At 44.4% G+C, this 115343-nt stretch carries 113 protein-coding genes, 11 pseudogenes and 1 riboswitch (2 of these 125 running past the window's edge); of the genes and pseudogenes, 23 read left to right on the forward strand and 101 right to left on the reverse strand.

Annotation, left to right across the window (positions count from 1 at the left end):
• Window positions 1-531, forward strand: the final stretch of a protein-coding gene (locus tag GCU48_RS24730) for a glycine-rich domain-containing protein (RefSeq protein ID WP_152381794.1). It extends 534 nt beyond the left edge of the window; only the last 531 of its 1065 coding nucleotides appear in the window; its start codon lies off the left edge, out of view; its stop codon occupies window positions 529-531.
• 65 nt (window positions 532-596) lie between these two features.
• On the opposite strand, the gene glgA is transcribed toward GCU48_RS24730, so the two are convergent.
• Complete coding sequence (glgA, locus tag GCU48_RS24735) at window positions 597-2039, reverse strand: glycogen synthase GlgA (protein WP_152381795.1); 1443 nt, start codon at window positions 2037-2039, stop codon at window positions 597-599.
• 21 nt (window positions 2040-2060) lie between these two features.
• Window positions 2061-3983, reverse strand: coding sequence for a 1,4-alpha-glucan branching protein GlgB (gene glgB, locus GCU48_RS24740; RefSeq protein ID WP_152381796.1), 1923 nt, complete (start codon window positions 3981-3983; stop codon window positions 2061-2063).
• A gap of 240 nt (window positions 3984-4223) precedes the next feature.
• On the opposite strand from glgB, the gene GCU48_RS24745 reads away from it, so the two are divergent.
• Window positions 4224-5450, forward strand: a complete 1227-nt coding sequence (locus tag GCU48_RS24745) for a glucose-1-phosphate adenylyltransferase (protein ID WP_152381797.1) — start codon at window positions 4224-4226, stop codon at window positions 5448-5450.
• Between the two features lie 90 nt (window positions 5451-5540).
• On the opposite strand, the gene GCU48_RS24750 is transcribed toward GCU48_RS24745, so the two are convergent.
• The 5 genes from GCU48_RS24750 to GCU48_RS24770 all read right to left on the reverse strand — a co-directional run bounded on the left by GCU48_RS24750 (window position 5541) and on the right by GCU48_RS24770 (window position 10955).
• Window positions 5541-6962 carry a sensor histidine kinase gene (locus tag GCU48_RS24750; protein WP_025716035.1) on the reverse strand — a complete coding sequence of 474 codons (1422 nt, stop codon included), beginning with the start codon at window positions 6960-6962 and terminating at the stop codon, window positions 5541-5543.
• Entirely contained in the window at window positions 6959-7657 is a 699-nt protein-coding gene (locus GCU48_RS24755; RefSeq protein ID WP_025716036.1) for a response regulator transcription factor, read from the reverse strand. The genes GCU48_RS24750 and GCU48_RS24755 overlap by 4 nt, the downstream gene beginning before the upstream one ends.
• Window position 7658: 1 nt before the next feature.
• The gene (locus GCU48_RS24760; RefSeq protein WP_152381798.1) at window positions 7659-8993 is read right to left on the reverse strand and encodes a hypothetical protein; all 1335 of its coding nucleotides are present in this window, start codon (window positions 8991-8993) and stop codon (window positions 7659-7661) included.
• On the reverse strand, window positions 8990-9715 hold the full coding sequence (locus GCU48_RS24765) for a phosphonate ABC transporter ATP-binding protein (protein WP_025716038.1): 726 nt from the start codon (window positions 9713-9715) through the stop codon (window positions 8990-8992). The genes GCU48_RS24760 and GCU48_RS24765 overlap by 4 nt, the downstream gene beginning before the upstream one ends.
• Window positions 9716-9797: 82 nt before the next feature.
• Window positions 9798-10955, reverse strand: coding sequence for an MFS transporter (locus GCU48_RS24770; RefSeq protein ID WP_152381799.1), 1158 nt, complete (start codon window positions 10953-10955; stop codon window positions 9798-9800).
• A 443-nt stretch (window positions 10956-11398) separates the two neighbouring features.
• Here GCU48_RS24770 and GCU48_RS24775 point away from each other — a divergent pair, with 443 nt between their 5' ends.
• A complete protein-coding gene (locus GCU48_RS24775) occupies window positions 11399-12316 on the forward strand; it encodes a hypothetical protein (RefSeq protein WP_025716040.1) in 918 nt (305 codons plus the stop codon).
• Between the two features lie 62 nt (window positions 12317-12378).
• Window positions 12379-13143, forward strand: coding sequence for an HAD family hydrolase (locus GCU48_RS24780; protein WP_025716041.1), 765 nt, complete (start codon window positions 12379-12381; stop codon window positions 13141-13143).
• An 85-nt stretch (window positions 13144-13228) separates the two neighbouring features.
• Here GCU48_RS24780 and GCU48_RS24785 read toward each other — a convergent pair.
• The 9 genes and pseudogenes from GCU48_RS24785 to pdhA form a co-directional block, all read right to left on the reverse strand.
• Window positions 13229-14706, reverse strand: a pseudogene (locus GCU48_RS24785) (IS1182 family transposase).
• A gap of 180 nt (window positions 14707-14886) precedes the next feature.
• On the reverse strand, window positions 14887-17229 hold the full coding sequence (locus tag GCU48_RS24790) for a type IA DNA topoisomerase (RefSeq protein ID WP_152381800.1): 2343 nt from the start codon (window positions 17227-17229) through the stop codon (window positions 14887-14889).
• Window positions 17230-17757: 528 nt separating this feature from the next.
• Window positions 17758-19245, reverse strand: a complete 1488-nt coding sequence (locus tag GCU48_RS24795) for a glutamate synthase subunit beta (RefSeq protein ID WP_152381801.1) — start codon at window positions 19243-19245, stop codon at window positions 17758-17760.
• A gap of 237 nt (window positions 19246-19482) precedes the next feature.
• Complete coding sequence (locus tag GCU48_RS24800; RefSeq protein ID WP_152381802.1) at window positions 19483-19971, reverse strand: dihydrofolate reductase; 489 nt, start codon at window positions 19969-19971, stop codon at window positions 19483-19485.
• A 16-nt stretch (window positions 19972-19987) separates the two neighbouring features.
• Window positions 19988-20782 carry a thymidylate synthase gene (locus GCU48_RS24805; RefSeq protein WP_152381803.1) on the reverse strand — a complete coding sequence of 265 codons (795 nt, stop codon included), beginning with the start codon at window positions 20780-20782 and terminating at the stop codon, window positions 19988-19990.
• Between the two features lie 249 nt (window positions 20783-21031).
• Window positions 21032-22453 (reverse strand): dihydrolipoyl dehydrogenase, encoded by a 1422-nt coding sequence (gene lpdA / locus GCU48_RS24810; protein WP_025716114.1) that lies wholly within the window; start codon window positions 22451-22453, stop codon window positions 21032-21034.
• A 3-nt stretch (window positions 22454-22456) separates the two neighbouring features.
• Window positions 22457-24079 carry a 2-oxo acid dehydrogenase subunit E2 gene (locus tag GCU48_RS24815; RefSeq protein ID WP_025716113.1) on the reverse strand — a complete coding sequence of 541 codons (1623 nt, stop codon included), beginning with the start codon at window positions 24077-24079 and terminating at the stop codon, window positions 22457-22459.
• Window positions 24080-24113: 34 nt separating this feature from the next.
• Window positions 24114-25094, reverse strand: a complete 981-nt coding sequence (locus GCU48_RS24820; protein WP_025716112.1) for an alpha-ketoacid dehydrogenase subunit beta — start codon at window positions 25092-25094, stop codon at window positions 24114-24116.
• A 101-nt stretch (window positions 25095-25195) separates the two neighbouring features.
• Window positions 25196-26263, reverse strand: a complete 1068-nt coding sequence (gene pdhA, locus GCU48_RS24825) for a pyruvate dehydrogenase (acetyl-transferring) E1 component subunit alpha (protein WP_152381804.1) — start codon at window positions 26261-26263, stop codon at window positions 25196-25198.
• A gap of 256 nt (window positions 26264-26519) precedes the next feature.
• Between pdhA and GCU48_RS24830 the strand changes: the two genes are divergently transcribed.
• Window positions 26520-27254, forward strand: coding sequence for an alpha/beta hydrolase (locus tag GCU48_RS24830; RefSeq protein ID WP_152381805.1), 735 nt, complete (start codon window positions 26520-26522; stop codon window positions 27252-27254).
• Between the two features lie 158 nt (window positions 27255-27412).
• On the opposite strand, the gene GCU48_RS24835 is transcribed toward GCU48_RS24830, so the two are convergent.
• Window positions 27413-27877: a low molecular weight protein-tyrosine-phosphatase gene (locus GCU48_RS24835; RefSeq protein WP_152381806.1), complete on the reverse strand. Its 465-nt coding sequence runs from the start codon at window positions 27875-27877 to the stop codon at window positions 27413-27415.
• Between the two features lie 150 nt (window positions 27878-28027).
• On the opposite strand from GCU48_RS24835, the gene GCU48_RS24840 reads away from it, so the two are divergent.
• Both GCU48_RS24840 and GCU48_RS24845 read left to right on the forward strand, forming a co-directional pair.
• Complete coding sequence (locus tag GCU48_RS24840) at window positions 28028-28669, forward strand: thiamine diphosphokinase (protein WP_152381807.1); 642 nt, start codon at window positions 28028-28030, stop codon at window positions 28667-28669.
• A gap of 275 nt (window positions 28670-28944) precedes the next feature.
• On the forward strand, window positions 28945-29445 hold the full coding sequence (locus GCU48_RS24845; RefSeq protein ID WP_152381808.1) for a C40 family peptidase: 501 nt from the start codon (window positions 28945-28947) through the stop codon (window positions 29443-29445).
• A gap of 66 nt (window positions 29446-29511) precedes the next feature.
• Here the strand turns inward: GCU48_RS24845 and GCU48_RS24850 are convergent, their stop codons facing one another.
• From GCU48_RS24850 to metH, 27 genes are all read right to left on the reverse strand, one after another.
• Window positions 29512-30204, reverse strand: a complete 693-nt coding sequence (locus GCU48_RS24850; protein ID WP_152381809.1) for a response regulator transcription factor — start codon at window positions 30202-30204, stop codon at window positions 29512-29514.
• A gap of 142 nt (window positions 30205-30346) precedes the next feature.
• The gene (locus GCU48_RS24855; protein ID WP_152381810.1) at window positions 30347-31405 is read right to left on the reverse strand and encodes a ThiF family adenylyltransferase; all 1059 of its coding nucleotides are present in this window, start codon (window positions 31403-31405) and stop codon (window positions 30347-30349) included.
• Window positions 31402-32169 (reverse strand): thiazole synthase, encoded by a 768-nt coding sequence (locus GCU48_RS24860; protein ID WP_152382262.1) that lies wholly within the window; start codon window positions 32167-32169, stop codon window positions 31402-31404. The genes GCU48_RS24855 and GCU48_RS24860 overlap by 4 nt, the downstream gene beginning before the upstream one ends.
• Before the next feature lie 2 nt (window positions 32170-32171).
• Window positions 32172-32375 carry a sulfur carrier protein ThiS gene (gene thiS / locus GCU48_RS24865; protein WP_025716103.1) on the reverse strand — a complete coding sequence of 68 codons (204 nt, stop codon included), beginning with the start codon at window positions 32373-32375 and terminating at the stop codon, window positions 32172-32174.
• Window positions 32372-33520, reverse strand: coding sequence for a glycine oxidase ThiO (thiO, locus tag GCU48_RS24870; RefSeq protein ID WP_152381811.1), 1149 nt, complete (start codon window positions 33518-33520; stop codon window positions 32372-32374). Before thiO ends, thiS begins: the two co-directional genes overlap by 4 nt.
• A gap of 3 nt (window positions 33521-33523) precedes the next feature.
• A complete protein-coding gene (locus tag GCU48_RS24875) occupies window positions 33524-34180 on the reverse strand; it encodes a thiamine phosphate synthase (RefSeq protein WP_244315944.1) in 657 nt (218 codons plus the stop codon).
• Window positions 34181-34497: 317 nt separating this feature from the next.
• Window positions 34498-34606, reverse strand: a riboswitch (TPP riboswitch).
• A 103-nt stretch (window positions 34607-34709) separates the two neighbouring features.
• Complete coding sequence (locus GCU48_RS24880; protein ID WP_152381812.1) at window positions 34710-36263, reverse strand: ABC-F family ATP-binding cassette domain-containing protein; 1554 nt, start codon at window positions 36261-36263, stop codon at window positions 34710-34712.
• Between the two features lie 184 nt (window positions 36264-36447).
• Window positions 36448-37437: a hypothetical protein gene (locus tag GCU48_RS24890; protein ID WP_152381813.1), complete on the reverse strand. Its 990-nt coding sequence runs from the start codon at window positions 37435-37437 to the stop codon at window positions 36448-36450.
• Window positions 37424-37978 (reverse strand): hypothetical protein, encoded by a 555-nt coding sequence (locus GCU48_RS24895; protein ID WP_152381814.1) that lies wholly within the window; start codon window positions 37976-37978, stop codon window positions 37424-37426. The genes GCU48_RS24890 and GCU48_RS24895 overlap by 14 nt, the downstream gene beginning before the upstream one ends.
• 1 nt (window position 37979) lies before the next feature.
• Entirely contained in the window at window positions 37980-38375 is a 396-nt protein-coding gene (locus tag GCU48_RS24900; protein WP_152381815.1) for a hypothetical protein, read from the reverse strand.
• Window positions 38376-38414: 39 nt separating this feature from the next.
• Window positions 38415-38894 (reverse strand): hypothetical protein, encoded by a 480-nt coding sequence (locus tag GCU48_RS24905; protein ID WP_025716096.1) that lies wholly within the window; start codon window positions 38892-38894, stop codon window positions 38415-38417.
• A 51-nt stretch (window positions 38895-38945) separates the two neighbouring features.
• Entirely contained in the window at window positions 38946-41030 is a 2085-nt protein-coding gene (locus GCU48_RS24910; protein WP_152381816.1) for a hypothetical protein, read from the reverse strand.
• Window positions 41020-42855 (reverse strand): ATPase, T2SS/T4P/T4SS family, encoded by a 1836-nt coding sequence (locus GCU48_RS24915; RefSeq protein WP_152381817.1) that lies wholly within the window; start codon window positions 42853-42855, stop codon window positions 41020-41022. The genes GCU48_RS24910 and GCU48_RS24915 overlap by 11 nt, the downstream gene beginning before the upstream one ends.
• Complete coding sequence (locus GCU48_RS24920; RefSeq protein ID WP_152381818.1) at window positions 42855-43712, reverse strand: hypothetical protein; 858 nt, start codon at window positions 43710-43712, stop codon at window positions 42855-42857. The genes GCU48_RS24915 and GCU48_RS24920 overlap by 1 nt, the downstream gene beginning before the upstream one ends.
• Window positions 43709-44422 (reverse strand): hypothetical protein, encoded by a 714-nt coding sequence (locus GCU48_RS24925; RefSeq protein ID WP_025716092.1) that lies wholly within the window; start codon window positions 44420-44422, stop codon window positions 43709-43711. Before GCU48_RS24925 ends, GCU48_RS24920 begins: the two co-directional genes overlap by 4 nt.
• A gap of 22 nt (window positions 44423-44444) precedes the next feature.
• Entirely contained in the window at window positions 44445-45431 is a 987-nt protein-coding gene (locus GCU48_RS24930; protein WP_152381819.1) for an SAF domain-containing protein, read from the reverse strand.
• Between the two features lie 39 nt (window positions 45432-45470).
• Window positions 45471-46973: a serine/threonine-protein kinase gene (locus GCU48_RS24935; protein WP_152381820.1), complete on the reverse strand. Its 1503-nt coding sequence runs from the start codon at window positions 46971-46973 to the stop codon at window positions 45471-45473.
• Window positions 46974-47153: 180 nt separating this feature from the next.
• Window positions 47154-48212, reverse strand: a complete 1059-nt coding sequence (locus tag GCU48_RS24940; RefSeq protein WP_152381821.1) for a 23S rRNA (cytidine(2498)-2'-O)-methyltransferase RlmM — start codon at window positions 48210-48212, stop codon at window positions 47154-47156.
• A 22-nt stretch (window positions 48213-48234) separates the two neighbouring features.
• Complete coding sequence (locus tag GCU48_RS24945) at window positions 48235-49008, reverse strand: ABC transporter ATP-binding protein (RefSeq protein ID WP_025716088.1); 774 nt, start codon at window positions 49006-49008, stop codon at window positions 48235-48237.
• Window positions 49005-49319: a thioredoxin family protein gene (locus tag GCU48_RS24950; protein WP_025716087.1), complete on the reverse strand. Its 315-nt coding sequence runs from the start codon at window positions 49317-49319 to the stop codon at window positions 49005-49007. The genes GCU48_RS24945 and GCU48_RS24950 overlap by 4 nt, the downstream gene beginning before the upstream one ends.
• The gene (locus GCU48_RS24955; protein WP_152381822.1) at window positions 49316-49654 is read right to left on the reverse strand and encodes a cyclic-phosphate processing receiver domain-containing protein; all 339 of its coding nucleotides are present in this window, start codon (window positions 49652-49654) and stop codon (window positions 49316-49318) included. The genes GCU48_RS24950 and GCU48_RS24955 overlap by 4 nt, the downstream gene beginning before the upstream one ends.
• Window positions 49608-49748 (reverse strand): hypothetical protein, encoded by a 141-nt coding sequence (locus GCU48_RS27200; protein ID WP_155983758.1) that lies wholly within the window; start codon window positions 49746-49748, stop codon window positions 49608-49610. Before GCU48_RS27200 ends, GCU48_RS24955 begins: the two co-directional genes overlap by 47 nt.
• Window positions 49727-50575 carry a deoxyribonuclease IV gene (locus tag GCU48_RS24960; protein ID WP_208812045.1) on the reverse strand — a complete coding sequence of 283 codons (849 nt, stop codon included), beginning with the start codon at window positions 50573-50575 and terminating at the stop codon, window positions 49727-49729. The genes GCU48_RS27200 and GCU48_RS24960 overlap by 22 nt, the downstream gene beginning before the upstream one ends.
• Complete coding sequence (locus tag GCU48_RS24965) at window positions 50565-51383, reverse strand: Fpg/Nei family DNA glycosylase (protein WP_152381823.1); 819 nt, start codon at window positions 51381-51383, stop codon at window positions 50565-50567. The genes GCU48_RS24960 and GCU48_RS24965 overlap by 11 nt, the downstream gene beginning before the upstream one ends.
• A gap of 68 nt (window positions 51384-51451) precedes the next feature.
• Window positions 51452-52258, reverse strand: coding sequence for a TIGR01457 family HAD-type hydrolase (locus GCU48_RS24970; protein WP_152381824.1), 807 nt, complete (start codon window positions 52256-52258; stop codon window positions 51452-51454).
• A 506-nt stretch (window positions 52259-52764) separates the two neighbouring features.
• On the reverse strand, window positions 52765-53697 hold the full coding sequence (gene rnz / locus GCU48_RS24975; RefSeq protein WP_152381825.1) for a ribonuclease Z: 933 nt from the start codon (window positions 53695-53697) through the stop codon (window positions 52765-52767).
• Between the two features lie 78 nt (window positions 53698-53775).
• A complete protein-coding gene (gene metH / locus GCU48_RS24980) occupies window positions 53776-57216 on the reverse strand; it encodes a methionine synthase (RefSeq protein WP_152381826.1) in 3441 nt (1146 codons plus the stop codon).
• A 280-nt stretch (window positions 57217-57496) separates the two neighbouring features.
• Between metH and GCU48_RS24985 the strand changes: the two genes are divergently transcribed.
• Complete coding sequence (locus GCU48_RS24985) at window positions 57497-58039, forward strand: 1,2-dihydroxy-3-keto-5-methylthiopentene dioxygenase (protein ID WP_152381827.1); 543 nt, start codon at window positions 57497-57499, stop codon at window positions 58037-58039.
• A gap of 105 nt (window positions 58040-58144) precedes the next feature.
• Here the strand turns inward: GCU48_RS24985 and GCU48_RS24990 are convergent, their stop codons facing one another.
• From GCU48_RS24990 to GCU48_RS25005, 4 genes are all read right to left on the reverse strand, one after another.
• The gene (locus GCU48_RS24990) at window positions 58145-58939 is read right to left on the reverse strand and encodes an HAD family hydrolase (RefSeq protein ID WP_208812046.1); all 795 of its coding nucleotides are present in this window, start codon (window positions 58937-58939) and stop codon (window positions 58145-58147) included.
• Between the two features lie 162 nt (window positions 58940-59101).
• On the reverse strand, window positions 59102-59611 hold the full coding sequence (locus GCU48_RS24995; protein WP_152381829.1) for a hypothetical protein: 510 nt from the start codon (window positions 59609-59611) through the stop codon (window positions 59102-59104).
• Window positions 59612-59741: 130 nt separating this feature from the next.
• Window positions 59742-59948, reverse strand: a complete 207-nt coding sequence (locus GCU48_RS25000; RefSeq protein ID WP_152381830.1) for a DUF896 domain-containing protein — start codon at window positions 59946-59948, stop codon at window positions 59742-59744.
• Between the two features lie 107 nt (window positions 59949-60055).
• Window positions 60056-60439: a LysM peptidoglycan-binding domain-containing protein gene (locus GCU48_RS25005; protein WP_152381831.1), complete on the reverse strand. Its 384-nt coding sequence runs from the start codon at window positions 60437-60439 to the stop codon at window positions 60056-60058.
• Window positions 60440-60626: 187 nt separating this feature from the next.
• Between GCU48_RS25005 and lexA the strand changes: the two genes are divergently transcribed.
• The 3 genes from lexA (at window position 60627) to GCU48_RS27210 (ending at window position 61895) form a co-directional block, all read left to right on the forward strand.
• Window positions 60627-61253 (forward strand): transcriptional repressor LexA, encoded by a 627-nt coding sequence (lexA, locus tag GCU48_RS25010; protein WP_025716075.1) that lies wholly within the window; start codon window positions 60627-60629, stop codon window positions 61251-61253.
• Between the two features lie 289 nt (window positions 61254-61542).
• Window positions 61543-61704, forward strand: coding sequence for a hypothetical protein (locus tag GCU48_RS27205; protein WP_167518771.1), 162 nt, complete (start codon window positions 61543-61545; stop codon window positions 61702-61704).
• 50 nt (window positions 61705-61754) lie between these two features.
• On the forward strand, window positions 61755-61895 hold the full coding sequence (locus tag GCU48_RS27210) for a hypothetical protein (RefSeq protein WP_208811918.1): 141 nt from the start codon (window positions 61755-61757) through the stop codon (window positions 61893-61895).
• A gap of 346 nt (window positions 61896-62241) precedes the next feature.
• On the opposite strand, the gene GCU48_RS28730 is transcribed toward GCU48_RS27210, so the two are convergent.
• The 5 genes and pseudogenes from GCU48_RS28730 to GCU48_RS25030 form a co-directional block, all read right to left on the reverse strand.
• A complete protein-coding gene (locus GCU48_RS28730; protein ID WP_280116414.1) occupies window positions 62242-62373 on the reverse strand; it encodes a hypothetical protein in 132 nt (43 codons plus the stop codon).
• Complete coding sequence (locus GCU48_RS29445) at window positions 62364-62900, reverse strand: accessory gene regulator ArgB-like protein (protein ID WP_152381832.1); 537 nt, start codon at window positions 62898-62900, stop codon at window positions 62364-62366. The genes GCU48_RS28730 and GCU48_RS29445 overlap by 10 nt, the downstream gene beginning before the upstream one ends.
• Window positions 62845-63558: a hypothetical protein gene (locus GCU48_RS25020; protein WP_152381833.1), complete on the reverse strand. Its 714-nt coding sequence runs from the start codon at window positions 63556-63558 to the stop codon at window positions 62845-62847. The genes GCU48_RS29445 and GCU48_RS25020 overlap by 56 nt, the downstream gene beginning before the upstream one ends.
• Before the next feature lie 183 nt (window positions 63559-63741).
• Window positions 63742-64216 (reverse strand): annotated as a pseudogene (locus GCU48_RS29450) (transposase); the annotation flags it as partial.
• Window positions 64217-64339: 123 nt separating this feature from the next.
• A pseudogene (locus tag GCU48_RS25030) lies at window positions 64340-64597 on the reverse strand (EamA family transporter); the annotation flags it as partial.
• 951 nt (window positions 64598-65548) lie between these two features.
• Here GCU48_RS25030 and GCU48_RS25035 point away from each other — a divergent pair.
• Window positions 65549-65746 (forward strand): hypothetical protein, encoded by a 198-nt coding sequence (locus tag GCU48_RS25035; RefSeq protein ID WP_152381834.1) that lies wholly within the window; start codon window positions 65549-65551, stop codon window positions 65744-65746.
• Window positions 65747-65930: 184 nt separating this feature from the next.
• On the opposite strand, the gene GCU48_RS25040 is transcribed toward GCU48_RS25035, so the two are convergent.
• From GCU48_RS25040 to GCU48_RS25050, 3 genes and pseudogenes are all read right to left on the reverse strand, one after another.
• Window positions 65931-66902 carry an SDR family NAD(P)-dependent oxidoreductase gene (locus GCU48_RS25040; RefSeq protein ID WP_152381835.1) on the reverse strand — a complete coding sequence of 324 codons (972 nt, stop codon included), beginning with the start codon at window positions 66900-66902 and terminating at the stop codon, window positions 65931-65933.
• A 264-nt stretch (window positions 66903-67166) separates the two neighbouring features.
• A pseudogene (locus tag GCU48_RS25045) lies at window positions 67167-68292 on the reverse strand (IS110 family RNA-guided transposase); the annotation flags it as partial.
• A 561-nt stretch (window positions 68293-68853) separates the two neighbouring features.
• Window positions 68854-69933 (reverse strand): annotated as a pseudogene (locus GCU48_RS25050) (serine hydrolase domain-containing protein); the annotation flags it as partial.
• A 542-nt stretch (window positions 69934-70475) separates the two neighbouring features.
• On the opposite strand from GCU48_RS25050, the gene GCU48_RS25055 reads away from it, so the two are divergent.
• Window positions 70476-70718: a Rossmann-fold NAD(P)-binding domain-containing protein gene (locus GCU48_RS25055; RefSeq protein ID WP_244315948.1), complete on the forward strand. Its 243-nt coding sequence runs from the start codon at window positions 70476-70478 to the stop codon at window positions 70716-70718.
• A gap of 89 nt (window positions 70719-70807) precedes the next feature.
• Here the strand turns inward: GCU48_RS25055 and GCU48_RS27215 are convergent, their stop codons facing one another.
• The 10 genes and pseudogenes from GCU48_RS27215 to GCU48_RS28510 form a co-directional block, all read right to left on the reverse strand.
• A complete protein-coding gene (locus tag GCU48_RS27215) occupies window positions 70808-70948 on the reverse strand; it encodes a hypothetical protein (RefSeq protein WP_167518773.1) in 141 nt (46 codons plus the stop codon).
• 301 nt (window positions 70949-71249) lie between these two features.
• The gene (locus GCU48_RS28505; protein WP_244315949.1) at window positions 71250-71444 is read right to left on the reverse strand and encodes a hypothetical protein; all 195 of its coding nucleotides are present in this window, start codon (window positions 71442-71444) and stop codon (window positions 71250-71252) included.
• A complete protein-coding gene (locus GCU48_RS25065) occupies window positions 71422-72648 on the reverse strand; it encodes an MFS transporter (RefSeq protein ID WP_152381837.1) in 1227 nt (408 codons plus the stop codon). The genes GCU48_RS28505 and GCU48_RS25065 overlap by 23 nt, the downstream gene beginning before the upstream one ends.
• Window positions 72645-73778 (reverse strand): MGDG synthase family glycosyltransferase, encoded by a 1134-nt coding sequence (locus GCU48_RS25070; RefSeq protein WP_152381838.1) that lies wholly within the window; start codon window positions 73776-73778, stop codon window positions 72645-72647. The genes GCU48_RS25065 and GCU48_RS25070 overlap by 4 nt, the downstream gene beginning before the upstream one ends.
• A 22-nt stretch (window positions 73779-73800) precedes the next feature.
• On the reverse strand, window positions 73801-74502 hold the full coding sequence (locus GCU48_RS25075; protein WP_152381839.1) for a polysaccharide deacetylase family protein: 702 nt from the start codon (window positions 74500-74502) through the stop codon (window positions 73801-73803).
• Between the two features lie 30 nt (window positions 74503-74532).
• Window positions 74533-75699, reverse strand: coding sequence for an MGDG synthase family glycosyltransferase (locus tag GCU48_RS25080; protein WP_152381840.1), 1167 nt, complete (start codon window positions 75697-75699; stop codon window positions 74533-74535).
• Window positions 75700-75723: 24 nt separating this feature from the next.
• Entirely contained in the window at window positions 75724-76245 is a 522-nt protein-coding gene (locus GCU48_RS25085; RefSeq protein ID WP_152381841.1) for a phosphatase PAP2 family protein, read from the reverse strand.
• Window positions 76223-76861 (reverse strand): YqaA family protein, encoded by a 639-nt coding sequence (locus GCU48_RS25090; RefSeq protein WP_244315951.1) that lies wholly within the window; start codon window positions 76859-76861, stop codon window positions 76223-76225. The genes GCU48_RS25085 and GCU48_RS25090 overlap by 23 nt, the downstream gene beginning before the upstream one ends.
• Window positions 76862-77001: 140 nt before the next feature.
• Complete coding sequence (locus GCU48_RS25095) at window positions 77002-77631, reverse strand: YkoP family protein (protein WP_152381842.1); 630 nt, start codon at window positions 77629-77631, stop codon at window positions 77002-77004.
• 1097 nt (window positions 77632-78728) lie between these two features.
• Window positions 78729-78944 (reverse strand): annotated as a pseudogene (locus GCU48_RS28510) (serine hydrolase domain-containing protein); the annotation flags it as partial.
• A gap of 436 nt (window positions 78945-79380) precedes the next feature.
• Between GCU48_RS28510 and GCU48_RS25105 the strand changes: the two are divergent.
• Window positions 79381-81173: pseudogene (locus GCU48_RS25105) on the forward strand (response regulator).
• 193 nt (window positions 81174-81366) lie between these two features.
• Here GCU48_RS25105 and GCU48_RS25110 read toward each other — a convergent pair.
• A pseudogene (locus GCU48_RS25110) lies at window positions 81367-81731 on the reverse strand (cupin domain-containing protein).
• 318 nt (window positions 81732-82049) lie between these two features.
• On the opposite strand from GCU48_RS25110, the pseudogene GCU48_RS25115 reads away from it, so the two are divergent.
• Window positions 82050-83259, forward strand: a pseudogene (locus tag GCU48_RS25115) (IS110 family RNA-guided transposase).
• Window positions 83260-83456: 197 nt separating this feature from the next.
• On the opposite strand, the pseudogene GCU48_RS25120 reads toward GCU48_RS25115, so the two are convergent.
• Both GCU48_RS25120 and GCU48_RS25125 read right to left on the reverse strand, forming a co-directional pair.
• A pseudogene (locus GCU48_RS25120) lies at window positions 83457-84097 on the reverse strand (hypothetical protein).
• A 148-nt stretch (window positions 84098-84245) separates the two neighbouring features.
• The gene (locus GCU48_RS25125; protein WP_025716335.1) at window positions 84246-84719 is read right to left on the reverse strand and encodes a GNAT family N-acetyltransferase; all 474 of its coding nucleotides are present in this window, start codon (window positions 84717-84719) and stop codon (window positions 84246-84248) included.
• A gap of 395 nt (window positions 84720-85114) precedes the next feature.
• Here GCU48_RS25125 and GCU48_RS25130 point away from each other — a divergent pair, with 395 nt between their 5' ends.
• On the forward strand, window positions 85115-85375 hold the full coding sequence (locus GCU48_RS25130) for a hypothetical protein (RefSeq protein WP_244315956.1): 261 nt from the start codon (window positions 85115-85117) through the stop codon (window positions 85373-85375).
• Between the two features lie 197 nt (window positions 85376-85572).
• Here GCU48_RS25130 and GCU48_RS25140 read toward each other — a convergent pair whose 3' ends face one another.
• From GCU48_RS25140 to GCU48_RS28520, 4 genes are all read right to left on the reverse strand, one after another.
• Window positions 85573-85812, reverse strand: coding sequence for a hypothetical protein (locus GCU48_RS25140; RefSeq protein WP_152381843.1), 240 nt, complete (start codon window positions 85810-85812; stop codon window positions 85573-85575).
• A 226-nt stretch (window positions 85813-86038) separates the two neighbouring features.
• A complete protein-coding gene (locus tag GCU48_RS27225) occupies window positions 86039-86194 on the reverse strand; it encodes a hypothetical protein (protein ID WP_167518775.1) in 156 nt (51 codons plus the stop codon).
• A 43-nt stretch (window positions 86195-86237) separates the two neighbouring features.
• Window positions 86238-86759, reverse strand: coding sequence for a hypothetical protein (locus tag GCU48_RS25145; protein ID WP_244315958.1), 522 nt, complete (start codon window positions 86757-86759; stop codon window positions 86238-86240).
• Window positions 86760-86766: 7 nt separating this feature from the next.
• A complete protein-coding gene (locus tag GCU48_RS28520; protein ID WP_244315960.1) occupies window positions 86767-87081 on the reverse strand; it encodes a zinc-finger domain-containing protein in 315 nt (104 codons plus the stop codon).
• Window positions 87082-87193: 112 nt separating this feature from the next.
• Between GCU48_RS28520 and GCU48_RS25155 the strand changes: the two genes are divergently transcribed.
• Both GCU48_RS25155 and GCU48_RS29520 read left to right on the forward strand, forming a co-directional pair.
• The gene (locus GCU48_RS25155; RefSeq protein WP_025716331.1) at window positions 87194-87418 is read left to right on the forward strand and encodes a DUF6199 family natural product biosynthesis protein; all 225 of its coding nucleotides are present in this window, start codon (window positions 87194-87196) and stop codon (window positions 87416-87418) included.
• Window positions 87419-87596: 178 nt separating this feature from the next.
• A pseudogene (locus GCU48_RS29520) lies at window positions 87597-88569 on the forward strand (tyrosine-type recombinase/integrase).
• Between the two features lie 149 nt (window positions 88570-88718).
• Here the strand turns inward: GCU48_RS29520 and GCU48_RS25170 are convergent.
• The 6 genes from GCU48_RS25170 to GCU48_RS25195 form a co-directional block, all read right to left on the reverse strand.
• Window positions 88719-89045, reverse strand: a complete 327-nt coding sequence (locus GCU48_RS25170) for a hypothetical protein (RefSeq protein WP_152381844.1) — start codon at window positions 89043-89045, stop codon at window positions 88719-88721.
• A 317-nt stretch (window positions 89046-89362) separates the two neighbouring features.
• Complete coding sequence (locus GCU48_RS29465; RefSeq protein ID WP_152381845.1) at window positions 89363-89740, reverse strand: LytTR family transcriptional regulator DNA-binding domain-containing protein; 378 nt, start codon at window positions 89738-89740, stop codon at window positions 89363-89365.
• Between the two features lie 15 nt (window positions 89741-89755).
• Window positions 89756-89878: a cyclic lactone autoinducer peptide gene (locus tag GCU48_RS25180; protein WP_152381846.1), complete on the reverse strand. Its 123-nt coding sequence runs from the start codon at window positions 89876-89878 to the stop codon at window positions 89756-89758.
• Window positions 89879-89886: 8 nt separating this feature from the next.
• On the reverse strand, window positions 89887-90402 hold the full coding sequence (locus GCU48_RS25185) for an accessory gene regulator ArgB-like protein (RefSeq protein ID WP_152381847.1): 516 nt from the start codon (window positions 90400-90402) through the stop codon (window positions 89887-89889).
• A complete protein-coding gene (locus tag GCU48_RS25190; protein ID WP_244315961.1) occupies window positions 90399-91022 on the reverse strand; it encodes a hypothetical protein in 624 nt (207 codons plus the stop codon). The genes GCU48_RS25185 and GCU48_RS25190 overlap by 4 nt, the downstream gene beginning before the upstream one ends.
• Window positions 91023-91147: 125 nt before the next feature.
• Window positions 91148-91480, reverse strand: a complete 333-nt coding sequence (locus tag GCU48_RS25195) for a YolD-like family protein (RefSeq protein WP_152381848.1) — start codon at window positions 91478-91480, stop codon at window positions 91148-91150.
• A gap of 158 nt (window positions 91481-91638) precedes the next feature.
• Here GCU48_RS25195 and GCU48_RS25200 point away from each other — a divergent pair, with 158 nt between their 5' ends.
• A complete protein-coding gene (locus GCU48_RS25200) occupies window positions 91639-91986 on the forward strand; it encodes a hypothetical protein (protein ID WP_152381849.1) in 348 nt (115 codons plus the stop codon).
• Window positions 91987-92040: 54 nt separating this feature from the next.
• Here the strand turns inward: GCU48_RS25200 and GCU48_RS25205 are convergent, their stop codons facing one another.
• The gene (locus GCU48_RS25205; RefSeq protein WP_152381850.1) at window positions 92041-92538 is read right to left on the reverse strand and encodes a PLAT/LH2 domain-containing protein; all 498 of its coding nucleotides are present in this window, start codon (window positions 92536-92538) and stop codon (window positions 92041-92043) included.
• A 396-nt stretch (window positions 92539-92934) separates the two neighbouring features.
• Here GCU48_RS25205 and GCU48_RS25210 point away from each other — a divergent pair, with 396 nt between their 5' ends.
• The 3 genes from GCU48_RS25210 to GCU48_RS25220 all read left to right on the forward strand — a co-directional run bounded on the left by GCU48_RS25210 (window position 92935) and on the right by GCU48_RS25220 (window position 95021).
• A complete protein-coding gene (locus tag GCU48_RS25210; protein WP_341874669.1) occupies window positions 92935-93777 on the forward strand; it encodes an ATP-dependent DNA ligase in 843 nt (280 codons plus the stop codon).
• A 205-nt stretch (window positions 93778-93982) separates the two neighbouring features.
• Window positions 93983-94201, forward strand: coding sequence for a hypothetical protein (locus tag GCU48_RS25215; protein WP_152381852.1), 219 nt, complete (start codon window positions 93983-93985; stop codon window positions 94199-94201).
• Between the two features lie 208 nt (window positions 94202-94409).
• Window positions 94410-95021, forward strand: a complete 612-nt coding sequence (locus GCU48_RS25220) for a hypothetical protein (protein WP_152381853.1) — start codon at window positions 94410-94412, stop codon at window positions 95019-95021.
• Window positions 95022-95123: 102 nt separating this feature from the next.
• Here the strand turns inward: GCU48_RS25220 and GCU48_RS25225 are convergent, their stop codons facing one another.
• Window positions 95124-96539: a helix-turn-helix transcriptional regulator gene (locus GCU48_RS25225; protein ID WP_152381854.1), complete on the reverse strand. Its 1416-nt coding sequence runs from the start codon at window positions 96537-96539 to the stop codon at window positions 95124-95126.
• Between the two features lie 295 nt (window positions 96540-96834).
• Here GCU48_RS25225 and GCU48_RS25230 point away from each other — a divergent pair, with 295 nt between their 5' ends.
• Window positions 96835-97272 (forward strand): hypothetical protein, encoded by a 438-nt coding sequence (locus GCU48_RS25230; RefSeq protein WP_152381855.1) that lies wholly within the window; start codon window positions 96835-96837, stop codon window positions 97270-97272.
• A gap of 272 nt (window positions 97273-97544) precedes the next feature.
• Here GCU48_RS25230 and GCU48_RS25235 read toward each other — a convergent pair whose 3' ends face one another.
• The 20 genes from GCU48_RS25235 to GCU48_RS25330 form a co-directional block, all read right to left on the reverse strand.
• On the reverse strand, window positions 97545-97778 hold the full coding sequence (locus tag GCU48_RS25235) for a hypothetical protein (RefSeq protein ID WP_152381856.1): 234 nt from the start codon (window positions 97776-97778) through the stop codon (window positions 97545-97547).
• A gap of 19 nt (window positions 97779-97797) precedes the next feature.
• A complete protein-coding gene (locus tag GCU48_RS25240; protein ID WP_152381857.1) occupies window positions 97798-98421 on the reverse strand; it encodes a hypothetical protein in 624 nt (207 codons plus the stop codon).
• Between the two features lie 34 nt (window positions 98422-98455).
• Window positions 98456-99043, reverse strand: coding sequence for a hypothetical protein (locus GCU48_RS25245; protein ID WP_152381858.1), 588 nt, complete (start codon window positions 99041-99043; stop codon window positions 98456-98458).
• 706 nt (window positions 99044-99749) lie between these two features.
• A complete protein-coding gene (locus GCU48_RS25250) occupies window positions 99750-100196 on the reverse strand; it encodes a NucA/NucB deoxyribonuclease domain-containing protein (RefSeq protein WP_152381859.1) in 447 nt (148 codons plus the stop codon).
• Window positions 100197-100400: 204 nt separating this feature from the next.
• Window positions 100401-100964, reverse strand: a complete 564-nt coding sequence (locus GCU48_RS25255; protein ID WP_152381860.1) for a hypothetical protein — start codon at window positions 100962-100964, stop codon at window positions 100401-100403.
• Window positions 100965-100983: 19 nt separating this feature from the next.
• Window positions 100984-103635 carry a lipase/acyltransferase domain-containing protein gene (locus tag GCU48_RS25260; RefSeq protein ID WP_167518778.1) on the reverse strand — a complete coding sequence of 884 codons (2652 nt, stop codon included), beginning with the start codon at window positions 103633-103635 and terminating at the stop codon, window positions 100984-100986.
• A gap of 291 nt (window positions 103636-103926) precedes the next feature.
• The gene (locus tag GCU48_RS25265; protein ID WP_152381862.1) at window positions 103927-104487 is read right to left on the reverse strand and encodes a phage holin, LLH family; all 561 of its coding nucleotides are present in this window, start codon (window positions 104485-104487) and stop codon (window positions 103927-103929) included.
• 2 nt (window positions 104488-104489) lie between these two features.
• Window positions 104490-105266 carry a M15 family metallopeptidase gene (locus GCU48_RS25270; protein WP_152381863.1) on the reverse strand — a complete coding sequence of 259 codons (777 nt, stop codon included), beginning with the start codon at window positions 105264-105266 and terminating at the stop codon, window positions 104490-104492.
• Complete coding sequence (locus GCU48_RS25275) at window positions 105223-105711, reverse strand: phage holin family protein (RefSeq protein ID WP_152381864.1); 489 nt, start codon at window positions 105709-105711, stop codon at window positions 105223-105225. The genes GCU48_RS25270 and GCU48_RS25275 overlap by 44 nt, the downstream gene beginning before the upstream one ends.
• 21 nt (window positions 105712-105732) lie before the next feature.
• Window positions 105733-105954 carry a hypothetical protein gene (locus GCU48_RS25280; protein WP_152381865.1) on the reverse strand — a complete coding sequence of 74 codons (222 nt, stop codon included), beginning with the start codon at window positions 105952-105954 and terminating at the stop codon, window positions 105733-105735.
• Between the two features lie 39 nt (window positions 105955-105993).
• Window positions 105994-106764: a BRO family protein gene (locus GCU48_RS25285; RefSeq protein ID WP_208811920.1), complete on the reverse strand. Its 771-nt coding sequence runs from the start codon at window positions 106762-106764 to the stop codon at window positions 105994-105996.
• Between the two features lie 143 nt (window positions 106765-106907).
• Window positions 106908-107588, reverse strand: a complete 681-nt coding sequence (locus tag GCU48_RS25290) for a class I SAM-dependent methyltransferase (RefSeq protein ID WP_244316370.1) — start codon at window positions 107586-107588, stop codon at window positions 106908-106910.
• Between the two features lie 381 nt (window positions 107589-107969).
• Window positions 107970-108554 carry a 2,' 3'-cyclic nucleotide 2'-phosphodiesterase gene (locus GCU48_RS25295; protein WP_152381866.1) on the reverse strand — a complete coding sequence of 195 codons (585 nt, stop codon included), beginning with the start codon at window positions 108552-108554 and terminating at the stop codon, window positions 107970-107972.
• A gap of 64 nt (window positions 108555-108618) precedes the next feature.
• Entirely contained in the window at window positions 108619-110769 is a 2151-nt protein-coding gene (locus tag GCU48_RS25300) for a phage tail protein (protein WP_152381867.1), read from the reverse strand.
• Between the two features lie 12 nt (window positions 110770-110781).
• Window positions 110782-111411, reverse strand: coding sequence for a phage distal tail protein (locus tag GCU48_RS25305; protein WP_152381868.1), 630 nt, complete (start codon window positions 111409-111411; stop codon window positions 110782-110784).
• Between the two features lie 33 nt (window positions 111412-111444).
• Complete coding sequence (locus GCU48_RS25310) at window positions 111445-111585, reverse strand: XkdX family protein (RefSeq protein ID WP_152381869.1); 141 nt, start codon at window positions 111583-111585, stop codon at window positions 111445-111447.
• Window positions 111582-112046 carry a hypothetical protein gene (locus GCU48_RS25315; protein ID WP_152381870.1) on the reverse strand — a complete coding sequence of 155 codons (465 nt, stop codon included), beginning with the start codon at window positions 112044-112046 and terminating at the stop codon, window positions 111582-111584. Before GCU48_RS25315 ends, GCU48_RS25310 begins: the two co-directional genes overlap by 4 nt.
• Window positions 112047-112062: 16 nt before the next feature.
• Window positions 112063-114387 (reverse strand): hypothetical protein, encoded by a 2325-nt coding sequence (locus GCU48_RS28525; protein ID WP_370881035.1) that lies wholly within the window; start codon window positions 114385-114387, stop codon window positions 112063-112065.
• A 14-nt stretch (window positions 114388-114401) separates the two neighbouring features.
• On the reverse strand, window positions 114402-114812 hold the full coding sequence (locus GCU48_RS25325) for a phage tail fiber protein (protein WP_025717934.1): 411 nt from the start codon (window positions 114810-114812) through the stop codon (window positions 114402-114404).
• A gap of 12 nt (window positions 114813-114824) precedes the next feature.
• Window positions 114825-115343 carry the 3' portion of a phage tail domain-containing protein gene (locus tag GCU48_RS25330; RefSeq protein ID WP_152381871.1) on the reverse strand. It continues 36 nt past the right edge of the window, so only the last 519 of its 555 coding nucleotides appear in the window; the start codon falls outside the window, past its right edge; it ends in the stop codon at window positions 114825-114827.

Genomic DNA, 115343 nt, shown 5'->3' on the forward strand with positions numbered 1-115343 from the left:
TATAGTGCCAGCTTATGGGGAACTTTTTTTAATCATCCGTTACCAAGCGACGAGCTCTCACACTATTACAAAATGACAGCTTCAGCGCAGCCAGCAGGTGACCGCTGGAATACTCAGTCAAATACGAGCATTTCACAGCAGGCACAGCATGCGGTTCACCAGATTGTGGAGCAGCTGCGTGAGCGAGTGAATACAGCTGTAGATGATCCTGAAGGCAAGCAGCTGCCCAGGGTCAACTATTTGCAAATAGATACCCTGTTGCTGGCTGCCATATGGTATTCCTGGTATCAACCTGAGCAGTTTGCCCTCCACATGCACCCGGATGCTACAGGCAGTGCTGCATTAGCCAGCTCATCCGGATGCAGCTCGGCAAGCGGCTGTTCGAACTGGGATACGAACCTCTCGCACCACCATTCCTCTCATGAAAGCTCTCATGATGGAGGCTCTTCTCCCCATCATTCAGGAGATTCCGGCAGCCATTCTTCATGCAGCAGCGGTTCCTCATGCGGAAGCAGCTGCGGAGGCGACTGATCATAAAAAAGGACATTCCTCAGCCATCGTTGGCTAAAGGAATGCCCTTTTTTAGTCAAATCCAATCAATCGGACTTTGTTAACGAACGGTAAATATCCATATACGCTTCGGCTGACACATCCCAGCTATACTCTCCTGCAAAAGCCGTCTGTGTAAGTTTGGACCAATGCTCAGGTTGGCGATAAAAATCAACAGCACGACGAATCGTATGCAGCATGTCATGCGCGTTATAGTTCGTAAAACTAAAGCCGTTTCCTTCCCCTGTGGATTCATTGTAAGCCTGCACGGTATCGTTCAGCCCACCTGTTTCACGCACAATGGGTATACTTCCATAACGAAGTGCCAGCAATTGGCTGATTCCGCAAGGCTCAAATCTCGATGGCATCAAGTACATATCGCTTGCAGCATATATTTTTCGTGACAAAGGTTCACTGAAAGTGAGCTGCGCTGACATTTTCAGAGGATAGCGCCCCGCCGCTTCCCGGAACCAGTGTTCAAAAGCAGGATCTCCTGTACCCAGCACGACAAATTGAATATCATCATAAGATAAGAGCTCGTCAAGCACTCTGGTTACCAGGTCGAGTCCCTTCATGTCGACAAGCCGGGTTACCATGGCCATTAAAGGTACGTCCGCCCGGATCGGTAACCCCAGCTCCTTCTGCAGGCCTATTTTGTTTTCCCTCTTCTTTGCCAAACTGGTACGGTACTGCGTATAAATACGATTGTCCGTGGCAGGATTATAGCTTGTGGTATCAATTCCATTCACAATCCCTGACAAGCGTCCCTGCTCTCCCAGCTTACGAAGCAGACCCTCTAACCCGTATCCGTAAAATTCTGTCTGAATCTCCTTTGCATAGGTTGGGCTCACGGTTGTGACATGATCCGAGTAAGTAAGTCCCCCCTTCATAAAATTCAATCTGCCATAATACTCCACACCCTCGGGGGTAAAATAGCTCCCATCCAGGTTAAGCAGATCTGTTAAGACCTCATATGGAAAATCCCCTTGATACAGCAGATTATGTATCGTAAACACCGTGCGAATTTCACTGTAAAAGGGCAAATGGCCATAATCGGCATTTAAAAGTAATGGTACCATTGCTGTATGCCAGTCATGACAATGCAGAATATCCGGGCGAAAATCCAGATCAGGCAGTGTTTCCAATATGGCCCGGTTAAAAAAGGAGAAGCGTTCGCCATCATCCATATAGCCGTAAATGCCTTCACGACCGAAGTAATATTCGTTATCTATAAAATAGACCTTGATTTCATCCAATGTCAGTTCCTCTACTCCACAATATTGGTCACGCCACCCTACGGCTACGTGCTTTACCGTTACCGGGCGCAAAGAACGCTTATACGTATCAGGAATCCCCGCATATTTAGGTAAAATGATTCGGACGTCACCCCCCGCCTGACGAAGTGCCTTCGGCAATGCGCCAATGACGTCAGCCAACCCACCTGTTTTTATAAATGGATGTGCTTCTGCTGCCGCAAACAAAATATTCATATGAGCTTCCTCCCTATGTGGTTAATCTGCTTTTTTAGGCCTCCGGGGCGCCTTCTTGAGTATAACAATACTTAGCGGTGGAATAGTCACCTCCAAACTGTAAAGCTGTCCATGGCAAGGAATTTTTGCGGTCCGTATTACTCCGAAGTTCAACTGCCCACTCCCACCAAAGTCCTTATGATCGCTGTTCAGCATCTCAATATAGCTTCCTGCCTTTTGCAGTCCAATTCGATAATTTTCTCTCTGCACCGGCTGAAAATTGATAAGGACAACCAGTGTATCTCCCGGCTTTTTCCCTTTACGTAAATACGTAATTACGCTCTGTCCACGGTCTTCCGCCTCAATCCACTGATAGCCGTCCCACGAATGATCCAGCTCCCATAATGCCCTTTCCTGCATATACAAATGATTCAGCGCTTTCGTATAGGCATGCACAGACCGGTGACTGTCATAATCAAGCAAAAACCAATCGAGCTGTTCCTCATCCTTCCATTCAATAAATTGGCCAAATTCCCCGCCCATAAATAAGAGCTTCTTACCCGGTGAGGTCATTTGGTAGCCAAGAAGCGCGCGTAGCCCGGCAAATTTTTGTTCATAAGTACCTGGCATTTTATCAAGCAGTGACTTTTTACCATGGACGACCTCATCATGCGACAACGGCAGTGTAAAATTTTCGCTATATGCATAGGCTATGGGGAACGTCAGTAAATTATGGCGCTCCGGTCGATGGTCGAAATCCGTTTGAACATAATCGAGCGTATCATTCATCCAGCCCATGTTCCATTTATAATTAAAACCGAGCCCCCCATCGCTTACCGGGGAGGTCACCATTGGCCAGGCACTGGACTCTTCTGCCATCATGAGCGCATAGGGATAATAGCGGAATACGGTCTCATTCAGTTGTTGAAGGAAAGCGATGGCTTCCTCATTTTCGACGCCTCCTTTGGAGTTCATACGATATTGCCCATCCTGCTTTTCAAAATCCAGACGTAACATACTCGTCACCGCATCCACGCGCAGGCCGTCAATATGGTACACCTCCATCCAGAACAGCGCATTGGAGATCAAAAAAGAACGCACTTCCGGCTTGCTATAATCAAACGTCAATGTTCCCCAGCCAGGTTTCTCTGCTATTAGCGGGTCCGCATATTCAAACAGGGGTGACCCGTCAAATAATCTCAATCCATGGGCATCCTTGGCAAAATGAGCCGGAACCCAATCCATGAGCACTCCAATTCCCGCCTGATGACAACGATCCACCAAATACATAAAATCGTGCGGTTCACCGTAACGGCTTGTCAGTGCAAAGTAGCCGGTGAGCTGATACCCCCAAGAAAGGTCATATGGATGCTCGCTCAGCGGCATCAGCTCAATATGCGTATACCCCATATCGGTCACATAAGGCACAAGAAGCTCAGCCATTTCCCTGTATGTATAAAACGTACCGTCTTCTTTTTGCCTCCAAGTACCCAGATGAACCTCATATATATGAAGAGGTTTTCCATAAGGTGCTCTGCGTTTTCGGCGCCAAACCGCGTCATTCCATTCATATCCATCCAATGAAGCAACCACAGAAGCAGTTGCTGGTCTTACCTCAGCACGAATCGCATAAGGATCTGCTTTCAGAAAACGTTCACCGTTTGCACCCGTAATATCGTATTTGTAAAAAGTTCCTTGGGATATCCCCGGAAAAAAACGACTCCAAAAACCGGATTTGGGAACCCTATATAAGGAATCCTGTTCCCCATTCCAGTTGTTACGATCTGTAGCAAGCCCGACATGGAGAGCATGAGGAGCCCAGACCGTAAAACGGACGCCCTGTTCTCCGTTCTCCACAGTAAGGTGGGAACCCAAAGATCGGTAGCTGAAGTATAGCGTTCCTTCATGAAACAAATAAATATCTTCCGGTGATACAGCCTGCTGCGGAAGAATTTGCTCTGTCATCACGTCACCACCCTTATATGTTTGTATCATACGAAATGTATGATTCGAAAAATGCATTCGCTTTTCGGTCAAAGCTGACCTGAGTTATTACCCCATTCTAGCCACAATGAACAGAAAAATGACTACGAAAAAAATAAACCTTAGTTTTTTGGGGTATCTTATACACCTGATGGTTTCAAGAGCACCCCATACCGTTTATGTATGTACTACAACAGACAACTAAACCGGGAGGGAAACGAAATGTTTAATAAAGAATGCATTGCCATGCTGCTGGCAGGCGGAGAGGGACGCCGTCTTGCTCCCCTTACTTCAACGATTGCAAAACCCGCTGTACCTTTTGGCGGTCATTACCGGATTATCGATTTTCCTCTCAGCAATTGCGTAAATTCAAATATTGATACTGTGGGTGTACTAACGCAATATGAGGCGGAATCCTTACATGAGCATATTGGAGATGGGACACCTTGGGGTCTTACAAAAACGGATGACAAAGGAATTACTCTGCTTCCATCCTATAATACAGGTAACGCTGAATATTTGGGAACTGCAGATGCTATTCATAAAAATATCGAATATATAGACAGCCAAAATCCGGAGCATGTTCTTATTTTATCCGGTGACCATATTTATTACATGAATTATCGTGAAATGCTGGACTATCATAAGGACAAAGGAGCAGCGGCTACGATTTCTGTTATGGAGGTTCCCTGGGATGAGGCACACCGCTTTGGAGTGATGAGTGCCGATGCAGATTTGCGCGTTACTGAATTTGCTGAAAAACCGGAGAAACCGGAAAGTAATTTGGCCTCCATGGGGATTTATCTTTTCAAATGGGATTACCTGAAAAGTTATCTACTGGAAGACGCACAGGATGCTCAATCCAGCCACGATTTTGGTAAAGACATCATTCCCAAAATGCTCGCGGATCGAGAATCATTATACGTCTATGAATTTCAGGGTTACTGGAAGGACGTAGGTACCGTTAAAAGCCTATGGGACTCCCACATGGATCTGTTGCAAGAGAATTGCGCAATTGATCTTCAACGGACGGACTGGCCGATGTATACGCGTGAACGGCGCACAAGGCTGAGCGCACATAAAGTACCTAACCGTAAAACACACTCGATGTGCAGCTTGTTGCATGACTCTTGCCAGGTAGAAGGCCAAATTGAACGCTCTGTCGTATTTAGTGGTGTCGAGGTAGGTAAAGGTACGGCCATTAAGGATAGTATTGTAATGCCTGACTCGCGTATAGGGCGCAACGTGCACATTGAGCATGCGATTATCGGCGAGGGTGCTGTCATTCGTGACGGAGCCGTCATCAAAGGAAATCCGAGCGAAATTATGGTCATCGGGCCCAATGAAACGGTATTTGGCAAAATGCCGGTACGACCTCAAACAGCCCGTATGCTAAAAGAAGCATATGAGCGCAATACACGGCTGCGCGCTGAAGGCTTTACTTCATAAACAGTACGCATAATTTAATACAGCCAGCCCTCCGAAATAGCGAGGACTGGCTGTTTTCATGAAATCTGTAACTGACTTTAGGAATACATTCTAACCTTGCGTGAGCTGTGATGGCTCCGTGAGCTGCTCAGCTTGCAGAGCAGGCAGTGAGACTGTAATGGTCGTTCCTGCCCCAAGTTCACTTCTGATGAGCATCTGACCATGGTGAAGTTCTACAAACTGCTGTGAAATTGCCAATCCCAGTCCTGTACCGCCATTCTGATGATCCACCTGGAAAAAACGATCTCTTACTCTGGCCAGATTTTCCTCACTAATCCCAATCCCTGTATCTTGGACGGATATCTCAATATTGTCCGCAACTCGTTGCAGGGATAGAAAAATAATGGAGCTTTCATGCGAAAACTTGATTGCATTATCCACAATGTTCAAAAACACCTGTTTCAGACGGTTTCCATCTCCATGAACGAGATATGCAGTCTCCTCTGAGTCCAGATGGAGCTTAATTTGCTTCATTTCAGCCTTGGCCCATACGTTCAGCATAATTTCCTGCAGCAGCTCCCGCAGGTCTACCGTTCCCATCACGAGCTTCATGGCGTTTTGCTCCAGCTTGGAAAAATCAAGAATCTCCTCTACCAAGCCGATCAACCGATCCGTCTCCTTGGAAATAATCTGCATTCCAATCTTCGTCTCTTCCGGGTCATAGCCGCCAGAATTTAACGTTTCACTCCAGCCTTTAATAGAAGTAAGCGGGGTACGCAGCTCATGGGATATGGATGAAATAAAATCATCCTTGATTTGATTCGTTCTGACAATTTCCTGAGCCATATAGTTCAGCGTCGAAGCCAGCTCACCCAGCTCATAACGATAATCGCCTTTGATGCGTGCATCAAAACGTCCCTGCGCCATCTGAGCGGATACATCGCGGATATTGTTAATCGGTCTGACAATGGAATTCGCGAGCCCTGTACTTACTACAAACACGATAATCAATACAGCTGCCATGATTCCCACCGAAAACACCGTAATAGTGAATAACTTGTCATTTACCAATTCCAGCGAGGTTGTATACCGGATAATGTACACCTGATCTCCGACGATATTGTCCAGTTTTTTGGATACCGCCATTACCTGCTGCCCCGTGCCCGGTTGCTTCCCAATCCATTTGCCTGTATCTCCAGTCAGCGCTTGCGTCACATCACTCGTCTGCACACTTAGATCTGCTGCAAAATTCGTCGAGTTATCAATTACATTTCCCTGTTCATCGAGCAATTGCAGTTCGGTGTTTGGCAGAGAAAAATCTAACAAATACGATTGCAAGGACTGTTCCGGCTGTTTGAATTTGGATGCAAATTCACTTACCGATGAGATACGATTCTCGATTTTTTTATAAATGGAGTCATAATAATATGACCGGATGAGAATCATGAAAATGACCTCAACTAACAGAAGTGCCAGGAACACTACGAAAAAATAGTGAAGCACAATCTGTCTGCGAATCCCCTTTTTGATCATTGAGACTGACCTTTCCATTTATATCCGTGACCCCATACTGTTTGTAAAAAAGCGGGCTCGGAAGGATTGTTTTCGATTTTCTGCCGCAAGCGTCGGATGTTCACATCCACAATTTTCGGATCGCCCATATATTCCTTTCCCCATACGTGGTCAAGCAGAACGTCTCGGCTGAGCGGCGTGTTTTCTTTTTCCAGGAAAAATTGAATCAAGGAAAACTCTGTCGGTGTCAGCTCAATCAGCTGACCGTTTTTCTTAAATTGCTTGGCAATCAAATCCAGTGAGAACGGGCCGGACTGGAAGGACACCTTGGCTGCCGTTTCGCGATGCACATTCACCCTGCGCAGCAACGACTGAATGCGTGCAATCAGTTCCGTCGGGCTGAAAGGCTTGCTCACATGATCATCGGCTCCTACAGATAAGGCATACACCTTATCCTGCTCCTGTACCTTGGCCGTGAGAAAGATAATGCCAATGCGCTCATTCGTTTCCCGAATTCTCCGACAAACCTCGAAGCCATCCATTCCAGGCACCATCACATCAAGCAGCGCGATATCAATATCCCGCACCGTATTCAAAATATTTAGTGCCTCATTTCCTTCCGATGCCTCCAATACTTCAAAACCGTTGCGTTTTAAATTAATAACGATAAAACTGCGGATGGATTCTTCATCCTCCATAATTAATACTTTACTCACTCTACTCTACCTGCCTTTCCCCCAATTTGTTTTTAATTGATTTATTTGGTTCCAGCTCACTGGATCGCTTAATGCCAATCACCTGTGCATTCGTTCGCCATAGTTGGCTATAACCTTCGTTGTTTCGTTCCCATTGGGATAACGAGAAATATTTTATTTCCGCTATTGTTTTGTCTGTATCGTCCAAAATGAACCGCAAATAGCTGTCCTTTTTTGAAACCTTCGGATCAATGGTCACCTTCCCGTGCAGCTCCTTAGGTAGCCTGAAATAGACCTGCTCATTGGAATCACGATACTGCTGCTGCTTGAAAATCGTCCCTTTTGCCCCGTCCCACTGGTAGAACGATACAAAATACGGAACCTCATCCAGTGGCTTGTTGCTCCAGCCTTTAGGTTTCTCCAAATTACCAAATTCCAGAATACCGTCACCATCCACATCACTACTGGCGATGGTCGCATCCTTGAAGGTAACATCCATAAGGTTAAGCTTTCTAAGCTTGCCATGATCCATCACAATAACATTGGAAACGGTAGTGGTCTGGGCAATTTGGGTGTCAATAATGATCCCCTGCCTATCCTTCGCTACCTTGCCAGCAACGATATTATAGACACTTAAGACCTGACTGTCCAAATCCAACGATCCGATTTCCTTAAAGGTTCCCCCGCTAAATTGGAATGTTTTGACCGTAAAAAATTCATTGCGACGCAACAAAATAATCGTCAAATCATTCAGATTATCCCCGTTCAAATCCATCTTGTTATGCTTATGATCGTCTACGACAAAATCCGTATAGCCTGTAGCGTATAATTTCTCTATGGATCCTCCAGTGTAGGAATACACGATCAGTCCCTTCTGATCCCCGTTCTCGTCACTATCTCCATTCGAAAAACCGGCAACAATATCAAGCGTGCCGTCATTGGTTAAGTCCACAAGTTTAAATGATTCCAATAAGGTGCCTTCTCCATCAAATGTTAGCTGCTTTACCCACGTACCTCCCTGATCCACAAACAAGGCACCGTGTATTTTTACACTTTCATCCGGCGTTTCATAAAATAGGACGGCCTCATCCGTGCCATCATTGTTCAAATCCCCCGTCCGGATTGGTGTTGGATCATCCGGATCATTCGGTCTTAGCGGCTGCATTCCTCCTAGTTGCGTAGCCACCGCACCATTCAGCTGCTGTTTTTCGTCAGACATCGTCGGTGTCTGCATCAGCGAAACCGGATCGTTAATGACATTGCACCCGCTCAAAAATCCAGCAAGGAGCAGCAATGTGCAGCAGCAAGTCAACATTCTCAACAGCAATATTTTCACTTCTCTTGCCGTCCCCTTCATAATTTGTTCTTTTCTGCTTGTGTCAACCGTCTGCCCTGGATATCAAACACCAGCTTGCCATTGTTCAGTCCCCATATACGGGTCGCAAAGCGTTCAGCCATTTCCAGCGGCAGTACAGTAATAACTGTCACCCGTTCATCAGAAGACAGCTTGCGGAAGGTATCCATTACATGTGCCGCTGAAGTTGGATCGAGGCCATTAACAGGCTCATCAGCCAAAATTACCTTGGCTCCGTGAACGAGGGCACGCGCTGTCGCTACCCGCTGCCGTTCGCCGCCGCTGAGCTTGTCGCATTTATCATGCGCCTTATCCAGCAGTCCCAATTCCTCAAGTACGTCCATCGCTCCCATATAATCATCAGAACGCACCATACCCGTCACCATTCTCCACCATGGAGTTTGACCTGATCTGCCAATGAGCACATTTTTGAGAGCGGTCCGATTCATATTTAGATGCGGATTTTGCTCGAGGTATGCCCATTCCCGCTTTATTTTCATCTTGCCCGTCCAGCCGGATTTCAGCACATCATTACCGTCAACAATTAAACTGCCTTCTTGCCACGGCTCTTGCAAAGCAAGACAACGAAGCAGCGTTGTTTTGCCGCTTCCACTTGGCCCCACTACGGCAATGAGCTCGCCCTGATGAATATCGGCATCAATTCCTCGAAGTAACGGGGTCCGTTCCGGCCCCACTTGCTTGGTCAGCTTCTGAATTCTAATCATCTATGTGATTCCCCTTTGTCCGCCATCAATACTGTCTATAGTTTATAGCAAATATAAAACAAATACCATGCATACCACAGTTTTAAGCTGTCAATACTCTTTTTCTGGTCAACAGTCCCAGCAAGCCAAAAACAACGTAGCTACCTCCTAGAACCAGAAACATACTGCCTTGAGTCCCGAAGTCCAGCAGCCCTCCACTAATATTAGGTCCGATCACGCTTCCCAGATTAAAATGAAAGGATGCCAGTACATTGGCGGCTGCCAAAAATGATTTGGGCAGCAGATCGGCGGCATAAGCCAAGCCAAGGGAGAAAAAAGAGCCGACCAATCCACCCGCTATGGTCAACAGGACCAAAGTGAACATAAAATGATTGCCGCTCCAAGCTAACAGCATAAAGGTCAAGCCACCTGCTATACCTACGCTCATTAGCACCTTTTTACGTCCCCAACGGTCACTTAATATACCTAGCGGCAGCTGTAGCACCAACCCACCCAAGCTGACAAACGGCAGCAATGCAGCAATTTCAGCGGTATCGAAGCCAATACGCAGGCCATAGACTGGAAAGTTGCTGTTCAGACTGGCTTCCATATAGCCGTAGAGAAACGCAGGCAATAAAGCGTACCATGCCCAGCTGTAGCTGCGCCGGAATCTTAGTGCGGGACGTGCTTCGGTTGCCTGCTTCTCCGGCTTGGAATCCGGCAGCTTCATTAGCACCAGCAGTAAAACAAGCAGGCACAGCAAGGACAGTGCGGCAAACGGAACCATCATTCCATAATCAAGCAGCCATAATCCCAGTGGTCCCATTGCAAAGCCCAGACCGTAGGACATTCCATAAAAGGAGATGTTGCGGCCACGGTTTTCAGGTGGAGTTACTAGCAAAATCCACAGTTGGGCTGAGTAGTGGAGCGCACTGTCACCTATGCCAACCAGCAGCCGCAGTACGAACCACACTCGAATATCAGGGATTAGCGGAAATAGCAGCAACGTCACGAGTACAAGTACCAACCCTCCAGCCATCAGCTTTTTGAAACCCAACCATCCTAGTGTACGTTCAGCCACCAGCGTCATAGCGAACGAACCTATATATAATGCAGCTGCGTTCATTCCATTTAGCGAAGATGATACCCCCATTTGCTCCAACGAGATAGACAAAATAGGTAATAGCAAACCTTGACATAATCCGGCAACGACAATAACCGCAATTAAAATAAAATAATGAACACGTAACGACGATGACATCATGGTTCCTCCTGGTAAAAACAATAAAATATCAACAGTAAAAATGAGTCTTAGAGAATGATTTGCATTTCATACCATAATCAATAATAATTCTTATCTATATACATGTTGCGTCGTCATAAAAAAACAGCTAAAAACATGCAAAATCTGGTGATTTTAACGTATTGCAGAAAAGAAGAAAAAATCGTCATCTGAGATGACGATTTTACGGAAAAGAGCTTGTCTGATATGTAATCCGACTCCATTCGTTAAGGAGTCACGTATGTTCAATCCGAACCTCTTCATGTCACAGCGCATTAATTCATATTATAGTGGACAATGCCCGGCAGAACAAGCCATAATAAATAAGTGAGCAACTTCAAAATGCTCATGTTGTGCTTATGGACGGGCTTAATTCGTTCACCGCTCTGGGCTCGAAGACAGAATAGGAGGCATTTGATTCCATGAGTTATCAAATTAAAATAGACACTTCTCCAATTTACGAATTATTGGGCAGCTTCATGGCCTATGTAACTAAAAAGTGGGTACACGATATGGACCTGGGACATGAATGGATCGACAAGGTGGATGCTCGGCTGCAACACGAGGTTCGTACCGAGCTTGCTATAGCCCAGGATTGCCCATTTAGCGATTATGACGCACTCTATGCCTGGGCTTTGCTTCGACCGGAGTCGGATGAAATATCCGACTATATCTCTTATTTGGAGCACGGCCCGGATAAAGATATGTTTGAGTTGCTTGTTCCGCACATCCCTTTTTTAACCCTTGAAGAATCTTTACGCATACGTAAGGTATATGCACCACTCCTCAAATTATGGGACCGCGATTATTTTCGGGCCTTGGAAGGTGAGCTGCGCGCACTGGCAGAGGAAGACGCTGCGGAGAAGCGTATGCTTTTAAGCAAGATGGAGCCGGAAGCATTGGTTGAATACGCCACAGCTGGATTGATCGTTCCACATATGGAAGATTTGGATACGGTTGTCCTGTTTCCAGTCGTTCATAATCGCCCGATTAATTCTTACTGTTTTTATTCGCGCATGCTGCTGATCCAGTATCCGGTAGATATACCCGAGGAAAACGAGGAAGAACCACCTACGCTCCTGCTGCGGCTTACACGTGCGGTCAATGATCCGCAACGACTGCGAATTTTGCGTTATGTGGCTCAAGGCCCCAAATCTCTGGAAGAAATGCGCCATGATTTGAGCCGATTGGAAGATACACTTATGTCTGATATGATGATTTTGCGAGTGGCTGGTCTGCTTCGTATTCACATCGGACGCTATCACAAAGAAAAATTCAGCATCCGTCCCGACGGAGCGGCTGATTTACAGGTATTTTTGGAATCCTATATTGGATTATAGTTAAACTGAACCTTTAGTTATACGGAACACCGTTAAGCTTTGGCTTGGAAGGAGTATGTAGCATGTCGTATCCGAAGCAACACATTTTATTTGATCTTGATGACACTTTGGTCCACTGCAATAAGTATTTTGACCAGATTCTCAACCACTTTTTCGATTTGCTTCAGGAATGGTTTGCAGCCCATAACCTGAAGGAAAATACAATTCGTGAGAAACAAATCGAAATTGATGTGGCTGGTGTTCATCAGCTGGGCTTTGCCAGCGAGCATTTCCCACAATCGTTGATTGATACGTACCATTTTTTCTCGGAGCAATTCGGACGTCGTATAGATTCTCGGGACGAGCAGGAGCTTCGCTCCCTTGGACGAAGTGTGTACGAGCAGGAAATCGAACCGTATCCAGGAATGATCGAAACATTGAACTCACTCCAAAAAGCCGGACATTCCCTGCATCTCTACACCGGCGGTGAGCAAATTATTCAGGAAAGAAAGATTGAACAAATGAAGTTGGCTAATTATTTTGATGAGCGTATTTACATTCGCCAGCATAAAAATGTTGAAGCACTGGAAGAAATCATTCAGATGAATCGCCTGGACCGAAGTATCACCTGGATGATCGGAAACTCCCTGCGTACCGATGTATCTCCAGCTCTTGCGGCAGGTATTCATGCTGTATATCTCAAGCAGCCCAAGGAATGGATTTACAATATGGTTGAACTGCAAAAAAACGCGAATTCCGTGATGTACACGATTCAAAAGCTAACAGAAGTACCACGAGTGATACATGAAAGCATACAATTGCATCAACAAAAAAGGACCCTCGGATAGAGAGCCCTGCAAAAGCCTTGCTTTTGTTTAAATCAGGACTCCGAACTGGAAAACAGATGCCGAAAAATGCAAAAGGAGCCCATTCTCAAGCGAGGATGGGCTCCTTTTTCTCTATTAGCTTCACCATTCGTTTTACATTTACAACGAATGCCGTGAGGTAAGCTTGTATTCGCATGCCGAAAAGACCCCGGTATTTGGCTCTTCCCATACCGTAGAATCTCTTCATCTCTGCATTTTTATGTTCAATGATCGGTCTGCGCTTGATCCGCTCCTTAAACGTGTCGCTGAGTTCAAACTCGATCTGCTTCTTGAAATGTTCTGCCAAGATCCGAATCGAGTACGTCTTACTTCGAGCACCTGGTTTGTAGCATCCTTCACGTAAAGGGCAGGTTTTACACCTCTCTACATCAAAGTAGTACACGAGTGAACGGCTTCCTCCGCTGCTCTTACTGCCTTGAATGGCCTTGCGTCTGCTGCGCTCGCCAGCCGGGCAGACAACGAAATCGGCATCCTTGTTATACTCAAAACCTTTCTGTCGCTCGCCTCCTTCATGAACAATGGGATGCAACGGTACCATGGGGCTTATGTTTTCCGTCTTCATCTTCGCTAAGTTCCCTTTACTAGAATAAGCTTTATCGGCCATGATTTCGTTCACACTCACGCCGTTTGCTGTGGTCTGTTCTAGCAGCACAGGCAACTGTTTTCCGTCATCTGTACTGCCCGGTGTAACAACCAAAGCGGTGATGATCTCTTCTTCCGTCATGGCGATATGTTCTTTATAACCAAAAAACGATTTCGAGTTGCTCTTCCAACCAAAGCGTGCATCCGGGTCGATGGCCGACAAGATGCCTTTGTGGGACAACAGCCGCTCATCCTCAACGATTTGCTTGGCAATGCCAAGTTTCTCACTCACCGCGCCTTCATGATCCGGCAACAGTTCTTCTACCGTCTCGCCAAGTAGCGCCAGGTAAGCCAGCATGATGGGCTCGGCATCTGTCTGTTCACTTTTGACGCGGGGTAGCATGGGTAGCTTCTTCTCCAGCTTCGGATGGCGTTTGGTGACGACACGAAACAGACGCTTAGCCGCGTCTCGCAGCACGTCGAGTGGTCTTTGCTTGGGATTACCTGAGTCGCATCCATGATAATGGTTTGGCTTTTCACCAAGCCTCTTTCGATGCACTGGCTGATCACATGTTTCAGGACATCTCCTACCTGACTCGCCCCCAGCCGGTGATTACGGAACCGCGACAACTGAAATGCATCCGGCACTGAATCCTCCGGTTTGATTCCGATAAACCACTTGTAGGCAAGGTTCACTTGTGCTTCTTGTACCACCCGCTCGTCAGAGAGGGTATACAAAGTTTGCAAAAATAGCAGACGAAAGAGCAATTCCGGCTCGTTTGCGGGTCTGCCGTAATACGTGCAGTATGATTGTTCCACGAGCTTGTGAATAAATCCAAAGTCCACCGCCGCATGAATCTTACGCAGCATGTGGTTTTCGGGTACAAGTGTATATAACTCCGCATGAAACGACAGCATTAATTGTTTGGCTGGTTGCAGCAAAACGACTCAACTCGCTTTTCCTTTTCTTCCAGTATACAACAAAACCAGTACCAACGCGGTACTGGTTTTGTTTTTACAGAAACTGTATTCGTTTTGCAGGGCTCTCTCGGATAGGGTCCTTTTTTGTGATTAAAACATATTAGCCTGCTCAGTCTGTCTGAATCATCATCTGGACTTTTTTCAGCCTTCCTCACGAACGCTAAGTTGCCCTGTACCTGGTTCATTCAGCACAATTCGGGCTTTGACGGTTGATCCATCTTTACGCTTAAAAGACAACAGCTGTGTCTGTCCCTTCGTCAACAGAGACTTGAGCATCGTTTCCGTAATCTGCTTGCCAGCATATTCCTTCCAGACGACAAAGCCGCACCCCTGCTTGTAGTGGCTACACCCGTACCCCTTGCGGCCTTCAATAATGCTTCCGCCGCAACTGGAGCGTGGGCAGCTGCCCAGAGCTTCCCGTCGGCTCGGTGAAGCGCCTGACGGACCGTTGGAGGAGCTGCGCGTAGCTCCAGCGGTTGAGGCTGCCGCATCGGAGGCACGCTCCAACGTTGCGCTTCCAACGCTGCTACCGCGACCTGATGAGACGCGCGTTCCTTTGGAGGCTGTGCGTCCACTCGCACCTGCACTGCGGGGGCTCCCTTTTCCAGCCGCACGTTTGCCCCTCGCTTCCTCGCCAAAAGCATTTGCCGGAGCTGGTGGCTGCTGCCTCACCTTGTCAATGATGGACAACGTAAATCTCTTAACGTTATCCATAAACTTCTCCTGAGCTGCCTCACCCTTGGAAATTTGATGCAAGCGGCGTTCCCATTGTCCTGTCATCTCCGGCGAAGCCAACAGATCGACCCCTGCGTTACGGATCAGGTCAATGGCCATTTTCCCCTTATCCGTAATGAGAATCTTTTTGCCTTTCATTTCAATGTAGCCGACCTTCTTTAATCGTTCAATGGTGGCGGCACGTGTTGCAGGTGTTCCTAATCCGGCATCCTTCATAACCTCGCGTAATTCCTCATTCTCCATCTGCTTGCCCGCGCTTTCCATCGCTTTCAGCAATGTACCCTCCGTATAACTTTTAGGAGGCTGAGTCGCCTTTTCCTTCATCTCCGCACGAATACAGTCCACTTGACGACCTGCATCAATCTCAAATTTCTTGTCCGTCCATTCGTCCGTCTCTTCTTCTTCCTCTTTCTTGGATGATTTGCTCTTTTTTCCTTTTTCCTGGTCAGCCTTACTCAAAACGACTTTCCATCCCAAAGAAAGAAGCTCTTTGATACTTGTTTTAAACAGATGCTTGTCCACCTGCGTCATCACGGTATGCATTTTATATTCAGCAGGAGGAAAAAAATGTGACAAAAACCTGCGAATAATCAGGTCATATATATTTTGTTCCTCCTTGCTAAGCGTTCCTGGCCTTTTCAAGGTTGGCAAAATAGCATGGTGATCCTCAACACGAGACGGATTACAGACCGATTTATTCTGTTTATGGACCAAATTAGGGTTTGCTTGTTGTACCAGCTCAGCATAAGGCCCTGTGCCTAACATACGCAGCGCCTTGTGCATCCCGTCTATATTTTGTTCTGTCGCATAATTAGAGTTGGTACGCGGATAAGAAATGACCTTATGCCGCTCATAAAGAGCTTGTGCCACATCCAATGTTTTTTTGGCCGAATAACCATACTTGGCATTCGCCTCGCGTTGAAGCAGCGTCAAATCATACAGTTTAAAAGGATACTCCTTCGTTTGCTTCGTATCATACTTTGTAATGCTGCCAGTTTTGCCGCGAACCGCTGCAGCTATCTCCTCGGCTTCTTCGGGTTTAGTTAGTCGATCCCCCTGCCACGCACCTTTGTACTTGATCTGGTCTTGCTTGAACTCAGCCCATACATCATAAAAGGTTTGAGACTGAAATGCCTCAATTTCCTTTTCCCGATCATGGATTAATGCCAGCACAGGAGTCTGGACCCGCCCTACCGATAGCAGCGTGTTATGGCGTGTTGTAAAGGCTCTGGAGGCGTTCATACCGATCAGCCAGTCTGCTTCACTTCGTGCCCGCGCAGCCTGAGTCAAAAATTCAAACTCTGAAGCATCTCGCAGCCGTTCGAAGCCTGTCGCAATACTTTCTGCCGTCAAATCTGAGATCCATAGTCGCTTGACCGGCTGACGCAGCTTCAACTGCTGCTGAATCAACGCAAAAATATACTGCCCTTCCCGCCCGGCATCACAAGCATTGACAATGGCATTGCAGCGTTTGGCCAGCTCACCAATCATTTTTAGCTGATCCTTTGTTTTGGGATTCGGTACTATTTTGAACTGCTCAGGGATAATGGGTAGGTCCCGAATATTCCATCTTTTGTACTTGTCATCGTATGCATCCGGCTCAGCCAGACCCAGTAAATGACCGATTGCCCAGGTTACAATGTATTTTTCCCCTTCCAAATAGGTGCGGTTATTTTTAGCACGTGGCTCGATAACAGCGGCAATTGTCCGCCCCATATCTGGTTTCTCAGCAATAATCAACGTCTTCATTCATATTCCATTCCTTCCTGACGGCCTTCTGTTTTCCTTCTTCAAGTCATACATATACATGGATGTACAGGAAACACAGGTAGCATGGCCTCATGCAAAAGGAGCTTTCTCCCGACGAAAGCTCCTTTGTAAATTCATTTAGTCTAAACGCTTCAACAATATATGTGTATTATACCATAGATATCATTGTTCTCTCAGGCTATGATTTTGTGAAGCTATGTAAAAAACCAACAAACTTGCACAACAATTACTTTGAGTCATGTTTACGTTAAATTATATAACATTAAAATCGAATTATTATTTTTATCCGCAAAATAATTTCATAATTCAATAAAAAAGCTACACTTTTCTCCTGCTTTTATGTTATGATCTCTATAGATAATAAATATATATTCAGTTCATTTAATTTATGTGTTAATTTTAATTACATTATAGTAACAACACAATAATGGCTCTTTACCTTGCAAATACAACAAAGCCCCATCCGAAGATGGAGCTTTGACATGAGCTATATAATAGAGCTTGGATTTACACCAAAACGGTAGCACCCATGAGGTATTTATCAACCTCACGCGCAGCTTCCCGACCTTCATTGATAGCCCACACGACAAGACTTTGTCCACGACGCATATCACCCGCAGCAAAAACCTTATCCACATTCGTAACATATTTCCCATAACGTGCTTTAACGTTGGAGCGACGGTCCGTTTCCAAACCGATTTCCTCGACGATCGTTTGCTCAGGTCCATCAAATCCAATTGCAATCAGCGCAATCTGTGCCGGGAATATGCGCTCTGTACCCGGAATCGGTTGATAGATTTTACGTCCTGTTTCATCGACAATACGTTGAATTTGGATGGTATGCAACTCTTTCAAATTCCCGTTTTCGTCACCTACAAATTTAGTCGTCATGATGGAGAACTCACGCGGATCTTCCCCAAACAACGCCTTCGCTTCCTCCTGTGCATAATCGAGAGAATACACATTCGGAAATTGCGGCCAAGGGTTGCCAATCGGATCACGTTCCAAAGGAGCTTTAGCATGGGTACCAAATTGAGTGACACTCCGACAACCATGACGCAGAGATGTAGCTACACAGTCCGAACCCGTATCACCGCCGCCGATTACAATGACATCCTTATCTTTAGAGGACAAATAGTTGCCATCTTCGAGATTGGAATCCAGATAGCTCTTGATGGTGCCATTCAAATAATCCATTGCATAATGAACACCATTCAAATCGCTGCCTTCAATATTGAATTCTCTTGGCTTCGTAGATCCACCACACAGTACAACTGCATCATACTCAGCAATTAACTGCTCAGTGGGGATATCTTTGCCGATTTCCGTATTTGTGATGAATTGGATACCTTCCGCCTCCAGCAAATCCACACGACGCTGTACAACCTTCTTATCCAGCTTCATGGATGGGATTCCGTACATCAGCAATCCACCCACACGATCTGCACGCTCATATACAGTTACGCTGTGTCCTGCTTTGTTAAGCTGAGCAGCAGCAGCTAGTCCTGCCGGACCCGAGCCAACAATAGCCACTCGTTTGCCTGTACGCTTTTCTGGTGGATTAGGGACAACCCAGCCTTCCTCAAAACCTTTTTCGATAATGGCTTCCTCAATCGTCTTAATGGTAACAGACTCCCCGATCAGACCGACTGTACAGGAGCCTTCACATGGCGCTGGACAGACACGGCCTGTAAATTCCGGGAAGTTATTCGTTTTGTGCAGCCGTTCTAGCGCTTCCTTCCATAAACCACGATATACGAGATTGTTCCATTCCGGAATAAGATTATGGACCGGGCAGCCTAAAGTTGCTCCCATGATATCCATCCCCGTATGACAATAAGGAGTTCCGCAGTCCATACAACGTGCCCCTTGGGTACGCAGCTCTTCTTCAGACATATGCTTATGGAATTCTTCCCAATCCTTAATACGCTCTGCCGGGTCCCGGTCTGTAGGAAGCTGTCGTGTGTATTCCATAAATCCAGTTGGTGTAGACATGTTACGTTCCCCCATCTCTTCGCTTATGAACCCCGTTCATCCATTCAGAATTTATGCAAATTCGAATTTGTCTGTTTGTATCATGAAAGGGTCTATTCTCGTTGAATTTGATTTATTGTATCACAATACAGCACAAAAGTGATGAAAACTTATGCAACTTTCTGCATCAACAGCCAAAAGGATTTTTTATATGGTTCATTAAATTTTCAAATCGCTGAGGTCAAATGATTTCCATTCTTACTTCTTTCTTTCATAAACGATAAAGCGATAGTCATACGGGTTTCTTTCATCCTTGACTCCAGGAGTCTCACTGACTACCTGCCAGCCATTCCAATCCAGCTCAGGAAAGGTGGTGTCCCCTTCAAAATCCTCCTCAATTCGGGTCACGATCAGCCGATCAGCATGGGGCCAAAATAGTGAATAAATCTCTGCTCCCCCGATGACCATCAGTTCTTCTTCCGCTGCCAATCGGAGTCCCTCTTCGAGTAAATGGATCACTTCCGCACCTTCTGCCTGGTAGTTCTGATCCCGGGTTAAAACCACGTTACGTCGGTTTGGCAGGCTTTTTCCTCCAAAGGATTCCCACGTCTTACGTCCCATAAGTACAGTTTTGCCCGTCGTCTGCTCTTTGAAAAAGGCCATGTCTCTTGGGATACGCCAAGGAAGCTTATTGTCCCGGCCAATCACACCATTTTGTGCCATTGCCCATATCATCGAAATCCCCATGCTTTCCCTCCTCTAATCAGATAGCGACAGGCGCCTTGATCCCTGGGTGATACTTATAATTTTCAAAAACAAAATCCTCGTAAGTGTAATCAAAAATAGAATCCGGCTTGCGCAGAATTTTCAGCTGAGGCAACGGATAAGGCTCACGCTCCAGCTGTGTATGCACTTGCTGCATATGATTTGAATAAATATGCACATCCCCGCCTGACCAAATAAATTCCCCCGGCTCCAAACCGCATTGCTGTGCAACCATATGCGTTAATAATGCATAACTCGCAATGTTGAATGGCAGTCCAAGAAAGGTATCTACTGAACGCATGGTCAGCATGCAGGAAAGCTTTCCTCCAGCCACGTAGAACTGAAATACGAAATGACAAGGCGGCAGCTTCATCGATTCGATTTGGGCCACATTCCAGGCACTGACAATGTGTCGGCGTGAATCCGGATTGCTTTTAATCGACTCAATGACATTGGAAATCTGGTCAATATACTGCCCGTCTGGCGTTTCCCACGAGCGCCATTGCGAACCATATACGGGGCCCAGATTGCCATGCTCATCCGCCCATTCATCCCAAATGGTAACTCCGTTTTCCTTAAGATAAGAAATATTCGTATCCCCCCGCAAAAACCACAGCAGCTCGTGGATAACCGATTTTAAATGTACTCTTTTGGTGGTTACCAAGGGAAAGCCCTTGGCCAGGTCAAACCGAAGCTGTCTTCCGAAAACAGATAGTGTTCCCGTCCCTGTGCGATCCTCTTTTTTTACGCCATTCTCTAAAATATCCTCCAGCAATTCCAAATAGTTGCGCACTTCTTTTCTCTCCTTTAGGCATGATTTAAAGACCTAGCAGCGCTAGAATCTAATCTTGAAAAATTCGCTCTATACCATAGCTATATTTAGTTTATCATGTACGACACTTCGTTGACCATGTACTGTTTGAATTTTCATGGTAGTCCTGAAAATCCTAAATCATTAAAAAAGAGACAAAGAACGCAGATATTGCGCTCCTTGCCTCTCTTGAAGATGTATGAAAACCAAAAACGAGATAATGAAATGGGATTAGCGACGTGGTGCCAATGCGTGGATCGGATGACCCAGCACGACTTCCGCTGCTTCCATAACGATTTCGCCCAATGTAGGGTGAGCATGAATAGTCAGGGAGATGTCTTCGAGTGTAGCACCCATTTCAATCGCCAGACCCAGCTCAGCAATCAGGTTGGAAGCTTCCAAACCTACGATTTGCGTACCTAGTACCAGACCCGTATCTGCGTCAGCTACGATTTTCACAAAGCCTTCAGCAGCGTTCAGGGAAACGGCACGACCGTTTGCTCCATAAGAGAACTTGCCAACTTTGACATTGTAGCCTTTTTCTTTGGCTTGAGCCTCTGTGTAACCTACGCTGGAGCACTCTGGATCTGTGAACACAACAGCCGGCATACATTTGTAGTCTACAACAGATGGTTCTCCTGCAATTGCTTCAGCGGCCACTTTGCCTTCGTAAGAAGCTTTGTGAGCCAGCGCAAGACCAGCAACGATATCGCCGATTGCAAAGATATGAGGAATGCTAGTGCGTCCTTGGTGGTCAACTTTCACCATTCCGCGCTCATCCAGTTCTACGCCGATCAGATCCAGACCCAGCTCACCGTCTGTGTTTGGACGACGTCCAACGGTTACAAGCAGGTAATCCGCAGTTACTTCTTTGCTTTCGCCGTTAACGGAGAATTTCACCGTTACGTCTTTATCTGTTTGTTCCGCACTTTCCGCTTTAGCGCCAGTGAAGATTTCAATGCCTGTTTTCTTCATGCTTTTCGCAACGATCGAAGTCATATCTTTGTCAAAGCCAGGAAGAACAGTATCCATACCTTCAATGATGGTTACTTTGGAACCGAATTTGGAGTACATTTGGCCAAGCTCTGCACCAATGTATCCACCACCGATAACGATCAGGCTTTTCGGAATTTCAGGCAAGTTCAATGCTTCTGTAGAAGACAGAATGCGTCCGCCAAACGGGAATGGTTTCAGTTCGATTGGACGGGAACCTGTTGCGATAATGGCGTTTTTAAAACGGTAACGTGGTGATTCATGTTCATTGAATACACGAGCTTCGTTTTCGTTGATGAACATGCACTCACCATTGAAAACTTCAACTTTGTTGCCTTTGAGCAAGCCGCTTACGCCGCCTGTCATTTTTTTAACAACACCGTTTTTAAATTCTTGTGTTTTAGCGAAATCTACTTTTACATTCTCAGCCGTAATACCGAAGGACTCGCCGTGTTTAGCAGCTTCGTATTGGTGAGCTGCAGAGATCAAAGCTTTGGATGGAATACATCCACGGTTCAGACAGACACCGCCCAGCTCAGATTTGTCAACGATCAATACGCTTTGTCCCAATTGTGCGGCACGGATGGCAGCTACATAGCCGCCAGGACCCGCACCGATAACCAATGTGTCAATATCCAGAGAAGCGTCTCCTACTACCATTGATTACACCTCCATAACAAGCAGCTCAGGGTTAGCGAGCAGCTGTTTGATATAGTTCATGAAGTTTTGAGCAGTTGCACCGTCAATAATACGGTGGTCAAAGCTCAGAGAAAGAGCCATTACTGGAGCAGCAACAATTTCACCGTTTTTCACAACTGCTTTTTCACTGATACGACCAGTTCCCAAAATCGCAACTTCAGGGAAGTTGATGATTGGAGTAAAGAACATACCGCCTGCAGAACCGATGTTCGTGATGGAAATGGTGCTTCCTCTCATTTCGTTCGCAGCCAATTTTCCATCACGACCGCGTACAGCCAGATCACGAATGGAATCAGCGATCATCCAGATACTCTTACGATCAGCATCTTTGATAACAGGAACGATTAAGCCGTTGTCTGTATCTGTAGCAATACCGATGTTGTAGTATTTTTTGTAGACGATTTCGTTTGCTTCTTCGTCGATCGAGGCATTCAGAGCCGGGAATTGACGGGAAGCGGCAACCAAAGCTTTTACGATGAATGGCAAGTATGTTACTTTTGTGCCTTTCTTCTCAGCAATTGGTTTCATACGAGTACGGAAAGCAACCAGCTCAGTTACATCCACTTCGTCCATAATTGTAACGTGTGGAGCCGTGTAGGCCGATTTAACCATGGCATTGGAAATAGCTTTACGGATACCTTTAAACGGTACGCGCTCTTCCTCAGCACGTGGATCTGCTGCTGGTGCGGATGGCGCTGCAGCTTTCGCCTCTTTTTTAGCTGGCTCTTGTGCTTTTGCAGCTTCTTTCGCTACTGGTGCAGCCGCTTGGCCCCCACCATTTTTGAAAGCTTCTACATCTTCTCTAGTGATTTTACCGTTTTTGCCGGAGCCGCTCACTTGAGCGATGTTTACACCTTGCTCACGTGCAAATTTGCGTACGCTAGGAGTAGCCAGCACGTCTTTGTTTGTTGCAGCAGGAGTTGCAGCTGGTTTTGTGTTAGCTCCGCCTTGTGCAGCATCCTGTTCTTGTTTAGCAGCAGCTGGTGCTTCTTCTTGTTCAGGAAGCTCACCCTCTGCAGCAATTACAGCTACGACTTGACCTACGTTAAAGATGTCTCCGTCTTTAGCAAATACTTCTTGAACTGTGCCGTTGACTGGACATGGAACTTCAACTACAGCCTTGTCATTTTGTACTTCCATGATGATATCTTCATCTGTTACTTTGTCGCCAGGCTTGATGTGCATCTTGATGATTTCGCCTTCGTGAAGACCTTCGCCCAGTTCAGGGAATTTATATTCAAATCTAGCTGTACCTGCAGCTCCGCCTTGTGCAGCAGCACTTGGCTCAGGACTGGCAGTTGCTGCAGCTGGTGCTTCTGGTGCATCTTCTTGTTCAGGAAGTTCACCTTCTGCATCAATTACAGCTACGACTTGACCTACATTGAAGATATCTCCGTCTTTGGCAAATACTTCTTGAACTGTGCCGTTGACTGGACATGGAACTTCAACTACAGCCTTGTCATTTTGTACTTCCATGATGATATCTTCATCTGTTACTTTGTCGCCGGGCTTGATGTGCATCTTGATGATTTCGCCTTCGTGAAGACCTTCACCCAGCTCCGGGAATTTATATTCAAATTTTGCCACATTTAAAACCTCCCAAATTTACGGTGTGCTTTAATTAAAATTCCAATACTTTATTAACCGCATCAATGATACGTGTTGGCGTTGGCAACCAAGTATCTTCAATTTGAGCAAAAGGATAAACGGTATCTGGACCTGCTACACGCAGAACTGGTGCTTCCAGGTGCAGAATTGCTTTTTCGTTAATTTGTGCAATTACTTCAGCAGCTACGCCGGAGCTCTTTTGCGCTTCCTGAACAACGATAGCACGATTTGTTTTTTGAATGGACGCAACGATCGTATCAATGTCAATCGGGCTAATCGTACGCAAATCAATGATTTCCACTTTGATGCCTTTTGTTTTTTCCAGCTCATCAGCAGCTTTGATCGAAGTGTGTACCATCATACCGTAAGTAATGATCGTCACATCGGAGCCTTCACGAACCACGTTAGCTTTGCCCAGTTCAACGGTGTAATCATTCTCAGGAACCTCAGCACGGAATGCATGGTACAGGTTCAAATGCTCCATGAAAAATACTGGATCGTTATCGCGAATAGACGCAATCATAAGGCCTTTTGCATCATAAGGGTTGGAAGGAACAACAACCTTGATACCAGGTGTTTGAGCCAAAAGCCCTTCCAGGGAATCTGTATGCAGCTCGGCTGCCTTAACACCGCCACCGAAAGGCGTACGGAATACGATTGGAGAATTGTAGCGTCCACCGGAACGGTAACGCATACGAGATGCTTGAATCGCCATTTGGTCGAGTGCTTCAAAGATAAAGCCTACGAACTGGATTTCAGCTACAGGGCGGAAGCCTTGGATACCCAGACCCACAGCAAGACCCCCGATTGCGGATTCCGCCAGCGGAGTATCGAATACACGTTCTTCGCCAAACTCTTTTTGCAAACCTTCTGTTGCGCGGAATACGCCACCTACATGACCTACGTCTTCACCGAAAAGCAGGACGTTAGGGTCGCGTTTCAACTCTACGCGCAGTGCGTCACGAATCGCTTCTTTCATGTTCATTTGTGCCATTTGCTTCATTTCCTCCTTAAACATTGACAGATCAGTTTCAGTTCAGGTCCAATTGAAAAGCAGACCGGAACGGGATGCGGCCCGGTCTTTTTCAAGCTCAATTATTTAAAATCAGCCTTTTGTTCTTCCAGATGCTTAGGCGTTTTTTCGAACATGCTGTCGATCAGGCCTGGGATGGTCATTTTTTCTGTTTTCTCGGCTTTTTTGATCTCTTCGTTCACTTTCGCTTTAGCTTCTTCTTTTACACGAGCTGTATCTTCTTCAGTCCACAGACCTTTTTTCTCAAGGTATTTCGCAAAACGGGCAATTGGATCTTTTGCGTTCCATTCGCCTTCTTCTTCTTTGGTACGATATTTCGTTGCATCATCAGAAAGGGAATGCGGGCGGAAACGATATGTTACCGCTTCAATCAGTGTAGCACCTTCGCCGTTGCGTCCACGCTCTGCGGCTTCTTGAACAGCCTTGATAACTGCAAGCACGTCCATACCGTCAATTTTCACGCCTTTAATACCAGCAGCAACCGCTTTGTGAGCGATCGAAAGAGCAGCGGTTTGCTTCGCAAATGGAGTCGTGATGGCGTAGCCATTGTTTTGCACGAAGAAAATAACTGGCAGCTTGTATACACCAGCATAGTTCAGACCTTCGTAGAAGTCGCCTTCAGAAGAACCGCCGTCACCTGTATATGTAATGACGACTTGTTTTTGTTTTTTCAGCTTGTAGCCCATCGCAATACCCATAGCGTGCAGAATTTGCGCGCCAATAATGATTTGCGGCATCAATACGTTAACACCGTCCGGTACTTGACCGCCGTGTTGATGACCACGGGAATACAAGAAAGCTTGGTATAAAGGCAGGCCATGCCAAACGAGTTGCGGAATATCGCGGTAGCCTGGAGCAATAAAGTCTTCTTTTTGGAGTGCAAATTCACTACCAACCATTGTTGCTTCTTGTCCGGATACCGGAGCGTAGAAGCCGAGACGTCCTTGACGGCCCAAGTTAACGGCACGATCATCCCAAGTACGAGTAAATACCATGCGATACATAATTTCTTTCAATTGATCATCTGTAAGTTTAGGCAATTTATCTTTATTGATAATTTCACCATCCGGAGAAAGTACGGACAGAGCCTCAACTTCCTCTGTGTACACTTCATAAGGAACCTTGCTCATTTTCTTCACCTCAACAAAAAAATTTGAATATCAAGCTCCGCTGTTATAGGATTATTATACACCTGTTATATTGCTTGCGTCAAAGATTTAGTTATTTTTTTTGAGTTTGCCACATTTTTGTGCATGTAACAGGTGATTGTTTTTACTATAACAGCTTAGTACATGATTGAAATTTTAAACATCTATTGCAATCAGGGTAATCTTAACTTATTGTGATCCCGAATGCAAAATAATACACCGAGAAAGGTGACGAAAAATGACGGATTCCCGGTATTTAAAACGAACCATCCTTAAAGACGAAGTAGAAAGCCGCTTTCTTGGCGAAACCAGAACGCTCCGTATTTACTTGCCGCCAGGCTATAATGAATTATTGAGCTATCCGGTCGTATACTGTCAGGATGGAGAAGAATTCTTCAACTTTGGCCGCATTGCAACTCATGCAAACCGTCTCATCCTTGATGAAGGCATCGAGCCCTTCATTATTGTCGGCGTCGAAGTGAACACCAAAATCAGAACACAGGAATATGCTCCCTTTGGCCATCGTTTCGAGGCGTACACCGCCTGTTTTGCAGAAGAGATTATTCCCTATGTAGAACAAAAGTATCCTATAAGAAGTGATGCATCATCCCGCATTTTGGCAGGGGATTCACTGGGAGGCAGTGTGTCTCTGCATTTGGCCTTGTTGTATCCGCAGCTGTTCAACCGCATCATTAGCCTGTCTGGCGCTTACTATGAGGCTTCGCAGGAAATCATCGCCCGTGAGAAGGATCTGTCCCATCTGCGGATATGGATGATTGTCGGCCTTCAGGAGGATGCATTTGAGAGCGATACAGGCATTTATAACTTTGTAGAGCTTAACCGCCAATGCGCAGATTTACTGCGCCAACGGAACGCCGAGGTTTCCTACCGTGAAAAGGATGGCAAGCATTTGTGGGGCTTTTGGCAAAACGAGCTGCCTGACGCGCTCATGTATTTTTTGGATCGCGCATGAGTGTCCTTGTTCAAAACTAAACAACTATTAGGAAGTGGGAATTGGGCATGGATCGACCAGATCAGGTCATTATGCTCTTTTCTCTTTCTACAAAATGATTACGCTTTCAAAATTATATAATGAAAAACGGCAATAATTGCCGTCTTCTGTCGTTCACATTATAGCTTTTCTTCTATGATTTTGTCCAGCAAGGCCTCGCACCCCGCATCCATTAATTGATAGGTTTCTTCAAAATTCCCAGTGAAATAAGGGTCTGGCACTTCTCTCAGCTGTTCTTTGGGAAGTAGGTCCATGAATTTTAGAATATCAGCGTCCGCTCCACCTGCCAGCTTACGCATGTTTCGTTCATTGGAATCATCCATGCACACAATATAATCAAACGCCTCAAAATCACGGCCTCCTATTTGCCGCGCCTTTAAGCCCTTCTCGCTAATCCCGTGCAGCTTGAGCTGCTTTAGTGTTCCCTCATGTGGAGGATTCCCGATATGCCAGTCGCCTGTTCCAGCCGAGTCTACCTGAATTTGCGCGCTTAGTCCCCGTTCCTGCACCTTATGTCTTAATACCGCTTCTCCCATAGGAGAGCGGCATATATTGCCCAGACACACAAATAAAACGTTAATCATGTTGTTCTCCTTCCTATGCATTGTTACACTCCCTTTTTCTGTTTCATTGTAGTCGCGCTCTCCAAAATTGTGCAAGCCATATTTAACGCGTTATACTTAAAAGCTGATGGTACCATATAGTCCGTATGACAGAAAGAAAGGATGTTGGATATGACGAAGAAGCGCGCCATTGTATTTTCCGGTGGTCGTCTTAGTGAAGTAGATCTACAACAAATACAACCTGAAGATTTTATTATAGGTGCGGATAAAGGTGCTCTTTTTCTGATTGAGCATGGCATCACACCGCATATCTCTGTAGGTGATTTTGATTCGATAACACCACAGGAAAAAGAACGGGTTGAATCGGCTAGCAAACGCATGCTTGCGTGTGATCCTGTACTGAAGGATCTGACAGATACGGAGCTTGCCTTGGAGATTGCTATAGACGAACAGGCAGATCATGTACTCATGCTTGGTGTGACCGGCACCAGAATGGACCACACACTGGCTAATGTTCAAATATTGGTACGCGCGATGCAGCATCATATTAGTTGCGCAATTATGGACGCACATAACTATATCGAACTCACAGGGTCCACGCTGGAGGTCAAGCCCATGGGATATACATATACATCGCTGCTTCCTATGACTGCTGAGGTAACAGGGATAAACCTGGATGGATTTATGTACCCATTACAAAATGCCACCCTCAAGATGGGACAATCACGTGCTGTCAGCAACAAGCTAACCGCTTTAAAAGGGACGATTTCCATCGAAAGCGGACTACTGCTTGTTATTCAAAGTAAAGATTAGTTATGACACTATTGTAACTTTTATAAATATCCTTTTATTGCTCAAGCGCTTGATTTACAAGCGTTTCTTTCTTTCTTCCTGATTGTGAAGCGCTATTTTTTTTACAATTTGTAATTTTTAATCGTTTTTTAATAATTGCTATGTTAAGCCTTGTCCCTCAAGCATTTGCGAGTAGTTTTCCAACTATTAGGTGGCTTCAAAACTGTTATACTTCTGTGGGCAAGTTAGCAACTCAGCAAGATTTTGCACAAACAATTTTTGGAGGTACTTACAACATGAACATGCATAAAATCATAAAAAAGGTAATTATCGCAGGAGTCGCAACCACTATCGGTTTTGGAACTTTTGCAATTGAGGCAACAAATACAGTACAAGCTGCCACTGCTACTACTACGGTAGCCCAAAAAGTAATTAACTATGGCGAAAAATATATGGGAACTCCTTATAAGTTTGGAGCTTCTACAAGCACCACTCGTAATTTTGACTGTTCTTCTTTTATGAAACATATTTTCAAAAAATACGGAGTGGATTTGCCGCGCACATCTGTCGAACAGTCCAAAGTCGGACGTGCTGTATCCAAGTCCAATTTGAGAAAAGGTGACTTAGTGTTCTTCTCGAGCGGTAGCCGCGCTACAGGTCACAATATTACCCATGTAGCAGTCTATATGGGCGGCGGTAAGATTCTGCACACTTACGGGGAACCTGGCGTTACCATCTCCGATTTGAACTCTGGAAACTGGAAAAGAACATACATTAAAGCACGCCGCGTGCTTTAATATGAAACTCGTTTAATATATGTAAGCCGGGACAAACAGCTCCCGGCTTTTTTATATGCGTTTATGCTACTCTACTTCAGGTGGTGTTTTGAGAGAATAGCCAATGCCTCGTTCCGTGCGAATCATTTTGAATTTTTGCCCCTTATCTATTTTAACTCTCAAATGCCTGATATACACGTCTACTACGTTCGTATCTACGATATAATCATGTTTCCAAACATCCTTTAGGATTTGCTGTCTGCTGCAAACCTGATTGAGATGTATAGCCAGATGAAGCAAGAGATCGAATTCCTTTGGAGTTAATTCCAGCTTCTGTCCCCCTCTACTTACCATTCTGCTTGCATGGTCTATATGTAGATCACCCGCCTCGATTACCCTTGCTACATCATGAGCAGCACCAAAAATTCGCAATAAATTAGCTACTCTGGCCAGAAACACTTTGGGAGGAAAGGGGAATACCATCACATCGTGTGCTCCCTGCTCAAAACAGGCAACGATATGGTTCTCATCGTTAGATGAGGTCAAGACGAATAACGGTACACGAGGATGGTTTTGCTGGACGGTACGAATCATTCCTTGTGCATCCCCTTGCTCTTCATCAACGTTCAGAAGCAGCATATTCACAGCATGATCGGCTGCGTAGGAGCTTCCCTCTGACATATATCGGACATGCCCCACCTGATAGCCTGCTTGCTCCAATAGATGTACAATTACAGGCAACGCTTCATTTTCATCCACAAGTAAAATTAACGGACTCATCTTTTCACCCACCTGGTTTGGACATCGCATTGTGATATGGAAAATGATCAATTTGTTTGTAAGTCATTAAAACATATTTATATTTATTGTAACAAAAAAGCAGAAAACCATTCTTACAGGAATGATTTTCTGCTTTTTATAGTTAGCCCAAATAACGGTGATATAGACTTTTTGCTTCTGCCACGTCCTTTGTTCCGTGAATCAACGCTCGCCCATCAGCAAAAATGACCAAGCGATGCACGCCCGTACTATAGGAAACCAAAAACGGATTCTGCTCTACTTTTCCCTCTCCCACAGCAGCAAGCCGATCTGCGGTTTCCTTAAGATTCAGCTGTATCGGTTTGGCTGGTCTTATCTGAACGGTATCGCGACCGCACAACACTTCTGTTTTTTGCCGATGTGAGGCTGACAAATAGGGATACGTCGGGTGACTGCCGCAGGAAGGACAATCCGCTTTTTTCAAGCTGTCTACGGCTATTGCTGCATACTCGTTTCGCCACAAATCAAACGAAAACAGCTTCCCTCGCAGTTCTTTCTTATATCCGCCAAGAAGCTTGAAGGCTTCCGTTGTCTGATTGGCCGTGACCATTTGTACTGCTTGTGGTATAATCCCGGCGGTATCACAGGTCTCGCCTCCAAACGGAACGGTTCCCAGCAGACAATGAAGACAAGGCGTTTGCCCTGGTAAAATGGTATAAGTCACACCATAGCTTCCTACACATCCCCCATAAATCCACGGTATGCGATGCTTTAGTGCCATGTCGTTCATGAGCAATCGGGTATCGAAATTATCGGTTGCGTCCATCATCAGGTCAACTCCCTGGATCAGCTCTTCCAGTTCCGCTACCCCGACATCCAGTACATGTGCGTGTATGACCGTTTCCGAATTAATGTCTTTTAATCTTCGCTGGGCAGCCACTGCTTTGGGGCATCTCTCTGCGGCGTCACTCTCCTGAAAAAGCTGCTGACGCTGCAAGTTGCTCCACTCCACATAATCGCGGTCTACGATGCTAACCGTACCTACACCTGCACGGACAAGGGTTTCTGCAATACCTGTGCCGAGCGCTCCGACACCTATGATCAGTACATGAGAAGAAGCGAGCCTGCGTTGTCCTTCTGACCCAAAGGGAGCGAATCTTTCCTGTCTGGAATAGCGGTCACTTGCTTGTACGACTTCACAGGATTTTTCTGTTTCCATCATGCCTGAACCATACCTTCTGTGGGACTGCTTGCTGAAGCATAACGTTTTACGGGAATCAGCCCCGCCTCAAAACCATATCTACCCGCGCGAACAGCCAGTTTCATGGCCTCTGCCATTTTTACAGGATCCTTCGCTCCCGAGACGGGTGTGTTCAACAGAACAGCATCTGCTCCCAGTTGCATCGCCATTGCCGCATCACTCGGTGAGCGAATACCTGCATCGACAATGACCGGAATCTCTGCTTGTTCAATAATTAACTCCAATGCAAACGGATTAAGCAGGCCGCGTCCTGTACCAATCGGTGAAGCTCCAGGCATAACGGCATGCACTCCAAGCTCTTGCAGCCTCTTGGCCAGAATGACATCATCGGATATGTAGGGCAGCACAATAAAGCCTTCCTCCAGCAGCTTTTCGCTTGCTTTCAGCGTTTCAAAGGGATCAGGCAACAGCGTCTTATCGTCCCCAATGACCTCCACCTTAATCATATCGCACAGGCCTGAGGCCCTTGCCAATTTTGCAATACGAACAGCCTCCTCCGCTGTCGTCGCTCCTGCCGTATTGGGAAGAAGTGTATAGCGGCTCAAATCCAGCGTATCCAGAAAATGTTGCTTATCTCGTTCCTCCAAATTTAATCTCCGCACAGCAAAGGTCAATATTTCGGCCTCAGCAGCCTCTACAGCTTGGGATTGGATATCCAGATTCGAGAATTTTCCCGTTCCCAGTAACAGCCTTGATGTAAAAGATGCTTTTCCAATGGTTAACATCATCAACCGCCTCCTACAAAATGTACAATTTCCAAGCTGTCTCCGTCTTTCAGGATCGCTTCTTCATGTTCTTCACGAGTCAATATGTGGCGATTCAGCTCGACCACAACGGTTTTCACCTTTAAATCAAGCTCATGCAGCAATTGCTCCACATGAGTGATCCGGTTAGAAAAGTTCATGTTCTGGCCGTTAATCGTCAGCCTCATAAGCTTTCCTCCTTGATACGAACAGAAGAAAAGTTGCTTATTCCAAGCTCTTCGGCATCAGCCCCTTTAAGCAGTCCTGCCATCGCACGTCCGGTAGCTTCACTCAACAGGACACCGTTGCGATAATGCCCGACTGCTGCATATACCCCTTCCAAGCCGGGAACAGCCCCTATAAAAGGACGTCCCGCTGCTGCCTGCGGACGCAGGCCCGCCCAGGTACGTACAAAAGAAGCTTCACGGACGCGCGGTAGCCAGGCAGCAGCACGTGCCAGTAGCCCCTCCAAACCTTCAACAGTCACTTCTTTGTCATAGAGGTTTGGAAGACTCGTTGCCCCAATCCAAACCTCGTTCTTCTGTTTAGGCACAAGGTAAATATCATCGGCATAAATGGTATATTCCAAAGGGTGATCCTTTAAGGAAACTGCAACTGCTTCACCTTTGACCGGATAAAGCGGGTAATGAAAGCCTGCTTGGTCTAGCAAATTCATGCTATCCAGGCCTCCGGCAATAATGACCTGATCGCAAGAAAAAAATCCCCTGTCCGTTACCACCCCACAAACCCGGCCATTCTGTACGACCAGCTGCTCCGCATGGGTACAGGACCATATTGTAGCTCCCAACACAGATGCTGCTCCCGCATAAGCACGACATAGCTGTACTGGAACGAGCTGCGTCTCCTTTGACCGATATATAGCTCCGATCGCTTGACGATCTATGCCCGGAATCCGTCTGGCCAATTCCTTGGCATTCCACCACTCAGGCTGATTATCCTCGCGCATGTTAGCAGCTTTCCATCGTCTTTCACCCTCAGCTTCCGAACGGAAAGGAGCTACAAATCCCTCTGTACGAAATTCTACTGAAACACCGGACAACCGCTCCAGTTCACGAACAAGCTCAGGGAATTCGTCCCGACTTGTACGAGCCAATTGCTCCAGATCAGAGTCGATGAACTCTTCACTCTCTGCTGCAAGCATTCCGGCCGCTGCTCCCGAGGCTCCCTCACCCGGCATCGTTCGCTCCAGCATGATCGTACTGCGCCCTTCCCTAGCCACATGATAAGCAATGGAGCTGCCGATCACACCTCCACCTATAACCAAGCATTCAGCATGTCCTATAACTGTAGCCTCTGTGTGTATTTTAGGCATATGTTATATCTCCTCTCCACTGACCTGACCATACTTCTTTCGAAATTCTTCTACTCTCGTTTCCTTACAACGGCTGCAGACTATCTGATCTACCATTTGTCTATATTCCATCGCAGCCGCGATTGGCGACTCAGCTTCCCATATACCGGACATCACTGCAATTCCACTTGCTCCAGCATGATAAAGCTCCGGAATATGATGCGGTTGTATACCGCCAAGTGCAATCACTGGAATGTTGGACAACCTGCATATGCGTTCAAGCTGAGCTGTACCCCGCGGCACAACCCCGGGCTTACAGTGGGTCTCATATACATGACCGTAGAGTACATAGTCCGCCCCAGCCCGCTCGGCAATCTGCGCCTCTTCCAAGGAATGCACAGACACTCCACAGCGTGTCCCCTTTGGAAGTAGGCCCTTAACATCCTGAGCTGGTAGCCCATTTGCCGGTAGCTGGACAGCTCCAGCCAAGGTAAGTAAAGCTACATCAACACGGTCATTGACTACAATTTGCTGCAAAGGAATCCCCTGCTCCACCATGCTTCGGGTCAACCCGAGTAATTCTGAGGCCCCCTTCTGCTTTAGACGTGCATGCACAAAATGAACATACGGATAAATAGCAGCAGCCACTTGGGCTACATATGCATGGGAGTCATTTTCCATCGTAATTACGTGTAATTCGATCTCATGTTCACCTCACATTGAACTAAGGGCTTAAACTAATCCTATAAGCTGAACCAATATCATTGTGGCCCCACATCACAAAATATCAGACGGAGCCAGCCACTTGTGCCAGCAATAATGAAGGAGATCATATGTGATCCGGATACGGAAATTCAATAGGTAAAACCGAACGTAACGCAAAAAAACCACTTCCCAGAGGAAGTGGTTTTACGAACGTCCAATAATCGAACGGACAATCATATCCGTATACGTATATCGTCCCACGTACAAACAAAAGTAATGATGTGGTTACCTTGCTTGTGCGGCGCTCACTTCCCTACGCTGGCATAACCCAGATCAGGTACAAAGGGTCCGAAATCCATTTATTTCGTCTCAGCCGCATGGGCGGCTCCCCTAGTGTGACTATTTTATTGTATCAGCTAAAGATAGCTTAGCATATTTTTCTAATTCTGCAAACCCCACTTTTTTGAAGCATGACAGAACTGAATTTCTTTGACTTTAGTCGACTTTAGTCGACTTTAGTTGACCACTCTTCTACATTCCACGTTTTTGTTACCCAATCCTCGTAAAAATCCGGTTCGTGAGATACAAGCAATACAGTCCCTTTATATTCCTTCAAGGCACGTTTAAGCTCGTCCTTTGCTTTGACATCCAAGTGATTGGTAGGCTCGTCAAACAGAACCCAGTTGCTTTCCCGCATTAACAATTTGCACAGACGTACTTTTGCCTGCTCACCACCACTAAGCGCGGATAGAGGACGTGTGATATGCTCATTTTTTAAACCGCAACGTGCCAAATGTGCTCTTACTTCATGCTGATTTAAATGCGGGAACTCATTCCACACATCGTCAATCGGTGTAATTTTGCCTGCCTTGACTTCCTGCTCAAAATAAGCCGGCTGCAAGAAATCGCCTTGATAGGTTTTTCCGCTGATTGGCGGTATTTTCCCCAGAATGGTTTTGAGCAATGTCGATTTACCGACACCGTTGCAGCCTACAATCGCAATTTTTTCGCCACGTTCAATCGTCATGGTCATTTTGGGCAAAAGGGCATGAGTATAGCCAATTTCAAAATCAATTCCCTCAAATACCGTTTTCCCGCTCGCACGCGCTTCTTTAAATTGAAAGGTTGGCTTGGCAGCTTCTTCAGGCTTATCAATACGTTCGATCCGATCAAGCTGCTTTTCACGGCTCTTCGCCCGGCCTGATGTGGATGCACGCGCCTTGTTGCGCTGAATAAAGTCTTCCTGCTTCTTAATATATTCCTGCTGCTTCTCATAAGCATCAATATGCTGCGCTTTGTTCAGATCCGCCATTTCAAGGAATTTTTCATAGTTAGCTGAATAGCGGGTCATCTTTGCAAATTCAAGGTGATAAATAACATTAACGACCTGGTTCATGAACTCCGTATCATGTGAAATAAGAATAAATGCATAGGGATAATCCTTCAAATAACGCGTAAGCCACTCAATATGCTCTACGTCCAAATAGTTGGTAGGCTCGTCCAGCAGCAGGACGTTTGGCTTTTCCAACAACAGCTTCGCAAGAAGCACCTTAGTCCGTTGTCCACCGCTAAGCGCAGATACATCCCGATCCAAACCGATGGCCGAGAGACCCAGCCCGTTCGCCATTTCTTCAACCTTCACATCAATGAGGTAAAAATCCCCCATATCCAGCTGCTCCTGAATTTCACCCATCTGTTCCAGCAGTACTTCTAATTCTTCGGGAGAAGCATCTCCCATTTTTTCCGTAATCTGCATTAATTCCTTTTCCAATTCCAACAAAGGAAGGAAAGCATCCTTCAATACATCGCGTACCGTTTTGCCCGGTGTCATCTTGGTGTGCTGATCCAAATAGCCGTAACGTACACGTGGAGTCCATTCCACTTTACCTTCGTCCTTAAGCAATTTTCCAGTCAAAATGTTCATGAGTGTCGATTTACCGACTCCGTTAGCTCCTACCAAACCTACACGTTCCCCCGCAAGTAATCGAAAGGAAACATTTTTAAATAACGCGCGGTCCCCAAAATTGTGGGATACATTTTCTACAGTCAATAAACTCATACGCTGTTTTTGGCTCCTTATTGTCATCGGCGATGCCGACTGTTGTTATTTCATATATCATTGTTTTCTTTCAAAGCCTTATTGTAGCACATTCAGCAACCTTATCGGAATATTGAAAACAGCTAATTTTAATGTTTTTATGCAGGCTTGCCTATAAAAAAAGAAAAACCACTCGTCAGAGTGATTATTGTAAGCCGTTATTACATTTAAACTCGAAGTACCCCGCAGCAGCCGCAGATTTTTCATCTGAAAAACGTTCTCTCGCTTGAAAGGGTGCTGGACAGGAATCTCTGTAAAAATATTTCATTCCGGTATCCGGTTCTAGGCCACCAATTATAGCTTGCCTTCTCACGACTCTTCCACCACCAAACCCATAGTTATTGTAAAACCTGTCACCAACCGGAATGCCTTGGATAAACGCCATTAGCCCCACATCATCTACCGTGTTATACCACTCTTCTTGCGGAATAGTCGGCAGTGTAAACCTATAGGCTACGCCGTTGCGTGCTGCCTTTTGATTATGGAGATTAATCAGGCGAGCCAGGTCCTCCTGAACACTATGAACGATGGTGGAACGTCGTATTTGCTCAAAAGTTTCGGGATTATTTAGCAACGAAATACCAGTTTGACCCTGAAGCTCCTTTTGAAAACCCTCCACCCATCTGTGATTCTGGGCATCATATGCGTGCACATAATTATCCAAGGTGAATCCCACACTATTACCTACTGAATCGGCATATGCAAAAGGCTTTTTTTCACTCCATTTGGAACCTATAGCAGTTTGTCCATCCCCATCTATGTAAGTTTCTGAGGCAAACGTATAATAACCGTCATAATCCAGAATCACAATAACAGGTATGTAGTCCAGTAATGCGCGTTGTGCTACTGTATCCCCATCAATACCTACATTAAGAAAAAGGGTATGCAGGAACGTGCTTAGCGCTTCTTCTTTATCGACACGAAAAAACTTGTCCGATCCATACCCGGCCTCCCGTTCCTGACGCTCGTTCTGGGAAAGCACGGCACCTGCATCCTGAACTGCGGTATGGAGAGCCGATGTGTATTTCATTTCCAATCGCTGCACTTCACGCTGATTTTGTACCCGCAAGTCACCGATTACACCAAAGGGCAAAAACAGCAGAATAAATATAACTGCAAAATCAGTAATCTTCATTCAAAACCATGCCTCCGTATGATGCTGTAACTGCTGGCTTTCCGCTATCGGCCCCGCCAAGAAGCCATGATTTGTACAAATCCGCAGGAGTCCGATTCGTGTTATGTACCCGCACTGTAAAATAATCTCCGGCCATCAAAGTATATCGACGTGTCTGATCAGACTTTGACTGCTGGTTGTCAGGAAAAAGGACAGGCAAGATTTGCGCATTGTAGTACCCATCATATACCGTTTCATAATTGCCCAGAAAACTGTCCGGCTTCGAGGCATCTGCATATTCCGGTACATATTTTTTGTGCGTATGCTCCAAGTCAACCTCGTACTGATTGCCTGTAAGCTCCAGTTCACGCATAAAATCGTTATACATCGTCGGTGTAATGTAGCCCTTGGTCCTTACCATATCAACAAAACGTACGGTTGAGTGATACACATTTAACCCCGATATATCATCCTGCCGTTCAGCGGCTTGAACTGCGGGTACGATGTACAAAAGCAATACAGCGAGCAGGGCCCCCAACAGCTTGGATATTGATTGAACCACTTCAGTCCTCCTCCAATTTCTCAAAACGTACAGATATTATCTCTCCGCGTTGATTACGTTGTGGGTACATGGAATACAAAGAGAAAGCATTCAAGGCCGATACACCAGGCTCAAATGGTTCGGAATATTCATCGTACTCCGTTCCGTCGACTTGAACCGATATTCCATCCTGTAAGTTCATGCGAATTGCCTGAATGACCTGAGTCCCTTTAATCCGTTCCGGTATGTCCACCTCCGCATTCCGGGATATCCGTCCCTCGGAATGCTCCTCCTGTTGCGATCTTAATTCCAATGTGGTACTCATCTGACTGGACAAGTCTGCTGCTGTTATACATGCGGTTATAAACAAAATAGTTGACACACCGAGCCGCAGCATGCTTGAAGCGTGATCAGACATATGCCCATCTCCTAATCGTTATGATCTTTACTTTTGTGCTCAGGACTGGGTAAACAGCAACCCACGTACAACATTCGATTTGTCTTTGACAATTTCAGCCTTGAATTTACCGCTTGGATTCACGTATTCGTTTTCTTTCTCATTCAGCGTATTCGCTATTTTCCCTGTCTTTTCACTTCCACCGTTCACTGCACCATACTGTTCACTGTCCATGCTAATGTTCAAAGCATTACCGTACCACTGGCCTGCCATATTTTTGCCGGTTTTAATCTGAATACCGAATTGGTCTTTCCCCTGAAACTTGCGTAGCGCATTGGTTACCTGAGACCCGCTAATCGTTGTACCGTCATATACTGTAAATGAGGCTTGAGACAATTCGGTCTGAATATCAGCAAAATTATTTTGTGCCGTTTTGGTGGCCTCCTGTGCTGAAATAAACAGAATGACTACAATGGTAATGAGGGCGATGGTCAAAAATATACCGGCGGCTACCTTTAAAGCAGTTGATGCGTTATTCATTATTCTTCTCTCCTTAGCTTGTTAAATCGTATTAGCCATAATAGAACTTACTTACTGAATTTTTTGTATTTGCTCATAATAGCTATCCATTTGAACAAAGCTCATGCCGATCAATGGAATCACCAAATATAAAAAGATAAGACCGTATATTGGAGCAAAACCAATCATCCTACCCCAGATGGCCTTGCTGTCTATCATTTTTTCATACTCCTGCTTTCTTTGTTCAAAATAGTAGGACATATGGGAATCCAAATCGTCAAAGGCTTCACGAATCGTAATTTTGCCCAAAGACAAATGGAGCTTGTCCACTAGACGTTGAAATTCCGGCAAAGGCGCTTCTTCTTTCAACAATTCGAGAGCTGCCTCGGGTCCGTGTTCATAATGGAGCAAGCATTTTTGCAGTGGTCTCTTGAAAATAACCGAAAAGCGATTCAACCACTCCAATATTTCCTCGACAGACATTCGTTCCATGGCCCGCAAAATAGAAATGACCGTTTGAAACTGATACACCTCATGCCTCATATCCAAACGCCGCATTTTTCGCTGCACATATAACAGAAGCATCGGCATTTGGTAGGCTACATATCCAGCAACCAAACTGATCAGCACTTCCCACCATTTGATGTATTCCTCGTTCCACGCTTCCAGCTTTTGGAGGATACGACGAGTATTTTTAGATAGCTGATCCGCACTAGCTATGCCAACAGTATCACGCTCGAGGGCTGCATACGTCTGCGCATATGTGCTTCCCGCCCTCATATTCAGTGCATGCATGACTTTGCGGTCAACCTCACTCTGCTTTAAAGCTTCTTTTTCCTCTGTGGGCTTTAAACGTCCGAACATTTGACCTGATTGGGCAGGAGCGTAAAGAATATGTGTTTTCTCGGCTTCATGTAAAACAAATACCGTGCTGATGCTGAGCACCAATCCTGTAATAAAAAGAATAATCCTCCGTACGTACAGCCATTCCAGTTTTATCTCCGCACCACTCTCCTTTAGCAGGCGGATTATCTGGAAATAAGAGGATACCTGCTGCCGCGGAATTAAAGTATCTACCACATGATGAATGATAGGAAAACGATATAGCTTTTGCTCCCAGATATAACGGCCCCTACCCGCACGATAACCTGTTTCGTTGGTCTGTTGCAGCTTTTGTAACAGAAAGTAAGATACGATAATTACAATATAGACGGTCAATTTTGTAATATATCCCAATTTTCCTTGGTAAAAATTATCCATGGATGGAAAGCTGGATCTCGCCCATTTTTCGATCGGCATCGTAAAAAAAACGGGGGCCAGTGCGATCACGTTCAAACTTTTGAGCAAATAATCCAGTTTATTTCTCCGTAGCAGCTCCAGTTGGATTTCGCGCGCAAGACTGCCAAGTCCCTTCAAATAGATGGAGCCACCCTCCTCAATCCGGTCACCAAACTCCATCACCATATATGAGATACCAGCAAAGGCTTTTAAAAATCGGTTAGGAGCAGACTCATAGTATCTTTCCAGTGCTTCATGCGGATCAACATCTGTCAGCGCTTCATGAATGAGTCGTGCGTGTCTTCCAGCCTCAGCTCCCGTCAAATCGGTCGCTTCAGAAATGGCCTCCTCTACCATGCCATGCTGATGATAATGGTGGCGTACATTGGCGAACAATTCGATCATCTGTGCAAGCAGCCTTTTTTCCATCCGGCTAATTGTCACATCTAAAATGAGGCTATTGATTACCACTCCACATAGAAGCGCCAATACAGCAAACTCTAATCCGGGTTTCATCATCAGCAGCACAATGCCGCTGCAAATAAAAGTCCCCCAGATGAGCAGCGTCATCTTGATTGTCTGTAGGCGTAGCTTGTATTCATCGTAGGCATGCAAACTGGATAGCCTCTTACGTATACCTCTGAGGTATTCGGATATGATTGGCACTCCCATGCCCAGCGTGTATAGCTTGTGCAATAAGGCTTGTATCTCCCGTTGCAGTAACGCTTTTCCCTTCCGTCCTTCCCGCACAGAATAAACTCGTCCACTGCGGATTGCATGAGTATTGCGTTTGTGCAGCCACCACAAAGCTATATATAGAATTACAAAGCCCCCGCCAGAAATGATTAAAATCCACAATAACATCACTTTAAGACTCATAGTCTCCCTCCCAATAACGGGCCAAAAAACTGCGGAAACCACTGGCATCCTTGGCATTCATCTGCTCACACATCTCCTTTGCGCTTTTGGCGGTTATCGGTTCCACCGGTATATAACACCCATTCCGGTATTCCATAACATGCCGATAGCTATAATTCGCCAAAGTATTCGTGCCAGCATCTATATGATCCGGGTTATGCGGCACACATTCTGTAATCCGTTCAATATAGCGTCGCCCTTCCGCATCACGCTTGAGATGCACATCAAAATTAATGACATGAACTACCTGTTCCTCAGCGATGCCTTCATGCTGAAATACTCCAGTTTTGAGCAATGAATTACGGAGTGAGAATACAAGATCACGAAATGTTTTGGCATGATGAGTAAAAATGGTGAACAGACTTGCAACCTGCGACATCTGGATCATCCAAGCGGCGACTTCATCACTCGCTACTTCGCCAAGAATATTGACGGTTCCATCCGTCTTTTTCTGCAAATCAAGCCCTTGTTGCCCTGAAATATGATCCGTTTCCCGAAAGGTAAGAATGTTACGTCGACTGTAGATGCTACGCAAATGCAACTCAAAGGCCATTTCCTGTACACGAAGCGTATACGAAGCATAGATATGCTTAACCATCGCCATCAATAGCGTCGTCTTACCAGAACCCTGTGCACCTGTAATTGCAGTAATCCGGCTGCCTTTCATTAAATAAGAAAGGAGCTGGATCGGAAAATCAGCATTTTCACCTTTAATTAACTGCTCCAGCGAAGCACTTTGAATATCAAATTTCCGGACAAAGAAAGCCCACGATTCGGAAAAAGGAGGTCTGACTACCACTACTCGTGACCCGTCCTTCATTTCGTTTACCTTATAACCATTGGCTTCGGAAAGCTGTCCCGGGTAATTGTATTTGTAAATATTTTGGCACACTCTTTTAAGCTCACGTTCTGAACCAAAGGAAAGAAATGGAAGATGAATCGTTTTTCCTTTATAAAAAATCCACACGCTCTCATAACCATTTGCAGTAGGTTCAGACACTTGCTCTAATGTATACCGATCCGAAGGCCAGTCCGCCGATGGAGGATTCCCTCCTTGCGGCATACCACTAACGCCCCCACTTACACCGTCAATCCGCTGATCGCGTATATCATCAATGACGGAAAAGCCTTTGTAATGCTGATAAATCCGCTGCACAATAATATCCACCTTCTCCAGAAACGAAAGGGGGCGGTGCTCACATTCATAGACATAACGGATATCCTCTTCCGTGACGAGATAGCTCCCATCCTCTTCATGTGACTGTGAATATCTCATTTCGGCCAAGTCATAAGTATCCAGTAAACGCGATAGGGCATCAGCACCATACTTTTGCTGGTATTGGTAAAATACAATTTCGAATTGATCCTGTATATTTAACAATTCAGGCCTGGAAAATGGCATGACGGAATCTACGATTTTCTCGTTTATGCCATAGCCATTAATCAGCAGCTCAACCATCAGATTTTTAACAAAACGTTTATCACCACTACTGCCATTGGCACAGTCTTTTAGTGCCCTGCGCAGCTCCGCTCTTTGATGGATACGTCTTCTATATTCCTCCTCATGCAACCCGGCATCCGCCATTTGACTATGGCTTAGTTCATGAAGCGCATTTTTGATATACTCCATCAGAGTCTCCAATGTAGCCTCTTCATTCTCTTTACCGTCTCGTGAGATTGAATGACGGGAGTGAATATTTCCTCGATATTTAACGATAATCAGTACGATACCCAGTAGTACAATACAAGTAAGTATTATTCCATTGATCAATTGAGCGTACAGCATCAAGCGCCCCTTTCTAAAGCCTTGAGCCGAAGATCGGATTCTGCCGCCTCCAGAATAGCTTTACTGATTTGCCGTATGCTCTGCTCCCATTCGATAGGCGTAAAAAGCTTGCGATGCGGCTCCTTCCCGCTTCGTACACCACGCTGCACATGTCCTACTACATCCCTGCGGTTCCACGCGTCCATAAATTCGGTACTATAAGGGACCGCATGTAGTGCCCCCTTGTACCCATATCTCCTGCGGATATTCGCTACATTTGCTTGAGAATACACATCATATCTCCCAAGCACCAGCATTAACGGCAATGTCGGGTAAGTGGATAACGGAGACACAGATTCAAAAAAAGCATCCAGCTCTCGCATATTCTGAGTCAGCGAAAGAACAGCCAGCTTGGCTCGCGTACATGCTTCATGCTGTACAGATCCCCACCCTGCTCCACTTCCTGCATCAACCAGCGTCAAATCATAATATTGATCCGCCGTGTCCAAGACTGTCCGTACAAGTCCCTGAGATAACAGTGGTGGAGCAACTCCAAAGCTGGAGGTTCCCTCAAGCACATCCAGAGTCTGTTCCAGAACAGGTGTCGTATAGTTGCAAATATTTTCTCTAGACAATGTTCCTCGCAAAACTAACCGTTCGACAGCATCCCAACCCCCTTCCTGAAGCCGCAAACTTGGATCATCCATACGATGATCCTGTATAGGGAATCCTGTTTCAATTCCCGTATGTCTCCGCCCTAGATGGGTCAATAGTAATCTTCCTCTATATAGATTGCCTATAGTAACTGCTATAGCTGCCGCCAATGAGCTACTTCCACTCGCTCCTTTAATAGGACTCCAAAACAAAACGGTGCTCATGCTCTCCTCCTTTCCGCACGCTTTAGCGCACGTTGGCTCTCTTTCAATTCCCAGCCCATCCAGTCTCCAATGCAACGGCACAATTCTTTCTTATACATTCTGGATAGTGGTTTTAGTTGAAGCTGCTGCTTATGCTCATTTTCCAATTTTAGGGCAAGATTTCCCTCATCCCATGGCAATACATATGGTTCTTGCTGCCAAGAGGCAGGAAAGCCGTTCATGTATTCCCACAAATACGGCTCCTCTACACCACAATCCACGGCTTGTAAAAATAATTTGTCAAATGCAAGATCTTTGGGGAATTCAGGTTGACCGAACAAATGCTCGAGCCACATCCGTCCGTTATGCATCTGCATTCGGCTATAATCACTGACCCAAATCCGCCGTTCCGCCCTTTTCCAAACAGATATTGGGCAAAAATCCGCTGACTCTACATCCAAAATAACAATGTCATAAGCATGCTCTGTCTTTTGATCAGCCATCATACCGATGCTCAAATCTTCCCATGCTGTATAGCCAGTCGCCACATCCAAACCACTAAACTGTGTAATGGGTAGTGGTTTGTCAAGCAGCCCTATGCTATACCGATACTGTCCCCGCAGTGTAGCATCCACAAGAAGTACCTGTTGGCCGGAGGCTGCTAATATGCTGCTGATGTATAACAAGGTGTCGCTTTTGTCACAAAGTCCGGCAAATATCCAAGTTTTCATACTTCCGTTCCTTTTCTTTTATTTATTTGACATACGGATCAGAGCTTCCGCCCTGCGTCAAAATTTCTGTCTGTTCTTCGTGATCCTGCCTGCCCTCATATCCATTCCCTATACCCTCACTCCCACCAGATGCATCCTCTATAGTCGTATCCGTATGCTGAGCTGCAATTTCCTCACTCAGACTTCTTTCTACGGGTGTTGAAATTACATTGTTTGATGAATGAATTGCATGTTCAAGAGAATCCCGCAGCTGCTTGGACAGCTTTTGTTCTGCTACCTGTATCAAATTCGGATCACTATTCATTAATGCTAACACTTGAGCATTAGGCGGATAAGTCGGGATCGCCTTCGGCTGAAATTGGGGATCGACATATGTCAGCGCATAGATGGATGCTTTATGCAGATAGGCATCAACAATTGCGCTTGAAAACGATAGTATTTCCTGCTCATTCATAGTTACCCAGACGACGGGACCTTCCAGCCTGGAAATTTTCTTTTTGGATAATAGAATGTAATCCTGACCCGTTGGAAATTGAATACGGATATCCACTTCGTCCCCCTGCTTCAGGCTGTTGGGCAATACCACTACCTTTAACTCACGATTTCGTAAATCTTTAGGTGTAGGCTCATCAACAGTCATCATAGCTAACGTAAGTACAGACCCTTTTTTCAGTTCAATTTTGGCTGTGGTCCCAGAAGCTTTATTTTTATCTGCCACCAAATTTGCTGGAGCCTGAGATCCAGGGACCGTAACTGCCTTTAAATCATTAGATATAATCTGTTCACCTGGAGATATGTCACGAATAACAGCCCAGCCTTTTTTCGCGGTGCGTTGCTCTTGTTCGTACACTTTCCATTTTAGTTCTGCATCTACTTCGGCCTGTTTCCTGACCTCATTCAATTGATGGGTGTTAACCATAAGGTAGCCCGCAAAAATAATGCCAACGATACCCGCGCCAATACAACCGGCGTATAGCTTTTGCTTACTGCTTTTTCTTAGCTTGGACACACAGCTTCTCCCCTGCCTTTTTTGATATATATCTTTAATTTAGCGCTGCCGTCTAAGAAATCTGAAGCGTTTTTTCCGGGTATCCGGAATAGCTCCGCGAAACAGCTCGTCCAGCACCTGATCCATCTCACCATCTCGCTCGAATGGGTCGGAATGGAACGGTAACGCAAATACTTTATCATGATCCAGTTCCTTACGTAGCCTGCGAACCGCCTCCGAGGATGCCAACGGCAAACAGTAATTCCATTTATGCTGCGGATGGCGCTGAAGCGATCGGGCCAGCCCGATTATCTCCTGAACTCTCCATTCAGCTCCTGAACCAACAACAAGCGGGTAATCGGCTCTCAAAAATTCTTCCAGTCGCTCATTATCCTGCCCACTCCCCAAATCCAGAACGAGAAATCTATAGGAGCCGCCCAGCAAAGAAATGACATCTGCGCGAGATGTCTTCCGCCAATAATGTACTCCGTCAACCTCAAAACGCCGATTTGAATTCGTTCGTCCAGCAGGTACGCCCTCCACCACCGCTTGAAGTCGGGCAAACGCTTTGGCTGTACTATGCAGCTCAACCAAAGCTACGGAACGGGATCTTCGGGATAGATAGTGGCTCACCGCAATGGCCGTATGTGTAGCACCTGAACCGGAAGACACACCGAGCACAGCCACTACCCTTGTACCTGCGTATTCCAATGAAGTAATTGAAGTATCACCAACGGGTACTCTATGTTGAGAAGGCTGAAAATCTGCACTACGTCGCAGTTCTCCAATGACCTCTGCGGCAGATTGAAATCGTTCCTCAGGATGCTGACGTAGCAGCTTTCGAATCACTGGAATCAAATGGCGGGAGAGTTCCCCGCGAATATATCCTTCTACTCCCGCAGTCCACTCGCTATATTTTCCACCTGTACAGAGATACAGCAGTAACGCTCCTAAACTGTATAAGTCTGAGCGAGCATCCGTTTGACCTGCTCCATATTGCTCCGGGGCTGCAAAGCCCACAGTTCCCAGCTTTACCGTATCCTGATTCAGTTCAGCCTTATAGCTACGCGCGATCCCAAAATCAATCAGCTTAAATTCCATTTCCGGGGTCAGCATAATATTGGTCGGTTTCAAATCACGGTAAATGACAGGCGTCTGACGAGTGTGCAAGTAATCCAGCACATCCAGCACCTGCAAAGCGAATGGAACAATTTGCTCCTGTGGAATATGGCCTTGGTAACCTTTCATATACGCTTCCAGCGTCATTCCTTCAATGTAATCCATAACCAGAAATACTGCACCCGATGGCGGATGCTCGAAGAAATCAACAATTCTCGGTAGGCGTGGATGGCTTAATGAAATCAGCATTTCTGCTTCTGTCCGTATAAGCCTCATCATTTGCGGCTCGGTAATCGACTCCTTCACCGCCCATTGCTTGCCAGGCAGCTTCAAATCCTCTGCCATGAATACACGGCTCATTCCCCCTGTACCCAACGTGCGAACAATTCGGTAACGCTCACCTACAATAGACCCGTATTCCAATCGTGATGGTTTCTGCATCATCCTTCTACCTCCCTTCTATAAGCAAACAACGCAAAAAAGGGAAAGCCGCCGCAAAACAAAATCTTCATGTTACCATGAAAATGATTTTCGCGGGATGCTTTCCCTTTATTTAAACGTGATTATTATTTTTGAGGAACAATTTGGTTTTATTATATACAGACCTGTGCTCATTGTAAAGTATTATTTTCCATACTTGATCATGTACAGGGTAATCTCATCTCGGTTATGGAACAGCTGCTTAGCTCGCTGAATCTGCATGCCGGACTGCTCGAATGAAGCCATCACATCATGAATGAGCGCCAAAGGCTTTTTATGCATGAGCTTGACTGTTACGATAGCAGTACCACCACTCCGCAAACTATACAGCAAGTCAGTTACGAGCCTTGCCATCTGTTTCGGACTCCAGCTCATATCACAAACCAGCAGGTCGAACGTATTCTCTTTAAATTTGACTTCACTCGCATTTTTGCGTAAAAAAGTCAGATTGGCATACTTCATCAGCGAGGGTTCCATCTTAGCCGGATCAACCGCCGTTACCTTAAGTCCTCGCTCCAGTAAAAAGGAAGTCCAGCCACCCGGTGCTGCCCCAATATCCAGCCCCTGATGGAAAGCACTAAAATCAATGCCGAATGTCGCTTCTGCTTCCAAAAGCTTGAATTTGGCACGAGAGATTTGTCCCTCCTCCTTCTGAAAACGAACCGCACCTCCGCTCCAATCTGAAAGATTGTCCTGAGGGTGTGATACGCCTGCATACCAAGTATCCGTATCCGCAAATACGGACACAATGACGTCAGCCTCTTGTACTGTTTGTTCCATAGGTAAATCGCTTAATTGTTCACTTAAAGCCTGCTTGAGCGCGCCTGCGCTTTCAGTCCAACTACTATTAGCTCCTTTGCGCACTTGCAAAGAAACACGTTGATCTATCAGTTCCCGGCGGTTACGGATAAATGCAACCAGACGCTCCAGCACCTGAGCCAAGTCCGTCCCTTCCTCCTGAAAATGCACAGGGAACAAGTGCCGCAAAAACATCGGCGGCTGACCTGTAATTGCCCCTACAGCCTCACTGGCTTCCGCAGGCAATGTAACCAAAAAAATTTCACCAGGTACAATTACTGTGCTTTTCACCGAGCCAAATAATCTTCTTAGCTCCTCTTGAGCATAGGGTGCAAAGCCATGATTGGCCGTGCAAACAAATCTTGACGATGATAGAGTGGCCCCACCCTGTTCATCTGTACGCATGTTTAATTCCTCCAAAGTAACATTAACCTCCAGTGCACACTCGAATCCAGGGACGTTCTCCATCCCAATCCAGTTCAACTGGAACTTCATACGTGTGCATTATCAATTCTTTCGTCAAAACTTCTTTTTTGGGTCCCGCTGCTGCTACCTTGCCGTCACGGATCAACGCAACATGCGTAAAGAGGGGAACAATCTCCTCAATGTGATGAGTTACGTAGACCACTGACAAATCCTGTTTACGGAGCCGATCAATCTCAACCAGCATTTTTTCCCGTTCAAATAGATCCAGCCCGGCACAAGGCTCGTCCATTATCAGCAAACGAGGCTCCGCCATCAGTGAACGAGCCAGCATAACCTTTTTACGCTCTCCTTGAGATAATGTTCCTAGTGGCTGATGCATCAGAGGACCCAAATTCATCCCCTCCAACATAGATACGGCTTTTTCCTTTGTCTCTGTCGGAATCTCTTGATAAAAACGCAAAAAAGCATAAGCACCAGTAGCGACCACTTCCCATACCGGATCTTTTAACGCTAGCTTTTCCAACAATGTCTGGCTAATATAACCGATCTGCTTGCGAACTTCCCGCACATCACATTGACCATATGTTTGGCCGAGCACCTCGACCGTGCCACGACTTGGAAACATGTATCCTGTCATCATTTCCAATAATGTTGTTTTACCAGAACCGTTGCGCCCCAAAATTGCCCAATGTTCGCCTTCCCGTATTTCAAGACTTACATCGTCCAAAATTTTATTTTCTTCCCGCTGCAATGTGATGTTCTTTATGGAAATCACTCCATCACGCTCCTTATCCTGTTCAGCAAATGTTCCACAGATTCCATTTTGTAGATGATTTCTGGAATTTCATTTTCGCCGTTATATACAAGAAGCGCAGGTACACTGGAAATCCGGTATTCCTGCACTAGTTCAGGAATATAGTTTATGTTGCTTTGCACAACTGCTCCTTCGGGAAGCAAATGCTCAGCTACCTCCAGCATCCGGCGGGCAGCCGCGCAGGTTCCGCACATGGGAGTGTACACAAACAAAGCGAGCTTGCATCCCTCCCATATGGCACGACGTGCCTCTTTTTGCCCTATTTCCCTCATCGTTTCGACTCTTTTCTGATCTGGCGCATACGTTCCTCGGGTACCGGGCCGTTATGTACGGTGACTCCTTCTGGCTTGTTGGCATAAAGCAGTTCATACATGACACGCCGACCCTCCAGACTGGAGGAATGCAGGTAAATTTCGGACGGATATAACTGTTTACCCGCAATGGCCGCAGCCACATCTTTTCCAGTGAGCTGACCCGGACCCAGATCATAGTCCAGCGATAGCACTGAAATCGGATATTCCTGAAGCAGTAACAGACACTCCTCCGCGTCCCTTGCCAGCTTAAAGCCCGGAGGACAAGGCCGGTAATCGTCCATAAACAAATACATCAACATCTCCTCCTTTTCCCCTAAAGTAAGCTGCATAAGCTTCAAAGATAACCATGATTTCGTCAGCCTGATTTATCCCCAGCTTTGAATCCATTGAATATCCTCCCGATGAGTCCCATCAGCTCCCGCTTCACTTTCCAGGACGACAGGAATGCCTTTTACAGGCTCCTGCTCTGTCATCCAACGCATGCCCTCAAAACCGATGCAGCCTTGCCCAACACGCGCATGCCTGTCTTTTTTAGATCCATACGGATATTTGGAATCGTTTAAATGAACTCCACCCAGGGCTGACCAATAGCCGAGTCGCTCGCCTTTCTCAATCAATGCCTCGTCCGTTCCGCCGTTCCACAATCCTGCTGCATACGCATGACAGGTGTCCAGACAAAAGCCGATACTGTCAGGATATTGGCACAACTGGCGAATTTGCACCATTTCCTCCAGCGTAGTCCCCATGGGTCCGTGATCCCCCGCCTGATTTTCAATCAGTATTTTGGCATTTCCCTGCCAGTCCTTCAGCACATCGTCCAGACAGCCAATGATATTTCGGTAGCCCTCCAGTGGATCAGCCGAATGCATATGCCCGAAATGAACAACAATTCCTTTCGAGCCACAGGCTTCAGCAATATCCAGATCGTTCCGCAATGAGGCAACCATCAGCTCATAAAGTTCCTGACCACGCTCACGCCCAAGAGCCGGATTCACAGGATACGGTGAATGGGCGATGGATTCAAGCTGGTGCCTTGAACAATAAGCTTTACAAGCAGCAGCATCCGTAGCACTCCATTCTTTTAATCTGAGACTGCGAGGATTTTTCGGGAAATACTGAAAAGAACGTCCCCCCTGCTCTTGTGCACGTATAGCAGCTTTGGAAAAGCCACCACGCGTACTCACGTGGGCGCCAATGAGTAATTTAGGCATCATGCTGCTGTACCGGGCAATAAAATGCTTTTTTCCCAGCCAGCTCAACCCTAACAATTTTTCCGCCACTTGGAGATTGTTCACCTTCACGGTCATATACTCGGCACTGCTGATCGAAGCCACCCGTTAATGTATCTCCCTCCATCAGAGGCATTTCCATATAACCACCTTGCGCAGTAGCTTCACGAAGCACGGATTGAGTGGCATGATACAGCTTTTCCACTTTTTCCGGTGACTGTACGATGTTTTGTACTTTGGAGCCCGGTGTAAATCCAGCGATATAAGCAATTTCATCCGAATAACAATTGCCAATACCCGAAAATATCTGTTGATTCACTAGCGTTGTCTTCAAAATTCCCCGTCGTCCCTTTAGACGTGCTGTGAACTTTTCCAACGTCATGCGATGGTCCAACGGGTCGGGTCCGAGTTCTGACAATGCCTCATCTGTTTCTTTAGCTGTCAGCAAGTGCAAGTAACCTAAGCGCAGCCCCATAAAATAAAGCTTCACACCGCTAAAATCCAATTCGATCTGAACCGTACGGTTCGGACGCTGCTCCTCCGTTCCCAGGTACAGCAATCCTCCCAGCATCAGGTGCAGCACAAGCCGCCCACCCGTGTTTAAATGAAAAATCAAATGCTTGCCTCGGCGCTCTAAATATACAACAGTCGTTCCCAGCAAATGCTTTTCAAACGTGTCCACGTCAGTATTAATGGATTTTACACGGTTAACCGTCACTCCAGTAATCGGAATGTCCAAAATTTGTTTTGACAATAACATTCTGTAGTTTTCCATTTCAGGAAGTTCCGGCATATCAACATCTTTCCTTTCGTAGCTACATAGCTTTTAATTCTCACCATTTATCAAATGTATGTTGGTTATCATTTCAACTCTTCCTTGATCCAGTCCTGCAGTTCATCCAGATTTTCAAATATCAGGTCAGGCTTTACCCCAATAGCACGCATATGTTCTTCCATATTCGCGCGGGTCGTAACACCTGACAGAATCAGAGCTGTTTTACAACCTGCGGCTGCTCCTGCTGCAATATCAGTAAGCATATTATCGCCTACAACCAGAGCTTCATCCGCTCTAATATTCAAGCGTTTCAGCGCATAGTTCATCAACACGCTCGAAGGCTTGCCGATAACCACTGGCTTGACCTGTGAAGCCGCTTCAATCGCAGCGCCAATCGTTCCTGCTCCTGGCGTTAACCCATCATGTGAGGGCAATTGTAGATCCGGGTTAGTCAAAATAAAAGTCGCTCCCTCCCGAATCCAGCGCATGGCAGCGGCCAGTGTTTTATATGTAAATTGACGATCTATCCCCTGTACGACATAATCAGGCTGCTCCTGAACAAGCAGCAACCCGGCCTCTGTGAACGCCTGGCGCAAGCCGGTTTCGCCAATACAATATACACGTGCTCCCGGACTTTGCTGTGCAACATATTGTGCAGCTGCCAATGCCGAAGTATATACTTCATGACTGACTGCTTCAATTCCCATACCAACCAAATGCTCTGCTACCAATTCGGGTGTGCGTGAAGCATTGTTTGTGACATACGCATAGGGTATCTGGTCTGTGCGTAATTGGGATATAAATAGGTCCGCACCTTTGATCATCCGATCTCCATGATATAGTGTGCCATCCAGATCAATCAGTAACGATTTTATCGCAATCCCCTCCCCCACTTCAAATCAATCATCATAACGTTGAAAAGTGATATTTCATCCTATGAAGAATGTTCCCCCCACTTATTTAACCACCTTAATCATTTAGGTCATAAAATAAGTTGGCACCTCCATTTCATCTTATCTATCTTAAGTCAAAAATGCTAATGAAGTCTATAAATTGCTGGTTAACCGTCCAAAATAGTGTCATTCCTCGATAAAAGCCGTCTCTTTCACATAAAATAAGCTTACATTATCGTCGAAATCCATCGAAGTGATCACATCTTCAAAGAAATTTCCCTGTATTTCCTCACCCTCTCAAAGAAATAGAATCCTTCAAATTCGATATATAGAAAATCAAATATAACACGTCTCCATATGTAGTAGCACAAATTCACTCCATCACAACAAGTGGCTATTCTCGCCTCTTGTCGCATCCTGCGCTTTCCCGGAAAATAATTTCGGGTGAAAAACAAAGGCACCGGAGCAAGCCCCGGCACCCTACAAGCATATCTACAATCCAGGCGTTAATTAACTATATCAGGTACTGGTAACAGCACATGCTGCTCTGCAAGCAATGAATTGGGAAATATGCTCTTCGCTTCTTCCAGCAATGGCACAAGCTGTTCCTGATCTTTATATCGGGAACTAAAATGCGTCATAATTAACTGTCCCGCACCTGCGGCTTTTGCGGCTTCCGCTGCTTGAAGCGCTGTACTGTGATGATATTCGTACGCTGTATCCGCCAGCTCATGCAGAAATGTCGCTTCATGAACGACAACTGTTGCATCTTGAGCCAGCACTACTGTATTGGGACAAGGTCGCGTATCACCAAGAACTGTGATAATGCGTCCTTTTTTCGGTGTACCCAAAACATCTTGAGGACGAAGAATGACTCCCCCCTCCAGCTCTACGCTTTCACCACGCTTTAATTTACCATAGATTGGGCCGGGCTTGATTCCGAACTGTTCCAGCAACTCCTGCTTGAGCTTGCCGGGCTTATCCATTTCTACAATTCGATAACCATAGCTATCGATCCGATGATCCAGCAAAGCTGATTCCACCCTGAATTGCCCATCATCAAACAACACCCCGCCCGTGTGCTCCACAATATGCAGCTGGTAATTGATCCGGGATTGGCTTATTCCTAAAGATAGTTCAATGTATTGCTTGAGCCCTGGTGGTCCATATACTGTCAGCGGTGCCGTACCTCCCTGATACGCCCTACTCGACAGAAGACCCGGTAGACCAAAAAGATGATCTCCATGCAAATGGGTGATAAATATCTTTTCAAGCCTGCTAAGTTTGAGTGGCGAACGCAGCACCTCCTGCTGAGTGCCTTCACCGCAATCGAACAACCACATGCTTCTTCGTTCTTCCAGTAAACGAAGAGCGATGGACGTTACATTCCGCTGAATCGTCGGCACCCCTGCATTCGTACCAAGAAAATAAAATTCCATAACTTAACCTTCTTCCTACTGACCAGCAAAAAACCTCCGAAGCTCGGAGGGTCTTTGCTATCCTATCTGATAGAGGTGTTAAACCTTTTCGACGTTAAAATATTGCGCCTGAGGGTGGCTGAACACCATGGCTGATACAGAAGCCTCCGGTTCCATCATAAACCCTTCTGTCAGCTCAACGCCAATGTCCTCAGGTTTTAACAATTGGAACAACGGCCCCTGATCCTCCAGATCCGGACATGCCGGATAACCAAAGGATACCCGTATGCCCTGATATCTGGCTCCATGCCGCTGCTTCATCGTCATATCGGCAGGGTCCGGGAAGCCCCAGCTGTCCCTGATAATATGATGAAGCCGCTCCGCCAGACCTTCTGCCACTTCGAGCGCTACCGCTTGAACCGCATGAGAGCGTAAATAATCCCCTTGTTCCTTCCACTCGGTAGAGAGCTGCTGTATTCCGTGGCCGGCAGTCACAACCATAAAGCCTACATAATCCATAACTCCCGACTCTACAGATTTCAGGAAGTCAGCCAAGCACAGATATGGCTCCACCTGCTGACGTGGAAACGTAAAGGTATGCAATACCTTACTCACATCCGACGGATCGTAGATCAGGATTTGATCTCCTTGCGATTGCGCCGGGAAGAAGCGATACATGGCATGGGCCTGAATAATCCCGTCTGTAACTGCTTCAAACATGATGCTATCCACCGTATCCTTGAGCTGAGTCGCTTTGGGATCGCCCTCCGCCAGCAGCTTCTCAACGTTGCCTCTCAAGCCAAGGTGATGCCCCATCAGCATCTGCATATTTACATAAGGCAAAATGTAATTTAACGGGTAGTTACGCAGTACATGGCGATCCGTATCTGGCGGAATATAGACCGGCAAATCCTGTGCAATGTTAGAGCGCACCGCCCGAGTAAGCTTAGGGAGCTGCTTGGTTTCCACGACTGTTGCCGCTTCAGCCTCTCGTTCAGCCTCCATATCCTCCGCCATTTTTTTGCGGGACTCAGGGTCCATCAGCTTATTGGCAATATCCAAACCATCCATAGCATCCTTCGCATAGGCTACCAGACCATCGTACTCAGGACGGATACGGTTTTTAGTAAACTTACGTGTCAAAGCAGCTCCGCCAACCATGATTGGAATATCAATATTCGCATTTTTCAAATCCTGGGCGGTCAGTACCATTTGTTGGGCCGATTTAACAAGCAAGCCTGATAAGCCAATCAAATCCGCCTTTTCTTCGCGGTATGCTTCAATAATGCGTTCTGGTGGTACTTTTATGCCCAGATTCACGATTTGGTAACCATTGTTGGATAGAATAATCTCCACCAAATTTTTACCAATATCATGGACATCACCTTTAACCGTAGCCAACAAAATCTTTCCTTTTACCGAGGATTCATTTTTCTCCATGAACGGTTCCAAATAGGCTACCGATGCTTTCATCACTTCGGCGCTTTGCAACACCTCCGCAACAATCAACTCATTGTTGTTGAACAGGCGTCCTACCTCTTCCATCCCTTTCATGAGCGGGCCGTTAATGATTTCCAGCGAGGAATATTTGGCGAGTGCCTGCTCCAGATCCGGAATCAGTCCCTCCTTGCTTCCCTCCACTACATAAGAAGCCAAGCGTTCTTCGAGCGAAAGATTGGATACCTTTTCTTTTTTCTCTACTTTCTTGTTACGGAAAGCTGCCACAAAAGCAGATAAAGTATCGTCATTCGTTCTATAAATCAGATCTTCGGCAAGCTTCCGCTCATGCTCAGGAATCGATGCATAACGTTCAAGCTTCTCCGTGTTTACAATCGCATAGTCCAGACCTGCCTTGGTGCATTCATACAAATAGACAGAATTAAGCACTTCACGGCCCGCTTCCGGCAAACCAAAGGATACGTTACTGATGCCCAGGATGGTATGAACCCCGGGAAGGGCTTCTTTAATGATGCGAATGCCCTCAATCGTCTCCTTTGCTGAACCAATGTATTGCTCATCACCTGTGCCCACTGGAAATACGAGCGTATCAAAAATGATATCCTCGGCTGCCAGACCGTAACGGTTCACCAGCAGGTCATAAGAGCGTTTGGCTACCTCCAGCTTGTCCTCACGCGAAATAGCCTGCCCACGTTCATCAATCGTTCCTACTACAACAGCCGCGCCGTATTTATGAATAAGCGGGGCCATTTTCTCAAATTTCTCTTCGCCGTCCTCCAAATTAATGGAGTTAATAATTGCCTTACCTTGCGAATATTGCAGCGCTTTATCAATGACGCCGATATCCGTAGTATCAATTACCAAAGGTACTTTTACCTTGTTTACAACCAACTTCAAAAATGCTTCCATATCCGTCATCTCATCGCGGTCCGGGTCCTGTACACAAATATCAATGACATGTGCCCCACTTTTTACCTGAGCACGAGCAATTTCAGATGCCTCTTCATATTTGCCTTCCACGATCAAACGCTTGAATTTGCGGGAGCCCAGAACATTCGTTCGCTCACCAACCATATATGGACGATTATCCTGTTCAATATATACAGGCTCAATGCCGGACACAGCAGGGGGATGATGACCCACCAGCGGACGCGGCTCAAATTGCGCCATCCGTTCACTCATAACCCGAATATGCTCAGGCGTGGTACCGCAGCATCCCCCTGCAATATTGAGCCAACCCTTTTCAGCGAATGCAGCCATTTTACGTGCTAATGAATCAGGTGATTCATGGTATTGACCATTTTCGTCGGGCAAGCCGGCATTTGGATAACAGCTAATAGCTGCAGAGGACATTTCGGAAAGAGAACGAATATGATCCCGCATAAACTCTGGACCTGTTGCACAATTCAGACCGATCGACACCGGATGCAAGTGTTCTAGCGATATACAAAAGGATTCGATATTTTGCCCGGCCAACGTCGTGCCCATAGGCTCAATCGTGCCTGAAATCATTAGTGGAAGTTCAATACCCGTTTGCTCAAAAGCCTGGCGGATTCCGATGCTTCCCGCTTTGACATTAAGCGTATCCTGTGACGTCTCCAGCAGCAGTGCATCCACGCCGCCTTCAATAAGCGCCAAGGCCTGCTCCTGATAGCTCTCAATCAGTTCCGCAAACGTAACACCACCCGTTACAGACAAGGTCTTCGTCGTCGGTCCCATTGCTCCTACAACAAAACGGGGCTTGTCCGCAGAGTTGAACTTATCCACCGCGTTACGTGCCAGCTTGGCCGCAACCAGATTAATCTCACGGGCACGTTCTGGTATATCATAATCCGCCAAAACGACAGATGTAGCTCCAAATGTGTTCGTTTCAATCAGGTCTGCCCCAGCCTCCAAGTATGCTTCATGGATGCCCTGAATAACGTCCGGTCTTGTTAAGACCAGCATCTCGTTGCAGCCCTCCAGCTCTTCCCCACCAAAATCATCGGGGGAAAGGTCCTCCTGCTGAATCATCGTGCCCATAGCTCCGTCAAGAAGAAGTATTCGTTGTTGTAACGCTTCCTGCAAGCTAATTTTGTCCAAAATCTCTTCCCCCCCGCAAAACGTTAAATCCTAGTTTAGCAGAAACCGTATCATTTAGATAGATTGGAGTAAAGACATACGTTTTATACAGCCTGCTCTTTGCAATAGCTGCTCTTGTAAATCTATTTTATAATTTGAAGTATTAAAAAGAATACTTAATTGCGTATTTTTTTAGCTAGGTCATGTTTAGCATAAATGTTGTAATCCTGTATTGTGCAACGATTCAAGACATGATATCCTGAATACAACATTAAACCAAGTGGAAAAGAGGGATAAACTCATGGCTGAAATCTTAATTCGCAATACCAATGAACGAATTAGCGGTGAAGATCAGGTTCGTGAATTTTTGGAAAGCCACGAAGTATTATATGAACATTGGGATGTTTCCAAGCTGACCGGGGAACTGCAAGAAAATTTTTTACTGACAGATGAGCAAAAAGCCGCTGTTCTCAAAACCTTTGATCCTGAAATCAAGGATTTGGCTGCCCGCCGCGGATATAAAATATGGGACGTTATCACCTTATCCGAAGCAACACCGAATCTGGACGAGCTTCTAGCCAAATTTGAGCAAATTCACACCCATACCGAGGATGAAATCCGTGCGATCGTGGCTGGTAAAGGTATTTTTATCATTAAAGGTCCTGAAGAGATTGGCTATTTCAATGTAGAGCTTTCACCAGGGGACGTTATTTCCGTACCTGAAAATATCCCTCATTTCTTCACCTTAATGGAAAATCAGAAGATCGTCGCCATCCGCTTGTTCATCGAAGAAAATGGGTGGATTGCCGAACCTTTTGAAGATCCATCATTTATTAAAGCATAACGCGAAATTATCCTACCTGAGATAAAGCAACTCCCTCTGCTCAGAGTATACTGAGCAGAGGGAGTTTTTTTAATACTTGCTTCTATGGAAAAAGCTATGAATTTCTTACTTTAACGATTGAATAATACCGTCCAATTCAGTCAAATGCTTGATTTCGAACTTTGGCTTGATCTCTGTGGTATTCGTTTTGGAATTTCGGTTCAACCATACGGAGTGCACCCCAGCTGCCAAAGCTCCTTGAATATCAGTTGTCAGCTTGTCTCCTACCATTAAAGCATGTTCAGGCTTGATACCAAGAAGCCCTAAAGCATGCTGAAATATAGACGGATCAGGCTTTCCTTTTCCAAACGAACCTGAAATGACAACATGATCAAAAAAAGGAGCTAATTGAGGTACTCCATTCAATTTTTCCTGTTGTAAATCAGGGGAGCCGTTTGTCAACAATAATAGCTTGTAATCTCCTTTTAAATGCTCCAGAATTTCAAATGTTTCTTCATATACATGGGGACGTGCCCGTCTTTCCGCAGCAAATTGGGTGGCCAGCTTTTGTGCAAGCCCCTCATTATCTATCCCCAGTTGCTGAAGACCTCTGCGCCATGACTCCTTGCGATAAACAGGAGCCAGCTGTTCCAACTGACGGAACTCAGGCTGTTCACCTGCCGTAAAATTCGCCCATAACCCTTCAAACGGATTAATGCCGATCATCTGAGTAAAACTAAAGGTCTCATAAGATTCATACAAAGCACGTGCTTCCTTGCGGACTGCTTCCTCCAAAGCCTTCGGATCAACGCCTGCTTCCTGGGAGCCCGCTTGGCATGCTGCGTCAAATGCCTCTTCTACACTACGTTCATCCCACAAAAGCGTATCATCAAGATCAAACATTACCGCCTGAATTGCCATCTGAATTATCCACTCTCTTTCCACGTTATATGTACACCTGTTCTGCGTAGTTACGTCGCACAAGCATTCCGATATGATGTCCCCATATTAAGCAAGTAGCCGCAATGTGTTATATGAAATAACATCATGCGGCCTTACATACAGAGCTACAGGTGATATCTGTTATTTCTTCTCAACCTGCACCTGATTGGATAGCGCAAACTTCTCAAGTCGCTCTGCAATGGCATCCGTGTCATAGCGACCCAATGTTTTTGTTAAAATAAAGTTTCCGCCCTTACCTTTTCTTTCAATCGTTACGTAGCCCTTTTCAATCTTAATGGCTTTCATATCCTCTGCCGTCATGGGACGTTCTCTGCCGCCTTTTAGCATATACAGCGAATTCTTCCCGACCTTCAAATAAGGACGACGGATGAAAAAGATAACAGCCAGCATCAAGTACAAGCCGAATATAAGCCAGTCCATACCTCTCATACTGGTTTTGGTCAAAAAGTAACTCATGAGCATGTATAATACGGCAAGGCCAGCCAGCATGATAGGCGCAGTAATATTACGGCCACGGAAAATGTCCATTGCAGAACCTGTACCGTTAATGGTTTGCATGCCTTGTTTTTTGCGCGTTTTGTTTAAATGCGCTGTGTTTTTGCGTACTTTTCTTTCAAATGATCGGGCCATCTCTCAATTCCCTTCCCAATTATATTGCACAATACTATAAAACGATTGCCTAAAAGCTAATCTATATAGATATCGAGAAAGATATCTAAAACAAAAGGCAAATTATGCAGGTTAAGTCGCTTGAGCGACATTAATGCTTCGGCCCGCCATTTCCTTTCGAGGTATCATCGTCCACGAATTCAATCGTTTCAAGCTGTTGCCGGAAATTACGGCGAATGTTACCTAAATAAATTTCCCGAAGATTGGCACGCTCTGTAGTTTCTTCTTCCGTTAATCCCTCGGATTTTGCTTTGCGCGCTAATTCGTTAATTCGCTGTACCAAGCTGTCTATATCCAAATTGTGTCCCCTCCATAAATGCAAAGATATAATACACTTTGACATGTAGAAAAGAGCTTGTCAAGGTTCCCACATCACGCCTTTGACAAGCTCTAAAGGTGTATAGATCAGAAGTGCGGAAGCTTAAGCACCTGACCTGCCTGCACTCCCCGATCTTCCAGTCCATTAATCCGCACAATTCCTTCTATGTATACCCGTGTATCCATTCGTTCCGGTTTATGTTTGACTGCAATTTGCCATAAGGTATCTCCAGGTTGTACCGTCAGCTTAGTTACCTCTATCTTTGAAACTGAAGGTGCTGCGAAAACTGTCAGTACGCCCGCACCTGCAATCCAAACAACAATCACTAGAATAAGAAGCTTGAGTAAGAGAGTATTGGTAATCATCTGTGCAGTCATCATTGCAAATCCTTTGCTCCCTTTCTTTTGAGTCTCCTGCATCTTATCTAAATTCATCGAAAAAATACTTTGGTATGTGCTATATCTCGTCATTGGCCGGTCCTCCAAACGTTTGTTCTTATGTTTTTTCACAATATAACACGAACATTTGTTTTGTTCAATAGAAAAGAGAACAAAAGTTCGTGAATATTTTTTAGGGATTATTTAGAACTTACGTTTGTACGAACGGAGGTTCTATGCTATAATTTTCCCAAACGTTACTAAATGGGGTTGATACGGTATGTCTAAGATTTCGAGCCGCCAGCAGGCCATTCTTGAATTTATCCGCAATGAAGTGCGTCTAAAGGGCTATCCCCCTTCTGTACGCGAAATAGGCGAGGCGGTCGGACTAGCCTCCAGCTCTACGGTTCACGGTCATTTGGATCGTTTAGAGAAAAAAGGACTTATCCGCCGCGATCCAACGAAACCACGGGCCATTGAGTTACTTGGTCAAGACGAGGCGGATAACAGCAACTTGATTAATTATTCCATTAGTCGTGTTCCTGTTGTTGGCAAAGTAACTGCCGGTCTTCCTATTACGGCGACAGAAAATATTGAAGATTACTTTCCTCTTCCCCAACATTTCGTTGGTGAGGATAAAATATTCATGTTATCTGTTGTAGGCGAAAGTATGATTGAAGCTGGTATTGCTAACGGTGACTATGTAATTGTACGTCAGCAACAGACTGCCGATAACGGTGACATTGTTGTAGCCATGACAGATGAAGATGAGGCAACAGTTAAAACCTTCTACAAAGAAAAAGACCATATCCGGCTTCAACCGGAAAATCCAGCCTTTGAACCACTTCGCCTGACACACGTCAGCATTTTGGGCAAGGTTGTAGGACTCTTCCGGGACTTCCACTGACTTTTCGCTCTTTCTTCCCCGTTATTCTATCCACTACCTCAAAAACCGGCTGCCTAGGGCAAGCCGGTTTTGTATTGATTTTATGTTCATATATGTAACTAAGGCTATTCTTCCCTTTTCCGCATGCCATTGGGTTAAACTATTTTATCTGCTATACGTTTTGTCATAAATCTTAGATCTTAGAAGCATAGGTATTAGCTTCTTTTTGCTTTTAATAGATTTATGCTCATACATTACTAGCGCTATTGACATATGTATAAAGAAGACCTAAGCAAAGGAGATATGCCAGATGATCAAAAACAAAGTCAAAACGTATAGGCATCGCATCGGAAAAAACAAATATCTGGTCGTTAAAGTCTTCCAGGCCGCAGCTGCTAAAGCAAGAAGCGGGAATGCCTTGGCAACCAATGCATTGAATATCAAAATTTCCAAACGCAAACGTAAGCATTAAAACAGCTAAGATTCAACCGTACCTTCATTATATTGAAGGGAGGTGATATGATGAGCAGAAGAAATTGTAAGCGCGACTTAAGAAGAAGAAGATTAAACATCCGTTCCAATCAAAGAGCCAATGCACGGGCAAGAGGTAATGCGCTGGCTGTTAATCTGTTTAGCGTAAATGATAGACAACGCAGACGCTAATAGTCATTGTTCAGTAAAAAGCGGGAAGAATTCTTCCTGCTTTTTTTGTGTCACCCTCTCTACTCTGCCACAGGCTTCCTCATGCTACTGTTCAAATATATCGTGCTTGCTCGAAAAGAAATCCCTCAACGCTCAGAGCGCCAAAGGATTCCATATCTCGGTATAATTTCATATGACCGCGTTCCATTTTCTCCTTCCCTGCTAAAAAGGAGACCAGGACATGGGCTAATATTGTCCGGAGGATGACTACTTAAAGTTCCGTATTAAAATAGCCAGTACTACTCAATCCGAACATGTAGCTTAAAGTAACTTAGTGGCTAGGCTTCTCTTTCCATCATACATATAATTAGTTCTTTTCTTTTTTTCTCAACTCTGCAGGCACTGGCTTAGCGCCGAAAATAGTTTTTTCCTTTTTTGTTGATTCATTAGCATATTTACCCAATTTTACATTTAAGAATCTCGCCAATTTCATATCCATTTACGTTCACCTCCTCTCCATAAAGGTAGGATACTGAAAGATTGTATCGCTAAAGATAAGCATATTATGGGTGATTGTATAAAAAAATTCAACAAACACATAAAAATGCATATAAGTTTATAATAGCTGTGATTTTTAGTCTTATGAATATAAATAAAATGATTCGGTGCATAAGCAATTAACATCAGTAATGAGCAAACATTAGTAATTAAGATCGCAGATAAACTTAGCGTAATAAAAGGAATGATTATGCATACTATCGTTGTAAAAAAAACACAGAGCGTAAGGTTGGAAAAGTGAATTCCTCCTGAGAACCTTCTAATTAGCATTAGGCTTCCAAGAGCTAATAATGAACCGAAAAAATGTCCAGTAAGCCATCCTGTAATTGAGACAAAAAATATCGTTGAGATTTCTGTAAGTTTTATTGCAAGCGCATACTCCATCACCTCTACGCTCGTTGGTCCATCAGGATCAGCTTTCTTTATTTCTGCCGCGATACGTCTGGAGAGTGCTTCTAGCATCCTCATTTTCCCCTTTCTCTGAAAAAAAATAAGAAATACCGAATGTTAATAAAGAAAGTGAAAGAAGCCCGATTGCATTAGCGTTGTAGAGCATGTATAAAGTAATAGAGATAGTAGTCGCAGAAATTAACGCGCCAAAGATTAACAATTTATTTAATGATGAAAAGTAATTTTCTACCCTCAGAAAATCATGCGGAGGTTGTACGATAAACGAAAACCCGAAATTATATTTACTTATAACAAAAGAAATTAAATAAACAACAACGATGGAGATCAATTGTATAGAGTAAATTGGGAGTCCATCTGTATCTTGTATAACCTCAGGCTGTGCTATTCCGAAGAAATTTGCAAATAAGAATACAAATAGTTGTAAGTTTATATATGCAGTCAACCCAGCTCCAGTTGAGAAGGCTGCCAAATGTGTTTTCATACCCAATCCAAATCTAAAAAATAAAATCATAAAAATATATTGAAGTGGCAAATCTAACTTTGGCATCCCAATAATTACACGCATCAGATAGGAGAATATAGCAATAACTATTGCATAAATAAGTATTTTTTTTCGATATTCCCAAAGAGGCAGCATATAAAGCTTTAGAACCAAAGTAACAGATGCTATGGCATCAAATACACCGAGTAAGATATAAAACAAAGCAGATAACAATTGAAACACCGTCCTCGAATTTAGGCTACTATAATATTGTATATTTAATTCTCGGCGCGTGGCAATGCAATTAACCGTACAATTGGAAATTTTTGTGCTATATGTAAGGTGAATATTTTCTGTATATACAGATCATCCTCAGTTTAATCCAACTAAATCCATTTCTCCCATGAAACAGCGGACACGTACCTTTTCATCCAGCTTCGCCTTGTGTTTGACCACAGCTTTTCCCCAAACAAACGTGTAGCGGTTCGTATTAGCCTCAATCTTGGTGCCATCGAGGAAGTAATGCTCCAGTTGGATGTACTTTTCTTCGGCTAGAAATTGCAGAACCGTTGTAAAAATCGTTTCTAACACTTCTTTATTCGCTCGGTGCGGAAATCTGGACGTTGGCGACGGGAATCCACATGATCATGATATTTTCACGGACCACTTTAGCAATCTGGCGGGAGGAGTAGAAGCGCTGAGCATACGCGTAGATGATGACTTTAGTAAGCATTTTTGGGTGGTAGTTGTCGCGTCCCCCCGCCTTTGTAGACCGCTGCAAAAATCTTGTCGTCTATCCGAATTTGCGTTCACGAACCAGGTGATTTTCCGGAATATTTTCTTCTAAATCCATTGGCAGGTAGAGTTGGTCCATAGTATATTGAATGTACAAAAGGAGTCCTCCTTCAAATGGTTGTTCGTCACTTCCATTTTACTAAGGAACGGCTTCTTTTGGTTTGACAGAATTGAAAAAAGGGGCCGGCCCTAAGCCAACTTCAATGACTTCTGGGACAGCTTCCTGAGCAACAATTGAAACGGCATTACCAATGACCCCAATAGCTACGATTAATAAGAAATAACGTTTCTTAATTCGCCAATTTTGTCGTGTTATGAAGCCGATAACTAGAAATACAACAATTGCTACTAAATATCGCATCCACACAAGTTCTAGTGGAAGTATGACCGATACTACAATTTTAATAACAACGTACATACCACCCCAGATACTGGAGGCTAAAATTAAATATAAAGAACCTAATAAGGTGTTTTTCATTCTATATACCCCCCGCTTTTTAATTAGGTCAAAAATGCCCCTAACGGAGAGATGTAGTCACCTTCACTCCACTAAGAGCAGAAATGTGCTACTGGTACACCGTTTTCAAATAATGGAGTCCAATACATTATGTTCACCCGTTAGTACATTTCATTTTTCTAACACAATTATATGTATTTTATTATAGGAAAGATATTAGGCCTATGTAATCAAGCATCATAGGAAATCACTAAACCGAGAGTAGACCCAACTGTTTATCGCATAATAATGAGAAGAGCAGCACAATTCCCCACCTTTCCACTGTATTCAAAATATTTCGAAAAATGAGCAAATACCCCGTCCTACTTTGATGGTTGACGGGGCTGTTATTATTTAACGATAAATTCATCCTATTATAAGGTATCAAAAGAAAAAAAGAGGAGGAAATAAGGCAATACCACTTACCACTTATATAGCGGCCTAAATGTTAACCTTATGCTCATATCCATTCACTCACTTGAACTCCTCCTTTAGATAGGGTATACAGTATGTGTCATTAAAGATATTGGCAGGGCTAAACGACAATTTGCAAAAATGTCGGCAGTGCCTAAGAATCTTTATAAAAGAATTAATCTCAAGATGATCACCAGCAAAATGAACAGTGCTAAGACAGCTGCTACCGATGTCCAAACTTTCCCGGCAGTTCTTCCGTAACTTCTTTCTATTTCCCACACACTTAACGCCTCCTTTGTTTCTAGAGTCCCCCACAGGCTATGCGAGGTCTTGTTTAAGGAATGGACTTCTAGGTAAACAAAAAATCGGATTAACCCCCTCTGGCTTGAGTTAGATCAATACCTTATAATCTCATTAGCTGTCTCTCGGTTAATAAAGGCTACCTTTCAGTTCGCCGCCTTGGCAGTCATCTTGAGGTCGGCGAGCCAGACATTGAGCGGGGACGTGAGTGCCGCGCGCATGCCGTCGAGGTCGGTCGCTACTGGCGGACCGTCCCCAGGACTCCGTGGTATGTACGACGACTCCTTTGATGGTGGAAGTAATGGTCCATACGTGGACACCGTCGATGCCTTGTGCTGGTCCCCCCAAACGATGCGTCGTATGGGGTTAACCTCGCGGATGGTGGAGACGATGGGTAGCCCCTACGTCTCCTACTGAAAGGTGCTTCCCACTGCGATTGGACCGGATAACCGCACCTGGGAGACGTTTCTCTGCCAGGTTGGCCACTAGTCAATGCCAGTCTGTATTCGCCATACGGTCTACTGCGGTGCATCAATTTCAATGGAAAGATCGAATATGACCTAGGCATTTCGATCGACACATATGATTGATCAATCAATAACTATTGCACAATAGCTGACTGACTCTCCTGCAATGCCAACACAGTCGCGGTAATACCTTCCTCGAACGGCGTTGCGGTGATCGGTCCGATGAACCGTTTGTATTTTTCTCCGCTTAGAGTCAGCGGCTCTTCGGTTAAATAGAGCATCTCGACGACTTCTTTCATTACAGGCACGCTCATACCTATAAGCGACAAGCCTAATTTCTTCAGGGGTATGACCGGTTTAGCATGGCCGCTTGCTGTTTGTGCAATCCGTACGATCTCTCGCCCCGATATAAGCCCAGCACCCGGTATGTTCCAGTTCTGTCCATAAGCAAAGTCTTTGTCTGCCAGTTCGGCGACCATCTCAGCAGCATCCGGTAAATACACAAACTCGCGGGGAACATGCATATTACCGACGAAAAAAGCCATTTTACCAGCAGCGATCGCTTCCAGAGTTGAACCTAAATACGAGGCTTGATTAGCTGTAGGCCCATAATAATCGGGCAAGCGAACAATCATAACTTTTGCCTTAGTCCACCGCTCGCTAAACAACATCCGTTCATAGTCCAGGCGGACTTTTCCTTTTATCGTATGAGGCTCCTTTGGATGTTCTTCCGTGACAAGTTCCATTTGTCTTCTCCCATAAGGGTAGATTCCATCGATTGCTACTACTTTAATCGCAAGCCGTTCTGCCGCCTCCAGCACTGATTCCCCTAGCGGAATCAGTTTGTCAACCATCTCATGGTAGGGTACGTTCGCGCAATGGAACAATACGTCAGCACCACCTGCTTGAGCTACAATGTCGTCAGGGGACATTGCGTTCCCAATGGCGAGCGTCAAATGCTCAGGATTTCCAAGCTTTCCAGCAAACTGTTCCAACTTCTGACGTGAACGTCCAAAAGCAATGGTGCGTACCCCCCGTTTGACAAGTTCTTCCGTGATTGCTGCTCCCGTCCCGCCCGTTGCTCCAATTACCATCGCTTTTTCCATTTTCCTCAGCTCATTTCGTTTTATTTGTTATTGATCAATTACTAACTTAAATTCATTTTATCGCCCTATTATTGATTAGTCAATTACTAAATTGCAAATCTTTTAAGGAATTCGATCTTATCATGAAGGAAGTAAACTCCTTTAAGCATGGTACAAAGGTAAGCAATCTGGATCAGGAACAGCATCTTATGCCAGTTCTCTGGCCTAGCGATACCCAAAGTGAAAAGAATTATTTGGAGATACAAAAAAATTCAACTCAAAATCGACATTGTGGTGGTGCAGGGCTCGAATATCTGGATTGGTCATGATCATACACATCGTCATGAGATAGAGAAAACGCCGGAGACGGGGCGTCCGCGCTTGCTGAGCACCATTTTTCCACTCCACTTCCCCGAGCAAGCCTCAGCCAGGTTTAAACCCGCATGTCGTAGTAATGCGTTTCCGTGCGCATAACCGCTCAGATCACCGGCTTCGCCTAGAACCCCAGCTAAGCTCGTTGCATTTACGCCCCGAATGGCGAGCATTTTCTGAGCGTATGGAATACGCTCCAGGATGTGATGAAGCTCGTGTTCAATCTGCTCAAGCTGTCGCTGCGCCAAGTCGTGTTCTTCGAGCAGTTGACCCAAGTGCAGCTTGTAGGCGTGCAGCGCCTGCGTAACGCCCACGCTGCGTTTAGCCAGTGCAATGAGTTGCTCGGCTCGATGCACCCCTGCATGACGCTTCACGTATTGCTTCCAGCCGGCAATGACTTGCTCCGTCGTTAACCGACTAATTTCCTCCGGGAGAGGAAATAGCCTTAACGTGGCAATGGCACTGGTGCAGGTAAGGATTTTAAAGACATGACGAAGTTCTGGAAACACAATATCTACCCAGCGGTGAATTTGATTAACGGCGCTGTTAAGACGTTTGGCAACCGTGTCGCGATGAGCCATGAGAATCCGAAGTTCCTCGTAGACTTCCGGATTAAAGCGTACAGGGGAATAGTATCCGTTTTTGACCCTATCCGCGATGACAAGTGCATCTTTACGGTCACTTTTGGATGGGGTATTATCCCGGTTTTCCTTGTTCTTTTTGACGAGATGAGGATTTACGAGAACAGCCTCAATTCCTTTGGCTGAAAGCCAACGAGCCAGGCTTAGCCAGTAGTGGCAGGTTGGTTCCACACCGACGATGATTTTGTTCAGCTTGTACAACTTAAGCAGATCTTGAATCCAGCGGCTGAACAACTGAAAACCCTCGTCATGGCTGCCAAATTCGAGTGGAGATCCGAGAGCAATTCCCCGGTAGCTAACCGCACGAGCTACGTGAGCTCCCTGGGCAATATCTACGCCTATAGCTAGATGTAGTTTTCAATGAGTTGATTTTGCTTGTCCTGGGCTTTAAACTTCATAGTAGAGCGACCTCCTGGATGGGCTTTTTGAGGCTATGACCTCGTGCGCAACCCCATCGTACCGAGGCGCTCGTTTTTATGCAAAGAGCAAATTATTCGTTTTACAGGAATTCTAACGTATCCCGTTAGCGGAATAATATATACGAAATTCTGATATTTTTGTACAACAGTCTTAATGTTTGATTTTCCTTGAAGTCTTTTTTAAATAGAAATTGTAGGCTGGTGCAATGTGTAGGTTAGTAATATTACGTTGTCTATACCTACTATGTATTTCCTAAAATTCATATATATTCTTAATCTCTATATCGAATTTGCATCTAGCCTATTTTACCGATTTCGGCGGTAAACAATCTGTTGGCGGGAGTGGTAAAGAAGTCGATAGTAGAGCTCACCGGCCGAATATAAAATACGCCGTCGTTATGTCCCTCGTGCATCTTATCTATTTTGAAGTCGTTTTATTCTGAATGCGGACATATGTGCCTCGATTGCATGAAACGACGGTTAATTATAGCAGAAACCGACATCCGCCCTCAAATAAAGGGCGCGATGTCGGCTTTAAACTTAACGGCCAAACTCCTTATCGATTATTTTATTGTGAGCCGGCGTCACTTCCTGGGCTACCGAGTTGATGCACGTTACCAAAATATGCTGCCCGCCTAGAGATCCGAAGGCTCTCGATTCAAATCCGAAAGTACCGCCGGCATGCCCCCAGTATGATTGCCCGTCAGCTGTTTTTATTTCATAAATCCCTAGTCCGACTTTACCTATAGGTGAATCTACTGTCGTGAGCATCTGGTCCATCATCTCTTGATTTAGAAGTTTTCCGCCCAACAGCGAACTGAAAAAGGTGGTCAAATCTTTGGTTGTTGAGACCATATCTCCGGCTGCATTTGCCCATGATTGGCTTATTTCTGTTAAATCGTACAAATGACCCGATCTGTCCATATTATATCCTGTGGCATGCTTACCCGGAATATCGTGACTATTTTCCATTACAAATGTCCCTGTCATCCCGAGCGGTTCGATCAACCTTTTCCTGATCTGCTCCGCATACGTATCTCCTGTTACCTTCTGAATAATTTGACCGGCTAGTAAAGTATTCATGTTCGAATAGTTCCAGCCCTTCCCTGGCGCATATACAGGCGGCTTTGCTAGTCCCATGCTGATAAGCTCGTCGGACGAATAGTAACGGAATGGATTTTGAGGCAAGGTAATATCTCGAAAATCAAGATCAGTATAGCTCGCAAGCCCGCTTGTATGGTTCAATAACTGACGAATCGTAATTTTGTTGCCGTCATACCCATTACCCTTTATGACCCCCGGCAGCCATTTTTCGACCGAATCATCCAGGTTCAATTTTTTCTCCTGAGCCAACTGCAATACAACGGTAGCAGTGAATGTCTTCGTGATGCTTCCAATACGGAATGAAAAATCCGGCTCCACCGGGCGTGGTACTTCGAAACTGGCTGTACCCGTAGCGTAGGACCAGCGTTCCCCATCCTGTAGCCCGCCTGCCACGACACTTGGAACTCTTTTGTTGGTAACTACTTGATCCATGACGCGTTTGACTTCTTCCCGATGCTTTCTTTTCTTTTCTTTCTCGTTGGGTTCTTTTGCGGATTCCGACGATAAAATATTGTCGGTAGTGGCAGCTTTATCGATAGCTTGATAAGTTGCCGTCTGACCCTCTGCGTGGACAGTTCCATAAGCCAGTGTACCCGCCAATATAGCTATTAAAGTAAGTGTAACTCCTTTTCGAATGGTGAATGATTTCATAACGAATCGCTCCTATTATTTTAGTATGTTGTTCTGCTTTACCCCCTCACCTTACCTCCGATATTGTTAAATCGAACAGTGATAAAACCGCCAAGCTTTTGATGACACCGTACTTGGCACCTGTCACATATACCGCATGACAAACTGTCAACTGTCTTATATGACGTGCTTGTTAAGATAGAGGATCGCTAGTACAAAAGGTGTTAGGACAACAACCTTTACCGATAGGCAAAAAACATACCCAGAATGAGTTGTTGTTCTAACTATGTTATTGATAGAGCTCATACAACTTAGTTAGCAATGGATAAACTAAACTACCACGACAATTAAACAAGAAGACTTCACTGGAAATTCCAGCAATTCATTTAGCAGCAATCTCCAAATTCATTGCTCTTGGCGTCGGCGATGTGGGCATTCTGTTCCGCGAGATCGCCGAGGTCATCGGGCGGCAATTGAACGTGCCGACGGTCAGCACCACACCTGAAGAAGCTGCTACCCATTTCGGCTTTCTAGGCCCCATTGCAGCATTCGACAGCGCAGGCGTGTTCAACACTGCGCAGGCGAGTCTGGCAACACGGGAGCTTCTGGGCTGGAAACCGATGCAGCCCGGACTGATCGCCGATCTCGAAGAAGGGCATTATTTTGCATAAAAAAAGGGGGGTGTACCAACAGCCTTAAATGGCTGCTTGGGACACCCCCTTATAATTACTTCGACTTTAGCTAATTGCATCTGGCTGGACTATGTTATGACGATCGTTGCGCTGAATTGAACTACTGCGTCCCCATTCGGCAGGAGAAGATGGGCGGCCAAGTCCGACTTCTCCAACACGGTTTTGCCGTCCGGTAGCTTCTTCCGCATCATCATATCGCCGTGATTCACTTCCCTCCGCTCCTTACGTTCCCTTTACTGCGACTCCCCCTCGCGCTTCGAACTTGAACCAGCAACCACACCCCCGCGTGAAAAGCCACTCCGATAAAAAAGAACTTCAAATATTGCTCAATGATGCTGAACATATATTGCCACTGCTCCCCGAAGAAATAGCCGATTGAAAAAATGCAATGACCCATAGAGCGCCACCGGTATAGGCATATAGAAGTCCTGCTTGAGGAAGAGCCAGCGGCCGTAACGCTCGATCACAGGCATACTTGCCTTGTAGCCAATCACGTACGTGATGGTGACCCTATAATTCCGTCAGGGCCATCGCAAAAGCCAACAGCCCATGAAGCACATCTTTAGAGGCTAAGAAACCGGTATAGGTCAAGGTGCTGTTGCCCGGCGGAACGGGGAGCGCGATGAAGTCCAGCGGCAAGCCGATGAGCAAGACCAGGTATCCATATTCGTTAAACAATTGTTCAACTAACCCGATCAGGTCCATGAGCATTCTCCCTCTTGTGCTGCAAAGTCCCGCCAGCCGAGACAAGCTTGTTTTCCGGCAAAATCAAATAAAAAAGTGCAAGAACCGCCAGTAAAGCAACGCTGATGCTAATGGCAGCGGCATTCGTATACTGGCTGGCTATCCATCCCCCGATGACCGGGCCAATCATAATACCGAGCCCTTCAATCCCGGAGAGTACTCCCCACCCGGTCCCCTTCTGATCCTCCGGAACAAGGTACGACAGCACCGCATTCCAGGCCGGAAGCACGGCTGAGTAAGACAATCCCAGCATAAAGGCAAACAGCATCGTTAATGCAGGCGGCGGCATGGATACGATTAACAGAGCCAATACGACCGTAAGCGATACGAAACCGGCGAACAGCATTTGCTTGTGCCCCCATCGATCGGCCAGCTTCCCCATCGGGACAAGAAACAGCATCGCGCCGGCCCCGCCTAATATGAGCATTAGCGAATATTGCGGCTGGCTCAGACCGAGATTGTCAGCGGCAAAACCGGGCAGTATCGGCAGCAGCAGTCCTGCGGCGGTCATCTGCAGGACCATGCCTGGCAGCAGCCATTTCAGCTGAACGAGTCTTCTTCGCAGTCCTGTCGCTTGTTCGGCAAAGCTGACGTTCTGGAGATGCAAGGGGGTTGTTCTGTTAATCCCGAACGATGCGATGCAGCCGACGGCGAGCAGCGCAACCATCAGCCGGAAGGCAGGTTCGAAGCCATAATCGAAGGTGAGATTGATTGTGACCGGCCCCAGGCCGATGCAGGCCAGCCACACGGTGTATATCGCCCCAATCTGGGCCGCCCGCTCCGTCAGCCGGATTTTCTCCAGACAAATGAGCCATATAGGCGACGCCCCCATCCCAAGCATCACGGAACCAGCAACGAGCCCCCAGGCATACGGACTAAAGAACACAGCGGCTAGTCCGGACAGCATCAGGACGAAAGTGGCGGGCAGCAGCCAGCGCAGCGAAAACCTGTCCAGCAAATATCCAGCCACACATTTAATCAGCGTATCGGCTGTATAATGAAGCGAGACGGCAAGACCGACCAAAGCAACGGTTTGCCCGGACTCGTTGACGGCAAAGTTCGGTAGGAACGAGAACAAGAAAGCGCTTCGGACAAACTCTGTGCAAAAAAGCACCGTGAACAGCGTCAGAGTAGAAAGCTTGAACGCGCTCCTCCCGCTCATCATATTCCACCCCTTCTTAAGGGACTTGCCTCAGGAAACAAATGCCGAACAATATGGTCCGCAGACGTTTTCTGCCTTGCTGCGAGCAGCCCGTTCATCATCGACTGCTTGATCGGCTCAGAGGAGATCATCGCTTGTATCTGCAACACCAGATCATGAATCGTAAAGGCCACGACTGCCGCTCCTTTGCGCTGCAAATACAGGGCATTTTCCTTCTCCTGCCCCAGAAACGGATTTAGGATGAAAATCGGAACCCCGGCCTGAATCGTCTCGGATAGTGTAACGCCTCCCGCTTTCGTGATGACGCAGCAGGCACTGCTCATCAGAACATGCAATTGATCGGTGAAGCCGAATACATCCACTCTTGCATCATCCGCCCAGCTCTCCGCAAGCCTCCGTCTCCATCCTTCCTGCCGGCCGCAAATCACTTGAATGCGGACGCCTGACAAGAGCAGCAGCTTCCCGATGAGCCTCGATAGCGATTGCAATGTGCCGCAGACGTTGGCCATAAGCAGAATCACATGCTCATCTGCTTCTTTAACGGAGCCGGAACCGATCATTGCCGCATCATAAAATGACTCCCTGACCGGAATTCCGGTCACGGTAATACGACTCTCGGGGACGCCCTGCCTGACCATAGCCTCTTTCACGTCGCTGGCAGGGACAAAATAATGATCCGGCTTGGCGAACAGCCATCTTCGGTGAACGTCAAAGTCCGTTATGACAACAGCAGTCCGGGGACTGATCGCAGATAATGCCTCGCTGCTTGGCAAGCTGCCGAACGGGAATGTATAAATGATGACTTCCGGCTGGTACTGGAGGATGATTTTCTTGAGCCTCTCGCCACCAAGACTGTTCATCCAGGTTGCGATCTTTCCCTTCATGGGAAGCTGGTTGGTCAGATGGTAGGTCCATCCGTAATAGGGAATGCCCAGGCTGGCTGCATGCGGGCTTTGCCGGTACAGAAAGCGGATTATTTTGTTCAGCACAGGATAAGCTTCCCGGAACAAGTCGACAACCGCCACCTGGCTATAACCATTGCGAATCAATCTTTGCTGCAACACCTTGGACACCTGATGATGACCTTCTCCGTAATCGGCCGTTAAAATTAAAATTTGTGGTTCCTGTCCCACTATTGTCACCTCATTTCACTTGTCAAGCCATTTCATCCAGACGAACGAATTGCAGGTTGCGTCCCTGTAATTGATGCAGTACTTCCTCCAGAGCCCGAAGCATAAAATATGGCGCGTGACGGTCCGCTCCCGGCGAATCTCCGCTGTCATGCAGCAAAATAACAGATCCGTCCGTAATTCCGTTCAGCAGCGTTGCCTTCAGCTTCTTGCGGCAGCTTTTGCTGCGCCAGTCCCCCGCCTTCAAGGACCAGAGTACGATGCGGTACGATTTGGGATGAAAGAAATCGAAAGCGTTCATGAGCCCCCATGGCGGACGATAGTGATCCGGCCTTTTTCCGATTATGGATTCAATAATATCTGCGGTCCGTTTCATATGATCACGCCGCACCGTCCAAGGAAGCATCAGCCAATTGGAGGTGTGATAGTAATTGTGGATTCCAATCTGATGACCTTCACGATCCATTCTTCTGATCAGATCCGGGTGCAGTTCCGCCTGCGAGCCAAGCACGAAGAATGTGGCCTTCACTTGATAGTCCTGCAATAAATCCAATAATTCCGGTGTATACCTCGGATGCGGCCCATCATCGAACGTGAACGCTACCTGGTTCTTGGTCGTTCCCTTACGAAAGGCTCCAAATTTGATCATTCGTGGCAAAAAACTAGGAATTAGCATATACAGACTGATGAAGCCTATGAGCCCAATCAACAAATATTTAACAAGCAACGTCTTTATCCCCCTTAGTGAAAATTAAGCTTAAGCATACTGCTGCAAGGAGCAAACCCATTTTTCTTCCTGTGTATCGCTCTGCATGCTCAGAATTTGCATGACCGCATGTCTGGCGGAATCCTGCTGTCTGCACAGCCCTGCTTTCTCCCTCATTTCTTTCAATAGGGAAGGCTGTTGAACCAGCCGCTGAAGCTGATCCTGCAAATTGTCAATCTGACATAGATACGCTACTCCCGCTTGAATCAAATAATCGGCATTATCCTTTTCCTGCCCCAGCCGTGGCTCCAGCAGCAGCATGGGAAGCTGAAGCGCCAGCGCTTCGGAGGTCGTCAGTCCGCCCGGCTTGGTAATCAATACGTCTGCGGACGCCATCCATTCATGGATTCCCTCCAGGAAGCCTGTCAGCATGACGTTATCCCTGTCTCCCAACGCTTCATGCAGGCGGTTCAGCAGCTTCACATTGCGTCCGCATACGATGACAAATTGCACGTTAGGGGGAAAAGAGTCAGATTGCATTTGCTCGATGAAGGATTTATCGATAATCCCGCAGCCGCCGCCCATCACCAGCACGACAAAGGCGTCAAGAGCCAAAGCCAGCTTCTCGCGCAGCCGGTCTTTATTGTCGGTCTGACTGTAGGATGGGCGAACAGGGATGCCCGTTACAGCAATTTTGTGGTCAGCAACGCCTTTTCTCTGCAGAGCTGCACGCACGCCTTCGGAGCCAACCAGATACAGATCCGTAAACGGATGTATCCAATAGCTGTGATCGGAATGGTCGGTAATGACCGTTGCCGCAGGCAGATCCGTCATCCCTTTTTCCTTAAGCAAGGAAATGGCGGCTGATGCCAGCGGGAACGTGCTGACAATCAACGTCGGCTGTTCCTCATTCAGAAGTTTGAGCAGCCGCTGCAGGCTGGTCGTGAGAAAATGCTTCAGGAAGAAAGTAAGTGTACTGTCCGTCCGGGTCTTCTGATACATATATCCGTATGAGGAGGGAAAATGCTTCACCCATTGCAGGAAGCAATACCGTTCAACCACATGCATGCGGGGATGGATCCATTGCATAAAGTCGACCACCTCTACTCCCAGTTTGTACAGCACCGATGCCTCCAAAATCGCCTTGGCCGCCTGCATATGTCCATCCCCGAGCGCGCCGGACAGAATCAGCAGCTTTTCCCGTTTCATGCTATTCATCAACAATCGCCTCCTTCGTGAAATTTAACTATGCATGAACAAAACTACCAGCACCGCCGTTAGGAATCCGACCATCCCACCAGCCACACAATCGATTGGATAGTGATAGCCCCAATAAACCCGGGATATGGCCACCAACAAGGCCAGACCAATCAAGACAAGCATAATTGCCGGCGATGAGGCCAACACAAAAGGTGTAACCAGGGCGAAAATAGCGGTTGTATGGCCGGATGGGAAGGAATAATCCTTCAACGGGAATTTGCCTACCTTTACCTGCTCCAGCTTGCGGAAAGGCCGGTCTCTGCGCACCTTTCTCTTGATCAGGACAGCAACGATATGGCTAACGGCCAGTGCGATCAAGCTTTGCAGCCCGATTCTGCTGAACTCCCCCTCGGCGAACCATGCCAAGGACACTGCGCAAATGATGGTAAACAAAGCTCCGCCCAAATGGGTAATCCATCCGAACAATCGGTCCAGGGTCCGACTACTCAGCCGATGGTTGCACCAGAAGAACATCGTTTGATCAATTCGCCTTATCCACTGCATCCTGCTTTCCACCTCCGTTCCCTGTTTTTTCGATAAGTTGATGTTCATCCCTTATCTTCCTCCGCTCAGACAGCTTCCGTATCAAGAACCATATTGCCGCAATCGCTACACCAACGCCCACCAGCATAATCGTGAGAACTTGGTTCACCATATTCTCTGCCGCGCGGCCATATATATAGAAGAGAAAACCGACTACATAAAACTTCACCGCCCGACCAATGGCGGCATAGCTGAGCAGCTTCCATAACGTATAATTCATGCATCCGGATAAAATCGTAAATATTTTAAACGGGATCGGAGTGAACGATCCGATCAGGATTGCGGCCTCGCCGCGGCGGGCAAATAAGTCGCTTGCCGAATCCAGCCATTTTTTCTTCATTACACTGCCCAAAATATGCTTTCCCGACACCTTGCCGATCCAATAACCGATCGGTGTCCCAAGCAGGCTTCCGGCAAAGCCAACCGTAGCGAGCCATAAAGCCGACTCCGGTTGCACCGCGCTTAAAGAAAGCTGCAGGAAGAACGCCGGGATGGGGAAGATAATCGCATCGAGCATAGCGTGAATAAAAAGTCCCGTCGCTCCGAAGTTCTGTAAAAATTCCATAATTTTATCCATGAATGCCTACCCGCCTTTGTTACAGAGCATGATGAAAAATAGGTTGCCTCTGGGTGGTATGGGTTTCCAATCGCTGTGTTCCAACTCCATACCGCCCTCCAGGAACTTACTCACCACGCTCTTAGTTTCTTTTGTTTTAATTAATTGGAGCTTGATTTGGGTGGACATAACTCCTTTGAAACGGACTGTCTCTTCATCGTCATAAATCGGTTCCTCAGCGAGCTGCGGGAGTGAATCAGCATCATCGGTATCAATTGTTCGGTCTTGCGGCCAATCCGCTTCTTGCCTTCAGGGTGCATGACGGATAACAATAATCGTAGATAAGCCGTTGTAATGCGTTGGAACAGATCGGACTTCATCGGTTGTTGTTCGAAACCAAGACCATGTATCAAACCACGATGAAGCAGCGTAATGCCGACTAACGCCTTCACCTCTCTGAACTCCGGCTGACTTGCGAATGCCTCGCTGATCTGCTGCATGGATTTCCGTGTAAGCCGGGCCGTCATGAGCGCCGCGCGGTCTGAGTCTTCGGATTTGATCAGCATCAGAATCGTTTCATTATTGAGATGGAGTTCCCCGACCAGATCGCCTTTATTGATGATGGTGGAGTCCGCACAGACGATGCTCTCCCCTCGGTGTTTCTTAATCATGACTTTGCAAATTCCAAAGTGCGATGTATGCGAGCCGCGAAAGCGTGAAATCCAATCGAACCCTCTTTCCCACACCATCCAGACCGCCTGCATTGAAGATTTGCGTAAACGAAGCAACATTGATCCAACCATCCTTCATTCTTATTTTAATCGACAAATTCCATTGAAATTGTCAAAACTGAAATAATATTTCTATGTGAATTCCTTATTTCTGTTAATTTTATGATAGAGGATTTAACCAAAAGAGCATACGGGCTGAGCTACTGGTTGGTGGCCCGTCTTGAGACGGGGCCGGATACATCCGGTTGCCTACTGTATATGATTAAGTATGAAAAACAAAGCATAATTAAACGTAAAGAAATTCTTAAGAAAAGGTTAATTTTCGTTTGGGGTTGGGGGTCCGTCACTCAATTTGATGCAAATCGCTGATCGCTCAAGTTTAATTTGATATATAAGTGCGACCAAAAATAATTTCGTTACATGCTAGTTGAGATTCATTTGCACTCCTAACAATCAAATCAGGTAATACTGTTAGGATGGCTTCTCCTTCTGAAAAGTCCGGATGATCCGAACAACATCGGTACGATGCGCATCGGAAACCTTCAATTAAAGCAGTGTGCAGCACGTGCCGGGAAAATGACGGAAAGTCCCCTCATAGACATCTTCTTCAACAAACCCTACAACCTAAGGATTCGTCGCCCTCTTACGGCCGAAGCTAAACAATTCGTTCAGTTCTGCGTCAATTGCCAGAGAGGCATGGTATAAGGAGCGGCGGTAAACTTTTTGATCAGCGTTGTGAACAATGTGCCGGTATCGGTCAGCAACACATATCGATAAAGCCGGTAGCCTATACGCTTCCAGAAACACTTAAACTTTGGTAAGGTAAGTATCAGAGTAGCAAAGGTCGGAATGGTATTGAAAATCTGCCATATACTAATTTCTGATATTCGATGTTTCGTAAGGGGCGATTTCTTTTCTTAATTTTCTCTGATTATCCATGGTTCCTCCTAAGGTAACAGCTCCCGCATTTTTTGATTGAATTACAAGTCAAAGAACTTTCACTCGTCTCCTGCCTCAAGGTCGAATTTAGATCGTCTGTCTCCTGGTAAACAACCAACCGCCTGTCAGAAATATACAGCTGAATAAGAACGTGAGTCCAAATCCCTGAAGTAGCGAATCGTTAAAGAGCATCGTTAGGAATCCGTCTGCCACCTTAATGTCTTCGTGATGCTTCCAATACGGAATGAAAAATCCGGCTCTACCGGGCGTGGTACTCCGAAACTGGCTGTACCCGTAGCGTAGGACCAGCGTTCCCCATCCTGTAGCCCGCCTGCCATGACGCGTTTGACTTCTTCCCGATGCTTTCTTTTCTTTTCTTTCTCGTTGAGTTCCTTTTTTGGTTCTTTTGCGAGCTCCGACGATAAAATATTGTCGGTAGTGGCAGCTTTATCGATAGCTTGATAAGTTGCCGTCTGACCCTCTGCGTGGACAGTTCCATAAGCCAGTGTACCCGCCAATATAGCTATTAAAGTAAGTGCCACTCCTTTTCGAATGGTGAATGATTTCATAACGCAATCGCTCCTATTATTTTAGTATGTTGTTCTGCTTTACCCCCTCACCTTACCTCCGATATTGTTAAATCGAACAGTGATAAAACCGCCAAGCTTTTGATGACATCGTACTTGGACCTGTCACATATACCGCATGACAAACTGTCAACTGTCTTATATGACGTGCTTGCTAAGCTACGTTCTAACCGCTGTTACCCCACCCTCTTTCGCTTGACGGATCGGGAAGTTATATTGCATGATAGGTCTGAATCATTCGGAAATTGGTTTGCAAAAAAATATAAGAAGGTGTGTGTAATTCGTGTTCTCGATAATGAAAAAAAGGGTCTGGTATGATTGGATACTTGTGGCCATACGAACGCTTTGGCTGGTCATTATCGCAAGCGCTGGTTTTGTCGATCCGTCATTAACCGTTGTGTCGCTTTGGGTTGTACTTTCTCTTGCTTTCGTCGTTTATCTCGTTCCATTAATCATCCTCTATAGGAAAGAAGACTGGTATCTGACAATCGAAGTCACGGTAACGGGCTTTTTTATCTTTATTTAGCCTACGCAGCCCCGGGATTGCTTTGGTCTTTTGTTTTACTCGTGATAACTATCGGCTTGACGAGCAGTCGAAGAACCTATGTGTGGACAGGTATCCTTAGCGGAATCGTATTCCCAGTATTGAACAGTTGGATTGCTGATCGTCTCCCGTATGAGCTTATCGTTAGCTGCAGCCTTGGTTTTGCCATCGGCTTCGCGTTTAATATTTTAATTCAGTCCCATAAGCAAGGCCGAATTATTCAAGAGCAAAAGCTGTTGCTGGAGCAGCATATTAAGCGGATTGAGGAACTTACGCTGATAGAGGAGCGCAGCCGGCTGTCACATGAGCTGAATGACACGATTGGCCATACGCTTACCTCGCTCATCGTCGGCGTCGAATCACTGCGATCGTCCTTACCAGATGCGCAAATAGAGAGGATCGATTCGCTTGTCGGAATTGCCCAACACAGTCTGGTTGATATCCGAAAGCATCTGCATCAGCTCTCTCATACTCCGTTGAACCATTCGTTAAGTGAATCGCTGCGGCAACTAACTGAAGATTTTATGAAGTCAACAGGTATAACGGTCAAATTCCGTGTGATCGGCAGTGAGACTCTCGTTATGCAGAAAATAAACATTTGTTTATATCGTTGCCTTCAAGAGTCTCTAACCAACGTGGTTCGGCACGGCAAGGCGAGCGTGATATCCGTTCAGTTACATTTCAATAGTCAGCAGCTTCGATTACAGATCGAAGATAATGGCATCGGAATGGAAGAAATCCAATTTGGATTTGGGCTCAATGGAATGAAGGAACGACTTGAACTATTTCACGGCACGGTGTCCGTGCATTCCGAGTCAGGACAAGGAACTTTCGTCATATGTAATATTCCGTTGCAGACAGAGCCTGTACATGATGCGATCCGCCTGCTAATCGTTGATGACCAGGTGATCATTACCGACAGCTTGAAGCAAATTTTTGATCAGCATGCTGATTTTAACGTCGTTGGTACAGCCGGGGACGGGCGCGAAGCATTAGAACATTGTGATCGCTCCCAACCAGATATCGTGCTAATGGATATTCGTATGCAGGGAATGGGCGGGATTGAAGCTTTACTTGAGATGAAACAACGATGGCCTGATATGAAGGTTGTGTTCATGACAACGTTTGAGGATTCCTTGCAGGCAGCAACTGCATTGGAGCGCGGGGCAGAAGGCTACATGCTGAAGTCGATTCATCCGCGGGAGATGAAGGAAGCCTTGAAACTTATTTATAATGGAGGAACCTGGATCGACCAATCGGTCGCTACGCGAGTTTTCGAAGAGATGAAGCGTCAACGTGAGCAGTTGGAGAAAATCGGTTCAAGTCAGGGAAACTACCCGTACGGGCTTACGAAACGCGAGATGGAGATTCTGGAGCATCTGTCGAGCGGACTGCGCTACAAATTGATCGCCGCCAAGCTATTTTTATCGGAGGGAACGATCCGCAATTACTGCTCGATTCTCTACTCGAAACTTGGTGTCAACAACCGCGAAGAAGCAATAGAAATGGCGCGAATGAAGAATATCGTGTAGCTAAAGAATTTCCCGATGGTACTCACGATATGGGGGTCACCTCACGAAACGGAAAAAATCGTATGCTAAGCAATACGTTGCAGAAAAAACCCGGACCCTTACAGGGGAATCCGGTTCTCGTCATAGCAGCAAGTGAAGTTGAACTATCGTTTCCCGTTACTTTAGCGATGTAATCGAACTGAAGCTAAATGCATTAGATCCAAATATCATTGACTGCAGTTAATTCTGACTCAGTCTCGCCAGTGTTTACTACTTCTCTGGGCTCTACCAACATGATATGACACTCCTGGTTAGCGAAAGTTTTGTGTTCGGCACCCTTGGTATAATAAACATCTCTCCTTGGGAAATCTTTACTTGGCCATCGCGGAAATCAATGAACATCTTCCCTTCGAGCACGATAAACACCTCGTCGGTATCTTGATGATCGTGCCATACAAAATCCCCATCTATCTTGACCAATTTAAATTGATAGTCATTCATTTCACCAATGACTTTCGGAGACCAATGTTCATTGAACTTAGATAATTTCTCATTCAGATTAATAGATTGGTAATTAATGATAATTATTCCTTTTTTTGATATTCAATATATCATATTATTGACTTGGTTTGTTGTTAACTATCCTGCCCGTTCGTATTATGAGATCAACCAATTCTTTCTGGTTGATCCTTTTTGCATTAACTTCGAGGATTAAGGGTAGCCGGGTCGAACGTACCTGCCCGTGGGACCAGATCTCGAGCGCTATAATGTTCACCCCTACTTGTCATGACCATGATTGAGGCTGGTTGGGACATCGATCCCGTATCACATGCGATGCTGTGGAGCGACAAGGAGTTCGTTGGGGCTACCGGTTAATTGATTTCGAGGAGAGATAAAATGAATCCTGTTATCGGGCTAGACATATCTAAAGAAGAAAGCCACGGACAAGCTTTCTTAGAACGAGGAAAACCATACCAAGGGATTTTCTATTTCCAACATACACGGGATGGGCTTGAGATATTGCTTCAAGTTATTCAGGACATCGAACGTGAATCAGGTCATCGGCCTACAATAATTCTGGAAGCAACCGGGCACTATCAAAGCCCTGTCGTTCAATTTCTAGAGGAACATCACTATGTATTTATCGTAATCAATCCGCTCATTTCTAATCGGTTTCGAAAAACAAATCTTCGTAAAGTGAAAACATGATGCTGCCGACGTTTTTCTTCTCGGCGAACTGTACTATAGAGAGGAATTCGAACCCATCAAAAAAAGAGGTGTCCAACTGCTCAATATGCGGTATCTGACGCGACAACATGAGTCCTTCTCTAAGATGTGCGTGCAGACGAAGCTGCAATTCCAAGCTGTTTTGGATCAGGTTTTCCCAGCGTATAGAGGTGTTTTTGGGGCTATGTATTCTAACGTATCTCTTCGCTTCCTACATGGGTTTCCGACCTCATCCTCGGTTCTAGAAGCTAGTGAAGAGACACTCAAAATGACCATTCATGCTCTTCTATCTTCAAAACGAGGGCGATCTGAGAAGTGGATGAATGAACGAGTTCAACGATTGATCGAGGCTGTAAAACAAAACCCATTTCGGGAGACCATGTATGAGAGCCACCTCATCAACCTTAAGATCTTAATCAGCCTTATTCTTCAGTACCAGGAGTACCTTGCTATGTTGGAACAGACCATAGATGCCCTGGCTACTGAGATTGAAGAGTATGATTTAATCCAGTCGATTCCCGGTATTGGCCCTAAAATTGCTGCAACAATTTTATCGGAAATTGGGGAAGTCGACCGATTTGACCATCCAAAGAAACTGGTTGCCTTTGCAGGCATAGACCCCAGTGTTTTTGCTTCAGGTAAGTTTACAGCAACTTGGAATCGAATCACCAAACGTGGTTCCAGGCAGCTTCGGTACGCACTTGTTATGGCGGTACAGTGTGGCCTGATCCGATCTCGCAACACTCGAATTAAAGAATTCTATGAACGCAAAAGAGCTGAAGGAAAACCTCACAAAGTGGCATTAGTAGCATGTGCGAATAAGCGAGTTCATTGGTTGTATGCCATTTTAAAAAGTAAGAAATCGTTCCGTTCGGTATAGCAAATTTATGGTATAATCTTCCATTTAGACTTGGATTAATAAATATAACACAAGCTCTCGAGTTGTTTTGCTGGAAATGTTGACAAGCTATTAGCTGGTATAGCTTAATGAAGCATCGTCAAGACTATTACTTTATTTTTCAGTCTAGAACTTTAGACACCTACAATAAAGACCGCAAAGGCTTAAGCCCTTACGGTCTAATTTACTTCTGGCATCCTGAGTCCAATTTCACCTTCCTTGTTGCGCCCCCGTTCATAGTCGATGGTGACAAAATCCAATGTTCGGTTTGTTTTTAGGCTATTTGCTATGTTAACAATAGCCCTGCGCCGTTTATCTGCAAATGTAGTTGCCGAGATAGGTGGAATGTCCTTACGATAACCTTTTTCCAAATATTGTTGAGCTTTGAGGTATTTCATCCATCCAAAAATAACAGCTTCGCTATCAATCCCTCGTGCTTATCACGCATATTATTTATTGCAAATTTAATATTATTCGTGAGGAATTGATAAAATTTATAATTAATATAGCGCTGGTCTTTTAGTAGAACGGCGTTGGCTGTCACATCTGCTGTCAGTTCTTGACCAGAAACTCGCTTCGCAACTGATCCTTCTGCCGAAAGCAAATCATATGCAGCCATACCGTTTTCCAACTGTTGAAGTGAGTATTCATAGTTTTTGATTACATCAATTAAGTCAGTATATCTGTTTAGCAGCCACTTTGTTTTTCTTATATCTACTGCATCTACATCGTCAAAGAAGTTTACTTGAATTATCTTCTGTGTATCAGATGAGTCTTCATCAGAATGAGCGCGCAAAATTACAGACTGAGTATGTTCCATAAACGTTCATCCCTTCAAAGAAAATCTAATTATTAATTTTCGTTATTCTTGCAACATCAAATAGTATATAAGAGTGATTGAATCTACAATTTTAAAAGTTATTATCCCAATATACATATTCCCTAAAATAAGTCGGTCCATCGTCACCCTAGCGCAAACATTTCTTCATTCTGTAATTTATTAGCTGAACACCATTACGCTCAACAATTTGCGATTTTAATACTCTGTACCCTTTTCTTTCAAAAAATAATTTGGCAGTGATGCTTGCATTTGTGTCTATATCAACGAGACATAATTTTTTTGCCTCAGATTCAAGAGTACTCACCAGCGCCGATGCAATACCCTGACCTTGATAATCTTTATGGACAAATAGTCTATCAAGATAACCATCCCGATTCATATCTGAGAAACCCGCGATACGATTATCCATTTCCACTACATATGAAATATTAGAACTTAGGCCCTTCAACCAAGCCTCTCTCTTCTGACTCAACTCTGCTCTGTTAGCCCAAGCATCAAGTTGCTCTTTGGTGTAATCATGCTTATTTATTTCATGTACTGTCTCATAAAATAGAGTGATAATCTGGTCAATATCCGTCTCATAGAATTTTCGAACAAACAATAGATGTCCCCTCCTTAATTTAGTATTTTTATACTACACCAAGGATGTCTCCTGACGCATGTTCAGATTGCACATTCGTTAATTTTCTAAGATTCCGAGCAATCCTCCGGGCCTGTTCTTCGCATTTTTCATTTCCGAACATGGTCAGGCAACCAATCGTATCAAGTAGCATGCTTTTAATCGCGGCTGACTCTGCATCCTTTTGTTGTATAAGGGATTCAGCCTCTATTGCACGTCTCAAAGCATGAGGGTGTTACTCCCCTACACCTTCACCATAGGGGGTTGTTCTTTATGCGCTCCATTTTGACTTTACATTTGGCTGGCGCTTCGCTTAACATATTGTTAACCTCAATTAAATCTGATAAAATTAAATTCAAAAAATTAGGAGAAAAAACATGGACTTTGTAACCGTACTTCTTATGTGTATTCCGCTTTACGCTGCATTTAGAGCTTTTATAATCACTCGTGATCCAGAAGCAAAAAAAAAGAATCCCAAAAACGACACTAAAAGCTCTAACCTTTTTTGCTTACTTTATATTTATCGTTTTGGGATTTTTTATAATTACAGAAGGTATAGAATACCTCTCTCAGTTATAATTGAATTGGTAATTGCAAGTAGTTTTATAAATCTGAAGGGATTTAGAGTACGGGGGTAAAGGCTGTTACGTCTCAACCCTCTTCAAATATTCCGTAGCAAATCCTCCGCCGTACCCTTCAAGCCGCACAACCTCCGAACCACACAAGTCCCAAGGCTCGGATTCTACTGTCCAAACCTTTTCCCTGTACTTCTCCTTACGGGCTTCATAGCAACCGTGGTTATAACCTGATCGCCTTTTGCAACTTATATGTCCGTTCACTCACCTTTACCGCCTCCATCCCATACCGTTACCTTTAAGCGACCAGAAACAACTTCATCCAACCACAGAGTTACATGTCCGCCGTAGGAGTTTGTCAAACTAAGGTGTTCTTTTCTAACCCCGTCCACTAAAAAGAATCTCGACCATATTTGACCGTCCAAATCTTCTCCAGTCACGTAAACTGGATATCCAACCAATTCAACGTTGAATTTTTCGTTTTCAGTTAACACATTCATTCCTTGTTCCCTCCTTGGGGTTGTAGCAGCTCCGGGTTATCGTGTATGTTGCCGATAGGTTTTCCATACTCATATATACCTGTCAACATCCAAGCGTTTACTGCCCACTCTGCATGTTCTGTACATTTTACAACTCCACGCTCCAGCGCACCGTTTGACCACGGTCTTGTAAACTCGTAAATGTCGTCTTCCCATACACCGTAATTCGGTAAATCTATAAATTGGCCTACTGTTTCAGGATCGACTTTCCACCAAAATTCCGTACAAAAATATTCACTATCCCACTCCACTTCTCACCGACAATTACGTCTTCGCCTATCAGATAACCATGAAACCACTCGCCGTTATCAAGCCGTTTACCACGGAATTTAATCTCTCTCATGCTTATCTCTCCTTTGGTATAGATAGTAGTCGGTGTATCCCCCTTAAAATAGTATCAGTTGCACCGAACGTCTTGGCTCGGGTGGTATCCATTGCTTGCCGTATTCCTGCATCCACTCAGCCACACTCTTACGGCGGTTCCATTCGCTTCGTGGTATCCAGCTTGTGTTATCTCCCTGCACAGCAGCGTTGTAAGGGGCAAACCATTTGGGTAGCATCATTCCTAACAGATGCACGCGAGCTCTGACAGGGCCGCACAGCAAGCCATCAAGGTAACGAATTCGTTCTTCCTCAGACATTCGCATGGTCCCGCCGATAAATACCAGTTGTTCCGTTTGCAGTAACCTCGTATCTCCGCCAGGCTGTAAGATAGGAACCGGATTGTATCCACGCCGCCGCATATCCTGCAAATACCATGCTGTAGCTTCTAGGTTGCCAATCTCGTCATACTGCATGTATTGATGGCGAGATTTAACGTTCCGATCAATGTATGCCCGATAGCCTTGATAAGATATGCAATCCTCCGTAAACGTGCCAGGGTTCCATATCACCATACGATTACGCATGTATGGCTCAAGCCAAGACGGGTATTTCCGCAGCAGGGTCGCGCTCAGGAGCCAGTACGGTACGCTGCTGGCCTGCTCCGCAAGGTGCTTCCGATTTACCCCGGCGACCTAGATAATCCGTTCCATGTTCATCGCCCTTTCTGCCGAGCTGCTTTCCATAGTCTTGTAATTGGTGACCTACAGGACAGTTGATTTTGCAATGCTTGTCCAGCTTGGATGTAACACTGCCATACTTCCAATTAAATTCGTCCCGTGTTTGGCAATTTGAACATTTTTGCTCCAGTAGATCACCAATTGCTGTAACTGCGTCTATCCGGTTCATCCTGCTGTCCCCTCCTTCTTATCCCCAAAGCTGTGTTATGTCCTCTCTGCCCTTGGGGGCTATACTTTCCATCGTTATTTTTTGGTATAATTTATTTAAAGGAGTTGATAAAATGCTTGGTTTCGTACTTATACTTTTTGCAATTATTTTTTTCGCGCTTGGTATTTTAAGTAAACGAAATCCCACTTGGGGATGGCGTGCAAACGAAGCCTGGAAGATCAAAGGTGACTCAGAACCAAGTGATGCTTACATTAATGACATGAAATTTAGAGGCTCTGTATCAATACTCACTGGCTCTTTCTTTTTAGCCTGTGGACTTTTGGTTATATTCCTGTAAGATCCACTACCCTTTATTAATCATCAAAATACCCATATCCAAAAGGCACTTGCTGTTTAGCTGAAGCCCCTAAAATATCATTTAGCATGTTCTCAAATACAGAAATTTGTTTTTCATCCATAGCTTCCAGCAAGCGCACTTCCTTAAATAGAGCATATGTTCTTTCAGAGGGAGAAGTGTGGAAAATTTCAAGAAGTTAAAGAGTGGTTGGCGATACCGATTAAAGTACACTGACGTTTTTACCCAAGAGCAAAGGGAAAAATCAGAACGGGGGGTTCCGCACAAAACCGGAAGCTGAGTTAGCTGCAGCAGAATTTTTAAGGAAAATAAGACAAGGTTACGAACAGATTGATATGCCTCTCGTTGATTATATACAAAGTTGGATCAGCAACTATAAAGAAGGGGCGGTTCGAAAAAACACACGTAAACAACATGAGAATATCTAAAAACACACATCAAGCCTTATTTTAAGTAATTAATGATAAAAGATTTAAAACCAGATATGTACCAAAAATTTCTAGATGCTTGTTTAGCGAGAGGCTTAAGCCGGAGAACAGTTGAAATAATTAACTCAACAGTTTACGGTGCTTTAGAGCTCGCAGTAATTCAGGGAAAGTTAGAACGTAATCCTTGTATAGGATTAATCATTAAGGGAAAGAGGAAACAACATGCGTAAAGGTGAAGCCGCTGCTTTGAAGTGGTCTGATATTAATTTTAAGGAGAAAAAAATCCAAATTGATGAAACTTTGGATTTCTAACCTGATAACGAGGACGAGCTATTCGGGGAAACAATGTACCGACATGATTTAAATCTCATTCTATGCCGGAATGACGGGCGTCCTATGCCGAAGTCAACACTATTTAACACATTTAAACGTATCTTGAAACGTGCTTGCCTGGATGAAGGTTTACGTATCCACTCTCTTCGTCACACCTACGCAGTTCTCATGCTTGAAGCTGGAGCTGATATAAAGTTTGTCCAGGAGCAACTTGGTCATGGTAGTGTACAAATTACATCTGATGTATACGCACACATTTCTAAAAAGTTAGAAAAACGTAACATAGATAGGTATGAGGAGTACACAGCCAATATTCTCGGTTCAAACAATTTAAAGTCGGGGGACGTTTGGGGGACGCCTCAGAAGAATTGATACCCTCCTCTGAAATGTCCCCCATTACAACCCCTAAAAAACCGCGTCTGTACAGGGTTTAATCTATTAATAAAGCGTCAGATACTGATCACGTTCCCACTGGTGAACCTGTGTGCGATTTAAGTTCCACACTTCGGGATAGGGGGTAATTATCCAGAAAGTACTGATTTAGAGCCGATGTTATATATGTTGTTTCGGGATGGTTCGGTATGATCTGTTTTATTTGTGGGCGTTTTGTGGGCGTTGTTGTGGGCATCTATAGAATTCACGGCAATGCCCACAACAACGCCTATTATATCCCCTTGAGCCACACCGTTGGTTCTTTGCAAAGTAAGATCGGGTAGCGTTAAAACTATTACATTCTCTGCGTTAATGCTTTCCGCCATATTTATCAGAACCAAATCTCCGACTAGAATCCGGTCGATTGCATTTTTAGCATGAAAATAAAAATATGTTGTCTTTTTTATCAGTTCCATTATTTCTCCCACCTTTTGTCTTTATACTCGCTGTGAATCAATATCAGTGGGGCTTATTTAGCTATCCTGGCAGGGATGCCAACCCACACTATGCGCCTCTCTTATGGGAGGCGTTTTTTGTTACACCCGATCTATGTAATTATCTAGGCCTAACCGCCTCCCTTTATTTTCAAAATCAAACCTTATACCTATATTAAATCCCAATATTAGGTTCTTTGGCAACAAAAATTCGTCGGGATGAATTCGTCCTATAAAACTACTTTATTCGACATTTTTCTCTAATTTCATCGACAAAAAAAGAACCGCATTGTCGCGGTTCAGGTAGCAAACACGATATTTGGATTAAAAAGATTAAGTGTGCGAGCTACTTCCTCGTATCTCCGTATTGCTATTTGGCATTTAGGAGAATTCTTGACTATCTCTTTCGAGAAATAAGCCACCCTGTAAACGCTGTTCATAAGCACAACGTTTTCCATATTAATAGTGTTGCTCCTGTCTACATTAAGAAAATTATGTCCACTATTATTAAGTAACGTTTCCCAAAACTTAAGTGTACCTACCAAGTAAAATATTCCTCTGAATGTGTGGATAATGACTCTTTCTTGCCATCTATCATAAGACATATAGAGTATGTCTTTTATGGGCAAATCCACCTTTCCACCTTTACCATCAATATCCTTCGAAACCGTGAGCATTTTTAATCACCAACTTTACTTAAGTAATTCTTTCGGCGGTTCTGGGTTATAAACATAGATGAGACTAGCAACGCTGACAGACATTACCGCGATTGCAGCAAGGCTCGACGCAATTGTGCTATAGATGTTTTTCATCATGATAGTTTTCACCTCCTTATACTGATCAATAGTAGACTTTGTGCAAAAAAACTTACGGCTATAAATGGATTAGCAACCCATAGATTAAAGCTCACCACAATAAATGCACCAGCTTTTAGTAATGGGAAATAGCGTGGTGGTATACGTGTTTGTTTTTCTATTCCTGCGGGGGCAAAAATTAGGATCAAGATCATACTTATCACCGTCGCGATCATCGACCACCTGTAGTCCAAATGTACAAAAGATAAGCCAGTAAACAGCAGTGTGGAAACAGCCACGCAGCCCATTCCACTTTTAAGGTGTAGCCCTCCTGTCATTTGCCGCAGAAAAGCGAATGCTGCCATTATCGTAAGCACTTCTCTTATGCGACCCGTGAAAACAGAGATAGCGATGGTTAACCCAGTGATAAATACCATATTTAATATTACAGCCAGAGCGTGCTTTAAAACGGCCACAGATGCCGGGTGATCCGGAACGTTTTTCTTTATATGAACTGCAATCTTATTTGATAAAGCTTCGATCAAATTTCATCCTCCTTTTTGAAAGCGTAGTAAAGGAACATACCAGAAGCTAAAGCAAAAAAAACGATATTTAGCCATACATCGTTGTAATACAACATAATCGTGACTGCGATTAAAGAAAACGCAATTAAGCCGCTCACAATGAAATGTTCCCATTTGAATCTAAGCCGTTCGAAATCCGCCATGAAACCTATCCCGAATTTGTAAAGTACCCATGACAAAAGTAGAACTACAGCGCTTGTTATAGCCTGCAATAAGGCACCTTGGGCCGATCCTTGAAATTGTTCCGTAGGCACATTTTGAAAAAGAATCTTTAGAATTATCGACTGCATAACGCCATATATTGAGAATCCGATTATAGTTATAATACTGGACCACAAAATAGGGACTTTTACTACCGTAGTAATAAGGAAAATGTACAGCAACATACTTATTATCGGCACAAAAACAGCTAAAGATAATTCTTCCCTCAAAACATAACTCTGAGCACTAATAATGAACATAATAATAATAGCTTGCCAAGCGTAATCAATTGCCTTTAACCGGAAAATAGAAAGCATGAGTGCAAAGGCTGCATAGGACTCCATTGTTGAAAAAAGCAAGAACCTAATAGGCTCCCACATAACACATATCCCCTTCATATAATTGGTAACCAGCACACTTTTAATACTACATTTGTTATCAATGCGTGGCAATCCAATTACCAATCTAAATGGAATATTTTATGCATTATGTGAGGTAATTATTCTCATCTTGCCGACACAATATCCTCCAACTTAAACCAACTAAAATCATCTTCCCCACGAAACAGTTTTACTTCACGTCTAGCGGTGTTAATTGACGTTACTACACCAGTCATGTCCGTATCGTCAAATGGGCTAAATATGGTCACTGTCACGGCTGTACGTGTATTGTAAGAGTCTATTAGCGCCTGCTCGATCAATTGTACCTCTTGGTCATCCAGCTCCGGTTTCCCACGGCGCTGGCGATCCTTCATGAGCTTTAAATAAGCCTCTTTATGTTCCGGTATGATAATGCGTGAACTTTCCCATAATCCATTTCCCTTTAGCTTTTTACTCACCTTAACCGCCTCCTGTATACTGATATACAAATTATATAGAGAACATACGTTCCTTACAAGGATTTTTGTATTCACTTCTAAAACTTTTGTACTAGAAAAATATCCCTAGGTCTGATAGACTAAATACAAATATTTACTTATGTAGGGGTGAAAGTGAGATGGGGGCTAAAAATCGTGTAATTGCGGGAGATTACAACGGTAAAATGATTTCACAGAATTTCGGAATGGTAATGTTATCTACAGGCCTTTTTTCGTCTTTTAATTTGGATAAGGAAACGATTGAAAAATATGAAGTTATGGACGAAACGCATACAAAGAGTGCAGCCAGCGCAGTAGGTAGAGGCTTAGTTGGAGGTTTCTTACTTGGCCCAGTAGGATTGCTTGCCGGTCTTTCTGCTAAACAAATAGGGGTACATACGATTGCCCTACAGTTTAAAGATGGAAAACGCAGCCTTATTGAAGTTGATGAAAAAATATATAAAACGTTAATCAAAAAATGCTTCTGAAAAAAACAAAAAGCTCTGCCGACCAATTAAGGTTAGCAGAGCTCCTATTATTAATTAATTGGTTCTAAGAAGAGTAATCTCATCTTTAGTGCCACCGTCTCCTAACCATCTATTAGGTGCTCCAAAATTCGAAACTGATCCGTCTGGATTTGATACTCTAACACTGCTGACTCTCCATCCAGGTTTATAACCACCACCATCAGTGTATAGAACAACCTTTCTTATATTACCAATATTGCTACTACTAATTCTCGTTGTGTCAGTATCTCCTTGTTCATATGAACCAGAAAGAACAGTTGGTTCAGTATTACCACTTGATCCATACAAAGCTATCTTGAGAACTGAGTTGGTTCCTGCATCGTCATCATTGCTAGTCTCTATTGTGACAGTATAGGTTACATTTGCAAATGGAGTTACAGATTCTATGTTGTATGTTGTGTCTGCAGATTGAGCTGGAACTACAGCCTCATTAACTTCTTCCGAAGCAAAAGCTGGAGTTACCATAGTAACAGCTAGAATAGATGTAGCAGCAACAGACAATAATTTTTTCATAGTAAATACCTCCAATTTAATGAATTTATGTAACAAATACATCGTAACACAAATATTTTATTTAATGTGTTTTTAGACAAAAGTAGAAATAACTTTTCAGATTTAGACAAAATTATACATAGATATATTTCTAAAATTTATGAAGAACAACTCTGTTAATAGATTGCTATACATTATGTACCCTAAAGCCTACAAATAATTCAACAAAAATCTCACGTTTGAAATAGAGAGTATTCAGCTAAATATAAAACAAGAAAGACACTTTTCGATTAAATTCAAACTGGATCAATGAAAAAATCTCTTATCAGGGCTTTTCCTCTCCAATACTTACCGCCTCACTACTGCACAACTGAGCGTTATAATTAATTTGAGGTGGTCTATTTGTTCATTTCTCCAATGTTACTTGCAACATCAGATACAGCATTTTCAGATCCACAGTATATATTTGAGCCAAAGATTGATGGGCATCGACTTATATTTTCGCAACAAAATGGCACGATCCGTTTATATACAAGACACAACAATGACTGTACCCGACAATATCCAGAGCTTCAGCTACCATTTGAGGATGACATCATCCTAGACGGTGAGATTGCCTGCGTTGACCCGGTGACAGGTATATCCGATTTTGAATCGATAATGTCCAGGTTTCAGGCCAAGCGATCAGACAAGATACAGCGTCTAATAGTTTCCCTCCCTGTTTATTACGCCATATTTGATGTCTTACAGTATAAAGGCATAGACATGCGTAAACGGCCTCTAATGGAGCGTAAGGAACTGATGTTTAAACTTCAACTTCCGTCCAGTTCATTCGGGATGGTTCCGTATGTTGAAGAAGCTGGCGTAGCTTTATTTGAGCAGATTCAAGCACGGAATATGGAAGGCGTAGTAGCTAAACGGAAAGATAGTGTGTATGTAAGCCGCCGGTCAGCTGCGTGGCAGAAGGTGATTAACTGGTCCTATGCTGACGTATTTATAACAGGTTATCGCAAAGGGGAATTCGGGTGGCTTGCAGGCGTACCGAATGAGAGTGGTAAAATTCGTCCTTCCGGTATCATTGAGCTGGGTGCAACGCCGACACATAAGAAGGCATTTTATGGAGTGTCTAAATCATTGATAACCGGTGAGGACCGAGAGTATGTTTATGTGGAGCCGCGTATAAGAGCCCGTGTTAAAATACGGAACTGGACAAAGGCGGGTCTGCTGCGAAGTCCGGTATTCACGGAATTTATCGTATAGCAAGAAAGCTCCGTTACCTTCGTGGTCAGCGGAGCTTTTTTATTTTTCCAACCTGCTCCCCTACTATTTTTGTTCACTTTCTGTTCCTATATTGTTCGGTTTACTAAGTAAACCATTTGTGCTATATTTAAATCACAGCAAGGGACAATACATACACGACCAACAAGCCGGAAATACCGGATGCGGACGAAAGGATAGATAAACAATGAAGAAATGGACACGCGAAGGTTATGAAGTAGTAGAAATTGCATTCGACCACGATCTGCACCAATTTGAAGTAGTACAAGACGGGGAAACGATCTTCACTATCACGCCTCCAGATTTGGATAGTCAGGCGCAAATTATCGCCGAACTTGACGCTGGCGAAGATGTGAACGGCTGGGAAGATGGCAACGGAAACACCATTTACGTAGAAAAAAAGTAACGCCGCCCCTTGAGTACGTTGACGCTGCTTGGTTGTCTCGTCGCCGGGAAACTACCAAGCAGAGCGTCGGCAAATCCGCAAAGAGCGCACTGAAAGACGGGTACAGAGGTTCATTCCCCCGTCCAGATGCGTTAGTCGAGGGGCGACCACTTTGGCTCAAAAGTCGATTCGGAATTGAGTCATGATACAAATAGGCGACAAATTCGAAATGTTAACCGTCAGAGGCAAGCGGGATGACGATCGGTGGAAATGCGTATGTGATTGCGGAAATTCCACCTTTGCTTCTACTACGCAGCTTAAATACAAGACAAAAAAATCATGCGGGTGTTTGCGCCGAAAATCCCCGCCTAATATGATTGATATAGCGGGCAATAGATACGGTATGTTGACGGTTATTGCACGTGCTGGACGCACGGACAAGGATAACGCTACCTGGTTATGTCGCTGCGACTGCGGCAAAGAGATACCAGTGAACGGTACAACCCTCCGACGGGGTGAGGCAGTGTCCTGCGGGTGTCAGCGGCCAGAACAAGCCCGGAAGGCCCGGGAGATTCTGCAAACGGAGATGTCAGTCGACGGAGTCCCGCTCCCCCTACTAACTAAAAAGGTAAGGTCTGATAGTAAGACGGGACATAAAGGGGTGCATAAGCGGGTAAAAAAGGGACGTGAATACTACGAGGTAAACATAACTGTAAAAGGCAAAAGGAGGTATGCTACAGCGACAACCTTAGAGGGTGCGATAGAAAAAAGAAGGACGCTAGAAGAGAAATATCACAAGCCATTAATAGACAAATTTAAACAAGCCCCGCTGACCAATTAATGTTAGCGAGGCTTTTGCTTTACTTACGTTTAAGCACCTCCATGCTGTACTTGAGGCTCTATACCATGCGAGTGAATAGGTACAGTAACAATTAACAAAAAGCTAGCTGCGACGATCAACAGTGCCATTTTTTTTAACATTGTTCATCCACACCTTTTCAATAAGATTTAAAAAATTTGCTTTGGTTTCAGGAGTCGCATGTTCTCGAAAATGTAGAAATAGCCCCATACAATTTATGAAATTAGTCTCATTATTTAGTGTATGATAACTTACCATTGAATACATCAAATGTTTAAAACCATCATCGTAAGAACTTCGATGTAAATAATAATGAGCCAACTCGTAACCACACCACGCAAAATAATCTGGTACCACTTGTTGAGTATACATATCACTTGGTGAGTGATCAGATATTGATACAATGTCCGCTTCAAAGCGTTTAATTATGTTACTAACATCAATATCATATTGGTTAGCCGCTATCATAATATTCAGCAGTTGGATGACCTTATCTTCTTGAGTTGTATCCTCCGCTGCATCAATGTATTCAACATAATCCGAAAGTACGCTTATATCCCCAGATAAAAGTTTATTCACGATACTATTAGCTTTTGCCCAGTGCTTAAACAAACCAATCCAGTGTTGGGTATGTCCGTCTGTCTCTTTAACCCAATCTAAATTATCGTAGGCGTATGTATATTGTAGAGCTTGGTGGTAATCGCCTTGGGCTTCGTAGACACCTGCACACAGCAGGTCAGCATAGGAAATGTATACAAACAAAGGACGGCTTAGCTTATCAGTAGATTCAGGGCGTTCTCGGCCATTCTGTTGATGTTTCAGTGTATATTGGATTTCGGCTTTAGCTCTCATTTTCCTTGCCATTTCGTCAACCTTGTCCCATTTACGTAAAGACCTGTACACATTAGCCAAATCCTTCAATGCGTCAAGCTGGTCTATTTCATCCAGACGTTCCACGAAGGGTTCAAATAGCGTTGCAGCTTTGAGATTCCGGCTTTGATCGTCTCCAACTTGAATCGTAAATATACGATATTGACAGACTGCCAAACGCTCAGAGTGCTGGTACTTCTCCACTTCTGCCACGTTCTCATAGAGTACCAGTGCCGCTTCATGTCGTCCCTGTGCAAATAGATCTTCCGCAATGTCAAATAGTTTTGACGAATAGAGTAGATTATCCATGATGACTCCCACCACACGACGGATCGTATCCAACTTGTCCAACTCCGCACAGCGATACAAAAATGGCTCGATCCGCCTCATATTCGGTTGTAAGTCGATGATGTAGTTATCTATAAACAAGTCGTAAAAGTGGCCTTCCGGTAAACCCATAGCCTCCGTAATTAGGTCAAGCTGGTTAATGGACATAGGCTTATTTCCTGACACAATAGCACTTACCGCTCCCCTATTCATGCCTGCAATTTGCCCAAATTGCGTTAGGCTCAAACCTTCTTGTTGGAGGTAACTGTCTAATTCCGTTCGAATCGTAGGTGTATGCTTCATGTCATATCCACCCTTCACATAAAAATTCCAAGATTTTTATATTCTTGCATTCTATTGTTGTCCATAATTTAACAGCTGTCAATAACTTTTTTGGATTTTTTTTTGGCATTTTTTTAAAAGAATTTCGGCATAATCAGTGGCATGAAATGACGTAAAAAAAACATTCTCCGCCAGCCTTTACCTAATCTAAAAAAACTAAATATATTCATATATGCTATAAAAAGGACTATATCAATAATAGCAGAGTCCTTTACGCTGATTATGCATTTACAAATTTTTCAAGGAGGTACTTTGTATGAAAGTAAAATTTCTACCACAAGCTTTTCTAGCTGTAACGTTACTCATTTCTTGGGGGGGCGTCAGTCCGGCAATCTCTCATGCTGAGAAAGGAGAGAAAATCCCTGACCAAATGTTAGCGGGTACAATCATCCAATATGATGAGAACAATAACATGGTTGTATTGGAAAAAGGAACTCCGGTCCCTGAACAGCAAAAATCTAAAGCTGCTATTGCCCCACTTACTGCTGAACAACAGGCTGAGCTAGAAAAAGAAAAACAAGAGGATAAAGAGATCGAAGAAGCAACCAAATCACTGCCGGTATATCATATTGATAACCCTGACCCTCAGCCTGGTTTAAAAGTAATTTATGACGGCGAAGGTTTTATCAAAGATTTTATCTTGCCTGATCAAAAGGAAATCAACTGGGACTTATACATACGGAGAATACGATAATAAAATTAAAATTCGCGGAACATCTAGTGGCTATGTTCGAGACACAGGGAGTTTATTATTAGGTAGCACTTCTCAGAAAAATCAGGAAGAAGGACGCGGCGTATATTATTATGATTTCACATCGAAAATCCAAACCCCATTTTCATACAAGAAGAGGGTTTTATCAATAACTTCATCCTGCTGAACAAGTAATCGTTCTGATTGCCGCCATGCCAAAGAGCCGGAAAAAGAGGATGCAATCCTCTCTCCGGCTCTCTCTTTATCTATACCGGCTATATACCAGCGGAGTCCTTTTTTACATCTACTCTAAATTCAAACTGCTTTCTCATAAAATAGCTTCCATTAACCTTAATGGAATCAGGTGTATATTTTTCTATCATACCACCATAATCTACAATCTCCACCATTTCGTCGTTCAGTGGTCTAACTACGCATACTTGGGACTGTGATAGAGCTGCTCCCAGAAAATCGGCATCCATACTAAGCACTTTATATATGTTTCCCAACTAAATTCTCCTTTAGAAACTAAATATTTAATGTTGCTTTAAACTTCTCGGTCGCCTTGTTGATAATTAATACAACAAGGTTTGAACCATATCCGAGCAGAAAGACAACAAGTTGGGCATTCGCAAAATCTATATTTCCATCTTTTTTTGTAAACAAAACTCCCACAAATAAAATTGGTACAAAACAAGCTATTAGTAATTTAGTCAATGATTTATTAAATTTCTCATAATACGTAGTTATAAAAAAGAACATAGCCCCTAGCATACTTAACACTAGATATTTAATATAAAGATATTCAGTGCTGTTGTCCATTCCTACGTTATCAATTGTTATATACATTAAAGAGTAAATCATAATTAAAATAATAAACATATATGGTGTTGTTACAATCGTAAATTTAGAGGCCAGTCTTCCATGTGCGAAGACTTTACCTGATTTATGTTCTTTTAATATAAGAATAAACTCATCAATTTCAAATTTGATTTTAAACAGCTTATTCTGGTCATCAGGATTAATGGAATTAAGTTTTGTAAATAACTTTTTACATCTTCTAATTACAGCCATTCCAACTTCGTCATATTCATCTGCATTCTCCGAAATTTGCATCAACTTTTCAATTAAATCTTCTTTAAGTTTACTCATATTACTCCTCCCAAAAAACTATCTGTTGAATTTTTCAATTAAAAACGGCTTTTACTTTTTCAATCATTTTATTCAAAATGTGAGTGAGCATATCAGAACTATAACCAAGTAAGAATACATATACATTCTCATTTGAGAGTGAAAAAGGTTCATTTTTATCTATAAATAAAACACTTATAAAAATAAATGGAATAATCATGGCAACTAAAAGTTTATTGCCAACCTCATTAATTTCTTTTAATGAGGTCGTAACTAAAAATAGTAACGCTCCATATAAACTTATACCAACATATTTAAGGTATATTCTGGTCTCCTCAAAAAAATTATTTCCTGAATTCATTATAAAAATTATGGCATAAACAATTAGCAAAATTGAAAAAAGCATGTACAAGTTGTGTATCTTATTAGATATAAAAGAATTGGCTTTTATCCTAATTTCATCAATTTTTAAATTCAAGAGATACAACTTCGCTTGATCATCATCTTTGATTCTAGAGAGTTTTTTATATACCTTTGTTATATCTTTTAGAACCTTTAGTTTCTTTGCTTCAGGATCAGACCTAAATGATTCTTCTAAAAGTATATTTAACTTCTCTTCAATAGTTTTCTTTGTATATTCCAATTTATCACCCTGCATATGTATTTACTTATATTCCCTATTTAGATTATTGCAACATTAAACGAATTAGTCAACAAGAACTATTACTATTGAACCATTAGCTTTTAAAAAAATTATCAACTATTCTCGATAAAGATAACTCCATCTCCTTTACCTTATTTAATTATCAGATAGCACAAAAATGGCATCTTCTCTAGAAAGAGAAAATGCCTTTTTTGTGCACTACTTTATTTAACACTTATCGCCTCCCAATTAAGGGAAGGCGACTAGTACTCTGTTAATTTAGAAAAGCAAAACTCAAAATTTATCGTTATTAAAAATTATTTCAGTCCATTACAATATGTTACTAACCAACTACTTAAAAAGAATCAATATTAGCAAAACCAAAATTATCAACTTACACATTCCAAAAGTTGTTCTTACCATTTTAAGAATAAATTCTTCAGTAAATTTCATCATTATCTGACCCCTTAACCAAGATCAGAGGCCTAGTCGCAATACCAACTACAATATACCATAAATTTCAAAGATGAGCTATACTCTGATACACTTTTACCTGACTTAACGTAACTACAACAGTTCTATATCTGACTTTAACACTTTATATGTATAGTTCATGCTGATCACCTCAGGATAGATATTCGGTGAATTGCGTGGTAATACCTTCAACAAAAAAATACCCGCCGACCATAAGGTAAGCGGGCTTTAACTATTTAACGATAAATTCAACCTTTGTGCCGTCCGCGTAGTCGTCCAACTTATGACCAACCCACGATCCAGCTCCACGATTATCTTTGGGTGATATGTACTTTATATCTGCACCCTCTCCACCTTCGGAGCACATCGCCATAGGCCATTCATCGCGATCTTTGCCCTTCTTGGTTGGTACGTCTTTAAGAGACAGCTCACGGTTATGCTCGGCCCCTTCGCGATCAATCGTGCATACTGGAGACTTCCCGGCTGCAATGGCCTTTTTAATGTGCTGCGCTGTCTCGGGATACTTTGACGACGGAAATTCCAGCTTAGCCATGTCTGCCGATACCTGGGTTACCGGAACGGCTGCAGGGTCGATCTTAGCGGTCTTTACGACGTCTTGCTGCACGCTGCAGCCTGCTATTAGGACTGTGGCCAACAACGTCACTATCCATCTAAACATATGTATACCTCCCTAAACGTAAAAAACACCCCACCAGCTTAGCCAGTAGGGTGTCACCGATGTTTTGGATTTCATCAACTGCCTGATAACTGGCTACAGTGCTCTATCTGCTTGATACACTATTAAAAGGCCTATGTTACCTTATAGTCAACTTTTGAATACCCACAAAAAAATTGTTTAATATTCAAAATTTCTATGAATCGTTTAGTGAAACAACCCATTGTTTTCAGTGATTATCTCTAGAAATATTTCATTTGGTAAAGATTCTAAATATTCTTTTCTGATAATCTCGTTTTGCTCTTTAGTAACGTTTGTAATAATCATTCTCCCAGTAGCCTTGTTGTTACTTAAATACAATTTTAGAGTAACATCCTTTGAATTTATAAATGATATAGAGCGAAGCCATTCTTGACATTCACTCCTTTTCAATTCCATTTTGTCTTTTTCTTCCCTTTGTTTTTGTTTTAACTTTCTGTTCTCATTAGCTAAAGAGAACAGAATTGTAAGCAATGCAACCATTGGTAAGACTATTGTCATCAATACAGAAAAGTTCGTTAATTGCTTAGGGACTTTAACAACCAAAAACAAACCTATAAATAAAGAAGAAATAAGCCATGCTGATGGTAAAAACCTAAACATTAAAAATTGAAATATTTTTTTACGACCAATAAGACCAGAAGAACCCCACAGACCTCCGAAATAGGAAATTAAAGTAATAATTATCCAAACCAGCAGCAATACGAGCTGAAGCATTAACCAATTTGGCACAATTATCACCTTTCCTTTCTTATTCTTCTTTTGTGATTAAGGGGATTTCGCGCAGAGCTGGCTGTGTATTTTTTATGTCTGTAATAACTAGCTTGTTCTTAAATTGAACAAATGATTCATCAACATAAAAGGAACTGTAAAATGTACCATTCCTCAAAGTTACTTCCAAATGTTTGTCGGGAATTTTGCTCGATTTGGGAGCCTTAATCCTAGCTTGAGGATTCGTATTGGTAATTGGATCCTCACCACGATCCGGAAGAAGTTCAAATGAGAAGCTATAAGATTTTCCTGCCTTAAGTTTCTCTGTTGGAAAATCAATAAAATACAATCCGTACTTTTCCAAGAAGAGTACTTCCAAGTTGATCAACTCAGATATAAAGCGAACACTTTTAACATTATCCTTAATGCCCTCATTTAATGTTATTTTTTGATTATTTTTATTTGACATTATGTTATCTGTATTTTTTATGTTAGCAAAAATTTCAAAAGAATTGAAGTCAATTGAAGTATGCTTCAATAAATTATTCAATATCATTTCAGGTGTGACAAACCCAACATTTTCGTCCCACATTAATTGAGGAATATTACCTAAAGATAATTCAATCGACTTTGGATCTTCAGTTACACCAAATTCAGAAGTAGAATAATATTCTATTTTGATTTTAGAATTTTGATTTATACTAAGAGTACCCCAGGTGAGTCCCAATGGTTCATCTTCCCAATCCCCCTCTAGAACCTTTTCATCAATTGTTATTTTATAAGAAGTAGCGTTCACTTTAGAGCCAACTGTATGCGGTTGGAAACTAATGTTCATACCGTCAGGCGTTGCTATAAAATTAAGTTGTGTTACGGGTTTAGCGTTATCAATTGTAAATTTACTTGTCTTTGATTTAATTGGTCTATCAAGTTTATCTTTACCGAACACTTGTAGTCCGTAGACGCCTGAAGGTAGATCTAGGGTGATTGGTTCTGTATATTCTTGTGGCTTTTCACCATCTATGGAAAAGAACAGCCTATCCACTAACTGGTCGTCACTAGAATTAATAGTTAACAATATTTGACCACTAAATACATCACGACGATATGCCTTTTTAGATTCTTCAGCTGCGCTTATATTAATTTTCAAGTCAATCCGCTCTGGTTGTTTTTCTTCCAAGAATTTTTTGTTGTTTTGAGAATGTGTTTTGATACGTTTTTTATTAATTATGCTGCCTCTACGTTCAATATGAGCCGTTTCAATTCTTTCTCTAACCGGAATTGTAACCATCGCTGTAAGACCTTTATCCACTGGAAGGGGCTCGAACTCTAACACAGTAACGTTTTCATTGTCTTCTTCCAAATATTCTACTGATATATCTGCAACACCTGCCTCAAATGAATTGATTTGCACAGTAAGATCTTTCTTGAACTCCGAGAAAAATATGTATTGTGACTCTCCAACACTTACATATTTAACGTCTGTTTCATTTAGTAATGGGCTCTCTTCCGAAATGTCTGTGTCAAAAGCCCCGGCAACATATCTTCCCTCTGAATCCATGATAGTTGTTTCAATCGGACACAAAAATCTAGTTTTCACTCCCCATTTTAATTTTAATTCACATTCTTTTGAAACTCCTAAAGGCATGTCTTTTATTTCGTCATTTAAGATAGACTTTAAAAGAGTAATAACAACATCGTTAGAACATAGTTCAGAATGCTCACCTTCAACATAATAGAGCTCCGCCTCGTGTTTCGGTATTCCACTTAAAATAGGGACTACCGAATCTCCATTTGTGAATTCTGATTTAAACTTGAATCTATTGAACTTTTCACTGGCGCCATCAGGGAGTCGATACAATGTAGGAAACCTATGACCAATAATACAGTGATGCTTTATTTCGTTAGATAAAGGTCTCTGCATTGCTTCCTGAACAGGTTTCATGTACAAATTCCATACATCCGGTACATTTGTGTAGTCTGGATTATTTGCTATATACTCTTCATTAAAAAAAGTTTGAGCTTTCTGAATGACGTCAATGTACTGTTCCTCATCTTTGGCTTCTCTATATTTAATAAATTTCCCAATTTCACTTTTAAAGTAGCCTTCAGATGGCAATAACTGATAAACCGATGGACATTGCCGGGCAAGCTTTCTTGTATCACCATAAGAATAAATTAACCCAAAAAAGGGTTTAAGATCTGAATAAAAGCCTGGTTCCCCATAGGCAAGTGCTTTATAAGCATCTGGGGAGCCGCCCCAAGGAGTTCCAATTGTTATTAATTTATCAATGATATTAGTTAGCCCGACTTTTTCCAATTCTATAACTGCCATTTTTGCTAGCATTCCACCCATACTATGAGCTATTAGAGTGACATTCCCACCACTAATAGATAGCTCCACTATTCTATTAACTAGCCTAGGGATGTGGGCCTGGATATCTTTACGCCAGTCGTAACCGAAGTAATCAATCTCCCCACTCTCCGCAGAAAAATTGTCATATATACCTTTATATATATTGACAGTTACTTTAGTGAATGCTGTTACTGAGCTTATAGGATTACCTTCAATTAATGATTCGTTCTTAATATGCAAATCCTTAAGATCATCCTTGTTTTTAGGAAACCATTTCTTATTAGTATCTAAAAACAATTCTGTACCCTTGATACCAGGAATAAATAGTATATTTGACATAATAATCCCCCTCAATGCTACTTTAGACGCAGAACTTTCGGGCTTATTATAGTATATATCGTAAAAAAATGCCATTTTCTTGTTGAAGGAATAATTAATTTGTTGTTCATGATAAAAACAAAGACCTCTTACCAGCAAGATCAGTATTTGACATGCTATGCTATTTTTAAATGAATAGTCCAATTAGTACGACTACTAGTGACACTACATTTATAGGTAAATTAACAAACCAATTTACAACCAAAAAAATAACCCCACCAGCCGAAGCCAGCAGGGTATTTACTTATAGTTTTATTCCGCTGAAGTAGGCGTTTGTGCAGGTTCAGTTGGTGTCGAAATAGGGTCTGGTTCAGGTTGAACCGGAGCAACTGGCGTTACCTCTGCCGTAGCCTGCGCTAAGAAATCATTAAGCTTTGCAGCTAGACCCGATACAGCTTCCTTAGCTGCTGCCTGTGTTACCTCTTCACTCGGCTGCGCTTCGGTAGCCAGCACTGTCTTTGTCTTGGCCTTATATTCCAAGTATGCCTTCTCAATTGCGGCCTGAAGCTCCACAACTGACACAGTAATTCCTTGTTCCGCTAATCGAAGTGTAGCGTATTGTAAAGCCTCCTGAAGCTTACGTTCGCCTCCAGCCTGTTTGAATGCCGTTTGAGCAAAGGCGAAGCCCTCTCCAGCAATCTTATGGATTACTTCCCGCTGTGCCGCCGTTGTACGGGCTTCCAGCCATGTATTTACCTTAGTTTTAAGTGCATTCAGACCACCTAAAGCAAACGCTGTAAGCACACCCGCAGCGGCTGTGACGATGGTACTTACATATGGTTGTACGGTTTCGATAATAGTTTGAGTTTGCATGATTATTTATCCCCTTTCGCGTTGAAAATCCCGGTTCGATCAAGTAGCGTGACCATGCGGTAAAAGTCATAGCTTCCGTCATTCGCCGTGTCCAGCACTCCCGCAGCTTTGGCATTAATACAGGCTTGTTCTGCCCACGCTGGTACTTTAGGCTGTTTGGCTGCTGTCTCCAACGTTTTGATGCGGTCATCCTGCTTTTGTACAGTGCTTTGCAATTCCTTAAATGCTGCCTTTTCTTCTACTGTCATTTCCTCATCCCCCGTTTTATTAATCTTGGCTAAAACTGTGTCAAGTTGCGCCTGAGTTGGTCGTATGCCCGCCCGAAATTGAGCCGTCGTGAGTCCAAATACCATCTGAAGGTGGGGCATATCTTTAAAGCTCCGCCAATCTCCGCCCCACTCAAGTCCTAGTTTCTTTGCTTCCTCTACTACCTCGCTCCAATCAGGCAGCGAGTCCTTATCATCATCCTTCAATGTGTCCCAGGACACCGTGCGGCCATCCCGAAGCAGCAACGCGAAGTCGGCCGCAAATCCAAAGTTATGATTGCTGTATCCGCCCCGTGCTTTCGTGACCACCTTCCCCGGCTTCGTGCGCCCTTGAGCATATAAAGTATCCTGCTCCGCATATGTTCGTAAACCTTGGGTAATTAGCACCCATACTCCACGGGCATAGCAACGTTCAATGAGCTTTTCCATAACTTGCTTGAAAACCGGATGAAGCCCGCTTAACCGCTGCTCAGATTTTTTCCTTAGTTGTTCCAGCGTCAGCATCTTTTCCATCTCCCTTGTCTTTTAACTGCTGTAAGAAACTTTTAAGCTTGAAGGGCAGTGGTATTCCCATTGTTCCCCAGTTTTCGGCCAAGGAAAGTCCTTCACGGCCAGCGTAGAAGTAAATAGCCGCCGTCCGGAAGATCGGTGCGCCTGGTTGTAGCCAATTGTCCAATTGTGCAGACAATCCCACCACCGTCAGCACCGTAGCCTTGCGGATGCCTCCCCAAAACATCACATCACTGTCCATTTTTTTGTTTTTAATAGCTGCGGCAACCCCAAAAATATAATCCAACACCATCATCGTAAGCAGCACCTGCAGCGGTTTATCCCACCCACCAAGAAACGTAACCAGAAGTCCAACAAGCGCAGACAATCCCCCTGCCGCCGCCTCCTTTTCCGTTGCTCCGACCATTGCGGTCCATACAGTGCTGCCAAACAATTTTATTTGGCTCACTAATTGCTCTCCTCTCTCCGTTCAGGAAACTTTTCCTGAGCTATCGTCGTTAGGTTTCTGATTTTTTTCTTCTTGGGACTGTATCTCTGCCAAAGCATTTCCGACGGCTATATCCAATCCCTTAAGTATTTCTTTCCGGCGTGCTGGCTGTGAAGCGATTACAGCGGAAATGACCTCAGTTAAGTCCTCAACAGGTCTGGTTAGATCCAGTTGTATATCCAATGTGGGTTTTATCTTTGCCATGGGTTTCATCACCTCCCTCAGACACAAAAAAAGACACCTTTAGTTTACAGATGCCTTTAATTGCTCCTTATTATAAATTTTCAAAAGCCATTCACGCCCTAACTGAGTAAATCTACGGTGATAGATCACTTTTCCGTTATCAAGAACTTCTTGTTTGATTTCAACATATCCGCAATCAGCATATCGGCTATAAAGCAGCCAAGTGTCATTTTGTCTGAATTGAATCTTACGACTCCCTAAATCATTATTCAGAGCAATTGCCGACTTGAATCCAAGTTCTTTTGCAATCTCAGTAGCAGTATAGGTCTTGTTAACGTGCATCAGAATTGCATTTGTTCTTTCAGCCTCTACTCTGGCAGTGCGCTCCTCTTTGAGTTTAGTCAAGAGTTCAATTCCGAAGTCAGGATTGTTTAGTATTTTATCCATTACGTCATCTGTTGCATAAACACCATGTTTTTGGATCGAAGGAAGAATATCTTCATATAACCAATCTTGAAACGTCTCAGCCTTGGACTGACCAGATTGTCCAAGTACACGATTCAAAGCAAAACTCGTTATAAAAGCCTCTCCTGCATTATTCATTTTTCGGACATTCCGATTCAGAATGTCCGAATTCTTTACTCGATATATATGAGATTCTTTGCAGAATTTCAATACATTATTAGTCGCTTTCTCTCCTTGATACTCCAGGATTGAAGCAACATCTTTTGCACTTATTAAAAAGTCACCTTTGAAATCAATTCCTACGTCCTCCCTTGTCAGTATTGTCACTTCATGCTGGTTTTCAAAAACAGCTAAACCATTATTCATGCTTTATCACTCCATTAATTTATTTTGAGACGCAAAATAAGCCCCTGAGTTATCAGAGGCTTTCATACTTATATCTTAAATGGGTTCTGTTACTATAACGCTACGGATTTTAAAGGAAAATATTGTTTGGTGAATATAAGCTACTATAGTTTTCTTGCTTTGACTACAAAAGTTACAGGAAGCATCTTTGCCTTTTTTGCGAATTCACTGTTATCATCCCACGATTGCATAATTTCATCATCAGATTGCTCAATCATTTGCTCAACTACAAATCCCGCTTTTGCCAACGCATTCACATAGGTTGATAGTTTACGGTCCGATAATGCCAGCGTACCTTCACCAAGTGATACTGAATACCAAGATTCATCAAAGTAACATTTTTTAAAAGTAAGCATATTATTTTCTGCAACAACACATTTGTGTATAGGATGAGACCAACTAAAAATAAATACACCGTCTTTTTTCAGATAAGAAGCGATCCGGCAAAAAGTACCCTCAAGGTCGGTGGTCCAGCCTATGGCATAAATTGAATAAACGAAGTCAAAATAATCCTCAGGTATACCACATTCTTCTTCCATGGGAGAACAAATCAATTTTGCTGACAGACCGCACGACGTCAAATGTTGCGTTGTCTTTTCAATTTGTTTTTCTGATATATCTGTACCCCATAGTTCAGATACTTTACATTCTCCCAGATATTGCAAGGAATGACCGCTTCCACAGCCTATTTCCAGCATCTTTTTTCCTGAGACATCGCCAAAAAGTTGGAGTTTTTCTTCTGAGACAAATGCTCCATAGAAAGGGAGTGCAGTTGCTCCTAATATTTCATTTCCTTATGTGTCCCAAAAGACGCTGTTTATTTTATGTATAGAATTCTTGTCCATGTCGACCGAGACGGCGCTACCAACCTCGCCAGCGCCTATAATGTTTGTTCTACAATCAGAATTTTTGCCCATGCCGAATCATCCCCCAGTACAAATAATATAAGACTAAACGTATATCCTTTTGATATTCAGTGTATATTGCAATCAACACCTTTTGTTTAGTATCCACTTTCATGTAACCGCCTTCTAAATTACTAATTCGAAGGAGAGAGCTGTTTTCCTTCCAAAAATCATTCTTTCTTATAAAAGAAAAAGCCCTCCAGCTTAAGAGGGCTTTTGTGTATACAGTATATAATTTGTTTATTACTAGGTTACTACGGATTATTTCTTGCTTGAAAGAGTTTTATCAATCTCTTCAATCTCTTTTTTTGATTTTTCTATAATATTTTCAAGTTGAGTGATTTGATCTTTATATCCTTGAATCTTTTGGTCCCCGATGGACAAAAAGCGTTCATCAGATACTTTTTCTCGGCTTTTTTGTGCAGTTTGGAGGTTTGCTAACTGATCCTCAATTCCTTTTTGTGTGGTAGTAATTGTTTGTTCCAATTCTTTTTTTCTATCCAATAGCTTTTGTTCATACTTGTTGTTGCTGTCATCCGTCGAAGTCGCAACTGGCGCAACATTTTCTTCAGAAGATGTATTTGAGTTAGTAGTAATTTGAATCGTTTTTCCGTCCACCTTTAAACCAGCTCCTAAAGAGTCGGAAACGGCTCGTAAAGGTACATGTGCTTTTCCGTCAACAACAATCGCATTTTCAACGAGCGAATTGCCGTTAACCTTGACAGAATATTCCCCTGCGACCTTCTCCCCGACCAAAGATTTAATTTGATCCGCAAATGCACTACCAGCCGTAGCAACAACTGCACCGATCAACACACCACTAAGTAAATAAGACCATTTTTTCATGAACCGTGCCTCCTATGTAGTATATATGTCCTAATATTACCATCAGTAGAAGGTGCAGTAAACATTATGCTGACGAACTACTTGAGCTTCCTCCAGCTGGTATATTTACCGTAGCTACAGTACGGGCGGCACTGTACAGTTTCAGGTTTCGGCTTGACGGATCGAATGATGCGTTTGTAATCATATCAGTGAATAATTCACTATAAATTTCTGAGATTCGCTTATCAATATCTGATAATTTATCAGACAAACCAGATATACTCTGCATTTTTAAATCAAGTCCGGTCACAGTTGCGTAATTGAAATCAACTTCCCCTTGAAAATACGTAGCATCGTCTACGGACCGAATAATAATAGATGCCATGTTTCCTAAGTGAAAGCCCTCTGAATCCCCATAAACCGATCCCCTTGGGCTACCATTGTCCATAAACAGCAAAGCGCCTCCGTCTCCTGATTGCCCTAAGGAAATAGCTTCCCCGCCAGATGAGTTATAGGCTGTCAATCCGGTAGAGTTGATTTCAATCCTGCGGCCTTCCTTGGCTGTACGGAACAAGGCTCCTGTAATAATACCACCCTCGATCTCATTACCGATTAACTTACTCCCTCGTATTGTACTTGCATTAACTGTACTGGCTTTAATATCTGAAGCATTCATTTCTGAGTTGTCGATCTGACCTGTGAGCTTAATTGATCTAGCTACTACATTGCCCTGCATGTCTACCCTGAACGGCGCAATAGTATAATCGTCGTTTCCGGCACTAATTCCGTTGGTATTGATTTTGGTAACATTATTACCGCTACCAATTACTAAGGATACAAAGTTGCCAAGTTGCCCGACAATCTGCTCAGCTACCACCCCGCGCGCTGTAATAGCCGTTCTTGCCGTTTTGCCCCCATCTGTTGTCAGAACAACACCGTTTGAAGTCATGATAACCTGATTCAGTGCATTGGTCTGATCTTGCAAGACAATGCCGCGCTGATCGTACTTGATTTCCGTTTTGGAATTATCAATATCTATCACAGCCTGCTTGGCAAAAGACTCAAAAACCTCCGTCCGGATCTTACCATTGGAAAACAAATTATTGATAATATTCTTATTCCGTTCCAGGTCACTGATAATGTCCGCATAGTCTCGTAAATTGACATTGGATATCGTAGGTTCACTATGTTTGTCACGGCTATATGGATACTCTGTAAGCTCTGTGATTCGGGCTTTGAGTTTGTTCATATCCATTGCTGGGTCAATACACATTACAGCATCACCCAAATGTGGCTCTGGTTCCGAGTTATCAATTTTAAACAAGTCTGCCGTTGATACTGTTACCTCCAGTGTTACATTCTCCTGTTCAGCAAGAGCCTTCCGTGTAGCCTTCAACAAGTCCTCCGGTTCCTCAATGTCCTGCTCTATAATCTCGCCATCATAAAACGGTACGGAATCACTGGCCCAATATTGAGCGTATGGCGATATTAAATAGTTCACTGCCAGCTTTCCGTTTACAATGGTTCCTGGTACGCCGGACAGCAAGCTTCGTTCTTCTTCTGTTAGCTTCGAAGCATCCATACCTATGAATGTACGTCCATCCTTCATCTGAGCGAACATCCTGGTCACCAAGGATTCGCCTTTATCTTTAAAGGAACTAGAAACGATATTCTTTTTAAGCCGATATTGTAATCCGTTGTCAGTCCCGATCTTTTTTCTTAGATTAATTGTGAAGTTGTCTGGCTCGACTTCACACTCATACATCTGAATGATTTTATTAAGCGCTTCAAGACAAGTACCTCGCCCAAAGTCCTTAACATCGTGCAGATCGAATGTGTCGTGAATAACAAACTTAAACCGTCCGCCTGTAGCAGCCGTAATCAAGTCTGTAAGCTGGTTGATATGGATACCATAAGCTTCAGCAATGTATGAAGCATACGGAAACTTGTAATCGTTTAACTTGAACAGGACGTGATTGCAATAGATATTCGCCGTCAGCTTTCGGCCTTCCCTTGAACGGCTCCGAGACTGAATTACATAAAATTGGCCACGCTCATCTCGAACATGTCCCTTGATTGCTATCTTTTCACGGTAATCATCGCTGGTCATTGGGACCATAAAGGTTAATTCATAGTCGCTGTTGATCCTGCGCCGCCGCTGAATGTCATAAGAGTCCACCAGCGTACCGACACGCCGCATGTTCTTATCAAAGACTTGCATAGTTGGAGTAGGCATAGTCCACCTCTCTTAATATAAGAATTTATCTCGGTGTGTAATACGGAACAAAACCGTCCGGCCTGTCTCTGGGTCTGTCCAGGTCAGGTTGTTGTTTCCGAGATTCAGATCGAAAAAGTCTCCGTTATACAGATGGGAAACATTCTGACCATTTCTCGTTATTTTGAATTTTCCTGAGTCAATGACAATTACCTCTCCTGGCCTGAACACATCTGTAAACTCAATGTAGTCGGTATGGAATTTCGACAGTTCCGCCGATATCCTTCCTTCCCCAGACATGGGTACTGCTTGCATCGGAATTTCTCGAACGTATTCTGCGTTAGTTATGCGTCCCTCGCCAGACATAGGAATGGCTTCCAAGGCATACTCACGGACAAAATCAGCCTGCGCCTGTCCTTCACCGGACAGATTAGCCGCTGCTGTCATGTCCAAAACAAACTCCAAAATGTATTCCGTTACGGTACCCGGTTCGTCCACATTAAAAGACATGAGATTAAACGCATTATCGTTTTCTGCTCCAGCTGTCTCCACCTTCCGTGAATACATTTGTCCTGAACCAGAAAGAGATGCAGAAAGGTCAATAATGTTCCCTTCTACATCCCCTGTATTAAAACCAAGGCTATTAAATCCACCATTAAACATAGCGTCCTCCTAACCGGCTAAGGAAAATTTTCCTTACTGGAAGTCCACGCCTGTTATTTCTTTATACTCTTCCGGGCTGATCTCCCCGAAAGGGTTGTCCTCCGTTTTGACTGCACCCTTCAACTTTTCTGCGGTTACCCAGTTCAATTTAAAAGCAAGGCTCCAGAAATTCATGATTGATTAGCTCCCTTCAAGTCAATAATTTCAAGTTTAGCTGCCGCTAGTTCTGCTCCCATGCTGGCTAAAAGTTGGGTTTGCTGCACGGTCTGAACCTTCATCTCCGCAAGCTGCTGGCCTACAATCTCCGATTCATCCTGAACTTGATCCGTAGGTTTGGTCAACACCGCTATCTCTTCGACAGTAAGGCCTTCTTCCCACCGCAAAGTTTCTAGGTTAAAACGAAATGCCTTATCCTCTGTCACGTATGCACTGAATCCCTCGGGAAAGGGAACGCCAACAATGTATCCGGCTATTACTGGTTCCTGTGGTACGTCCGCAGCGTCCTGCTCGGTTTTCTCAGAATCTTGTTCTGAGTTTTCCGAATAAAAAGGGACGACACCACTAAAGGCATCGTCCACTAGAACCTCATCTACTACTAAGCCGGACGTATCTACTCTACATACTGCTTTAGCCATATGCTTTATTCCTCCTTTATTGTTCAGCCAAGAACGTAATACCGTCGAAGCTTAAAAGACTGTTGCCCCCGTATATAAAGGCGACGATACCATTTGGCCTAACCTCTATCCGAGCTATAACCGGACCGGATTCTGCCCCCGAAATAACGGAAAAGTTCCGATTGAACTTTGGGCGGTAACCCTCTGGAAGCACAAAAATATCATTCCCCACACTTGTCAACCCATTTTTTACCGCTCCGCGTAAATAGACCACACCTGTACTATCCCGATAATAGCTGACATCTAATGTAGCTCCAGACGAAAGCGTGTATTTAACCCATCCGTTCCTCAGTCCAGCCGGAGAAATCCATGCCGGGCTATCCTTCTCTGCCTTCTTATTTTCCAGTACTGACACACGTGTCGTGTTCTGCTGTACGGTGTCTACCAAGTCCAACAGCAGCGATTTTTCGTTGGCTGCATACGAGCCTGTGAACGGGACAACAGGCGAAGTTATAAAGGCTAGGTACGATACGGTATAAGCGGCGTTAGCATCATAGGCTGCGCCTGGTAACTGTGCCATAGCACCAGCAGGGGTTGTAGTGTTAGGGTACAGTATCCAATTGTCACGCTGCGAATTTCGGTAAATGCCAATTAATCTATCAATGCGATATGCCGTTAGCGATGCTTGATACTCACCCGGGCTACCATTGTTGAGGTTCCAGCGCTTCGTATCTGCCTCTTGGTAGAGTTTGGCCTTTTCACGAATCACTAACCCTGTGCCTACTTCAACCTGATTATCACCCTCAGTAAAGGTTATCTGTCCTTCTGAAATGATAGGCTCCACGGTAGGCGTTGCAAGTTGATATACGAGTTGATACGGCGTGTACCCTGCATATGATTGTTGCGGTACGGATTGCGTGAAGTTAGGTGCGCCCACACGCTGAACCCAATACTTAGTGCCTGTACCATTCCACGTAGCTGCTGTCGCTGCCTGCGCTTGCGCTGGCGTTATGGTATTAGCATCGTACGCCTTGTATCCGTAGAAGTAGGCTTTGATGTCATCTTGCGATGGTCCGTAACTGTCTGCCCACCCACTGTCTGCAACTGGAATACCAAAATAAATTTCTCCGGCTGCCGTAACAGCATTCGAGTCAGGTGTATTTCCTGTACTACCTTGCGGCAATATCTTACCGTCAAACTTTGTACCAATGCCGCTACCCGCTATCGCTCCAGTCGCCAGACCTGGCACTTTCACTTGCCTGTTTCCGTTTGTAGCGCCCGCCTCGCCTTGTACCCATGCTCTACTACCATCAAGCGTTAGCCCCTGCCATCGTTTGGACTTGAAGTATTGTCCGTCACGCTCAAACACTGTATCTGCATTAGCTCCTGTAACTGGATCGGCGTACAGATCCGTTTGCAATGCCAACATAGAATCCTCGCGCGGTTTGAATGGCTTGGCTGTGCTGCCGATGTTAATAGAAACATCACGGAATACAGCCGTACCTGTTGTGGCGATATCAAGCCCTACGACAACTCTTAAATATGATGTGTTGGCTGGCGTTGTAAAGGTCTTAACCATCGTTTTTGTCCCGTTGGATGTGACGAACGGTCCAGTTGTTAAGTCTGCCAACACTTCACCATTCTTCCCAATAGCTTGCAGGTTCCAGTACGCCCCCGCTCCAACGGTCCCACCTATGTTAGACACATCAACCGTGACCGATAATGTATAGTCTGTCGCTGGTACCGCATTGACGTTATACGCCTGTGTATTAAACCCTGATAGCCCCGCCGATTTATCTAGCCTTACCTGATTAGGACCTGTAATCGTTGCTGTGCCTGCCTGTGTAGTGGCAGACCACTCATAAAAACTCGGCAACAAATTTTCTCCATACCGAATTACATAAGGGTTACGGACACCGAATATCCCCTTCTGTCCCCCATAGTCGATAACCATTTGTCCTTTCAAACCAGTTAGACTAAATGCGGCCTGACGCTCAGCTTTAACAATCTGTACACCCGGTTGTAAAGTAACTGTTTTACGGACTTCTATACTGGATTCTTCGTACAGAGCTTGAATGTTATTTATCGCAGCTCTCCAATCTGCCGCCGTAAAATTACGGGCAACCCGCGTGCCAGCAGGCCAGGCCCTCGCCACACCCTCAAATCCACGTACACACCCTTTAAGGACGTTATCCTCTACAGTTGTATACGTAATCGTTTCCGCTACATCCCCGTTGCCCAAAACAGCAATACCCTCCCCCTGAAGCAGCACAGACGCATTAGCCACGGTAATTTCTGTTTGCGTGTCTGTGATCAATTCCACAAGCTCAGTTTTTGGGCTATTTACAACTGGTGGATACATTTTTTCCAAGTTCCTCACCCCTCGTTAACTTTAAGTTGTCCGGCTAAAAACCGCAGCGTATCATTTGTTTCCGCTGTGCGCGGCGTGGTGATAGCCCCATAATAGATCAGGTTGCCACCTGTTGCAGCGTCCCTTATGCCGACATGAGTGATTAACCCCCATTTGGCCGACGCAATGGGAAAAACCACGTCGGATATGCTGGCTACAACTGCCCACCGATCCGCTATAACTGGTTCAGAAAACGTCACAGCACGGCGCGCATAGCCCCCTCCGCTTACCTCCTGTCCTGTGTCTGCATCTGTTGGGCTACTGGTGTACAAGGCGATGTATAGCGTCTGAGGGGATGCAAAGTTAATCCCGCGCAAGGCTGCATTAATACAGGCTGTTTTCCACCAGTTGCTTTTGCTCAAAATTATGTCTGCCAATATAAAGACCTCCTATTCTACTTGATACTCATTTGCTATACGAAAATTCCGTATGTCGTTGTTTCCTATGTTGGTAAGTACTATTACAGGACTCGCCCGTTCATCTCCTGTAGAAATAACTGACACTGTTTGTGGAGACTGTGTGATAATTACCTCTTTTATGTTCTCCTCCGACTCTGGAAACGGATGCTCACCCATCTTAATCGGGATAGTCAGCTCTCCATCCCAAAGTATTTTTTCAATGTCCAAGGTTCCTGCGTACCGTCCTATATACCTTCTTCCCGGCAAATCAGAAAATGTGAATACGATATCCCCTTTTTTGGCATTAAAAAGAGCCGCCACTTGGGCGACTCTCCTATGGTAATCAAGGGTTGTATCATCTGCCATGATGACGCATTCGAGATTGATTAACCGTGCTCCATAAGTGCTGCCAAAATCCAACTCTCCATCCCTCTCAGCTATCTCAAGGCTATGGTCTTTTGTCGGCGGTAACACAGGTATATTGTGAGTTTTAAGCCCTAATCCAATGGA

Source organism: Paenibacillus brasilensis (genome assembly GCF_009363115.1).
Lineage (GTDB): Bacteria > Bacillota > Bacilli > Paenibacillales > Paenibacillaceae > Paenibacillus > Paenibacillus brasilensis.

Bases quoted from the DNA above. Each gene is read 5' to 3' on its own strand.
- GCU48_RS24890 (WP_152381813.1), bottom strand. From the start codon at position 37,437: ATGAAGATTACTGATTTTGCAGTTATATTTATTCTGCTGTTTTTGCCC.
- GCU48_RS24915 (WP_152381817.1), bottom strand. From the start codon at position 42,855: ATGCTGTACGCTCAATTGATCAATGGAATAATACTTACTTGTATTGTA.
- GCU48_RS25240 (WP_152381857.1), bottom strand. From the start codon at position 98,421: ATGAGTAAACTTAAAGAAGATTTAATTGAAAAGTTGATGCAAATTTCG.
- GCU48_RS24960 (WP_208812045.1), bottom strand. From the start codon at position 50,575: ATGATGCCTAAATTACTCATTGGCGCCCACGTGAGTACGCGTGGTGGC.
- GCU48_RS24925 (WP_025716092.1), bottom strand. From the start codon at position 44,422: ATGAAAACTTGGATATTTGCCGGACTTTGTGACAAAAGCGACACCTTG.
- GCU48_RS25220 (WP_152381853.1), top strand. From the start codon at position 94,410: ATGTTAACCGTCAGAGGCAAGCGGGATGACGATCGGTGGAAATGCGTA.
- GCU48_RS24850 (WP_152381809.1), bottom strand. From the start codon at position 30,204: ATGAGTCCGTTAATTTTACTTGTGGATGAAAATGAAGCGTTGCCTGTA.
- GCU48_RS25260 (WP_167518778.1), bottom strand. From the start codon at position 103,635: ATGTCAAATATACTATTTATTCCTGGTATCAAGGGTACAGAATTGTTT.
- pdhA (WP_152381804.1), bottom strand. From the start codon at position 26,263: ATGAGCAAGGTTCCTTATGAAGTGTACACAGAGGAAGTTGAGGCTCTG.
- GCU48_RS24830 (WP_152381805.1), top strand. From the start codon at position 26,520: ATGACGGATTCCCGGTATTTAAAACGAACCATCCTTAAAGACGAAGTA.
- GCU48_RS25145 (WP_244315958.1), bottom strand. From the start codon at position 86,759: ATGCGTAATCGTATGGTGATATGGAACCCTGGCACGTTTACGGAGGAT.
- GCU48_RS24800 (WP_152381802.1), bottom strand. From the start codon at position 19,971: ATGGGGATTTCGATGATATGGGCAATGGCACAAAATGGTGTGATTGGC.
- GCU48_RS24910 (WP_152381816.1), bottom strand. From the start codon at position 41,030: ATGAGTCTTAAAGTGATGTTATTGTGGATTTTAATCATTTCTGGCGGG.
- thiS (WP_025716103.1), bottom strand. From the start codon at position 32,375: ATGAGGCTGACGATTAACGGCCAGAACATGAACTTTTCTAACCGGATC.
- lexA (WP_025716075.1), top strand. From the start codon at position 60,627: ATGTCTAAGATTTCGAGCCGCCAGCAGGCCATTCTTGAATTTATCCGC.
- GCU48_RS24845 (WP_152381808.1), top strand. From the start codon at position 28,945: ATGAACATGCATAAAATCATAAAAAAGGTAATTATCGCAGGAGTCGCA.
- GCU48_RS24835 (WP_152381806.1), bottom strand. From the start codon at position 27,877: ATGATTAACGTTTTATTTGTGTGTCTGGGCAATATATGCCGCTCTCCT.
- lpdA (WP_025716114.1), bottom strand. From the start codon at position 22,453: ATGGTAGTAGGAGACGCTTCTCTGGATATTGACACATTGGTTATCGGT.
- GCU48_RS24795 (WP_152381801.1), bottom strand. From the start codon at position 19,245: ATGTCTACACCAACTGGATTTATGGAATACACACGACAGCTTCCTACA.
- glgB (WP_152381796.1), bottom strand. From the start codon at position 3,983: ATGACAGAGCAAATTCTTCCGCAGCAGGCTGTATCACCGGAAGATATT.
- GCU48_RS25140 (WP_152381843.1), bottom strand. From the start codon at position 85,812: ATGAATGTGTTAACTGAAAACGAAAAATTCAACGTTGAATTGGTTGGA.
- GCU48_RS24860 (WP_152382262.1), bottom strand. From the start codon at position 32,169: ATGTTAACCATTGGAAAAGCATCTTTTACATCAAGGCTGTTACTGGGA.
- GCU48_RS25190 (WP_244315961.1), bottom strand. From the start codon at position 91,022: ATGTGGGAGCCTATTAGGTTCTTGCTTTTTTCAACAATGGAGTCCTAT.
- GCU48_RS24955 (WP_152381822.1), bottom strand. From the start codon at position 49,654: ATGTATTTGTTTATGGACGATTACCGGCCTTGTCCTCCGGGCTTTAAG.
- GCU48_RS24990 (WP_208812046.1), bottom strand. From the start codon at position 58,939: ATGGCAATTCAGGCGGTAATGTTTGATCTTGATGATACGCTTTTGTGG.
- GCU48_RS25230 (WP_152381855.1), top strand. From the start codon at position 96,835: ATGAAAGTAAAATTTCTACCACAAGCTTTTCTAGCTGTAACGTTACTC.
- GCU48_RS25250 (WP_152381859.1), bottom strand. From the start codon at position 100,196: ATGTTTAGATGGATAGTGACGTTGTTGGCCACAGTCCTAATAGCAGGC.
- GCU48_RS25225 (WP_152381854.1), bottom strand. From the start codon at position 96,539: ATGAAGCATACACCTACGATTCGAACGGAATTAGACAGTTACCTCCAA.
- GCU48_RS24745 (WP_152381797.1), top strand. From the start codon at position 4,224: ATGTTTAATAAAGAATGCATTGCCATGCTGCTGGCAGGCGGAGAGGGA.
- GCU48_RS25205 (WP_152381850.1), bottom strand. From the start codon at position 92,538: ATGAAAAAATTATTGTCTGTTGCTGCTACATCTATTCTAGCTGTTACT.
- GCU48_RS25170 (WP_152381844.1), bottom strand. From the start codon at position 89,045: ATGGAACTGATAAAAAAGACAACATATTTTTATTTTCATGCTAAAAAT.
- GCU48_RS24985 (WP_152381827.1), top strand. From the start codon at position 57,497: ATGGCTGAAATCTTAATTCGCAATACCAATGAACGAATTAGCGGTGAA.
- GCU48_RS25295 (WP_152381866.1), bottom strand. From the start codon at position 108,554: ATGAAAAAATGGTCTTATTTACTTAGTGGTGTGTTGATCGGTGCAGTT.
- GCU48_RS25285 (WP_208811920.1), bottom strand. From the start codon at position 106,764: ATGAATAATGGTTTAGCTGTTTTTGAAAACCAGCATGAAGTGACAATA.
- rnz (WP_152381825.1), bottom strand. From the start codon at position 53,697: ATGGAATTTTATTTTCTTGGTACGAATGCAGGGGTGCCGACGATTCAG.
- GCU48_RS29445 (WP_152381832.1), bottom strand. From the start codon at position 62,900: ATGAGGATGCTAGAAGCACTCTCCAGACGTATCGCGGCAGAAATAAAG.
- GCU48_RS25210 (WP_341874669.1), top strand. From the start codon at position 92,935: ATGTTACTTGCAACATCAGATACAGCATTTTCAGATCCACAGTATATA.
- GCU48_RS25090 (WP_244315951.1), bottom strand. From the start codon at position 76,861: ATGGATAAAATTATGGAATTTTTACAGAACTTCGGAGCGACGGGACTT.
- GCU48_RS24820 (WP_025716112.1), bottom strand. From the start codon at position 25,094: ATGGCACAAATGAACATGAAAGAAGCGATTCGTGACGCACTGCGCGTA.
- thiO (WP_152381811.1), bottom strand. From the start codon at position 33,520: ATGCCTAAAATACACACAGAGGCTACAGTTATAGGACATGCTGAATGC.
- GCU48_RS27225 (WP_167518775.1), bottom strand. From the start codon at position 86,194: ATGAGAGAGATTAAATTCCGTGGTAAACGGCTTGATAACGGCGAGTGG.
- GCU48_RS25305 (WP_152381868.1), bottom strand. From the start codon at position 111,411: ATGTTTAATGGTGGATTTAATAGCCTTGGTTTTAATACAGGGGATGTA.
- GCU48_RS24760 (WP_152381798.1), bottom strand. From the start codon at position 8,993: ATGAAGGGGACGGCAAGAGAAGTGAAAATATTGCTGTTGAGAATGTTG.
- GCU48_RS24965 (WP_152381823.1), bottom strand. From the start codon at position 51,383: ATGCCGGAACTTCCTGAAATGGAAAACTACAGAATGTTATTGTCAAAA.
- GCU48_RS24840 (WP_152381807.1), top strand. From the start codon at position 28,028: ATGACGAAGAAGCGCGCCATTGTATTTTCCGGTGGTCGTCTTAGTGAA.
- GCU48_RS25280 (WP_152381865.1), bottom strand. From the start codon at position 105,954: ATGGCAAAGATAAAACCCACATTGGATATACAACTGGATCTAACCAGA.
- GCU48_RS25315 (WP_152381870.1), bottom strand. From the start codon at position 112,046: ATGGCTAAAGCAGTATGTAGAGTAGATACGTCCGGCTTAGTAGTAGAT.
- GCU48_RS25080 (WP_152381840.1), bottom strand. From the start codon at position 75,699: ATGAATAGCATGAAACGGGAAAAGCTGCTGATTCTGTCCGGCGCGCTC.
- GCU48_RS25085 (WP_152381841.1), bottom strand. From the start codon at position 76,245: ATGCAGTGGATAAGGCGAATTGATCAAACGATGTTCTTCTGGTGCAAC.
- GCU48_RS24940 (WP_152381821.1), bottom strand. From the start codon at position 48,212: ATGCGTACAGATGAACAGGGTGGGGCCACTCTATCATCGTCAAGATTT.
- GCU48_RS24855 (WP_152381810.1), bottom strand. From the start codon at position 31,405: ATGATGGAAACAGAAAAATCCTGTGAAGTCGTACAAGCAAGTGACCGC.
- GCU48_RS24950 (WP_025716087.1), bottom strand. From the start codon at position 49,319: ATGAGGGAAATAGGGCAAAAAGAGGCACGTCGTGCCATATGGGAGGGA.
- GCU48_RS24765 (WP_025716038.1), bottom strand. From the start codon at position 9,715: ATGATTAGAATTCAGAAGCTGACCAAGCAAGTGGGGCCGGAACGGACC.
- GCU48_RS28525 (WP_370881035.1), bottom strand. From the start codon at position 114,387: ATGTATCCACCAGTTGTAAATAGCCCAAAAACTGAGCTTGTGGAATTG.
- GCU48_RS25005 (WP_152381831.1), bottom strand. From the start codon at position 60,439: ATGACGAGATATAGCACATACCAAAGTATTTTTTCGATGAATTTAGAT.
- GCU48_RS25040 (WP_152381835.1), bottom strand. From the start codon at position 66,902: ATGGAAAAAGCGATGGTAATTGGAGCAACGGGCGGGACGGGAGCAGCA.
- GCU48_RS25265 (WP_152381862.1), bottom strand. From the start codon at position 104,487: ATGCAAACTCAAACTATTATCGAAACCGTACAACCATATGTAAGTACC.
- GCU48_RS25130 (WP_244315956.1), top strand. From the start codon at position 85,115: ATGGACTTTGTAACCGTACTTCTTATGTGTATTCCGCTTTACGCTGCA.
- GCU48_RS28520 (WP_244315960.1), bottom strand. From the start codon at position 87,081: ATGAACCGGATAGACGCAGTTACAGCAATTGGTGATCTACTGGAGCAA.
- GCU48_RS24900 (WP_152381815.1), bottom strand. From the start codon at position 38,375: ATGTCTGATCACGCTTCAAGCATGCTGCGGCTCGGTGTGTCAACTATT.
- GCU48_RS25095 (WP_152381842.1), bottom strand. From the start codon at position 77,631: ATGTTGCTTCGTTTACGCAAATCTTCAATGCAGGCGGTCTGGATGGTG.
- GCU48_RS24995 (WP_152381829.1), bottom strand. From the start codon at position 59,611: ATGGCCCGATCATTTGAAAGAAAAGTACGCAAAAACACAGCGCATTTA.
- GCU48_RS24935 (WP_152381820.1), bottom strand. From the start codon at position 46,973: ATGATGCAGAAACCATCACGATTGGAATACGGGTCTATTGTAGGTGAG.
- GCU48_RS24770 (WP_152381799.1), bottom strand. From the start codon at position 10,955: ATGTCATCGTCGTTACGTGTTCATTATTTTATTTTAATTGCGGTTATT.
- GCU48_RS25215 (WP_152381852.1), top strand. From the start codon at position 93,983: ATGAAGAAATGGACACGCGAAGGTTATGAAGTAGTAGAAATTGCATTC.
- GCU48_RS25310 (WP_152381869.1), bottom strand. From the start codon at position 111,585: ATGAATTTCTGGAGCCTTGCTTTTAAATTGAACTGGGTAACCGCAGAA.
- GCU48_RS25270 (WP_152381863.1), bottom strand. From the start codon at position 105,266: ATGGAAAAGATGCTGACGCTGGAACAACTAAGGAAAAAATCTGAGCAG.
- GCU48_RS25180 (WP_152381846.1), bottom strand. From the start codon at position 89,878: ATGATGAAAAACATCTATAGCACAATTGCGTCGAGCCTTGCTGCAATC.
- GCU48_RS25035 (WP_152381834.1), top strand. From the start codon at position 65,549: ATGCCGTCGAGGTCGGTCGCTACTGGCGGACCGTCCCCAGGACTCCGT.
- GCU48_RS25065 (WP_152381837.1), bottom strand. From the start codon at position 72,648: ATGATGAGCGGGAGGAGCGCGTTCAAGCTTTCTACTCTGACGCTGTTC.
- GCU48_RS24905 (WP_025716096.1), bottom strand. From the start codon at position 38,894: ATGAATAACGCATCAACTGCTTTAAAGGTAGCCGCCGGTATATTTTTG.
- GCU48_RS24780 (WP_025716041.1), top strand. From the start codon at position 12,379: ATGTCGTATCCGAAGCAACACATTTTATTTGATCTTGATGACACTTTG.
- GCU48_RS27205 (WP_167518771.1), top strand. From the start codon at position 61,543: ATGATCAAAAACAAAGTCAAAACGTATAGGCATCGCATCGGAAAAAAC.
- glgA (WP_152381795.1), bottom strand. From the start codon at position 2,039: ATGAATATTTTGTTTGCGGCAGCAGAAGCACATCCATTTATAAAAACA.
- GCU48_RS24880 (WP_152381812.1), bottom strand. From the start codon at position 36,263: ATGAGTTTATTGACTGTAGAAAATGTATCCCACAATTTTGGGGACCGC.
- GCU48_RS24920 (WP_152381818.1), bottom strand. From the start codon at position 43,712: ATGAGCACCGTTTTGTTTTGGAGTCCTATTAAAGGAGCGAGTGGAAGT.
- GCU48_RS24775 (WP_025716040.1), top strand. From the start codon at position 11,399: ATGAGTTATCAAATTAAAATAGACACTTCTCCAATTTACGAATTATTG.
- GCU48_RS24790 (WP_152381800.1), bottom strand. From the start codon at position 17,229: ATGAAGACGTTGATTATTGCTGAGAAACCAGATATGGGGCGGACAATT.
- GCU48_RS25200 (WP_152381849.1), top strand. From the start codon at position 91,639: ATGGGGGCTAAAAATCGTGTAATTGCGGGAGATTACAACGGTAAAATG.
- GCU48_RS28730 (WP_280116414.1), bottom strand. From the start codon at position 62,373: ATGGATATGAAATTGGCGAGATTCTTAAATGTAAAATTGGGTAAATAT.
- GCU48_RS25300 (WP_152381867.1), bottom strand. From the start codon at position 110,769: ATGCCTACTCCAACTATGCAAGTCTTTGATAAGAACATGCGGCGTGTC.
- GCU48_RS28505 (WP_244315949.1), bottom strand. From the start codon at position 71,444: ATGGACCTGATCGGGTTAGTTGAACAATTGTTTAACGAATATGGATAC.
- GCU48_RS27210 (WP_208811918.1), top strand. From the start codon at position 61,755: ATGAGCAGAAGAAATTGTAAGCGCGACTTAAGAAGAAGAAGATTAAAC.
- GCU48_RS24875 (WP_244315944.1), bottom strand. From the start codon at position 34,180: ATGGAAAATGACTCCCATGCATATGTAGCCCAAGTGGCTGCTGCTATT.
- GCU48_RS27200 (WP_155983758.1), bottom strand. From the start codon at position 49,748: ATGGATTCAAAGCTGGGGATAAATCAGGCTGACGAAATCATGGTTATC.
- GCU48_RS29465 (WP_152381845.1), bottom strand. From the start codon at position 89,740: ATGCTCACGGTTTCGAAGGATATTGATGGTAAAGGTGGAAAGGTGGAT.
- GCU48_RS25155 (WP_025716331.1), top strand. From the start codon at position 87,194: ATGCTTGGTTTCGTACTTATACTTTTTGCAATTATTTTTTTCGCGCTT.
- GCU48_RS24750 (WP_025716035.1), bottom strand. From the start codon at position 6,962: ATGATCAAAAAGGGGATTCGCAGACAGATTGTGCTTCACTATTTTTTC.